Raw genomic sequence first — 109394 nt, forward strand, 5'->3', positions numbered from 1 at the left:
GCAAGAGCGAGCGATCCCGCCGCGTCTACGGCGGTCTGCGTCTCCTCCGCCACACCCCTTACGAAGTCTCCGAGCCAGGCAGGGAAGACCTCAGTGGGGAAGGGCGGCAGTTCGCGGCGCGCGGTGAGCGGGATCGGCTCCTCCCACGGCGTCCCTGCCGCCTCGGCCGCGTCCAGTGCCTCGAATCCGGCCCACAGTTCGGAGCTGTCAACAGGCTGTGTGCTCATGCCGCGCTCGCCTCCCCGGCACCGCCCCGGACGAGACCGGAGCGGATCGCAGTGCGGCACTCGGGGGCGGCCAGGCCGATGGACTGCCCGGCGCTCATCAGCTCGCTGGTGACGGCGGTCTCGGTCAGGTCGCCCGTGCGGATCAGCCGGGCGAGGGCGTAGGCGGCGAAGTACACCGACCGATTACGACCGCCCTCTCGGGCGGACAGCACCTTCTCCAGTTCCCCCCGCATGGCGGTGGTGCTGTAGGCGGTGGCGTTGCGCATCCGGGCGGCCAGCTCCGCCAGCGGCATCGGGGCCGGTGCGGGCTTGAGGGTGAGCAGGTCACTGAGCCACGCAGGGAGGGGGGCAACAGGGGCGTCGTGAATGATCTCGTACGGCGCTCCGCCCACGAGACTGCCGGCGGCAACCACGTACCCGCCCCAGGCCCGGGTGTCGACCTTCCACCCCAGGGTGCCGCCCGTGCTGCGTAGCGTCTCTCCCTCGGGGGCGGTGAAGTACAGGTGCTGCCCGCCACGGCGGGTGCGGACCGTGTGCGTCTCGGTCGGCAGCCGCTCCCCCGCGCGCTCGCACAGCGCGGCGAACACGTCCAAGCCATCGGCCATTCCCGCCCACTCGGGCGGGGCGGTGTCGGTGTCGTCCTTGGGGAGGTCCAGGTCGACCACCACGAGCTGAGCGGGGCCGGTGGCGATGCCGACGTTGTACGGGGCCGCCTGCCAGCAGGTGGTGATGTGCCCGGGGTCGAGGGTGGCGCGCTGCTCGGGGGTGCGGTGCCCCTCGGTGCACCGGCCGGTACGGGGACAATCCCGCTCGGGGTGCCCGGCGGGCCGCTTGTCGCCGGGGCGGAGGGGGAAGACGGGCCAGCCGCGCTCAGCGGCGGCCAGGGCGGCGCGCAGCAGCGCCGGGGCGAGGGTTGCTGTCATGCTGGGGGTCTCCTGTTTCTGCGAAGGGACTGGGGAACCGGGGCGGTCGCGGTCTTTGGCGAGAGGCGACCGCCCCGGGCGCATCTACTGGTGCTTGACCCAGTGGGCGTACTCCTGGCGGACGTAGCCGCGGGGGTTGGAGATGGCCTCGGCGTGCTCGGGCCAGTACGGGGTGCCGCCGTAGTTCCCGTCACCCTCGCGGTCGACGTCCAAGAGCCTGCGAGCAGCGTTGAGCGCCAGCTCGGGGGCGTCGGTGCGGACGCTCGCGGTTCCGTCGTCCAGGGCGATGCGATCCAGCAGCGCGGCCTTACGGAGCCAGAACTCCCGCACGTCTCCCGGATGCAGGGGCCACAGGGCCTCGCGCGCCCGCTGGGCGGTCCATCCGATCTCGCTGACGATGCTCGGGGCGAGCGCGTACGCCTCCTCCGGCGTCGGCCACGCCTCCGTGTCTTTGCTGTGCTGGGCCGTGATGTACAGGCGGACGCGCTTATCGCTCCGGCTGGGGTACTGGCGCACAGCGCCGGTGGTGAACGTCTCGGAAAGCGCGCCCAGGACGCGCTTGGCGTCGGTGGGCAGGCAGATGACGCGGATCTCGAACACGAGGATCAGTCCTCCTGCGGGTTGTGGCTGGCGGGCAGTTCGGGGAGCCCGGCCTTGGTGAGTTGGGCAAGGTCGAAGCCGGGCAGGGCCGCACGCGTGATGAGCGCGGTGGCGAGCTGCTCGGCGTAGGCGGCGCCGGAGCGGGCGACCTCTATCTGGGCCCCGGCGCGCAGCGCTTCGACGCGCTCGACGTGCGCGTGCTCTTCGCGCCGCTCCGTGGCGTGCCGGTCGTGCGCAACGGTGGCGCGGCGGTCGGTGCGCCAGTAGCGGGCGGCCAGGCCGTAGGCGACGGCGGTGGTCACCGCCCACAGCAGTAGCGGCAACGTGATGCCGTCGGCGTATCCGGCCACTCCTGCCAGGGCCAGCGCGCCGGAGCTGGCGAACGCGGTCCCGGCAATCACGCTGTCGCCGGAGCGTCCGGCCGAGGCGAAGGCGCCGGCCGTCGCGGCCCCGGCGGCCAGGACGACCATCAACGCGGCGTTGCCGGTGGAGTGTTCGGCACCGTTCGCGTTCCAGATCCGCCCCAGGATCAGGACCGTGGACGTGGCCACGGCCGGAGCCGCCTTGGGGGCGACCAGGGCCAGCCAGTGCCGGGCGGTGATCGGTTCCATGACGCCCCCTACAGGTCGCTGACGGCGCTGATGACGGCGGTAGTGAGTTCGTTGATCGGCCCCGACGCGCCGGTGGAGGCGAGGAAGAAGCCGAACATGATGGCGACGAACGCGGAGCCGTAGCCGACGGTCTTGGACTTGAGGAGGAAGAACAGGACGAGTCCGAACAGGGCGACGAGCGAGACGGTGATGGCCACGAGGGGCCTCCTTCACTGGTGGGGCTAGCGGGTGCCGTCGCGGTGGATGCGGGCGGCGATGTTGAACAGGTGGCGGCCGAGGCGTATGCGGATGCCGTGGCCCTGGCAGCGGCGGCAGTGCTTGCCGCGCTTGGGCTTGCCCTTGCGGTCTGTCGTGAGGGCGAAGCCGAGTCCGTCGCACTTGCGGCACTGGCCGAACGGGCTGGCCGCACACAGAGCCGCGTAACCGAGCGTGACAAAGAGCGGGAGTGCGATAGCGAGCAGGGCAGGGGGCATGAAGGTGCCTCCAGGGCAGGATTCAGGGGTTTTCGCAGGTGAGCCGCTATGTGCTAGCAGCCTGATCAGGACCCATATGCGCCGCTATCGGGGCTGCTATCGATAGCGGGTTCGCGCGCTATCGATAGCAGCCCCGGGCGGTCAGCTCGCGTCCCGGTTTCGGTTACGCTCCGCGACCGTGGTGGTGATGTCGTCGCGCTTGATTCCGCGCTTGTTGACGAACTTGCCGTCGATGCGGCGACCGACCTGCCCGGCGGCGATGCCGTAGGGCTTGAGCGCACCGGTCAGGTGCGCGGTCTGCTCCTCGCCGCTCATGCGGGCCCAGTCGCCGTAGCGCTCGGGCCGCAGCTCCGCGAGGCGTTCCACGACGGTCTCGTTCCAGACCTTGGCCTCATCGGCGGGGATGACCGCGAGGATGTCGGCCAGCAGGGTGTCTGTGGCCTTCTCCTTCTTCGGCGCGTCCGGGTTGGGCAGGGTGCCGGCCGCCGCCCGAGCGGCCTTGGCCGTCTGGCAGATCACTTCGGACTGGGCGTTGTCGATGTAGTAGGAGCGGACGATCTGCGGGTTCGGCCCCGCACCGACCAGGTAGCCGATGCCCAGGTCATCGGCGGTGAACGAGGTGGCCCGGATGCCGTTCTTGTACATCGAGGTGCCCAGGACCATGTCGTTCTCAGGCTGGCCCATGACCTGGAGACAGAACCGGATGCCGACGTTGGCGCTGATCGCCTTCGGCAGGCTATCGGCGTCCGGGCGCTGCGTGCCGAGCAGCAGGATCACACCCAGCGCGCGGCCGCGCTTGATGATCGCGGTGGCCAGTTCGGCGGCCTTCTTGCCCCACCGCTCGTGGGTGAACACCTCCTGGCACTCGTCGATGGACATCACCAGCGGGTGCAGGCCGAGGGACTTCTTCGCCGCGAGGGCGGGGGTGACCTTGTTCTCCGGGCAGATGTCCTTGGGCAGCCCGTTGATCACCCTCGCGCGGCGGTCGAGTTCGCCGTAGACGTACTCCATCGCCTCCACGCAGCCCTCGACCGTGGCGTCGTCTCCAGGGCCGGAGCCGTAGGAGTGGGAGATGGGCTGGAAGGAGGAGAAGTCCCCGGTGCCCTTGAACTCCCAGGTGTGCAGCTCACAGGTCGGGTCCATCGCGGCGGCGAGCAGCAGGATCCGCAGCGCGAACGTCTTGCCCCGGCCCGGCATGGCGCCGGTCAGGAAGTTCGCGTACATCAGGTCGAAGCCGACCTGCCGGCCGCGCGGGTCGGTGCCGTACGGGACGGGCTTGAACAACGATGTAGTCCCGGACTTGAGCAGCGGCCACGACGGCTGCGGAGCGCGGGCCATGTCCTGGTCGCCCACCCACAGCATCACCCGACCCGGGTGTTCGCCCGGGACCGGTTCGGGCCACACACAGCCCAGCGACTTGCGCAGACCCGACGCGAGCCGTTCGCGGCGGTCCAGCACATCCGAGACGGTCACCCCGTACGGGAGATCGAGGTCGGCCCGCCAGCCCTTGCCGTCGCGCTGGATCGGGGCCTTGAACTCGATGCCCGGCTTGCCCTTGGCCGCGTGCTTGTTGATCTCCGCGATCCCCAGCGCGGCGAACGCGCGGGCCACAATGTCCGACGTCAAGCGCTGTACCTGCGGCAGGTCGACCGCGCGGGTGATGACGGGCGCGTCCTCGGCCCGGCCCAGGTGCCCCAGCACCAGCAGCAGCGCGCCGAGGGACACCGTCTGAAGCCACCCCGGCGCCAGCACGTACAGGGCCAGTGCGGCGCCCATGCCGATGACGGAGCCGAGCACGGCGACCAGGGTCCGCAGCCGGACCCGGCCGTCGCGCTGACGGGAGAGCTTGAGGTACTCGCCCGCGTCCTCGCGCCGCACGGCCGCGAGCCGGACCGGCTCGCCCTCCTTGTCGGCGACCCAGCGCATCGTGCCGCCGACGAACTTCGCCGCACCGCGCGGCGACAGCAGCGCGAGCCGCGCCGCGTAGACCGGTGACCGCAGAGCGTGATATCCGGCCTTGTGGCCGTAGTGGCCGGCCACCCAGCCCGTGGCGGCCTTGAGTTCCGCCGTGGACTTCAGCCACATCGGCACGATGGGGCGGCGCTTGGCGCCCCTGACCCGGTCCATGAATCCCATCCCCGCCGGGGCGGGACCGTCGACCATCACCGGACCCGACCCGGTACCCGACCGCGTCGGGTCGGCGCCGCCCGACTCGCGGCCGGACTCCTTCCGGGTCGGGTCGGGCGACCGGTCGCCCGACTCGTTGCGGGCGGTGCGGGCCTTGTCGAGGTCGACCACGTCGGCCCCGTCGTCGGCCGTCCAGTCGGTGGCCATGTCGGCTTCGAGTCGGCTGAAGAACTCGTTCTCTTCGTCGGGGTGCTTCACTGAAGCTTCCTTCTCTCGGGAGGGAACGGCGGGCCCGGACGCATGCTGTGGAAGGTGGGCGACCGGGCCCGTACGGTGAAATCGTCAGCCCGATTCGGCTGGAGAAGGGGTACGGTTCCTACCCCCTTGTTGAGGGGTAGGGTTTCTACCCCTCACGTGATCAAGCGGCGCGCTGTTCCTCGGGGTAGGCGCAGGGAACGCAGGCGCCAAGCGACGTCGGGATGACGTATCCGGCATCCATGCGGCACTGCGGGCAGGTACGGCGGGCGAGCATCGCCAGGGCGAGCGCACCCCACTTGCGCGACGTCATCGGCCGCACGGGCTTGGCCAGGTCGATCCGGTAGAGGTGGCCCACCAGGACACCGGTCTTGCGGCCGCGGCTCCGGCGCATGACCTGAGCAGCCACCGGCTGGCCCCCGGGGCGCAGTCCGAGGGCGCGGAGCTGGCGGCGGGTGGCGTAACCGTCGGGGGCGTAGCGCCAGGGGTAGGTCGGAATCCCGAACTTCGCTCCGGTCGGGTCGAAGCACTTACCGAACGTCGGGGACATCAGGCAGCCGCCACGATCGCGGGAGCGTCGGTGCGGGCGCCTCGGCGTCCGGAGCGGCGGCCGGCCACCGTGGCGAACAGCCGCCCCAGCCCCGCCCGCCGAACCCCAGCCCGCGCCTGCTTCGCCGCATACATCGCCTCATCCGCCCGACCCAGCAGCGCGGACAGATCCTCGCCCCGGTAGTCGGCAGCCCGGACCCACCCGAGCGACACCGTCGTGGCCACCTGCGGGTTGCTGGCGTCGGCGGGGCGGGCCAGCACGCCGTGAAGAACGGCGAGGAGGTCCGCGATCGTGCCGTGGGTGTCGATGACGACGGCAGCGAACTCATCGCCCCCGAGCCTCCCAGCGACACCGTCACGGCCGACGTAGTGAGCGAGCCGCTCGGCCGTGACCTTCAGCAGGACGTCTCCGGCCGCGTGGCCGTGACGGTCGTTGATCTGCTTGAAGTGGTCGACGTCCGCCAGGATCACCACCGCCCGCTCATCGCGCATAAGCGCGGTCGCGCGGCGGGTGAAGCCCTCCCGGGTCCGCAGCCCGGTAAGCGGGTCACGGCGAGCAGTGTGGAGCCGACGACGGAGCCACAGGACATGGCCGGACCATCCGGCCGCGAGCGGCCCGGCCGCTGCGAGGGCGGTTAAGAGGGTGTTCACGCGGCGACCTCCTCGGCCGTCTCGGCGGTCTCGATGGAGTGGAGCGGCCGGCCCTCGGCCCGCTCGGCAAGCAGCGCATCCCGCACGGTGCGGGAGTTCGCGGCCGAGCAGCGCAGCGCGGTACGGATCGCCTCGGCATTGATCGCGTTGTCAGCCCAGTCGGCCGTCAGCGCGTGGGCCTCGGCCAGCAGCTCAGCCGCTGTCCGGGGCGCCTTCGACGCCTTCGACCTGGTGCGGGTCGGGCGCTTGCGCGGCGCCCGCTCCTCCGCCTCCTGCGGCGACGCGGGCGACGCCGGAGCCTCTTCCTCCACCGCCACCGGCTCGGGCGGCTCGGCCCCTTCCGGGGCGAGGTCACCGAGGCGGAGCAGGACACGCTCACGCCGTGGAGTCTTCGACCGCCAACGGCGCCCGTACTGCTCGCGCAGGTCCGCGCGGGCGAGCTGCCGCTCCTTCTCCCGGGCGAGAGCGTCGGCGTAGGAGGTGATCTCCCACAGCGTCATCCTGCGCCACAGAGAGAACGTGGACGGGAACGCCAGCAGCCAGCGGGACGCACGGATCTTGTCCATCCGCCGGCCGGTCGCAGCTCCGATCCGTACGGCGTAGATGTGCGCGCCGATCTCGGAAAACACCACCCACAGCAGCGGCATCGTGCCGTGCGCGACCTTCGCCCACACCCCATGCCCAGCAGCCACGTTCAGACCACAGGTGACCAGAGTGAGGACCCAGGGAACGAACCTGACCCAGGCCAGGGCCATGTCCATCCGGATCAGCAGCAGATTGGCCACGGTGAACACCGGAATCGCCACGTCGATACCGACCGGCAGCATCCACGGCTCACCGAAACCCCACCGCAGCGCAGCGGCCGAAACGGCGTCGAAGGAGGAGATGAGTCCCAATGCTCCGACGCCGGCCGCGGCGAGCGCGCCGATACCGGCGAGGCCCATCTCCGGACGGGTCAGCGGCGGCACCGCCGACCGCTCGGTATTGGTCGCGCTCGTCATCGCGCACCGCCGAAGAGCTTCCGGTTCCGGGCCGCCCAACCGACGTGCTGGATCAGGAACCCGAGAGCGGCCGAGGCGAACAGCCACGGCTCGTGGGCCGCAACCGCGCCCGCGGCACTGCCCACAGCGACCAGCGAGCCGAGCCAGACGAGAACCAACTCCTGGCCCCAGGGCACCCGGGCGCTCATGCCGCCGCTCCCTTCCGGGAACGGTTCCGGCGGGAGGCCGGCCGGACCAGCGGGACGACGTTGAACAGCTCCGGCGCGTACACCTCGATCGCCTCGGCGGCGACCCGCGACACGTCGTCCGGCAGGCTCGGGTTGTCCGCGAGGATGTCGCGCGCCGCGTCCAACCGGGCCGCGCGCTCCATCTCGCTCTCGCCCTCCACCCCAAGCCACAACTCCACCGGGGTACCGAGGGCGAGTTCCACGAAATCGGTGCTGCTGACGGCCTGATGACCGCCGATGTACATACGCATGGTGCTCTCCTGGAAGCGAAGGGAGCCGGGTCAGACGCGGTCTTTTGGCGAGAGGCAACCGCCCGGCAGGTACGTGCTGAGCAAGCCGCGTGCCCCGGAAACCACAGGCACAGCGACCACTTGTCGAAGACGAGTGGTCATTGCTGCTGACGCCTCCGGGAGGGGGCATCAGCAGCCAAAATCACTCGTTCTCAGTCCTCTGTTCAGTTCTCAAGGGACAACCACTCCCAGCCCGCCGGGCGTGCGACAACGTCGCCTTCCCAAGGCGTCCAGCTGGTGCGGGTACTGCTGACCGCTCGGCTCCGCCGGTTCAGGCGAGCACCGAACGACTCTGCCTCAGAGTGCACTCTGAGGCAGAGTGCGTCAAGGCCCCTCCGGGAACAAGGCCGGGGAGTCGCTGGCTCTCTCAGTGACGCTTGGGCACTATGAGGCAGAGACCGAGACAAGACTTGAGGTGCAGATGGTCGAGTGGACCGGCAAACCCGCATATCAGCAGGTTGCCGAGCAACTCCGGCGGAGGATCGCGGCCGGCGAGTTCAGCACGGCGGGCAAGCTGCCGTCCCTGGCTGAGATCCAGGGGGCGTACAGCGTCACCGTCACCGTGGCGCGTGCCGCGATCCGCCAGCTCAACAGCGACGGGCTCGTGGTGACGCACCAAGGGAAGGGAGCGTTCCTCACCGCTGGTTCGACCGAGGCCGCGAAGCTCGCGAGCCCCGAGGGCGCCCTCGTCGATCTGCAAGAACAGGTCGACAGCCTCAAAGCCGAGGTGGGAGACCTTCGCGCCCGGCTGGACGCCCTGGAGAAGGGTCGCGGCTCGGAGTGAAGTCAGCCGGGGCCGCTCCTGCTGGGCGGCCCTGCCCTTTCCGTTACGCATCAGCACCTCCTCCCTGGAACGTACTGATAGTTCACCGGAGCGACGCGGAAATCGGTATCACGAGGGGCTAACTGACAAACTCTCAGCGGATTTACACATCCACTTACACATGCGCTATCACGAATTTCCACCCGTCTACGCGGAGCGCTACACTCGCGGCTCCGAGTAGCTATCTAGGAGGGGCAGATGGCTCGCAAGCACCCGGATTGGAACCCCGAACTCCTGCGCCAGCACAGGGAAAAGTTCGGGCTGACTCTGGAAGACACGGGGGAGAAACTGCGAGAGATCGCCGAGCGGCATAACTTCAACATTGCCGCCAACTTCCAGACGATCTGGGGGCACGAGAAGGGAACGGTGTACCCCGGGCCTCACTATCGCCGGGCGTACTGCCGCCTCTATCGCCGCAACGAAGCCCAGTTGGGCTTTCGTGGAGCCCTGCCCGGAGAGGATGCCCCTATGGGACCCGCCCCGGCACCCGTGGAACGTGACATGCCCGACCAGACCCAAGCCGTACGCCATGCCCTAAGCAGCATCCGAGGAGGCACGGCCGACGTCGACAGCGAGGCCCTGCGCAACCGAGTCATAGACGCCTGGAGTCGACGCACGACAGGTGGCACCATCGACACCCCGTCTGTCGTACTGGTGGGTGGGTTCGCAGGATCAGGAAAGTCCGAGTTCGCCAAGTTCCTGGGCGGGTTGACGGGCTGGCCGATCCTCGACAAGGACTCCCTCACACGACCACTCGTCGATCAGCTCCTAATCGCACTCGGCGGCGAGGCCCACGATCGCAGCTCGGACCTCTATCGCGAGAAGGTTCGCCCCCTGGAATACCGCTGTCTTATGGAAGCAGCGTGGGACAACGTCGATTGCGGTATCTCAACCATTCTCGACGCCCCATTCATCTCTGAGTTCTCTCAGGCCGATTGGATGCAGCGATTCCACAACCGCTGCCGTTCCAAGCGTGTTTCTGTGGCGACCATATGGGTTGAGTGCGACCCGGAGTCGATGCGCGAGTACATCGAGTTCCGGGGTGCGGCACGAGACGCCTGGAAGATGGAGTCCTGGGACGACTACCTGTCGTCGCTCAACCTGGAACTGCGGCCGCAGGGACCTCACTTCGTCGTGGACAACAAGCTCGGCGCTGCCGTAGCGATGGTTGACGAAGCCAGGGACGTACTTAGCGGAGGCGACCTGTGACCGCATCAGGAGTCGTCCTCTACGGTCCGCCCGGCTCCGGGAAGGACACAGTGACGGCGGAGCTGTCACGCATCCGCCCCGAGTTCACACTGTTCGAGCGGCTCAAGGCCGGGCCTGGTCGCACGACTGGGTACCGCCTGACTACGGCAGAACACATCGCGGAACTCTCACGCGCCGGCGAACTGCTCTACCGAAACGAGCGGTACGACGCTGAGTACGCGATCGACCGAGCGGGGGTCTCCGAGCTCATCGGCCGAGGACTGATCCCCGTGCTTCACATGGGCCAGGTCGCGGGCGTCAGCGCTGTCGAAGCCTTCCCAATCCACTGGGTCAAGGTCCTCCTATGGTGCCCTCTGAACGTCACTGAAGCGCGGTGCAAAGGACGCGGCGACAAGGACGTGAAAACACGCCTGGCAGTGTGGCACGAGACTCAGCAAGACCTCATGAACCACTCCACGGAACCATGGTCTGTCGTGATCGACACAGAGAGCCACTCCCCTGCCCAGACCGCCGAAATCATCGACGCGGCAGTGAGGGAGAGGATCTCCGCCAGGCCCCGCGATATCCGAGGCTCGGTCGCATGACTACGGTTGGAATTCTGCACCCCGGCAGCATGGGGGTAGCCGTCGCGGCTCAGGCACGACAGCAAGGCGCGGAGGTCTTTTGGTGTCCGGAGGGGCGAAGCGAGGCAAGCAGGAGCAGAGCACTGCGCTACGGGCTTACTGCCGCCTCGAACCTCACGGAGCTGTGCGAGCAGTGCGACGTGATCATCAGCCTCTGCCCGCCGGCCAACGCCGTGGAGGTCGCGGCATCCGTAGCCGCTGAGGCATTCTCCGGAACCTACGTCGACGCCAACGCCATTTCTCCTGCTCACATGACGCAGATCGACGACATCGTCGGGGCAACCGGGGCCATTGTGGTCGACGGGTCAGTGATCGGCTCCCCGCCATCCACATCGAAGCACCCGCGGCTGTACCTCTCAGGCCCCGCAGAGGAGTCGGCCACCGTGGCACAGCTCTTCTGTGGCTCGGCCGTCCGGCCACTGCTCCTCGAAGGCGGCATTGGCAAGGCGTCCGCCTTGAAGCTGGCCTACAGCAGCTACCAGAAGGCAAGCCGGGTCCTCGCCGCCGTGTCGTACGCCCTCGCCAGCGACCACGGGGTGGAGGAGGAGCTCCTCGACATCGCGCGCGGCCGCACGAGCAGCTACCTCACGGAGACGGACTACTTCCCGAAGACGGCCGCGCGGGCCTGGCGCTGGGCTCCGGAGATGCGAGAGGCAGCACACGCGCTCGATGACGCGCGATTGCCCGCCGCGCTCATGGAGGCGTCGGCAGAGATCCTGGAGCGGTGGGCGGCCCTCAAAGACCAGCCGCTCAAGCTTGGGGAGGCACTCGAAGGGCTCCACTCAGCTCACGGCGGCTGAGGGGAACGAGCGTCCCCACTGCAGGAGGTACTTGATCGCTTCCAATGCACCCCCCGCCGTTGCGTCAGGGCTGTCGACACCATCGGGCCACTGCTTCCCGGCAGCGATCCAGAGAGTCCGCAGCCCCGCCGCTCGCCCACCTTCGATGTCGGTACTGGGGTTGTCTCCAACCATCCATCCGCCATCGCTGAGGGTGGCACCACAGCGGCGGGCGGCAGCCTCGAATACGGCCCTGCCCGGCTTCCGGGTCTGAATGTCATCGGAGACGCAGACACCCGCTACCAGGTCAGCGAGTCCTGCGCTCGACAACTTGGCGCGCTGGATGTCAGCGGACCCGTTGGTAGCGATGCCAACGGTCCAGCCAGCCGCGCGCATTGCCGCGAGGCCCACGCGCACACCTTCGCCGCATCGCGCTCGACTGGACATGCCGAACACATACTCCGACCAGAGTGACTCCGGAGAATCGCGAAGGCCGAATGCGGCCTTGATCCGTACAAAGTCGGAGGGGTACGCCCTCGCGCTGAGCATGTCGGTGATCACACGGGCCGCGTCGGCCGGCCTCCCCCTAGACGCGGTAAATGCGTGCGCCCACTCATTGAGGCCGCGACGCCGATCAATCAAGGTGTCATCTAGGTCGAAGAGCGCGAGAAGCTGCATCCGAGTCACGACACGCTCGATTCTTTGCCGCCACGTCTGGGCGGAATCACCCTGCCTCCGGCTTCATTCATTCGCAACCCAGACGCAGAACCCAGTTGACTTTGACCAGGAAAGCACCTGGTCAAACAACCGCAGGCTACGCAGATGGTCAATCCGCCAGTGAGACCTGGCGAGCTTTTCCCACACATCAGCCTTGAGCGCCATCCCCCATCTAATTTTCACCGAATAGGAGAGAGCCCTAAACAGATCATGCCCCTGCGAGACGCGCCGGACGGGAATGGCCTCACTCTCCATTCTGACCAGCCAAGCGTCAATCATATCTTCACTTAGGGAGACACCACGGCACTTCTTCGGCAAAATGGCCTTTAGCTCTTCAGCGCTGACCTGAAACCCCCCGTCGAAAACCCGCTCGATAGGGAAGTTGTCAAGTGGCAACTCGTGAGAGCCCTTCATCGCGTACAGCCTCAAATACCCTACAAGTGAGGCCATTCTTACAGCATCGTCCCTTATTGCTGCAAGTTGCCCGCTATCACCATGACTGGCATCTTCGCCATGGACGGCTACATACCCAACGAGAGCCTCCACGCATCGCTCCACGATCCCCTCCACGAAAAACACAGAGGAGTCAAGGTCATAGAGGTCTGTGTAAAATATCCTGGAACTACTGGATCGGCTTTCGTGAATATCCACGAAATCAGAGTCGACTATAGCGAGAACGCCCTCCATCCCTTCGACATCGGCGAACTCTACTGCCTGGATAGCGTCCGGCTTCCCACTTGCCGCGACCACAACACGACAATGTTGCCGATCTAGACAACCGGACAAAGTAACGAGATCACTATCGCCTTCGAGCACCAGAATTGTCATGCTCGGGTCGTAATTCCGTAGCATCCCCACAGTATTCTTGGTACTGGCCGAGGTAAGGAAATCTCTCACGCACGCCTCTCAGGGAGGGAGGCGTTCAGGCCAATAGTTTGAGACCACCATTCATTGACGATCTGCGGGGAATGAGTAGCGACGATAAATCGGAGATTCGAGAGCTTCGCAACCCTTTTGATGTCCGAAATGAACTCCTGCTGCCAGGCCACGTGCAGAGAGATCTCCGGCTCGTCGACCAGAACAAGCGATCCAGACTTTACCCCAAAAAGCAAATCATAGAGCAGAACAATCTCGTGCTGCTCTCCTGACGAAAGCTGCGATGGGGAAATGATCTGGCCAAAATCGTTTGTGAATCTGAATCCACTCTCCCTGCTGATGATCAGATGCTTGAACAGGAATCGGCTCGTGATGATGCTACGAAACAGCTCAACACGGTGAAGGAGGTCCTGAAAGGTCGCCAGCTTATTCTGACTGTCCTGGAGGTAAGTCCACAGGACCTTCCTCTGCCAGGGCAACAACTCCTCGCTCTGAAGAGGTACATCCATTGACTCATCGAGGAGCGCAATGGAGGCCAACCGATTTCGAAGCTCGCTCTGCTCTGCATATTCTTCTCGAATCGTCGCTTCCGAAGGCACCTCTCCCATGGTCATGTCATCCATCACGCGCCTAGGAAAGGATTTATCCAGCTCTTGCGAACGTCGCGAATTCTCCGTTAGCGCGGCCGCAAGCCTGCGGGATAGATCCTGCGCACACTCCGACACCTTCATTCGTTGCGGGGCACGTTCGGCAGGTCGGCGCCGTTGGTCGTTCGCAAGGTCAAGGATCAGGAGTCGCTGAGTCTGCACCATGTGGATGGGGAACTTATCCAGAAATTCGACAATCTCCCGATCAAAGGCGCTCAGATCAATTAGCCCGTGTTTAACATCGGCGTGCCGCAGGCGCGTTGGAATATACGCTTGCCCTGCGTGCTCAAGAACTTGAAATTTGGCCGATGGCGAGGCGTCCGCCTCGAATGCCTGGCCTATTTCATTTTGAAGCTCTCTCCATAGAGAGAGCGGGTAGTTCTCACCAGGGAACTTGACTCGGCCTCTAACCGGGCGCGGATGCTTTTTCCCAGAAAGAGAGAACGAGAGGTCGATCATCCGTGGGTGCTTCTCCAAGGTGGATCGGGTGGCATGATTGATGACTGTGAGGTTCTCTCCACCACTAAATCGCAAATGGATGGATTCAAAAAAGGAATCCGCGATCGTGAATAGATCGAACTTGAAAATCGCCTCCAGCAGTTCGAGCATTCGCGTCTTACCTACACCATTGGGTCCATGTAGGATGACGAAATCCGCATCTGACCTGAATTCCACCTGGTGAGTGAATTGACCAAGGAGATTGACCACGCGAAATCCGAGAAGTCGGGTCATTTCATTCTCATTCCTAGATGGCGGCAGTCCCCCGCTCCGCTAGCAGGGTGTATTCGGACGTTACACCGAACGTAGTGACACTAGGGACATGTTCGCGAAGGTCGCTTGGGCGGGCACGGCCAGCCGGCGGAGTAGGTGGGGTCGGAGGCTGCCTGGCCTGCGGTGGAGTACGCCCAGGGGGCCGATGAGAGGACCACCACCCGACACCCCAAGCCGTCAGTCGTGCAACTGGCAAGCGGCCGAAGGCCGGCGCTTGCTGGGGCATCGAGCTCCGCTCGGCGGTCACCTGGACGAAATACCGAGACTCACGCCGGTGTTGGCTGAGCGGCTCTCTCCCGCTCTTGCGTGTGGCTAGCGTGTGAGTCCGGTGCGTACACGATCACGGATACACAACCTTGCAGGTCAACCTCCATATGGCGAGTCTTGTTGGCACGGCCTCCGGAGCCGTGTGCGCAGGTTCGAATCCTGCCGGGGGCGCAGAAGCCGGAACAGCGTGATCAAGCCGCTGACCTGTGGAAGTGCCAGACATTGAGAGCCGGACCCAGTTCTACTGGGTCCGGCTCTTTGTCGTTGTGTGGGGCACGCCAGGGTCTACGGGTGGGGTGGCGGGGCGCCCGACGTCGCGCGGCCGCCCCCGGCGTGTTTCCGGCTGGGGGCTCAGGTCCCGGCGTCTGTCAGGGGGCTGTGGGGGGTCGCTGTGGTGGATGTGTGGATGAACCACTGGAGGACTGCGCGGAGTTCCTCGCCGTGGGCGGCGAAGGCTTCCAGGGGGAACGAGGGGCGCAGGTCAAGTTTGGCCTCCGCCAGGTCGATGCCCTCCACGCGGTTCAGGCGCGCCATCAGCTCGCGCCGCAGCAGCTCGTCGTCGAAGGGTGGGCGGCGCTTCAGGTGCTGGAAGACCACCTCGACGGTGCCCGTCACCGGGTACAGGGCGAGGGGCCACAGCGAGCGGGTGCGGGCGGCGCCCAGGGTCAGCATGGGGAAGCAGCTGGTCTCGCTCTTCTTCCCGTAGTCGAGAGAACCGCCCTGCTCCTCCCAGAACCGCAGGGACTCAAGCACTCCCTGCGCCGTGTCCGGCGTCTGGTTGTCGCGCAGGAGCGTCTCGAAGCGGGCGGCGACGGTTTCGCCGTCGGCCTCGGGGCCCTGAGCGGGGGTCTCGTTCTCGAAGTCGTCCTTGCCCACCAGGGTGGCCAGGTCCGCGGCCGTCAGCCGGTGCGAACGGCGGGCACGGCCCCACTCGTCGAACGGCACGCCCTCGGACTCCAGGACCTCCCGCGGATCGGCCGCGTCCTCCTGCCCTTCCGGCCAGCTGAAGCCGGGCGAGATCTTGCCGTCGGCCAGCAGGACGCGGTACGCCCCATGCAGCGCGGGCCTGGTGCTCACATGGCCGCCTACCGCGATGGCCGAGGTGCCGATGAGGGCGGCGAGGTCGCCGTACGTCGTCCACGTACCCGCCGGCATGTTGAGCAGCGCCTGGCGCAGTTCGGCCCAGCCCACCCATTCGGCATCGGCGTGGATCAAGCCGTCGATGGGCCCCGGCCACAACTCCATTGCGCGGTCGCTCAGTTCCTCGGCGCGTGCGAGGATCTCGGTCCTCCCCCAGCGCTCCTGGGCCGCGATCCGCTGGTTCATCCGCAAGGCGCTGGAGTCCAGGAGCTGCTGCTTGCGGTGGAAGGGGTGGTTCGACAGGCGCGCGTTGTCGCCGGAGAGCGTGAGGTTGCCCAGCGTGTGCACCAGTTGGGTGTGCAGTTCCTCCGGGCTCGCGTTCTCCCCGGACTCCTCCGCGAGGAGATCGAACCACTGCTGGGCGGGCTGCTGGGGCAGAACGTGCTCCACGGTGAGCTTCGCCTTGGCGTAGTCGACCGGCTCACTGGCCGCGTAGCTCTCCTCGAATCGGCGCAGAATCTCGAAGCGCTGGTGCGAGCGGCCCGACTTGTAGAAGGGGCGGTCGCGGATCGAGTCGCGCGTCAGCGCGTCGGAGGGCCAGACACGCGTCCCCGTCTTGGCCGAGAGGGCGTGGCGTACCGCGTCCGCGAGTGAGCGCTCGTTGTCCAGTTCCTTCTCCACCTCCTTGGGCAGCTCCATGAAGGTGCGGTTGTTGCCCGTGGTGGAGTTGCCGGCGAACAGGCGCCGCACCATGTAGCTCTCGGCGTACGAGAGGGCGGTGGCGACCTCCTTGGGGTCGCCGCTGCCGTCGTCCAGCCGGTCGAGCAGGAGGAGCGCCAGCGGGTAGTGGGTCTGGCCGCCCCAGCGGGCGAGCCGTTCCAGGACCTCGCGCAGGCCCGGGTCGCTCTCCCGCCACGGCTCGACGATCCGCATCAGGCGGCCGGCCCGCACGTGCAGCCGGGAGACCTCCGCCTCCAGCGCCGCCTCGTCCGAACTCAGCGGTTCGAGACGCTTCTTCTGGTCCCGGTAGATCTCGCTCTGCTTGGCCCGGCTGTCGCCACCGACGACCAGATCGAGCCAGACGAGCAGCTCCAGCCTGGCCGGGCCCAGCAGCTCCTGCATCGGCAGCCACAGGTTGCGGTAGACGGCCTCGCCGCGCTTGGGAAGACACATGAAGAGGTAGTTGCGCAGCAGATCGCTCTGGCTGAGGCCGACACCCGTGTTGTTGATGGACTCGAAGATCCGGTACACGTTGTCGCCCTCGGCGGCGGTGATCGACACGATGGAGAGGTAGTCCCGCAGTACGGACTCCACGGCGTGGACCCAATCCTCGCCGGCGCTCTCCTCGCCCTCGGTCAGGGCGGCGAGGAAGAACCGGTACGCGCCGCCGATGTTGCCGGGGCCGCCGGCGGTGGGCAGCGACTCCACGCAGGCGGCGAACGCCTCGCGGTCGGCCTGCGTCGGCAGGAGGCGGTAGTGGTCGTTCCCGTCCTGGTAGCCGTTGACCAGGATGAGGTCGTGGATGCGGGCGGCCTTCTTCTCCCGCCCCCGAGCGCGGTGGCTGTCGCGCAGCGCGGTGAAGGCGAGCATCAGCGTCGTCAGCCGCTGCTGCCCGTCCACGACGAGCCAGCGCTGCATCCCGCCCGCCGCCACCCGCTCCGGAGCGAGCACGACCGACCCGAGGAAGTGGGCCGCCGGCGCCCGGCCCTCCAGCTTGTCCTCGACAAGCTCCAGCACGTCGTCCCACAACTGGCGCAGTTCGTCACGCTGCCAGGTGTACGTGCGCTGGTACAACGGGACCTGGAACTGCGTCTCACCATGAACCAGCTTGCTGAACGTCGTCTCCTGCGCGTGCACGCGCGTCCCCTCCCCGAGTCTTTCCCCCATCGGCCCGTCATTGTGCCGCACCCCGGTGCGGCCCGGCAGGAGATGCCGGGCGGCTCGATTCTGATCCCAACAGGTGTGGAAGTTGGGATGATTCGGTCGCGGCGGCCGCTCCGGGTCGCCACCATGTGTGTATGCATGATGACTGGAAGCAACGGCGACTCGAGCGGATTCACGAGGAGCTGGTACGTGGTGGGGATCCCGTCGCTTGGGTGCGGGAGGCCGATGGGGTGGATGCCTCGTTGCGGTTTCCGCATCTCGCGCTGCGGGGGCCGCTGTTCGGGGTGGCGGTCGAGCGGGAGCACGGGTGGGAGGTGGTCAGGGAGGTCGGGGCCGGGATGCCGCAGGAGGCGCGGGACAGCCTGAACTCGCTGCTGTGGTTCCGGGCCAAGGACGAGACCGACGACCGGGACGTGCGGCGGGATCTCCTCGCGGCCGTCGCGATCCTGGAGCAGGAGCCCGTCAACGAGATCGTGGCCCTCGGGGAGCGGTACCGGATCGTGCGCGCCGACGAGTTCGCCCGGAGCGGGGAGACCGGGCTCGAGCCGCCCCGCGCGACCGACCCGGACTCCGCCGAGCCCGTGTGGGACCACCGGAGCGCGCCACCCTCGCCCGACCTCGGGTTCATGCTCGCCCCCGAGCGGGCGGACGGGCTCACCCAGGAAGCCCTCAAGCTGGGGTTGCGTGACTTCTCGTACGCCGGGAAGCGGTTCCCCGACGACGTACGGGACGAATCGCTGCGGGCCGTGGACACCCATCCCGACATCGTCCTGCTGCCCATCGGGTTCGGCGTCGCCGAACGGCGTGGTGCCGGGTGGCGGCCCGTCGGCGTCCTGCAGGCGACTCCGCATGAAGCACGACGCACGCTCTACACGGGCATGACCGAACTCTGGGCCATGATCTACGAGTTCGGAGAACGGCAGAGCGAGCGCTACCGGCTCGCCGGAGAGAAGTTCCGCGCCGCCGGGCGCGCCAACGAGGCGCGCATCGACGACCGGCTCTTCCGGATCTGCCGCATCGAGAGGCTCGTCCGGTGCGGAGAGGACGGGCCCGAGCCGCCACGCCCCTCCGACATCGACGAGTACGGGCCCATGAAGATGCATCCGACCATGGATCTGGACGGCGTTCTTCATCCTGAGAGTTGACCGTCCCTCAGTTTCGTTTGAAGAACTCGACCTCCGCCAGGGCTATGTGCCGGCCCTCCGACAGGCCCGCCGCGTCGCGGATCACCAGCTGGACCGAGACCACGTCGCTGTGGCCCGTCTGGAACGTCTGCGGGCCCGGTTTGTCCGCGAGGGTGATCGCCTTCGTCTTCGTCGTTCCGTCCGCCGCCGTGATCACCAGGTCCGCGCGGATCGGGCGGGCCTGTTGACGGTGTGCCTCCGCCTTCTTCGAGACGCCCGTGTGGACGACCACGTCCACCATGCGGAACGGGGTGCGGAACTCGAACGACAGCGCGTCGCCGACCTTCGGTGCGCCCCAGTACGTGTTGCTCAGGCCGTCCGACGCCAGCGTCGCCCCGTGCTTCGGGACCGATGCCGTCGCCTCGGTCGACGCGGGGGTGATGGGGGCCGCCTTGCCCAGCTTGTCCCGTACGTCCTCGTACAGCCAGCGGCCCGCCGGGATCAGGAAGTAGCCACCCACCAGGAGGCCGACCAGCACCAGTGCCATCACCGAGCGGCGCACCCACACGCCCGAGCCCGCGCGCGCCCTGCGGCGGAACGGCCATACCGTTCGCCACCACGGCAACGGCACCACCCGAGCCGTCGCGCCCAGCGGCGCCGCGCAGCTGCGGCAGAAGCGGCGGCCCGGGGCGTTCGGTGTGCCGCACTGCGGGCAGGGCGGGCCCTGCTGCGTCTCCGACGCCGACTTACGTACCTTCGGGCGTTGCGCTATCGGCTTCGCCGGTTTCACCGCACCCACCGCACCCACCGGGCCCGCCGGGGGTTCCTGCGGCGGCGTAGAGACCGGCCTGCGCGCCGGGATGGGTGGGGGTGGGGGTGTGATTGTGGGAGTGTGCGTTGGGCGGGGGGGAATCGTGGGGGGCTGGCTCGTCGTCCTGGCCGGGGGCCTCCGTCGCTCCTCCTCGGGCTGCTCCTCAGCCGGCTCCTCTCCTGAGGTTTCCGACTGGATGTCCACCGGGAGCTGCGTCGGGATCTCCACCGGGATCTCCGACTGGAAACCCCTCAGAAGGCCTCGGAAGAAGCCCGGTTCTGGTTGCGTCGGGATGTCCGCCGGGATGCCCGCAGGGAGTTCTGCCGCCAGTCCTGGCGGGAGGCCTCCCGTCAGTTCCGTCGGCAATGCCGTCGGGACGTTCGGGGTCACCGCGGGGAGCTGGGGGAGCTCTGATTGCTGTTCCTGCTCCTGTTCCTCCTCCCTCGTCCTCCGACGGTCCCGGGCCCGGGCCTGGGCCTGGTCCCGCTCCTTCTCCTCCTGCCTTTCCTTCTCCTCGTCCCTCGACCAGCCCACGTAACCCCCGCAGTTCCCGCAGAAGTCGTCCGTGTCGCCGTTCGCCGTGCCGCAGTCCGGGCAGACGCGCATGTCAGTTACCTCCCTCGTCCGACTCGCCCGTCACGATCTCCACTCGGCACGTGAGGTGGACCGGGCAGGAGGCCTGGACCACGTCCAGGACCTGGCGGGGGTCCACCGGGCCCCTGACGCGGACCAGGAGTTCGCCCGTGGGGGCCGGGGGCAGGGGGGTGTTCGGGGTGGTCGACCAGGTCGCTCCGCCGCCGTCCACGATCTCGGCCTCCACGCCCAGGCAGAGGCGGAGGCGTTCCTCCAGGCCCCGGCGCGTGCCGCGGCGGCGGTGGAGGTCCATCGCTCGGGCCACGACCGTTCTGCTCAGGTCCTCCGGCCAGTCCTCGTCCAGGTCCACGCCCAGCCAGGTCGCGAGCCATTGGAGGAAGTCGGGGGGCGTGAGCGCCGGGTCGAAGTACGCCGGGAGGTTGTCCAGGGTGGAGAGGACCGGGGCCAGGACCGTGTCCAGGCCCGCCGTGAAGCGCTGCGCCAGGTCGTCGTCCGCGTACAGGGCCGGGAGCAGGGCGCCTATCGGGTGGCGGCTCGGCAGGCCGGGGATCGCGGCTCTCGTCATGCTCCGCCGCCCAGGTCCCCGGGGGTCACGACCACCTGGTGCTGGTAGGAGAAGACGAGGGCGTTGCGCGCCACGTCTATGCGTTCCACCGGAGAGCCCCGCCGGCCCGTGACCGGGTCAGCCGGGAACAGGCGGACCTCCTCCACCAGGGTGTTCTGCGCCGCCCGTTGGAGGACCGCGAAGACCTCGCCGTACTGGACCGGGCGGCCGAACGGCCAGCCCCTGCCGTCGGCTCCGCCGTGCAGCGGGTTCAGGTGCCGGAACAGCGCGTCGAGCGCGGCCTCCCGCACCCGGTCCACGTCCTGGGGCTCGGCGACCAGGCGGGCCACCACCGTGACGCCCTGGTACGCGGGCGGTTCCACCACCAGGCGGGTGCCGACCAGGCGGCGCTCGTCGAGGCGGTTCGTGATCGCCGACATGATCTGGTCCGAGGGGATCAGCTGCTCGAAGCGGAGGCGGTCGTCGCCCTCGTCCGCCACCGCGTCCGGCACGATGAGTACCCGTACCGCGCCGCCCTCCCCCGCCACGGCCGGCAGGCAGCGGACCCGCTTCACGGAGGGGGCCGCCTCCCGGGCGATGAACTCGTAGTCCTGGGCGGTGACCGCCCTGTCCCGGATCCGCAGTACGTGCGGGGCGCGCACCTTGGCGTTGTCGACGCTCTCGCCGTCCACCCCGCCGCGGGCCGCCTCCCGGTTCTCGACCCGGTCGATGTACGGGACGGAGCTGCGCAGCACCGAGATCGCGCCGCGCGCCACGTTGCCGGCGGCGCCGCCGCCCGTGCGGTAGCGCGGGATGCGCACCTGGGCGCCCTGGTCGGGGACCGCGCCGTAGGTGCGGAGCGTGCCGTCCGGTTCCCGCAGCGCGGGCGGGAAGGTGAACTCGCCGGTCGTGGCGTCCACGACCACGTGCCGGTCGGCGGGGGTCGAGTCGCCGAAGTGGTCGACCGGCGTCCAGGTCCGCCAGCCCTCGGCCGAGGACACCTCGACCACCGGCGGCTCGCCGTCCAGGAGCAGCGGCGGGCGCGGGACGCGGAACCGCTGGCCCGCCACCCCGTCGGATGCGCCCAGCATCGTGTCGTGCACGACCTCCGCGTGCTCGACCGTCATCGTGCCGCCGACGGTGAACACCTCCGCCTCACGGAGGGTCGGCGACTCCGAGTAGAACGGCTGACCGGCCTCCGGGGCGACCACCCGGCAGCGCAGCCAGCCCGCCCGCGTGCCCGCGAGCACCGACGCCGTGTGGCTCGCCGGTACGAACACGATGATCTCGCCCGGTCGGTTGAGGCCGCCCGTGGAGTCCGAGTCGGTCTCGCACAGCACCCAGCGCGCGCCGTCCCAGGCCTCCCACACCAGGGGCGGCTGCCTCGGGTCGACACCGACGCCCTCGACGCGGCTGTCCAGCTGGACGGCGACGATGCAGCGCGGGACCGCGGTCGGCAGGCCGAACAGCACGGCGTCCCCCGGGGCCGGAGCGGCCTGGAAGCAGGGGATGTCCCGGCCCTCGGCGAGGGCGGTCGTACGGTCGGTCTGCTCGCCGCTCGCGTGGGCGGTGACCAGGCGGGTCAGGGAGCTGGGCACGATCGGCAGGTCCGCGGTGGTGCCGAAGACCACCTCCTCCTCCGTCCCGCCGTGTTCGGTCGCCACCTCGATGCCCGCCGGCAGCATCACCGTGTCGGGCTGGGGCGCGGACAGCCAGAAGTCGACGTCCGCGGTGGCCGCCGTCGGCGGGAAGAGCGTGACGCCCAACAGGTCCAGGAAGGCCACGTAGTTCTTCTCGGGGACCCGGTTCAGCCGGTAGAGCAGCTGGTCGACCATGTACGCGAAGGTCTCGATCAGCGTGACTCCGGGGTCCGACACGTTGTGGTCGGTCCACTCCGGCGTCCGCTGCTGCACGTACCGCTTGGCCTCGTCGACCAGCTGCTGGAACCGCCGGTCGTCCAGGTGGGGTGAGGGCAGCGCCATCAGCGCACTCCCGTCTCGTCGGAGCCCTCGGTGGAGGGGATGGAGTAGAACGGGAAGACCAGGTTCCGCAGGTCGTTGGTGGACCGGATCGTGTACCGGACGTCGATGTAGAAGACGCCCTCGTCCACGGCGTCGAACGCGACGACCACGTCGTCGACCTCGATCCGCGGCTCCCACCGCTCAAGCGCCGTCCGCACCTCGTGGCCGATGCTGCCGGCCGTCTCGTCGTCGCCCGGCGCGAACACGTAGTCGTGGACCCCGCAGCCGAACTCGGGGCGCATCGGGCGCTCGCCCGGAGCGGTGCCGAGGACGAGGCGGATGGCCTCCTCGATCTCCCGGTCGCGCTCCACCATGCCGATCCCGCCGGTGGGGCTCACCCGGAGCGGGAAGCCCCAACCGCGGCCTATGAACCGCTCGCTCACAGCGGCCCCCCGATGAGGACGTTCGGCGCGCCCGCCATGATCTTCGATCCGCACACCGTGTCGTCCATCGCGCAGGCGGCCGGCAGCCCACCGATCATGACGCGGCGGGTGGCGGCCCGCGGGTTCGGCATGACCAGGTTGGTGAGGGCGAGGTACGCGTGCGGCCCGCAGACGTTCACGCTTCCGGTCACCGCGGCCGGCTTGCCGCCGATGAACACGGTCGCGACCCTGGCGGCGAAGGGCCCGGGCGGCGGGGTGCCGAGGGCACCGCCGTGGGCCGTGGGGTCTCCTACGCGCGCTGCGGGAGGCATTCACTTACTCCTTGCTGATGACGAAGTCGAAGCGGTACGGGGTGGGGAGCCGGGTGGGCGGTACGGGTGGGTGGGGAGCCCGGTGGGCGGATCAGTTGAGGTTGATCATCGCCGCCTTGACCGTCGCCACCGTCCCGCCGGTGACGGTGACCCCGGTCTTGGCGCTGATGTTCATCGAGGTCTTGGCGTCGATGTTCATCAGGGTGTTGGCGTTGATGTTCACGATCTGGCCGTTCAGGTTGAGTGTGCCCAGACCCGCGTCCAGCGTGATCTCCTTCGGGGTCAGCGTCATCGACGTCAGCGGCGTTCTGCCGGTCGGGTCGTAGACGGTGACGCCGATCTCGTCGAGGCGTTCGTCGAGCTGCACCTCCAACTGCCCGTTGCCAGTGGCCAGGCGGAGCCCGGAGACGCCGGTCCTGGTGTCGAGCAGTTCGAGGCGGTGGCCCGAGCGGGACACCAGGGAACGGCGCTGGACCTTGCCGGTGGCCTTTTCGATGAGCGGTACGTCGTGCTTCGACGGGATGTCGACGCCGTTGTAGAGGCCGCCGAGCACGTACGGGCTGTCCAGCAGCCCCTGTTCGAAGCCGACGAGGACCTCGTCGTTGACCTCGGGGCTGAAGACCCCGCCGCCGCCCTTGCCACCCCACTGGACCGTCCGTACCCAGTCCGTCTCGTATGTGTCGTCGAGCCAGGGGAATGTCAGCTTCACCCAGCCTCGCTGCTGACGGCCCACCTCACGCACGTTGGTGACCACGCCGATGGCGAGACCCGGCATCCGCGCGGGGCGCGGGGGCGCTACGGCGCCCGAGGCGAGGCCGAGGAGGGAGCGGTCGGGCGAGGCGCTGACCACGACCGTCGTACGGTATCCGCCCACCGGCTCCAGGACGTGGTGGACGGCGGTGGCCGTGTACCTGCCGGAGAACGCCTTGCCCACGTTGCCGAGGGTGACCGGGGTGCCCGCGCGAAGCTTGGCGTTCCCCTCGACGACCGCCTCGAACTCGCCGAACCCGGCGCTCACCGACGCGGCCACGGAATCGGCCACGGCCTGCGCGTCACCCTTCGTACGGTACGGGGTGTCAGCGACGGTGATCTCCGCCTTCTTGCCGAACTTGGCCGCCTCCGACGGGGAGAGCCCCGGGACGAGGGTCTTGCTCTTGACGGAGGCCGCGTTCCCCACCAGCGGCATCTTGGTGTTCGGGTTCCAGCCCCGCACGTTCACCTTGCTCGCCCCGTCGGCGGCCGTCAGGACGGCACGGAGCGCGTACAGGTTGGCGCCGTACTCCAGGACCAGCGGGTTCGCACTCGCCCGGGTGGACACGGCCGGCGCGGCCGAGGCGGGCTTCGGCTTCACGAACTGGAGCATTCCCTTCTCGTCGACCCGCACTTGGGCGCCGCTCTCCCCGGCCAGGTACTGGAGGAACTCCCAGTCGGAGACGTTGGGCTGGGAGATCTGCTTGTGCATGCCCCGTGCGGCCTGGACCTTGCCGACGGGCAGTCCGGCCCCGACGGCGATCTTCCTGACGATGGCCGCCGTCGTCATGTTGCGGAACGCGACGACCTTGCGGCCACGCTGGAGGCGGTGCTCCTTGGAGTGCGCGCGGATCACCGTGAACGAGCCCGTGTCGTCGGTGTCCAGCTCCAGCGCCGTCACCTCGCCCGTGAAGAGCCGCACCTTGGACTGCCCGGCCTGGGCGGTCGCGACCGAGATCTTCAGCTCTGTGCCGATGGTGATCTTGGTCTCGGTGAGGAAGTGGTGGTCCGGGTCGCGGTACGTCACCAGGGCGGTGTCCGGCAGTCCGACGTTCTCGTCGACCACGCAGCTGACCAATTGCTTGATCCAGGGGTCCGGCAGTTTGCCCGGGGCCTCGACGATCGGGTCGGCCGCGAACGACCGGCCGCCTTGCTTCGGGCTCATTCTCCCTCCTCGAGGGTCTCGTCCTCGTTGCTGGGCACGACGAGTTCCGTGCCGGGCACGAGCACCATGGGGTCGTCGACGTTGTTGGCCTCGGCGATGACCCGCCAGGCGGTGGCGTCGCCGTACTCGCGCCAGGCGAGCAACGGCAGGCTGTCGCCCGCGACGACGAGGTGCGTACGGCGCGCATCGCGCGAGCCCGACGTCGGGTTCTGGCCCGCCGGGTCGACGCTCGCCTCCTCGATGGAGAGCGAGCAGGTGGCGCGCAGCGGCTTCCCGTCGACGTCGAAGAGGCTGTAGTTGACGGAGAAGTTGGAGAGTACGCCGTCGAAGGAGGTCGTCTTCGACTTACCCCAGGTGAAGCGCACCCAGGGGCTGGCCGGCGTCTTGCGGGCCAGGCTGGCCTTGGTGGGCACGAGGGCGATCATGATCTGCTGCACGGCCTTCTCGACGGAGTTGTCGTGCTTGGCGGTCCCGTCGAGGAAGACCTCCAGGGAGAGCGAGCGCGGGCCGCTGCCGACGAACTCGGGCAGGGCCGACTGCCCGGCCATCCGGGAGGGCGTACGCCGCCACTCGGTGGTCTTGCTCATCGACAGGCTCGACGGGTTGAACTGGAGCTTGACGCGGGCGAGGGTGCCGCCCGGCTTGGCGCCGACCTTCGTGGGTGGCTCCATGATCGTCAGTTGGGCTTGGGTGCGGTTGGCTCTGCCGCGTGCCATCGGGTACGTACCTCCTCTCGTCGGGTGGGGTTGCCGGGTGTCAGGACGGGCGCAGGCCCTCGTGGGCGATCTCCAGGGTCTCGATCGCCACCTGGGAGTTGGCCGGGTCGAAGGACGGGCCCTGCCAGCTGACCGGGACGATGCCGAGCACCTGCCAGCCGACGATGGGGGTGAGATCGGGCTTGAGCGCGACGATCTCGCCGTCCTTGGGCTCGACCCGCTGGATGATCTCGTCGAACCAGCGCGCGATCTTGGCGCTGTCGGCGGTCACCGGGCGGGTCAGGGTGATGTTGGACCAGGTGATGCGGCCGGGGAGCTGCCAGGCGAACCCGTTGTTGCCGCCCTCCGCGTACTGCTCGATCTCCACCTGGGCGCCGAGACCGGAGCAGGTGTGGAAGGCGCCCAGGTCGTTGCCGCCGATCGCGAGCCGGAAGAACACGCTCGTCGCGACGATGCTGTCCGTCATCTCTTCTCCTTGCCCGGGGGCGCGTTCTGTGTTCGTTCTGTGTGCTGGGTGGCGGGGCCGGCGGGGGCCTGCCGGAGGTGTGTTGCTGGTGCCGGGGCGGGTCAGCGGCGGTTGTCGTGGGGGCGGCCGGTGCGTTCCCGGCCGCGGCGCATCTCGGCCCGCAGCAGCCGGGCCACCGGGTCGATCAGTGCCCTCGCGAGCTCGTCGAGCTCCTTGCCGCGGGGGGCGGACGGGGTGGTCTGTGTGCCGGTGGAGGTCGACGTGGAGGTGGACTTCGAGGTGGAGGTGGAGGTCGTCGAGGTGCCGGTCGAGGTGGAGGTGGAGCTGGACGAGACGTCGCGGGCGACCGGGATCACCGGGACGCCGCTGAGCCCCGCCTCGGCCATCCGCTGAACGGCCCTGGCCTGGAGCTGCCGGTTGGCGGCCGGTGCCCGGACGACGGGCGTCGCGGGCGGCTCGGCCACGGCCCCGGCACCCCTCGTGTACGTCAACGGCTGGGCGGCCCGGCGCTGCACGGGGGCGGGGCGGGGGGACGACGGGGCGGTCTGGTCGAGGCGTACGACGGGTGCGGGGGCCGCGCCTCGGTCCGGGTGGGCCGCGCCTCGGTCCGGGTGGGGCGCGCCTCGGTCCGGGTGGGGCGCCGGGGGGCTGTCGGGCCTCGCGGAGTGGTGCCGCGCCCCGCCGCCGTGGCCGCTCGGGCGTGCGGCGGCGCGCTGGACGGACGCCGCCGCCCGCGCGGGAGCCGGCTCCGTCGGCGTCTGGGGTGCGGGGTCCCTGCGCCAAGTGGCCGCGACCACGGGGCGGGAGGGCGCCCCGGCCGCCGAGTGGGCGGGTACCGACGGGGAGAACCCTTCGGCGACGCGCGTACTGATGACCAGCGGCCGGTCGGAGAGCAGTCGGCGGGAGCGCTGGACGGCGGGGGCGATGGGGGTGGAGCGGTTCGCCTTCGCGCCGGATCCGGTCCGGTCGGCGGGGGCCGCCTTCCGTGCGACGGTCGGTCCTGACGGCGGCGTGCCGACCTGGCCCGTCGTCGGCCGGGCCTCCGCGCCGGGCGGCTTCTCCACCGCACGGGACACGGTCAGCGGCTCCGGCCGGGGCAACGTCGGCGAGTCTGCGGGGGTGGACGCGCTCGAACGGCCCTCCGACGCCCCGAGGATCGGGGCACTGTCCGGGCTGCTCGCCTTCTCGACGGCACGCGACACCGGCACCAGCGGCTCCGGTCGCGGCGACGCCGGGTCGGCGAGGGGGACCGCCTTCGGCTCCACCGGGGTGGACGCGCCGGAGCGGCCGTCCGACGCCCCGAGAATCGAGGCGCTGTCCGGGCCGGATGTCGTCTCGACCGCTCGGGACACGGTCAGCGGCTCCGGCCGGGGCTCCGCCGGGTCGGCGAGCGGGACCACCGGGGTGGAGGCCGACGAAGCGGCGTCCGGTCCCGGCGCCCTCTGCACCGCAGGGGCGGCCGAAGTCGGCCCGGTGGAGGCCACGTTCGGCGCTCCGGGGGTCGGGCCGGTGGTCGTCGCCGGTCGTACGGGAGCGTCCGGGCGCGCGCCCGGGCCGGACGGGGCCGGGGCGGCACCCGGGCTGGACTGGCGTTCCGCCGCGCGGGACACCGGAACCAGCGGGGGCGCGGCCGGACCGCCCGAGGGCGCGACGGCCCCCGAGCCGGACGAGCCTTCCGTCGCACGGGACACCCGGACCACCGGGGGCACGCCCGGACCACCCGGAGGCGTCACAGCCGCCGGGCCGGACGGGCCTTCCGTCGCACGGGACACCCGGACCACCGGGGGCTCGCCCGGACCACCCGGGGGCGTAACGGCTCCCGCGCCGGACGAACCCTCCACCGCACGGGACACCGGCACCACCGGAGGCACGCCCGGACCGCCCGAGGGCGACACGGCACCCGGCCCGGACGAGCCCTCCACCGCACGGGACACCGGCCCCACCGGAGGCACGCCGGGACCGCCCGAGGGCGACGCGGCACCCGGGCCGGACGGGCCTTCCGCCGCGCGGGGTGCACGGACCACCGGGGTGTCGGCCCCAGGGCGGGGCGGTGTCGGGGTGTTGGTGGGGGTGGTCTCACGGTTCGGGAGGGTGCGGCGCTGGATCGGTGACCCGCCACCCAACAGGGACGCCGTCGGGGGGAGTTCGCGCAGCGGGGCCCCGAGGCCGGAGCGTGCCGGGCGGGGCGACGGCGTCGGGGTCGCGGTCGGCGTGGGTGTCGACGGGGTCTCGGGTTCGGTCATACGGCGCATGACCGGCATCGCCGGGGCGTTGCCCGGCGCGGTCGGGGCGGGCGGCGTTGAAGGCGTCCCGCCGGCCTCGAATTTCCTTGCCGTGGACGGCAGTTCACCGATCGGTTCGCCCAGGCCCGGGCGGGTCGCGGTGCGCGGGGAGGCCGCTACCGCCGGGGCGGACGGGGCCTGCTCCTCCCGTACGTCTGGGGTCGCCCGGTCGGCGGCCGTGGCCGGTGCGCGCGGCGGAACCGCGGCGAGCACACGCGGTGCCATCGCCGGGCGCCTGGCCACGACCAACGGGGCGCCGACCGGGCGCGGCCGGACAGGGGAACCCGGCCGGGTCCGCCGGGGGGCGGCGGACGTCTCGGGGGTCCGGGGTGCCGGACCAGTGGTGCTGGGGTCGTTCGTACCGGAAGGCTGAGGCGCCCTGCCCACGACGGGCAGCGCGGCGGAGCCGCTCGCTTCGGGGCCGTTCGCTTCGGGGCGCGGGGTCTCCCCCGGCGTACCGGAATCCGCGATCCGGCCGGACAGCACCGGGGCCGTGCCCAGTACGGGTGCCGTGGTCGCCGGGCCGGTCCCGTCCGTCGACGGCGCGGCCGTCCGCTGGATCGGGTGCTCCGGGCCCGGGTTCGCGCCTTCGGAAGCCGGCCTCGTACGCCGGGACACCACCAGCGGGTCCGAAGCCTCGGGCCCCGAGCCCGGTGCCGCTGCTCGCTGGATCGGGCGCTCCGACCCCGGGTTCGACCCTTCGGAAGCCGACGTCGTACGCCGGGACACCACCAGCGGGTCCGAAGCCCCCGGCGCCGCACCCGTTACCGCCGCCCGCTGGATCGGGCGCCCAGCCCCCAGGTCCGAGCCCAGGTCGGGCCCCAGGCCCTGGCCCTCCGCCTCGCCCTCCCCGCCCACCGCGCGCAGCAGCAGCGGGCCGCCGCCCGCGTACGGGGTCGGGCGCGAGGGTGTGGACGGGCGGGCCACGCCGTGGATCAGGCCCGCGGGCGCGGACGGCAGGAGGCCGTGGCCGAGGTCCTTCGTGAGCGTGGGGTTCTGCCAGGAGGCGAGGCCCGAGCGGAACCGGAGGCCGTCGCTCACGCCCAGGGCCGAGCGCGCGATGGTGAGCGGCGCCGGGGCTACCTCGCGCCAGCCGCCGTCCCAGTCGGGCAGGCCTGCCGGGGGCTCGGGTGAGGCGGTGGGGGCGGGCTCCCGTACGGCGCTGTCGCGCGACGCCGAAGCGGACGCCGAAGCGGACGTCGACGCCGACTTCTTCGCCGAAGAGTCGCCGCCCCTCCGCAGCCTGTCCCAGAAGCCCATGCCCTCACCTCACCCGCCTTCGTTCACCCGTGTGTTGATCCGCGCTATCTCCCGCACCCACTCCTGCCGTTCCGCGTGGGTGAGGTCGAGGATGTCCTCGCGCTGCCAGTGGAAGTGGTAGGCGACGTACGCGATCTCCTCCCGCAACCGGGGAAGGGCGTACGTCACGATTCCCCCAGGCGCCCGCCGGAGAGGTCCACCTCGAAGGGGTTGTGGCAGTGCGGGCAGGTCACCGCCGCGTGCGTGTGCCCCTCGCTGTTGATCCGCCGGTAGAAGTCCTGGAGGAAGGCGACGTCGGTCGCGTACATGCGCTCGACGACCCCGGCGTGGATGTCGGTGATCGTGCCCAGGCTGGTGATCACCTGACTGAGCAGGACCACGCTCAGGTACGCCGGGTTCTCCTTGACCCGCAGGTCGATCTGCGGGCGCAGCTCGTCCCGGGCGGTGGCGAGGCGCATGGAGCCCGTGCGGTGGACCGTGCCCTCGTCGTCGACGTAGCCGCGCGGCAGTTCGAAGGTGAACTCGTTCTGGAGCCGCTCGCGTTGCCGTGCCGCCGGCGGGGCCGCCGCCGGGGCCGGGGCGGCCGCCTGATCGGCGGCCGCCGCGCGCTCGGCGGTCGTGGCGGCTTCGAGGAGTTCCTCCAGGCCGCCGGAGGTGACCGTCCTGCGCCTCATTCGATCACGATCTCCTCGAAGGTGATGGTCACCGTCTCGGTGGCGGCGCTGGACTCGCCGGCCTTGAGCGAGGGGCCTTCCCACTTGCTCGCCCAGCCCTGCATCAGCTGGATGCGGCGCACGGTCTCGCCCGCGGCGTCTTTGACCTCGATCGTGAGGTTCTGGCGGGCGGAGTCGACCTGGCCGTTCTCCAGCGTCTCCTTGACCCACTTGGTGAACTCGGTGCTCTTGTCCATGCCGCGGGTGATCGTCACCTCGCCGGCCTGGCGCGCACCCGGCTGCTTCTTGATGAGCAGCTTGCCGTCGGGGGTCACCTGACGGACCTCGACCACGTCCTCCTCGTAGGACAGGCCGCTGATCTCCTGGATCGACTCGACCATGTAGCCGCCCAGCTGGACCCCGAAGATATGGGTGGAAAGAGCGTCGCCCTCTGCCATGACTGTCTTCACCTTTTCCTGTTACCCGTTGACGAGTTACTCGTTTGCTCGTTCTACTCGTTGACGAGGCTGGTGCTGTCGGAGTACTGCGAGAGCCGGAAGATCACGAACTCGGCGGGCTTGACCGGCGCGACACCGATCTCACAGATCACCTGGCCGAGGTCGACCGACTCCGGCGGGTTGTTGTCGCGGTCGCACTTGACGTAGAACGCCTCCGCCGGGGTGCTCCCGAAGAGCGCGCCCCGTCGCCATTCCTCGCCGAGGAAGGCGGTGACGTTCCGCCGGATGCTCGACCAGAGGCGCTCGTCGTTCGGCTCGAAGACCACCCACTGGGTGCCCAGGAGGATGGACTCCTCCAGGTAGTTGAAGAGCCGGCGGACGTTGAGGTAGCGCCAGGCCGGGTCCGAGGACAGGGTGCGGGCACCCCAGATGCGGATGCCGCGGCCGGGGAACGCGCGTACGCAGTTCACGCCGATCGGGTTGAGCAGGTCCTGCTCGCCCTTGCTGAGCCGGATCTCCAGGTCCACCGCGCCGCGGATGACCTCGTTGGCCGGGGCCTTGTGCACCCCGCGCTCGCTGTCGCTGCGCGCCCAGACGCCCGCGACGTGACCGCTGGGCGGGACGGTGGTGTTGCGGCCCGTGGCCGGGTCGAAGACCGAGAACCAGGGGTAGTACAGGGTGGCGTAGCGGGAGTCGTAGCCGGCCTCGTCCTGGCGCCAGGTCCGGATCTCCTGCGCGTTCATGTTCGGCGGGGAGTCCAGGACCGCGACCCGGTCGCCCATCTGCTCGCAGTGGGAGATGACGGCGAGCTGGACGGTGCGGAGGCCCTCGGCGTCGATCTCGCCGCGCTGGTAGGCGCTCATCAGGTCCGGTACGGCGACCATGGTGATCTCGTCGATGGCCTCCAGACCGCCGAAGCCGGTACGGGCGGAGGAGTCTCCGACGTACTCGTTCGGGTCGAGCCGCGCGACGCCGCCGGGGGCGGCGGTGGCGGCCGGGGTCGCGACGGGGGCGGCCGGGAGGGCTACGGTCTGCGTCTCGGGCCGGGTCTGGGTGGCGCCGGGCTGCTCGGCGACCTCGATGAGCTTCGAGCCGCGCACCTGGTTGAGCAGGTAGCCCTTGACGTTCTTGCGGACGGAGGCCTCGTACGTCTCCACCACCTTGTCGCCCTGGCGGACCAGCAGCTTGAAGCGGTCCTCCGGCGGGTTCTCGCCTTCGGCGGCGGCGACCTCGACCGAGACGTCCGCGCCGGCGCCGCTGCGCGCCGAGATCAGGAAGCCGCCGAGCGCGGTGGGCGCGGGGGCCTGGATCGCGGCGGGCTTGCCGCCGACGGCCTGGTCGGCCGCCGGGCCGCCGACGCGGACGACGTACGCCGTGCCGCCGCCGTTGGCGAAGTAGCCGTAGACGGAGTGGGCGAGGTAGGTGCCCTCCGTGAAGCCACCGAACGTCTTGACGTACTGGTCCCAGTTGGTCACCAGCGTCGGGCTGTGGAAGGGCCCCTGCTCGGCGAACCCGACGAAGGCGGCAACCGCGGTGCCCACGCCTTCGATCGGCCGTGCACCGGACTGCACCTCCTCCACGTACACGCCCGGGGTCAGGTACGACGGCATACTCGCTCCTTGAAGTGGCCACTGGGGTCACCACCGAGTCTCGCCGCCGTGATGTGCCTGGTCATAGGCCCTGGGGTCCTGCCGAAGGGGCAATGGTGCTGCCTGAACGGGCAGCCGGGGCGGGGCAACCCGGCACCTCGGAATGCCGTCGGGCCCGAGCCGGCCAGGGCCCCCGCCTCAGACGGCCGGCGTGCGCTCGTTCCTCATCCACGGGCCGAACTCGCTCTCCAGGACCAGGCGTCCGAGCTTGCGGTACTCCTGGAGCACCGCGGAGACGAGCTGCCCCATCCCGAGCGGGCCGCCCGCCTCGGCCGCGAGGTAGGCCGCGGTGACCGCGCAGGCGCGGATCGAGCCGCCCGCGAGTTCGAAGCGGTCCGCGCAGAACTGCAGGTCGAGACCTTCGTCCCGGGGCAGTTCGGGGCCCAGGCAGCGGTCCCACAGGGCGAGGCGCTGGCGCGCGTCGGGCATGGGGAAGTCGGCGATCACGTCGATGCGGCGGGTGAACGCCTCGTCCAGGTTGGCCCGGAGGTTGGTGGTGAGGACCGCGATCCCGTCGAAGGACTCCATCCGCTGGAGCAGGTACGCCGATTCGATGTTGGCGTTGCGGTCGTGCGCGTCCTTCACCTCGGAGCGCTTGCCGAAGATCGCGTCCGCCTCGTCGAAGAGCAGGACGCCGTTGACCTCCGACGCCTCGACGAAGATGCGCTCCAGGTTCTTCTCCGTCTCGCCGATGTACTTGTCGACGACCGTGGAGAGGTCCACCACGTAGAGCTCCATGCCGAGTTCGGCGGCGATGACCTCGGCCGACATCGTCTTGCCGGTGCCGGACTCGCCCGCGAACAGGGCGATCACGCCGCGGCCGCGGCCGCCGCCGGGGCGCATCCGCCACTGGCCGAGGACCTGGTCGCGATGGCGGGCGCGCAGGGCGAGTTCGCCGAGCTGGCGGCGGGTGGGCGGGGGCAGCACGAGGTCGTCCCAGCCGACGGCGGGTTCGATGCGGCGGGCGAGGCGTTCGAGGCCGGCGCCGTTCTGTCCGCGTACGGCGGCCCGCAGGTCCCCCGGGTCGAGGGCGCGGCGCTCGGCCGCGGCCGTGCGGACGGCGACCGTGGCGGCCTTGCGCACCTGCTCGGCGTCGAGGCGGTACGAGACGACGGCCGGGCCCAGTTCGTCGTCGCCGGGCACGGCGACGGGCACGTGGACGGTCTCCGCCGCCGCGTCGAGCGCCTGGCGCCACCGGGTGACCGCGTGGCCGGGTCCTGCCGGGCCGACGGTGAAGGGGACGGGGCTCTGGCGGGACCACAGGGGGTCCCAGTTCTTCGTCCCGTAGGTGATGAGCGGGACGCCGTTCGCGGTGGCGCACAGTTCGCGCAACCACCGGGCGCGCTCCGGGCGTTCGGGTTCGAGCGCCTCGATGGGGCCGACGACGATGCCGCCGCCGCACAGCCGGGCCTCGGTCGCGAGGAGGTGCGGCACCCGGGCGATCTCCGCGTCGGTGGTGAGCGCCGCGACGTCGAGGACCAGGGCCCGGCGGCCTGCGGCCGTGAGCGCCTCGACGGCGACCCGGCCGGCGTCGCCGCCCCTGGCCCGGACGTGGACCGGGCCGCCGCCGGTGAGGGCGGCCTCGGCGACGCGCGGCACGGGCTGCTCGTACGGCCCTGGGCCGCCGTGGTCCGTGGTGACGAGACCGGCGAGCCGGGCGTCGGGCTCGTCGTCGCCGAGCAGATGGGCGGCGACCCGGTCGGGGACCCGGAGGGTCCGGGAGAGGAACGGGCGGTCGGGCTCGGTGATGTCCAGGAGCCCGCCCCTGACGAGGGGCGCGGTGGCGGAGAACCGGAACCGCGCCGGGCCCGCGACGGGCTGACCGCACAGGTCGAGGGCGAGACCGATCGTCGGGCGCCGCCGGGTCAGGTCGTCGTTGAGGTACCCGTACAGCGCCTCGAAGCGGGCGTCGATGTCGGGCGCGAGGGCGACGAGCAGCAACTCCTCGTCCAGCGGGAGGAGTCCGAAGGCCTCGGCGAGCCGCCGCAGCCGGGAGACGACCGGGCCCGCCGGCGCGTCCGGGAGACCCCCGGCGGGCCCCGGGTGGAAGGCCGCCGGGGCGCGCAGGATCCGCTCCGCCCCCTCCGGGGTGAGGTACTGGCCCCGGTAGGGGTCGTCGGGCGTGGGGTCGGTCGCGTGGCGCGCCGCCACCGCGTCGCGGACCCGCAGCTCGACCCGGGCGAGACGCTCCCAGAGGTACGCGAGCCCGGCCGGGTCCCCGTCCCCGTCCCCGTCCACATCCCCAACCATGTCCGTGTCCATGTCCGTGTCCATGTCCGTGTCCACGGATGTCCGTGCGTCGTCCTTGATCATCGAACCGGCCCCCGGTGGCGGCGCGTCGGTGCCGGTATCTCGCGCGCGGCAGCGAAGCCGCGCTCACCGGGGTCGCCCGCGCCGTCGTAGCGCAGGCGCCGGCCCGTGCCGGAGTCGGCCGGGGCGTCGTCGCCCGCGGCCGGGCCGACCCGTACCTCCAGGCCCTCGGTGACCGGCGGCGCGGCGTCGATGCGCTCGCCCGCCAGCGGGGCGAGGACCCTGAGGTCGATCGCGGCCTTCAGCTCGCCGCCGAGAGCCGACCACACGTCGCCGGCCGAGCGGCCCTGCTGGGCGCCGCCGGCCACCTCCAGGGGTACGGCGAGGCCCAGTTCGGCCAGGCTGCCGGTGCGCAGCCGGCCGGGCAGTACGTCCAGCCGGGCCATGCAGCGCAGCACCTCGGAGAGCAGCCGGTGTTCGTCCTGCGGCCGGTTGGTCCAGGCCGTGACCAGGTAGGTCAGGTCGAACCAGCGGGGCGGGGTGCGGTAGGCCACGATCCGCCCGTTGTCGTCGTACTCCTCCAGCCTGCCGGTGCGCCGCCGTTCGATGTCCTCCGTGATGTCGTAGAGGAAGACGCTGATGGTCGGGGCGTTGCGGCGGGCCGCCCATTCCCGGGTGGGCGGGTCGAAGACCAGGTCGACCCCGCTGTCGGTCAGGCCGGACTCGGTGAGGAGCATGCGCAGCCCCTCGTCGACTTCGTGGATCACCGGCGGGCCACCTCGTCGGGCGGGGCGACGTTGCCGGTGACCACCAGGAACGGCGTGGTGACCGGGGAGAACCCGGCGCCCTTGGCGGTGATGATGCGCGGCCCGGTCTGGTCCTTGGCGAGGATCAGGAGCTGGGCGATGAATGTGCCGTCGGCCTTCGGGATGGTGGGTACGGCCGCGGCGGTGATGCCGGGCTTCCAGGTCAGCGTGACGGGGGTGCCGGGCGGGAAGTCCTTGCCGCGGACGGAGGTCACGAAGCCGGGCTTGCCGATGGCGGGGACGGCGACGATCTTCGGCTGGAGGATCCGGATCCGCTGCCGGTCGGTGTTGTCGGTCGGGTCGGCGTCGGTGCCGGAGGTGGTGAGCCGGCCGGTGGCGGTGGTCGTCAGCGCCTTGTTCGGGGACAGGACGATCGTGACGACGGTGGAGGCGCCGGGGGCGAGGTCGCCGAGGGCGCACACGTTCTTGACGCACCCTGCGGGGGCCTTCCCGGCGGGGATGCCGGGCGGGAGGCCGAGCCGCAGGGAGAGTCCGGTGGCCAGCGCCTCCCGGCCGTTGCGGACGGTGTACGTGAGGACCACCTTGCCGCCGACGTAACCCGGTTCGGGCTGGGCGGTGATGGTGAGCGCGGGGCCGGCCTTGGGCGCGGGCGGCGGCGGGGTGGGCTTCGGCGGTGCCGGGGTGGGCGTCGTCGGGGTGGGCGTCGGGGTCGGCGGCTCGGGGGCCTGCTCCACGGGGACGAGGGTCCGGCTGGTGTTGTCGGTCGGGCTGCGGTCGATGACCGTGCCCGTGACGGACCAGTCGACGACCCGGTCGCCGGGGGTCACGCCGGTGAGCCGCACGGTGATGGTGACGCTCTCGCCGGGGGTGAGGACGCCGAGTTCGCACTGCGGGGAGCCTGGCTCGCACCGCCCCTTGGACGGGGTCAGCCCGTCGAGGCGGACGCCCGGGGGCACGGCGGCCGTGAAGACGGTGCCGGGCGACGCGGACGGGCCCTGGTTGGTGACGGTCACGGTGACCGTGCCGGTCTCGCCCTCGGTCACCGGGTCCGCGGTGGGCGGCGCGGTCACCGTCAGGTCGACGGACTGCTGGTACGCGGGCTCCTTCTGGCGGCCCGCGAGGGCACCGGTCAGGGACGTCACGGCACCGGTGGCGATCTCGACGGTGGACAGGGCCTCCGGCGAGTTGACCGCGAGCTCCCGGCGGGAGCTGAACACGAGCCTGCTCGCGTCCGGCGACCAGGCCACGTCACGCGCCTGGAACGGGCCGGTGGCGGAGGTGTCGGGGACCTCCCGGCGGCAGCCGTCCGGGTCGCCGGAGCGGCCGGTCGGCAGGAGGACCTGGCAGCCGCCGTCGGTCAGGTCGGTGAGGAGCACGCTGTTGCGCTCGTTGACCCGGCCGCCGCCGTCCTTGCGGTTGAAGGCGAGGCGCTTGCCGTCGGGCGAGAACGCGGGGCTGTCGTCGATCACCTGGCAGCTGCCCGGGCAGAGTTCGGCGCTCAGGTCCCGCTGCCGGTCGAGGGCGTTCGAGGGCACGGTCCAGATGTGCTTGTTGCCGCCCCCGCCGCCGATGGTCAGGTTGCGGGTGAAGGCGAGGGTCGTGCCGTCCGGGGACCAGGTCGGCTGGGCGTCGCCGCCGCTCTGTCCCGCGGGCGGGCGCACCTGGCCGACGAGGGCGCCGGTCCTGGCGTCGGCGACGAGGATGCGGCTGGGGCCCGACGCCGAGCCGACGCCGCCGGGCGAGGTACGGGCGAAGGCGAGGAACCTGCCGTCGGGCGAGAGGGCCGGGTCGGTGTCCCAGTCCTTGTCGCCGCGGCCGGCGAGCGGCACGACGGTGGGGTTCTTTCCGTCGGCGTCGGTCAGCCAGATCTGCTCGATCCGGCCGGTCTCGGGGTCGCCCGAGAAGCGGGAGACGATGATCCGCCGGCCGTCCGGGGTGTAGCTCTGCCGCTCGGTCCACGGGTCGAACTTCCCGGGCGGGTTGAAGAGCGGGTCGACCGCCGGGTCGGTGTTCGTCCTGGCGGTGGGGTCCTCCCGGAGGATCTTGACGCCGAGATCGCGGGGGTCGGAGCCGTCGGGCCGTACGTCCTGGAGGTACGCGTGGTTGCGGGCCTCTGCGGTGGTGCGGGTGACGAGGACGGTGCCGCCGGTCTGCGGGCCGAGCCAGGTCGGCGAGTCGACGACCCGGTCCTCGTAGAGGACGGACTTGGCGGTCTCCGTGGAGTGGGCGACGGCCCGGTAGACGGTCTCGTACGGGTTGGTGCAGCCGCAGGGCCCGTTGATGCTGAGGAAGAGGATGGTGTCGCCGTCGGGCTGCCAGGCGGCCTGGCGGGTGCTCCAGCCGGCCTGTTCGCCGGAGAGCAGCGGGCCGTCGGCGCCCGGCCCCGAGGTGACCCGCAGCCGGGGGCCGCTCGGGTCGGTGCCGGGGGCGGCGGTGTGGGTGTAGGCGACGAGGTCGCGGTTGACGGTGTCGTCGACGGGGTTCCAGGCGGGGTCGTCGGCGGTCCCGGCCGGAGCGTCGCTGATCCGCTCGTACGCGCCGCCGTCCAGGGCGCGGCGGTAGATCTGCTTGCCGCGCAGGGGGTCGGCGTCGCTGACGTACGCGATCCTGGCGCCGTTCGGCGAGACGGTGGGCGCGGTCTCGTTCCTGCGGGGGGAGTCGGTGAGGCGGCGTTCGCCGGTGCCGTCCGTGCCCACGATCCACAGGTCGCGCTGGGCTCCGCCGATGCCGGGTTCGGCGGAGTCGAACACCACGAACCGGCCGTCCGGGGTGAGTTCGGGGTTGGCCGCGTCGCGGTCGGAGGTCAGCTTGCGGATGCCCCCGCCGGCGTCCCGCAGGTACACCTGGGGGCGCGTGCTGTCGCGCAGGCTGGTGAAGACGACCTGGTCGCCGCGGGCGTAGGCCTCGGTGTCGTAGTGGGCAGGCCCGGCGCCGAGCAGCGGTTCGCCGGTGGCCGGGTTGCCCGTGACGCGCCCGATGGAGCGGTGTTCGGTGCCCGCGTAGACGATGCGGCCGGTGTCGGCCGCGGCCGCCGCCGCGCGGACGGGCGCGGCGGCGGGCGTGGCGGCCTGCGGTGAACTCACCGCGAGGAGGGGCACGATCACCGCCACGGCGACGGCCAGTCTGCCCACCCGGGTCGGGCCCGCGGGGCCTGGGGTGCCGGTCACGTCCACCTCGCAGTATGAGAACAGTTCACCGTGGTCGAGCGTCACAGCCCCGGGCGGGTCGCGACAGGCCGCGAGGTACCGCACCGGGGGAAACGTCGGCTGCTCTTTCGGGCACCCGCGGCGGTCATATGAGTCCGTGCCGCATCGCGTAGCCCACCGCGTGGGCGCGGTTGCGCAGGTTCAGCCGGGTGGTGACCTCGTGCAGCACGTTCTTGACGGTCCGTTCGGAGTACGAGGTCTTCTGCGCGATCTCCACCGTGTCGAAGCCCTCGGACACCAGGCGGAGCATGTCGGCCTCACGGGTCGTCAGGGTGGAGAGGGTCAGACCGCGCGGGTCGAGCACCGTCCGCTGCAGGCTGCTGACATGGGCCAGGAGCTTGCCGAGCAGGTCGCCGGGGAGCACGCCCTCGCCCTTCGCGAGCGCGGTGACCAGGTGGACGAGCCGGTCCTGGTCGGCCTCGGAGCGGCGCAGTACGGCCGCGACCGAGCATTCGATCATCGTCTGCAGCGCCCCGGCCTCGAACCGGCCGACGACGAGCCCGGTGCTCGTGGCGGTGTTGCGCTGGAGGCGGCGCAGCAGTTGCACGGTGGAGTCGTCGACCGTGTCCACCACCACCAGGGTCGCCCTCGCCTTGTCGGCGTCGGCCTCGGGCAGCAGCTCCACCTCGGGCCGCCGCCTCAGTTGTTCGATGATTCCGGCCTGCAGGATCAGGTCCTCGGCGTAGACCGAGACCGACACCCTGGAATCGCACTGCTCACTGTTCATCATGTGTTCCCACCGTTTCTCGTCGTCCGCCGACCGGTAATCGGTCGGCCGGCGGCTGGTTCAGTTGTGGCGCGCGTCCGCGCGCCGATGGTCCGTGGGGGCAGTCGCGCTGCCCGGTCGTTGTCCCTCACGCCCCTGGAGAAGGGCCAGTTGGCGGCCTAGGTTCCCGTCGTGACCACTTCTGCCCAACTCGATATGCCGACCGTGACGGTCTCGCCCGGCGGCGAGGCGACGACCACCCTGAACGTCCGCAACGACAGCGACATCGTCGAGGCGTACACGTTCACGGTGGTCGGCGAATGCGCCGCCTGGACCACCGTGGAACCGGCCCGCGTCTCGCTGTACCCCGGCACGTCGGAGACGGTGACGGTCAGGCTCGCTCCGCCGCGCTCCCCCGACGTCCGCGCCGGGGAGAAGCCGCTCGGCGTGCGCGTCCTGCCCGTGGAGCACCCCGAGAACGTGGTGGTGCCCGAGACCACGGTGCGCGTGGAGGCGTTCCGGGAGGTCCGGCAGGAGCTGAAGCCCCGTCGTCGGCGCGGCTGGCGCGGCGGCCGGTACCAGATCGCCCTGCGGAACCTGAGCAACACCCCGGTGTCCCTCGTGCTCGCCGGCCGGCAGGCCGGCGAGGAGCTGTCCCTCAAGACCACCCCGCAGCGGCGGCGCCTGGAACCGGGCGAGACCGCGGAGGTCGGCCTGAAGGCCCGCGTCCGCTCGCTGATCTGGTTCGGCGAGGCGGTGCACTGGCCCTTCGAGATCGAGGTCGCCGACGCCGTCCCGGAGGGCGGCGACTCGCCGAAGAGCGACGGTGACCCGGCCGAGGTGCACGCGCCGCCGGCCGACCGACCCGCCGTCGTGGAGGGCGAGTTCGTCCAGCTGCCGATCCTGCCGAAGTGGCTGCTGATCCTGCTGGCGATCCTGATGGCGCTGCTTGTCGCCTGGTTCGCGCTGGTCCGGCCGGCGGTGCGCAGCGCCGCGAAGGAGGCCGCGACCGCCGCGCAGAAGGAGGAGACGGCGAAGCAGCAGGAGGCCGAGAAGGCCAAGCCCAAGCCGACCCCCGCCCCCGGCGGGGAGCAGGGTTCCGGCGGGCAGGGCGACGGCGGCTCCGGTGGCACCGGTGGCACCGGTACGGGACGGGGCGGCGCCGGGCAGCAGAGTTCGGCCACCATCGACATCAAGACAGGTACGGGTGCCAAGAAGGTGGGCACGTACCAGGTGCCGGCCGGCAAGGTCTTCGGGATCACCGACGTCGTGGTGGCGAACTTCCAGGGCGACGAGGGCATAATCACGTTCTCGTTCGGAGAGCGGAAGATCACCACGATCGCCCTCGAGACGTTCCGCAACCAGGACTACCACTGGGTCACCCCCATCGAAATCCCCGAGAACGCGACCGTCACCGCCGAAGTGACCTGCGCGAAGCCGGGTACGCCGGCCACCGGGAAGCAGGCATCGGACTGCCACGAAGTGCTGAACGTCAGCGGTGTGCTCCGCGACCTTCGCCCGTAGAAACGGAAGCGAGAGAAGTTTTGTTCGAGGTTCGGGCGACGAAAAGGCCTGGACCTTGGAGTCGACCGGAAACCGTCGTCCACATCGGCACTCCGGGGGGCGCAACGGAGATCGTCGTGGCGCGATCTTTGCGGTGGCCACGGCACGTGCGTCCTGCTTCCCTGGTCGGATCGGGGTCAGCAGCGTAGGCAGGGCGCAGTGCCGAAAAAGTGACGTCACCCTGGAAGTCCCGTAGGTCATCGGCCGGTTCGGGTGCCTCATCGGGCGGTTCGTGTACGTCATCCGCGGCCGCCGGGCGCGTCGTCGGCGGATTCCGGCGCGGCCGGGCGCGCGAGCCGGTCGCGCACCTGCCGGGCGTCGGGGTGGCCCAAGTGCTCGAAGAGCTCGGCCGCTTCGCGCCAGGCGGCCGTCGCGGCCGCCTGGGACCCGGCGCCCTCGTGGCTGTCGCCGATGTGCGTGAGGGTGTCGGCCTGGAGACTGAGGTCGCCGACGGCGCGGTAGAGGGCCAGCGCCCGGTCGTAGGCGGCGAGTGCCTCGGGGAACTCGCCGCGGTGGTGCCGGGCGTAGCCGACGCTGTCCCAGGCCGCCGCCTCGCCGTTGCGGTTCCCGTTCTCCTGGTGCAGGAGAACGGCCTTCCCGCAGTCGTCCAGGGCCTGTTCGTAGGCGCCGGTGAGGATGTGGGTCCAGCCGATCTCGTTGAGCACGGCCGCCGCTCCCGTGCGGTGTCCTGACGTGTCGTAGAGCGCGGACGCCAGCCGGTAGTGCTCCAGCGCTCGTACGTGGTCCCCCGTGCCGTTGCTGAGGAACGCCAGGCTGCGGTGCGCGGTCGCCCGGCCGTGCGCGCCGTGCGGGTCGCCCGCGTCGGCGAAGCGGGCGAGCGCCCGGGTCAGCGTCTCGTGGGACTCCGCGTTCCGGCCGAGCCGGTGGTACGCGAACCCCAGCGCGCGCAGCGCGTAGGCCTCGCCCGTGGTGTCGCCGTCCCGTCGCGCGGCGCTCAACGCCAGTTCCTGGATGCCCCGCTGTTCGTCCCAGCGGCCGGCCCGGTCGAGGAAGAGCTCCAGGGTGGCGGCGAGCCGCCAGCAGAGACCGTCCCCCGCGCCGCCGTCCAGGGCCGCCCCCTCCACGGCGGCCAGCAGCACCTGGCGCTGCCGGTACAGCCACTGTGCCGCCTGCCGCTCCCCGGTCAGCGTCTCCGGCACGACGCCCTCGCCCGGCGGCCGTACGGGAACGCGGTCGCGGTACGGGGCGAGCAGGGCGTCGGCCGCGTGGGCGGTGTGCAGATAGTGCTCGAAGAGGCGGCGCCGGGCCCGCACCCGTACCCCCTCGTCGTCCCGGTCGAAGCTCAGCTCCCTCGCCAGGGCCCGCAGCAGCTCGTGGCAGGAGAAGCGGCCCGGCGCGTCCTCCGTCAGCAGCCCGCGGTCGAGGAGTTCACCGAGCTGGCGGCGCGCGTCCCCGGCGGGGACCCCCGCCAGGCTCGCGGCGGCGGCCACGGAGAGCTCCGGGCCCGAGTGCGCGCCGCCGATCAGACGGAACAGCCGCTTGGCGGCTTCGCTGAGGCCGTGGCAGGACCAGGAGAAGACGCTACGCGCGTCGACCTGGGCGTCGCTGCTGGTGAAGGCGTCCAGACTGCCCCGGGCGGCGCGCAGTTCGTCGGCGACCGTCTCCAGGGCGAACCGGGGGTTGAGCAGGGCGCGGGCGGCGACGATGGCGAGGGCGAGCGGCAGGTGCCCGCACAGCTCGACGATGGCCTCGGCGGCCGCGGGCTCGGCGGCGAGCCGCTCCGCGCCGAGGCGCCGGGTCAGGAACTCGACGCCCTCGGCGAGGGAGAGCACCTCCAGACCGATGAAGCGCACGGTGTGGGTGACGGCGAGACCGTCGAGGCGGTGCCGGCTGGTGATGAGCGTCAGCGAGCCGGGGGCGCCCGGGAGCAGCGGCCGCACCTGCTCGGAGTCGCGGGCGTTGTCGAGCAGGATCAGGAGCCTGCGGGGTGCGAGCAGGCTGCGGTAGAAGGCCGGGAGGGCCTCGGGGTCGTCGGGCACCCGCTGGGGCGGGACCCCGAGCGCGGAGACGACCTCGCGCATGACGTCGGGGGCGGCCGGCGGCTCCATCGTGGGATGGAAGCCGCGGAGGTTCACGAACAGCTGGCCGTCGGGGAAGCGGTGCGCGACCTCGTGGGCCCAGTGGACGGCGAGCGTGGTCTTGCCGACTCCGGCCATGCCGCTGATCGCGGCGATGGCGGGGGTGGTGTTGCCGGGTTCGGCTTCCGGGCGCGCGTCCAGCAGGCTGCCGGAGAGCGCCAGTTCGGCCCGTCGACCGGCGAAGGTGGCGATGTCGGAGGGCAGTTGAGCGGGGAGGAGCTGGGGAGCGGGGCGTTCGGCCGTCGTCGTACGGTCCTGCTCACCGGCGGTGGTGACGGGGGCGGGCACGGGGGACGGGGCGGGCACGGCCAGAGGTACCGGGACCGCCTGTCTGAGGACGCGCTCGTGCGCCGCGCGCAGTTCGGGGCCCGGGTCGACACCGAGCTCCCCCGCGAGCCGGGCGCGGACCGACTCGTGGACGGCCAGGGCCTCGGCCTGCCTGCCGAGGGCGGCGAGCACGGTGACGAGCCGGGCGTGCAGGGCCTCGTCGAACGGGTAGTGGTGGACCGCCTGGTGGAGCAGGGCGAGGACCCGCTCGCCGTGGGCGTGGTCCGTCACCAGGGCCGCGTCGGCGGCCTCCTTCACGGTGGCCAGGTACTCCTGGTTGAGCGCGGTGAAGAGCGGGTGCGCGGCGACCCTCGGGGCCAGGCCGGTACCGGCGGGGCCGCCCCACATCGCGAGCGCGTCGACGAGGAGGTCCACACCCCGCGCGCGGTCCCCGGCCGCGGTGGCCCGGTGGGCGTCCTCGCGCAGGGACCTGAAGCGCAGCAGGTCCAGTTCGCCGGGGCCGGCCGGCAGCCGGTAGCCGCCCGCGCCCCGGAGCAGGCGCCGGGCATCCGCCCGGCTGGGCAGCTCGGGCTCCAGGAGCCTGCGGAGCGCGCCGACATGACGGTGGACCACGTTGACCGCGCTGCCCGGCGGCTCCTCCCAGAGGGCGTCGATCACCTCCTGCGGGGTCAGGAGCTGTCCCGCCCTGGCCAACAGCAGAGCCAGCAGGGCCTGTTGCTTCGGGGGCCCCAGGGTCAGCTCGGTGTCCCCCCGCCATACCCGCACCGGCCCCAGGATCCGGTAGTGCATGCTGTCGCCTCACCTCTCGGCGGTACCGGCGGCCCGTGACGGGCCCCACCGCGCACCGATCGCGCCGGGCGGTCACCCCCGTCGCGTACACGCTCCTCGCACCGGCGTTCGCACCGGTGTTCGCACACGTTATGCGGCGGAGCGGGGAGATCCACAACTTCGGAGGCTCGGCGTTTCCGTCACGTAATCTTTGCCCGTCCGGCCAACCGGGAGCAGACGGGACAACACATGGCAACACTTCTCTACGTCACCGACCTCGGCTATCAGGCGCGCGGGCGCCGGTACTGCGACGAGGACATCTGGCTCTCGGGGCGGCTGCGCGAGGAGTTCGAGGTCGCGCTCTGCCATCCGCTGGACGCGGCCGGCCTCATGCACCGCTTCGACGCCGTGGTCGTCCGCAACAGCGGACCCGTCCTGCACTACCAGGAGGCGTACGACGCGTTCACCCGCGCGGCCCGCGAGAGCGGCGTGCGGGTCTTCAACTCCCTGACCGGGAAGGGAGACATGGCCGGAAAGGACTACCTCCTGCGCCTGTCGAGGGAGGGATTTCCGGTCATTCCGACGGCGGGCCGTCGTGATGAGTTCGACCGGCTGCCGGAGGCCGCGGAGTACGTCGTGAAGCCGCTGCTCGGAGCGGACTCCGTGGGGCTGCGGTTCGTGGAGCGGGACCGGCTCGGGGAGGTGGACCCGGCCGGGATGCTCGTACAGCCGCGCATCCCGTTCTCGTACGAGGTCTCCTTCTACTTCGTCGGGCCCGACTTCCAGTACGCGCTGTACGCGCCCGACCCGGAGGCCCGCTGGGTCCTTCAGCGGTACGAACCGACCGCCGCCGACCTGGAGTTCGCGCAGCGGTTCGTGGACTGGAACGACCTGGCGCACGGGATCCAGCGGGTGGACGCCTGCCGGGCGCCGGACGGGGAGCTGCTGCTCGTGGAGCTGGAGGACCTCAATCCGTACCTCTCGCTCGACCTGGCCGGTGAGGCGGAGCGGGAGGCCTTCGTCGCGGCGATGAAGGCGTCGCTGCGGGAGCTGGTCAAGGGCTAGGGCCTGGGGCGAGGCTGCCGCCCCTCAGGCCGAGCGCTTGCGCGGCGCCGCCTTCTTGGCGGGCGTCGCGGCCTTCTTCGCCGCCGCCTTCTCCGTCGTCTTGGCCGTGGTCTTGGCCGTGCTCTTCGCCGTGGACTTGGCCGCCGTCTTCTTCGCGGTGGTCTTCTTCGCCGTGGACTTGCGGGCCGGGGCGGCCGTCTTCTTCGCCGCCGTCTTCGCCGTGGACTTCCGCGCCCCCGTCTCCTTCGGGGTGCGCGGCGCGCTCTTGCGGGGCGCGAGCTCGGTGACCTCGGCGACGGAACCGCTCTCCCCGCGTGCCTCCTTCGCCGCCCGGACACTGCTCTCCAGGGCCGCCATCAGGTCGATGACCTGGCCGCCGCCCTCCGCCTCCGGCTCCGGTGGCGCGACCGCCGCGCCGCCCTCCGCCTTGGCGGCGATCATCCGCTCGACCGCCTCCCGGTAGTCGTCGTGCAGGGTTCTGATGTCGACCTCGCCCAGCGTGGCCATCAGGGCGTCCGCCAGGTCGAGTTCGGCGTCGCGCACCTGGACGGGGGTCTCCGGGGCCACCCCCTCGGGCGCCCGGATCTCGTCCGGCCAGAGCAGCCCGTGCATGGCGATCACGTCGTCCACGACCCGGAGCATCCCGAGCCGCTCCCGCCCGCGCAGCGCGTACTTGGCGACGGCCACCTTCTCGCTGCGCTTCAGCGCCTCGCGGAGCAGGATGTACGGCTTGGCGGCCGGCACCCCGCTCGCGGAGAGGTAGTACGCGGCGTCCATCTGGAGCGGGTCGATCTCCCCGGCCGGTACGAAGGCCACGATCTCGATCGTCTTGGCCGTCGGCAGCGGCAGCGCCGCCAGGTCCTCGTCCGTGATCGGGATCATGGTCCCGTCGGACTCCTCGTAGGCCTTGCCGATCTCCGCCTGGGAGACCTCCTCGCCGTCCAGCTCGCACACCTTGCGGTAGCGGACGCGTCCGCCGTCGGCAGCGTGGATCTGGCGGAAGGACACGGACCGGCTCTCGGTGGCGTTGACCAGCTTGATCGGGATGCTGACCAGGCCGAAGGAAATGGCGCCGTTCCATATGGATCGCACGTTTCATCCCTTTCGCACGACACTTCCGGATTCGTGGGATTCTCATCGTATGACGCCGATCACGGAGGTGGAGGGGCGTCGCCTCCCGCTGAGCAATCTGGACAAGGTCCTCCACCCGGCCACCGGCACCACCAAGGGCGAGCTGCTGCACTACTACGCGACCGTCGGGGCCGCGATCCTGCCCCATCTGCGCGACCGTCCGGTGTCCTTCCTGCGCTATCCGGACGGCCCCGAAGGGCAGCTCTTCTTCACCAAGAACCCGCCGCCCGGCACGCCCGCCTGGGTGAAGACCACCCCGGTCCCCCGCTCCGACGAGCCGCGCGCCCGGCAGGTCATGATCCAGGACCTCGCCTCGCTGATGTGGGCGGCGAACCTGGTCGTGGAGTTCCACACCCCGCAGTGGCGGGCCGGCTCCCCCGCCGTCGCCGACCGCCTCGTCCTCGACCTCGACCCGGGGCCGCCCGCGACCGTCGTGGAGTGCTGCCGGGTGGCCCTCTGGCTGCGCGAGCGGCTCGCGGCCGACGGCCTCGAAGCCTTCGCCAAGACCTCCGGCGCCAAGGGCCTGCACCTGCTCGTCCCGCTGGAGCCGACCCCGTCCGACGAGGTCTCGGCGTACGCGAAGGAGCTGGCCGTGCGCGCCGAGGCGGACCACCCGGCCCTCGTCGTCCACCGGATGGCGAAGGCCCTGCGGCCCGGCAAGGTCTTCGTCGACTTCAGCCAGAACGCCGCCGCCAAGACCACCGCGACCCCCTACACCCTGCGCGCCCGCCCTCTGCCGGCCGTCTCCGCCCCCGTGACCTGGGAGGAGGTCGAGGCCTGCGACGCGCCCGAACGGCTCGTGCTTCTGATGGACGACATCGCGCCACGTCTGGAGCGGTACGGGGAGCTGCTGGGCCCGCTCCTCGACCCGGGCCGGGCCGGGGCCCTGCCATGACCCCGGCGCCCGCGAGCGGCCCCGTCATGCGGCCGCCCGTCGACGTGATGCGCCCCCGCCCGGCCGACGAGATCCCGGCGCAGGGGAGCACGCCCGGGGGGTTCCAGTACTCCCTCAAGCTGGACGGATTCCGCGCCCTCGCCTTCGTCCTTGAGGAGCGCAGGGTCGTCCTCCAGTCGCGCTCGCACCGGGACCTCGCCCCGGAGTTCCCCGAGATCGCGGCGCATCTGGGCGACCGGCTTCCGGCCGGGCTCGTCCTGGACGGGGAGCTGTGCGCGTACCGGGACGGGCGGCTGAGCTTCACCGATCTGCTCCGCTCGGCCGGCGACCGCAGGCGGGCGGGCGTCCCGGTCTCGTACATCGCCTTCGACGTCCTCGCCGTCCCCGGCCGGGACGTCAGGCCGCTGCCGCTCGCGGAGCGCTGGCGGCTGCTGGGGACCGCCCTGGAGGAGATCGGCCCGCCCGTGCAGCGGGTCCTCGCGACGGTGGACGAGAAGACCGCGCGGGACTGGTTCCGCGATCTGCGGGCGGTGGGCGTCGAGGGGGTCGTGGCGAAGGCGCTGCGCTCGCCGTACCGGGCGGGCGAGACGTGGTCATGGCGGAAGGTGCGGCACGCGGACACCCTCGACGGCCTGCTCCTCGGCCTGGTCGGCCCGGTGGACCGGCCCCGGGCGCTGGTCGTCCGCCTCCCCGACGGCCGTACGGTGACGACCTCGCCCAAGCTCACTCCGACGCAGGCCCGCGAGGTCGGCGCGCTGGCGGCGGGGCGGCTCGGGGCGGCCGTGGCCGACCCCGAGCACGGTCCCGTGACGCCGCTCGCGGAGCCGCTCCCGGTGGAGCTGCGGCAGCTGTCGGGGCGGCAGGAGACCGCCCGCTTCGTACGCGTACGGTCCGACGGCTAGCCGTTGCCGCGGGCAACTCCGGGGGCCGTTGCCGCGGATGGCGCGATTCGAGCGGCCCGAGGGCGCTTCCGAGACCGCGTCCGGTCAGCGGGTCCTGCTTCACGGTGTGGTGGTGCACACTTGCGTCCTGGTACAGCTCACGGGGAAGGCGGCAGCCGCATGCTGACGGGGATCGAGGAGGTCGACTGGGCCTCATTGGGGCATGCTTACGGCCCTGCCGACGATGTACCGGGGATGCTGCGCGGACTCGCCGCGTCCGACCCCTCCGAACGGGAACTGGCCCTCGACGGGATGTACGGCGCGGTCCACCACCAGGGCGACGTGTACGACTCGACGCTCGCCTGCATCCCCTTCCTGCTCGAACTCGTCGCCGATCCCGGGGTCCAGGACCGGGGCGGCATCGTGGAGTTGCTCACCAGCATCGGCGGGATCGATCTGAGCGGCGAGGACGAGCTGGACGAACTCGACGCGGACGACGAGGAGTTCATCCCCGCCGCGAACTACGCGATGGCGGCGGCCGCCGTCGCGGCGGGCGCCGACGTCTTCCTCGGGCTCGTCGGCGATCCGGACCCCGAGGTCCGGCTCGCGGCGCCGTGCGCGCTCGCCTCGCTCCACCCCGACCCGGCCCGCGTGCTGACCCTGCTGCGGGAGCGGCTGACGGTCGAGCGCGACACCGAGGTGCGGCTCGCCCTGGTGGAGGCCGTGGGACGGATCGCGCGGCGCCACGAGTCGCTGCGGGACGAGACCGTCGACTGGCTGGGCTGGCTGACCCGCGCGGCCCAGGCGCCCGGCCTTCGGCTCGCGGCCCTCGCCCAGGTGGCCAGGTGCGCGCCGACCGAGGTCCCGGACGACGTGGTGGAGCGGGTGACGCGGCTCCTGGACGAGGTGCGGACCGCGCCGCCCGAGCCGGACACCCGGCCGGGCGGGTCGGCCGGGCAGGTCCGCGAGCTCTTCGAGGAGCGCTCGACCGGCCGCCCGACCCCGTGGACCGACGAGCTGATGCGGACCCTGCACACCGCGCTCGACGACCGGGTCGAGGAGCGGACCGCGCTGATCCTCGCCCAGCTCCGCAGCCCCGACCGCTGCCAGCGCCTGGACGCGATCTGGCTGTGCGGGGGTTTGATACGGGTCTGGCGCGGGCGGTACGAAGAGGTCGTACGGCTGGTCGGGGAGCAGCTCGCCGACCCCGAGCCGAGGCTGCGCGACGCGGCCACCTCGTTCCTCGAAGGCCTCTTCGAGCTGACCGGACCCGCGACGGACGCCCTCGCGGCCCGGCTTGCCCGCCGCCCCGACAGACCGGAGCGGCCGGAGTGGGCGGAGCGCCTCGAAGGCCCGCCCGGCGGGCCGGACGGGCGCGCCAGGGCGCTCCTCGCCCTCGCCCGCTCAGGGGACGCCCGGGCCGTGCCCCCGCTCGCCCGCGCCCTGGTGGAGCCGGACGTACGGCGGGATCTGCTGTACGCCGTGCCCACCCTGGGGCCCGCCGCCGCGCCGCTCGCGCCGCTGCTGCGCCGCAGGCTCGCCCGCGTGGATCTCGACGACCGGCTGTACGAGCACGCTTCGCCGCTGCTCTTCGCGCTGGCCTCGGTCCGGGGCGTGCAGGCGGTGCCGGAGGTGCTGCGGGTGCTGCGCGGGGCGCCGCCGAACCGGCGGGACTGGGTGCAGGAGGCGGCCCTTACGGCCCTGGCGGCCTTCGGTCCCGCCGCGCGGGCGGTGATCCCGGACGCGCGCGAGCTCCTGGAGAGCGAGGCGGCGGCGGTCTCGGCGCAGGCGGCGCTCACGCTCTGGTCGGTCGAGGGCGACCGCGAGGCCGTGCTGCCGACCCTCGCGGGCTGGCTGGGGCCTGACGCGACGGCGCCGGACCGGTGCGCGGCGGCCCGGGCGATCGGCGTGATCGGCCCGGCGGCGGCGCGCAGCGCGCCGGCCCTGCTCCCCGGCCTCGACTGCCGCGACCTGTGGGTACGGGTGCGCAGCGCGGTGGCCCTGTGGCGGGTGTCCGGGGACGCGGAGGCGGCGCTTCCGGTGCTGCTCGACGCCTGGGAGGAGAACCGGCACGCGCGCGTGGACATCGCGGAGTGCCTGGCGGAGATGGGGCCCGCGGCGGGGGAGTCGGCGCGCTGGATGATCCGCGCGGAGCTGGACCGGCGGCGGCGGCACAACGTGCGCGAGAGCGGCTACAGCAGCCATGACGTCCACGAGGACGAGAAGCTGCTGACCTTCTGCCGGGCGGCGCTCGACCGGATGGACCGGTAGGGCGGAGCCCGGGGGTGGCCGTGGCGGCTTCGTCGCGGCGCCTACGGCCCACTGTTACAAGGCCGCAATAGCGGACATTTAGCTTCGAATCCATCAGCTGTCTTCCCTCAGCTGTCGCCGTGAGGATCCGGAGCCGCCCATGCCGTCCGTGCCACCCATGCCCCGCCGTCGGCTGCTCGGCGGCTCCGCGCTCGCGCTCGCCCTCGGTGGCGGCCTGCTCGCCTGCTCGACCGTCGCGGGCGCCGCCCCGGGGCCCGTCGCCCCCGACGTCTCCGTGCGGAACGTCACAGCGGCCCCGTCGCGGCACGAGGCGCCGCCGATGACGGCCTCGGAGCCGACGCGGCTCGTCGTCCCGGCGGCCGGCGTGGACACGTCCTCGGTCCTTCGGCTCGGTCTCGACGCCGAGGGCGGCCTCCAAGTGCCCTCCGTCGACGAGGCCGAGCAGGCGGGCTGGTACACAGGAGGGGTGACGCCGGGCGAGAAGGGGCCCGCCGTCCTGGTCGCGCACTACGACACGGCGAAGGGCCCGGCGCTCCTCCGCTACGTGGCGAAGGTGCGCACCGGGGACAGAATCGAGGTCGGCCGGGCGGACGGCTCCACCGCTGTCTTCGAGGTACGCGAGATCCAGCAGGTCGACAAAAAGGACTTCCCTACGAATAAGGTCTATGGGAAGACCGACCGTCCCGAGCTGCGGCTGATCACCTGCGGCGGACCGATCGCGGACGGCCATCGCACCGACAACATCATCCTCTTCGCCGACCTCGTGAGCTGACGGGTCGCGGGGAGCGGACCCACCGAGGAGCAGAGTGAGAAGGCGCGGACTGCCGCTCGTCGCCGCCGTGGCCCTGGCCGTGGCGGCGCCGTTCGTGCTGTCCGGCTGCGGCACCGAGGGCGAGCTGAGGAGCGCCGGGGTCACCCCCACCGCCATCGGCCCCGTCCGCCTCTGGCCCGAGGTGCCGCCGGCCACCGAGCCGCCGCTCGACTACGGCGAGACCGACACCGAGTCCGTCCCCGGCATACGGGTGCCCGACAACGACGTCCGCAAGGTCGACGCCGTCGCGGTCGTCCGGGCCGAGGTGAACGCCCACCCGGAGACGTACTCCGGCGCGGACGGCATGTACGAGGAGACGGCCCGGCAGATCGGCCGGTGCGCCGAGGAGCCCGCGCAGTGCCCGGTCATGCGGGCGTACTACCGGGATCTGACCGGCAACGGCCGCGACGAGCTGATCGTCGGCATCCGGATGCCCGACCAGCAGGTCGGCGTGCGCGTCTACACCGCCGAGAACAACGGGCTCACCCGGATCATGGCCACCATCGACCAGGTGATCAGCGTGGAGCTGGCCGGCCGCGACCTGATCGTGCGGGCCGCCTCGGCGGGCATCCCGGGGTACGAGTACCGCACGGCCTGGTCCTGGGACGAGCAGCAGCGCGCGATGCTGCCGACCCGGGACGAGATCGTCCGCGTCAAGCCCCGGGGGCCGTCCGCCTCGCCGGCGCCCGAGCCCCGGCTCGTCGAGCCCTCGCCGTCCCCGGCGCCGCCAGGCTCCTCGCGCGGGCCCGAGCCCTCGGCCTCCCCCGAGGCCGCGACCCCGGCCCCGGCCCCGTCCGCAGCCTCCGGCTCGGGCTCCGCCGCCGGCTCCGACGACCCGTTCGTGGAGCCCTCGTGACGGCGCGCCGCGGACGGCGGCGGCCCCGCCTTCCGGCCTGGACCGCGACGCTGACGTGGAAGTCCGCGGTCTTCATCACCGTCATGTGCTGCGCCCTGGCGGCGCTGCTCGGCGCCCTCGTCCATGTGTCGGTGGCGGGCCAGACCGAGGACGACTTCCGCGAGCGGGCGCTGACCCGGCTCACCACCGCCTCCCGCGCGTACGAGGCGGGCGACCCGCTCCCCCGGGCCGCCGGGATCGACCCGGAGGGCCTGCCCGAGGAGCTGCGCGCGCTCGCCGTGCGCGGCGAGCGGGGCACGGTGGTCGAGTCGCACGAGGGCCGGCCGACGATGTGGGCGGCGGGACCGGCGGACGGCCGCGCCCTCGCCGTCCGGGTCGACTACTCGGCGGGCCGGGAGATCATCGAGGGCCTCGACCAGTCGATCCTCGGCTCCTCGGTCCTCGCGATCGGGACGACGCTGCTCCTGGGCGCGTTCGCGGTCACCCGGGTCACCCGGCGGCTGCACCTGACCGCGCAGGTGGCCCGGCGGATCAGCGCGGGCGACCTCGACGCGCGCGTGGACGACCCCCGCACGAAGGACCCGGCGCGCCCGCAGGACGAGGTGGCCACGGTCTCCGGGGCGCTCGACACGATGGCCTCCTCGCTCCAGCGCAAGCTGCAGACCGAGCAGCGCTTCACGGCGGACGTGGCGCACGAGCTGCGCACCCCGCTGACCGGCCTGTCGGCGGCGGCCGAACTCCTGCCGGAGGGGCGGCCGTCGGAGCTGGTCAGGGACCGGGTCCGGGCGATGCGCTCGCTGACCGAGGACCTCCTGGAGATCTCCCGGCTCGACGCCCGCAACGAGACCGTGGACCTGGCGATGCACGATCTCGCCACGGTCGCCCGGGGCGTGGTGCGGGCGTCCGGCACCGAGACCGAGGTGCGGGTCCTCCGTGACGCGACGGTCGAGACGGACCGGCGGCGCCTGGAGCGGGTCCTCGGCAACCTCGTCGCCAACGCGCACCGGCACGGCGCCCCGCCGGTCGTCCTGACCGTGGACGGCGCCGTCGTGACCGTACGGGACCACGGTCCGGGCTACCCGGAGTACCTGCCGGCGACCGGGCCGCAGCGGTTCCGTACCGAGAGCGGCGGCAAGGGGCACGGGCTCGGGCTCACGATCGCGGCCGGGCAGGCCGAAGTGATCGGCGCGGAGCTGGCCTTCGCCGACGCCCCGGACGGCGGCGCCCTGGCGCGGCTGACGCTGCCGGAGTACGTGCGGCTCGCCGAGCCGGACGAGGATCCGGAGCCGTGAGACGGCCGTGACGGCCGAGACGGCACACCGTCACACATAAGGGATATAAGCCATATCGCTTGCTACGTTGCGGTTCATGACCGCAACGACGGCGGACGCTCCCCCGCCCGGGCTACGCATCCCGAAGCGCCGCGGCGTGGAACTCTCCCTCCTCGTCTGCGCCGTCCTCATCTCCGTCCTGGGGTACGTCGACGTGGGCCTGGCCCACAGCGGCGCGGTGCCTCCGGACGCGCTGCGCTACGGGGCCGGTCTCGGCGGGCTCGCGCTCCTCGCCCATCTCGCCGTACGGTTCCGGGCTCCGTACGCCGATCCGCTGCTGCTGCCGATCGCGGTGCTGCTCAACGGCCTCGGCCTGGTGCTGATCTACCGGCTCGACCTGGAGACCCCGAAGGACCAGGCGGCCTTCGCGCAGCTGGTCTGGTCGGCGCTCGGGGTGGCACTGTTCGGCGCGGTCGTGGTGCTGCTGCGCGACCACCGGGTGCTCCAGCGGTACGCGTACCTCTCGATGGCCAGCGCCCTGGTCCTGATGCTCGTGCCGATCTTCTTCCCGGCGGTCAACGGCGCGAAGATCTGGATCCGGATCGGCGGACTCTCCTTCCAGCCGGGCGAGTTCGCCAAGATCCTCCTCGCGGTCTTCTTCGCCGCGTACCTGGCGGCCAACCGCAACGCGCTCGCGTACACAGGACGCAGGATCTGGCGGCTCCAGCTGCCCACCGGCCGCGTGCTCGGGCCGATCGCGGCGATCTGGCTGCTGAGTGTGGGCGTGCTGGTCCTTGAGCGGGACCTCGGCACCTCGCTGCTCTTCTTCGGCCTCTTCGTGATCATGCTGTACGTGGCCACGGGCCGGACCGGCTGGATCGCGGTCGGGCTGCTCCTGGCGGGTGTCGGGGCGTTCGCGGTCGGCTCGATCGAACCGCACGTGCACAGCCGCGTCGAGGACTGGCTGAACCCCTACGCCTCCATCGAGGCGGGCGACGGGCCGAGCCAGCTCGCGCAGTCCCTGTTCGCCTTCGCGGCGGGCGGGATGTTCGGCACCGGCCTCGGCCTCGGCCACTCGATCCTGATCGGCTTCGCCGCCAAGTCCGACTTCATCCTTGCGACGGCGGGCGAGGAGCTGGGCCTGGGCGGCCTCACCGCCCTGTTCCTGCTGTACGCGCTGCTCGTCGCGCGCGGGTACCGCGCCGGGCTCGCCCTGCGCGACCCCTTCGGGCGGCTGCTCGCGATCGGCCTCGCCTCGATCCTGGCCCTCCAGGTCTTCGTGATCGCCGGCGGGGTGATGGGCCTGATCCCGCTGACCGGCATGGCGATGCCGTTCCTGGCGCAGGGCGGCTCGTCCGTCGTGACCAACTGGATCATCGTGGCGCTGCTCATCCGGGTCAGCGACTCGGCCCGCGCGCCCCGCCCGGAGCTGGTCGAGGCCGGGGTCATCGCGCCGATCGTGGAGGACGCCCGGTGATCCGGTACATCCGGCGCGCGGCGGCGCTCTGTCTGGTCCTGCTCGTGGCGCTGCTCGTCAACGCGGCGCGGGTGATGGTCGTCCAGTCCGATTCTCTGGACGAGAACCCGGCCAACCGGCGGGTGGCGATCGCCCGTTGGGGCGAGCCGCGCGGCGAGATCGTGGTCGACGGGCGGCCGGTGACCGGCTCGCGCGACAGCGGCCAGCAGCTGCGCTACGAACGGACGTACAAGCAGGGCCCGTTGTACGCGCCGGTGACCGGCTTCGCCTCGCAGACGTACGGCACGACGTTCGTGGAGCACGCCGAGGACGGCATCCTGGCGGGTACGGATCCGCTGCTCGCACCGTTCCCGTTCTGGAACGACCTCAGCCGGGGGCGGCAGGCGGGCGGCGACGTGGTGACGACGATCCGGGCGTCCATGCAGCAGGCCGCGTACCGGGGGCTCGGCGGGAAGCGGGGCGCGGTGGCGGCCGTCGAGCCGTCGAGCGGCCGGATCCTGGCACTCGTCTCCTCCCCCTCGTACGAACCGGGCGAGCTGTCCGGTACGGGCGACGGGGTCGAGGGGGCCTGGGCCCGGCTCACCACCTCGCCGAACCAGCCGATGCTGAACCGGGCGATCCGGCAGACGTATCCGCCCGGCTCCACGTTCAAGATCGTGACGGCGGCGGCCGCGATCGACGCGGGCACGGTGACGGACGTCGAGGCGCCGACGGACACCCCGGACCCGTTCATCCTGCCGGGGACCCGGCAGGTGCTGCCGAACGCGGCCACCGGCTGCGGCAACGCGTCCCTGGCGTACGCGCTCCAGTGGTCGTGCAACACGGTGATGGCGGGGCTCGGGGTCGACGTGGGGCTCACGGGGATGGTGGACGCGGTCGAGAGGTTCGGCTTCAACGACGTCGGCCTGACGATCCCGTCCTGGGTGGCCAGGTCCAACTTCGACCGCGCGATGAGCGACGACCAGCTGGCGCTCTCGTCCATCGGCCAGTTCGACACGACGGCGACGCCGCTGCAGATGGCGCTGGTGGCGGCGGCGGTCGCCAACAACGGGGAGATCGCGCACCCGTACCTGGTCGAGCGGACGACGACGGCGCGCGGCACGACGGTCGACACGACCGGCCGGCTCAGCTACCGGCAGGCGATGCGCCCCTCGACCGCGACCCAGCTGCAGCGGCTGATGGTCAGGGCGGTCGAGGAGGGCACGGGCAGCAACGCCGCGATCCCGGGGGCCACGGTCGGCGGCAAGACGGGCACGGCCCAGCACGGCCTGGGCAACACCGGCACTCCGTACGCCTGGTTCATCGCCTGGGCCCAGGCCGCGGACGCGGCCCAGCCCGCGGTGGCGGTCGCGGTCGTCGTCGAGGACGCCGAGGCCAGGCGTACGGAGATCAGCGGCGGCGGCAGCGCGGCGCCGATCGCCCGCGCGGTGATGGAGGAGGCGCTGCGCGCCAAGGAGAGGCGCTAGATCCTTACTTGATCGGCTTCCGCATCTCGGCGCGGACCTTCGCCGTGGTGTCGGCGAGCTCCGCCAGGTCGACGTCGTACGGGTCGGCGGTGGCCGACTCGGTGGTGACGACGGCGACGAAGGAGGCCGTGTTGTCGTCGCCCCAGGCGCACATGGGGAGGGTCGCGGTCCCGGCGGCGTCCTTGGTGGTGGTGACCTGGCAGCTGATGGTGACGTCGTGACCGGCCGGCCTGAAGTCCTTGGGCTTGATCACGAGCGTGGTGCCCTTGTCCTTGGCCGCGCCGGTCAGGATGGACGCGCGGGTGCCCGCCGGGTCCTTGAGCCTGCCGTGGAAGCCGGAGACGACGAGGACGGAGTCCTCCTTGCCGGTGTACTGGGCGATGGCCGCCTTGACGTCCTTGACCGAGGGGTCGTAGGTGTCCTCGACCTCCTTGCCCTCGGTCTCGGAGGCGTCGTTGGAGAGCGTGAACTGCCCGTCCAGGAGGGTCTTGGGCACGACCAGCTTGTGCGTCGCCTCCGGGAAGTCGCCGGTGACCCCGGCCCCGTCGAGGACGAGCTTGCCCGCGTAGCCGAGGCCGGCGACGACGGCCAGCGAGCCGACGACGATCCCGACGATCAGCCCGGTCCGGTTCTTCTTCGGCGGCGGCCCCATCGGCGGCTGCCCCCAGCCGCCGGCGCCGGGCCCCGGGTACTGCTGGGGGATGCCCGGCTGCTGCGGGTAGCCCTGGTGCGGCGGGCCGTAGGGCCCGGGCTGGGGCATCCCCTGCGGCGGACCGTACGGCCCCGGCTGCTGCGGGGGCGGCACGGGACCGCCGTAGGGGTTGTGCGGCGGCTGGTTCGGCGGTGGCGGCATGCTCATGGCGGGCACGGTACGTCACCGGCGTGAACACCGGGAATCCCGGGTGGTCGGTCGTGTCCGGGCGGATCCGAGCGAGAGGCCTACCCCTCCGCCCCGCCCTGTGCGATCGCCTCCGCCACCTCGGCCACCCGCTCCCGCTCCTCCACCTCGAAGCGTTCGCGGTCGAGCGCCTCCGCGATCTCCTCGTCCTGGCGCATCAGCAGGTCCAGGTTCGAGTCGCCGAGGTCGAAGACGCCCATGTCCAGATAGGCCTTCTGGAGCCGTTCGCCCCACAGGCCGATGTCCTTGACGCACGGGACGATCCGGCTGAAGAGCAGCTTGCGGAAGAGGTGCAGGAACTCGTTCTGTTCGCTGTACTCCTCCGCTTCCTTCCGCCCGATGCCGAAGTTCTCCAGGACCTCGATCCCGCGCAGCCGGTCCCGCATCAGGTAGCAGCCCTCGATCACGAACTCCTCGCGCTCGCGCAGTTCCGCGTCCGACAGCTGCTTGTAGTAGTCGCGCAGCGCCATCCGGCCGAAGGCCACGTGCCGGGCCTCGTCCTGCATCACGTACGCCAGGATCTGCTTCGGCAGCGGCTTGTCGGTGGTGTCGCGGATCATGCCGAAGGCGGCAAGGGCCAGGCCCTCGATCAGGACCTGCATGCCGAGGTAGGGCATGTCCCAGCGGGAGTCGCGCAGGGTGTCGCCGAGCAGGCTCTGGAGGTTGTCGTTGATCGGGTAGAGCATCCCGATCTTCTCGTGCAGGAAGCGGCCGTAGACCTCCGCGTGCCGCGCCTCGTCCATCGTCTGCGTCGCGGAGTAGAACTTGGCGTCGAGGTCGGGGACGGACTCGACGATCCGCGCGGCGCAGACCATCGCGCCCTGCTCGCCGTGGAGGAACTGGCTGAACTGCCAGGAGGCGTAGTGCCGGCGCAGCTCGCCCTTGTCCTTCTCGGTCATCTTCGCCCAGTGGCGGGTGCCGTAGAGGGTCAGTACGTCGTCGGGGGTGCCGAGCGGGTCGTACGGATCGACCTCCAGCTCCCAGGCGATGCGTTTGTTGCCGTCCCACTGCTTGTCCTTGCCCTTCTGGTAGAGGGCGAGGAGACGTTCCCGACCGTCGTCGTAGTCCCAGCTGAAACGGGCCGAACCGGTCGCGGGGACCTGCCAGATGGGGTCTCCCGGGGCTTTCGTGTAGAGGTCGTGCGTCGACACTGACGACTCCTTACTCTCACTGCGACTGCTCGCCGGACGTGGTCCTCCCGGCAGGCTGACACCTTGGTAGACATCGGGTCAACAAGTCGTGCGCAAGGGATTGACGCACTTGCTGACGAGCAGTCTCATAAAGACGACCGCCGGTAACCCGACCGCGAGCACAGCGAGGTGTCGTACCGTCATGACCACCCGTACCGAGCTGGACTTCACCCTCCTCCGGGACGCCCTCGGCCCGCTCCGCGACCGCGAACAGGTCGCGGCGCGACTCCTCGAGTCCTCCCTCAAGCACTCCTTCGACCCGGAGACCGAACTCGACTGGGCCGCGCCCCTCGAGGACGGCAAGTGGTTCTGGCCGCCCGAGCTGGTCTCCCTCTACGACACCCCGATGTGGCGGCGGATGTCCGAGGAGCAGCGGATGGACCTCGCCCGGCACGAGGCCGCCTCGATCGCCTCGCTCGGCATCTGGTTCGAGATCATCCTGATGCAGCTGCTCGTCCGGCACATCTACGACAAGTCCCTCACCAGCGACCACGTGCGCTACGCCCTCACCGAGATCGCCGACGAGTGCCGGCACTCGATGATGTTCGCCCGGATGATCCAGAAGGGCGGCACGCCCGCCTACCCCGTGCCGCGGATCTACCACAACCTCGGCCGCGTCCTGAAGGCCGTCTCCACCACGCCCGGCTCCTTCGCCGCCACCCTCCTCGGCGAGGAGATCCTGGACTGGATGCAGCGGCTGACCTTCCCGGACGAGCGGGTCCAGACCCTCGTACGCGGCGTCACCCGCATCCATGTCGTCGAGGAGGCGCGGCACGTCCGGTACGCCCGCGAGGAGCTGCGGCGCCAGATGATCACCGCGCCGCGCTGGGAGCAGGAGTTCACCCGGCTCAGCTGCGGCGAGGCCGCCCGGGTCTTCTCCACCTGCTTCGTCAACCCCCAGGTGTACGACAACGTGGGCCTGGACCGCCGCCAGGCCGTCGCCCAGGTCCGGGCGAGCGGCCACCGCCGGGAGGTCATGCAGTCCGGCGCCAAGCGGCTCACCGACTTCCTGGACGACATCGGCGTGCTGCGGGGCCCGGGGCGGCGGCTCTGGAAGGCCTCCGGACTGCTGGCCTGAGACCGGCACCCCTTGTCGTCACCGCGCGCGGCTACCCTGCGAGGCATGACCAGTGCCGCCTCGCCCGCGTACCGCCGGCTCAGCGTCGAGGAGCGCAGGGCGCAGCTCCTCGCCGCCGCCCTGACGCTCTTCGCGCACCGGGCACCCGACGAGGTCTCCCTCGACGACGTCGCCGAGGCGGCGGGCGTCTCGCGGCCGCTGGTCTACCGCTACTTCCCCGGCGGCAAGCAGCAGCTGTACGAGGCGGCCCTGCGCTCCTCCGCCGACGCGCTGGAGCGCTGCTTCGCCGAGCCCCCGTCCGGGCCGCCCACCGAGCGGCTCGGCCGGGTCCTCGACCGGTACTTGACGTTCGTGGACGGGCACGACGCCGGTTTCAGCGCCCTCCTCCAGGGCGGCAGCGTCGCCGAGACCTCCCGGACCACGGCGATCGTGGACGAGGTCCGGCGGGCGGCGGCGGAGCAGATCCTCGTCCACCTGGGGGTGGAGGAGCCAGGCCCCCGGATGCGGATGATGGTCCGCACCTGGATCGCGGCCGTGGAGGCCGCCTCGCTGATCTGGCTGGACGAGGAGAAGCAGCCACCGGCCGGTGAGCTGCGGGACTGGCTGGTCGACCACCTCGTCGCGCTGCTCGCGGCCACGGCCGCGACCGACGAGGAGACGGCCTCGGTGGTCAAGAAGCTCCTCGCGCAGGAGAGACCCGACGGGCCGGTGGGAACCCTTGCACGGCGGGTGACACCCGTGGTGAGCGAGGCCGCTCACCTCCTGTGAGACCGGTGTGTACGAGACTGGTCCCGTGAGAAGCGAGAACACCCCCTTCAGAGGCGGTCCCCTGGACGGCGAGATCCTGCCGATCCTGGTCGGCCCGACCGGGCACCCGCCGAAGTGGTACGAAGTGCCCGTACCGGCCGCGGACGGCGGCCCGCCGACCGTCCACACCTACCGCCGCGAACCGGCCGGCCACACCAAGCGGCTCGGCCTTCCGCGCGGCTGGATCTACGAGTACGTCCCCGAGGGCCGCGAGCCGTTCCGGCCGAAGTGGCCCTGGACCAAGCCGAACGGGTGAGGCCGTTGGGCCGATTCGCCCCTTTGTGAGCTCATCCGACCGCACGATCCCGCCATCATCTCGGTGGAGGTGATGACGTGTCAGGAAGGCTGCTGCGCACGGTCTGCACGGGGGTTCTCGCCGCGTCGACAGCGCTCGCGGGGGTCCCGACGGCGACGGCGGACGACCCGGTGGACCCCCAGGTGGAGGCACCGGCGACGGTCGAGGGCGAGGAGCCGACGGATGGCCCTGCGGAGGGCGCGGCGGAGGGCCCGGCGGAGGGCGCGGCGGAGGGCCCGGCGGAGGGCGCGGCGGAGGGCCCGGCGGAGGGCGCCGACGGCACCCCCGTCGACGACGCCGCCGAACTCCCGCCCCCCGGCGGAGACTCGATCGCCGCGCTCCTCGGCCGGCTCCGGACCCTCTACCGCCAGGCCGAGCAGGCCACCGAGGCCTTCAACGCCACCGACGAGGCGCTGCGCCTCCAGACCGCCGACACCAGGAAGGTCGCCGACACCCTCGCCCGGGCCCGCGAGCGCCTCGCCCAGGGCCGGAACGCGGCCGGACGGCTGGCCAGGGAGCAGTACAAGGGGCGGGCCACGACCTCGGCGTTCTCCCCGTACCTGCGCCTGCTCCTCGCCCACGACCCCCAGCAGGCCCTGGACCAGAGCCACCTGATGGACCGTGCCGCCCGCGACCGGGCCGGCACCGTGGCTCGGCTCACGGCGGACGAGAAGAAGGCCGGTGAGCTGGCGAGCGCCTCCCGCAAGGCCCTGGACCGGAAGCAGAGCCTCTCCGCGCGGCAGAAGACTCAGCGCGACGACGTCCAGAAGAAGCTCGGGGAGGTCCAGAAGTTGCTCGCCTCGCTCCCGGACGACCAGCTCGCCCGGCTGACCGAACTGGAGCGGACCCAGACCGCCGGTGCCCAGCGCGAGCTGCTCGACTCCGGCGTCCTGGACGGCGACCGGACCCCGTCACAGCAGGGCGGCGACGCCCTGACGTACGCGGTACGGCAGATCGGCAAGCCGTACGAGTGGGGCGCCGAGGGACCGGAGTCGTACGACTGCTCCGGGCTGACCTCGCAGGCCTGGGCGAACGCGGGCCGGGAGATCCCGCGCACGAGCCAGGAGCAGTGGCGCACCCTCCCGCGGGTGGAGCTGCGCGACCTGCGCCCCGGCGACCTGGTGGTCTACTTCCCCGAGGCCACCCATGTGGCGATCTACCTCGGCCACGGCCTGGTCGTCCAGGCCCCCCGCCCCGGCGCCAAGGTCAAGGTCTCCCCGATCGCCGCCAACCCGCTGCTCGGGGCGGTCCGCCCCGATCCGAGCGCGGTCGCCCTCCCGTCGTACACAGCGCCCGAGCTTCCGGCGGGGGCTACGGACGGCTCGGACGAGGGGTACGACCAGGGCTGAGCCTGAGACAGAACGGAGGAAGGTATTCCGATTCGCGGCATCAACTGGCGTTGAGAAAGGATCAGTTGAGGCTGAGAATTATGCGATCATGACAATGATTTCCGGCCACGGGCCGGAACCTTCTTGATTGCAGAGGACCATGAAGTTCAACCCGATCGTCCGCGCCCGCCGCGGACTGCTCGTTCTCGCCGCAGCCCTCGGTCTCGTCTTCGGCGTCTCGGCCGTTCCGGCCCAGGCCGCGCAGGTCCACTCCGCGGGCAAATTCACGGTCCGCGTGGGCCACTCCGGACAGTGTCTTGAGGTGGCGGACTGGAGCACGGCGAACGGCGCGGCCGTCCGCCAGTGGCCCTGCACCGGTGGCGCCAACCAGCAGTGGGAAATCCTCTACTACAGCGCCACGCCCGTCGGCGCGTTCTACTACCGGAACGTCAACAGTGGCAAGTGCCTGGAGATCGGCGGCTGGGGACGCAACAACGGTGCGACCGCCAACCAGTGGGACTGCCACTACGGCATGAACCAGCTGTTCCACAACAGTTCCTATCTCCAGACGGACCCCGAATTCGTCTGGGGCAAGTGCCTGGAGATCGCCGACTGGAGCACGCAGCCGGGCGCCCGCGCACGGCTGTGGGACTGCCACTACGGCGGCAACCAGAGCCTTACCAGGCGGTTCGTGTGACCCCCGGGCGGGCGTCAGGCACCCGCCCGGCGCCCGCCCAGCTCTCCCTGACCGTCAGGCCCCGGCGACCGACGCCAGGTAGGCCCCGGTCTTCTCGGGCTCGTAGAAGAAGTTCTCGAAGTCGGCCGGGTCGTTGAAGCCGTTCGCGAAGCGGTCGGCGACCGGCTGGAGCTGGCCGGCCGCGCCGATCAGGTTCAGGACGTGCTCCGGGGGGACGCCCAGCATCGCGTTCGTCCACTTGGTGACGTGCTGCGCGGTGTTCCAGTACCGGTCGAACGTGGACCGCATCCAGTCCTCGTCGAAGGGCTTGTCGCCGTGCTCGACGATCGCCGCGAGGTAGGCGGCCGCGCACTTGGAGGCCGAGTTCGAACCCTGGCCGGTGATCGGGTCGTTGGCGACGACGACGTCCGCGACGCCGAGCGCCAGGCCTCCGCCGGGGAGGCGGCCGATCGGGTTGCGGACGGTCGGGGCGTAGCGGCCCGCGAGCGTGCCGCCCGCGTCGGTCAGCTCGACCTTGGTGGCCCGCGCGTACTCCCAGGGCGTGAACTTCTCCATCAGCTCCAGCGTGAGCGAGAGGTGCTCCGCCGGGTCCTTGATCCCCTGGAAGACATCGAGCGGGCCGCCGGGTATGCCCTCCCAGAAGAGGATGTCGGCGCGGCCCGAGGTGGTCAGGGTCGGCATGACGAAGAGCTCGCCGACGCCCGGGACCAGGTTGCAGCGGACCGCGTCGAAGTCGGGGTGCTCGGGGCGGGGGCCGAGGCCGTGGACGTACGCGACGGCCAGGGCGCGCTGCGGCTCGCCGTACGGGGAACGGGCGGCGTCGCGGCCGAACATGGAGACCAGCTCGCCCTTGCCGGCGGAGACGAGCACCAGGTCGTACGTACGGGAGAAGTAGTCCAGGTCGGAGACGGCCGCGCCGTGGATGACGAGCTGGCCGCCGCGCTGGGCGAAGGTCTCCATCCAGCCGGCCATCTTCACGCGCTGGTCGACGGACTGCGCGTGGCCGTCGAGCCTGCCGACCCAGTCGATGACGCGCTGCGACTCGGGGCCGGCGACGGAGACGCCGAGGCCCTCGATGCGCGGGGCCTGGGACTCCCAGAAGTTGATGCCGAGGTCCCGCTCGTGCTGGAGCGCGGTGTCGAACATGCACTGGGTGGACATGACCCGGCCTGACCGGATCTCGTCCGCCGTGCGGTTGGACATGAGGGTGACTTCGTACCCCTGCGACTGCAGTCCGAGGGCGAGCTGGAGGCCGGACTGACCGGCTCCGACGATGAGTATCTTCCGCATGGCGGGTGTTCCTAACGACTTACGGCGGCTTACGGACCGATCCGGCTATTCGGGGGCGGCTTCGAGCGCGTGGGCGACCATCGCGAGCAGGGATTCCACCACGCTGTACCGCTTGCGCGCGTCCATGATCACGACGGGTACGTGCGGGGGCACGGTGAGCGCGTCGCGGACGTCGTCGGGCTCGAACCGCTCGGTGCCCTCGAAGTGGTTGACGGCGACGATGTACGGCAGCCCGCAGCTCTCGAAGTAGTCGAGGGCGGGGAAGCAGTCCGTCAGCCGGCGGGTGTCGGCGAGCACGATCGCGCCGATCGCGCCGCGCACCAGGTCGTCCCACATGAACCAGAAGCGCTGCTGGCCGGGGGTGCCGAAGACGTACAGGACGAGGTCCTCGTCCAGGGTGATCCGGCCGAAGTCCATCGCGACGGTCGTCGTGAGCTTGTCGGGCGTCGCCGAGAGGTCGTCGGTGTCCTGACTGGCCTGGGTCATCAGGGCCTCGGTCTGGAGCGGGGTTATCTCCGAGACGGCGCGGACGAAAGTCGTCTTGCCGACGCCGAAGCCGCCCGCGACGACGACCTTGGTGGCTATGGGGGCCCGGGTGTGGTCGAGCTGCCAGTCCTGCGCGCCCTCTTCCGTGCCCGCGTCGTGCGGTGCGGGCCGGGCTTCGGGCTGGGCGGGGATTCCGGCGAGGGCCGGGGCAGCGGCTTCAGAGACGGCGGAGTCCACTCAGCACCCTTTCGAGGAGCGCGCGGTCGGGCTGCCCGGTGCCGTGACCGGTCCCGTACACACGGATCTTTCCCTGGTCGGCCAGGTCGCTGAGCAGCACCCGGACGACACCCAACGGCATCTTCAGAAGGGCCGAGATCTCCGCGACGGTACGCATCCGGCGGCAGATCTCGACGATGGCCCGCATCTCGGGCATCAGGCCGCGGGCTGGCCCGCCGTCCGTCAGGACCTTCCGCCCGGGCGCCGCTTCGAGGGCCGCGACGAAGGTCTCGACGAGCAGGATGTGGCCGAACCGGGTGCGGCCGCCGGTGAGCGAGTACGGGCGGACGCGCGCGGGGCGGCGCCCGTCGCCTCGTACCGGCAGTCGGTGTGTCGCGGTCACTGGGCGCCCTCCATCGATTTGCGCAGCTCGCTGCGGAGTTCGGGGGTGAGGACGTGTCCGGCGCGGCCGACAAAGAGGGCCATGTGGTACGCGACGACGCTCATGTCGCAGTCGGGTTCCGCGTGCACGCCGAGCAGCGAGCCGTCGCTGATGGACATGACGAAGACGCTGCCCTCCTCCATGGCCACCATCGTCTGCTTGACCCCGCCGCCGTCCATCAGCCGGGCGGCGCCGATGGTGAGGCTGCCGATGCCGGAGACGATCGTGGCGAGGTCGGCGCTGGAGCCCCGCGGCCCGCTCGGACGGTCCGCCGGTGCGGACGCGGTCTCCTGCGCCGCCGGGTCGGACGAGAGCAGCAGGAGTCCGTCGGAGGAGACGACGGCGACCGAGCGGACCCCGGGCACCTCCTCGACGAGGTTGCCCAGCAGCCAGTGCAGGTTGCGGGCCTCCGTGCTCAGTCCGAACGTTCCGGTCGCAGGTGTGCCGGTCTCAGATGTTCCGGTCGCAGTCAACCGCGTGCCTCCTCGACTGTGTCCCCCGTCTTCTCCTCGGTACGTGCTTCGATCTCGGCCTCTACGTCCCTACGGCCCTCCTCGGCCCCTCGGTGGAATCCGCCCAGCCTGCGGCGCAGGGCCTCCGGGTCCACGCCACCGGGGCGCGGGGCCGGGACGGTACCGGCCTGCGGAACGATCTTCGGCGTGCGCTTGGGGAGCCCCTTGTCCGTGACGCGCTGGGCGGCGGCCGCCGGCTCGGACTCCTCCGGGGCGCGCTCGTGCGTGTCGGGCTCGGGGGGCGGGTCGGGGAGCCGGACCTGGAGCGTGGTCTCGGAGACGGAGAGCTGGGGGGCGTCGGGCGCGGCGGGGGCCTCGGGCTCGGGCTCCGGCTCCTGCTCCGGTTCCGCGGGGGCCTCGGGCTCCGCCCGGGCCTCCTCCGCCTCGATGGCGCGCTCCGCCGCCTCCACGAGCGGGTCGCGGGTGCGGGACGGCAGGGTGTTGGAGTTGGCCTCGGCGACCGAGCCGGGGAGGTTCAGGGTGGGCGCGCCGCCCATGACCGGGACGGCCGGCGGGCCCGCGGTCGGCGGGGCCGTCGGCAGCAGCGTCTGCGGCAGGACGACGACCGCCGCGATGCCGCCCTGCTTCTGCTCGCGCAGCTGCACGCGGACGCCGTGGCGGGCGGCGAGCAGCGCGGTGACGCGGATGCCGAGTCCCTCGCCCGCGATGTCGGCCGGGTCCGCCTCGGCGAGCCGCGCGTTGAGCTCGACGAGCCGGGACTCGGTCATGCCGATGCCCTCGTCCTGGACGGAGAGCATGACCTCGCCGCTCTCCAGGAGCCAGCCGGAGAGCTGGACCTGCGCGTCGGGCGGCGAGAACGAGGTCGCGTTCTCCAGGAGTTCGGCGATCAGGTGGGACAGGTCGTCCGCGGCGAAGCCGGCGATCTGGGCGTGCGGCGGCAGGGACTGGAGGGTGACCCGCTCGTACCGCTCGATCTCGCTGACGGCGGCGCGCAGTACGTCCACGAGCGGGACGGGCCCGGGGTGGCCGTGGACGTGCTCGTGCCCGGCGAGGACGAGGAGGTTCTCGCTGTGGCGGCGCATGACGGTCGCCATGTGGTCGAGCTTGAAGAGGGTGGCGAGCCGGTCGGGGTCCTGCTCGCGCTCCTCCAGCTTCTCGATGACGCCGAGTTGCCGCTCCACGAGCCCGAGGCTGCGCAGCGAGAGGTTGACGAAGGTGTGCTGGACGGTGTGCCGGAGCCGTGCGAGCTCGGCGGTGAGGAGGGCGGTGTGGCCCTGGAGTTCGGCGCGCTGGGCGGCCAGCTCGGAGCCGAGCGCCTCGCGGGCGCCCGTCAGGTCGGCGCGCTCGCTGTCGAGCGCCGCGACCCGTCGGCCGAGGTCGGCCAGCTTGCCGTGGAGGCTGTTGAGGGACCGTACGACCTGGGCGAACTCGTCGTTGCGGCCGGTGAAGCGGACCGGCTCCTCGGTCTCGGGCTCCGGGGCGGCGGCGAGCCGCGCGGCGCCGATGCGCACCACGGCGAGGGGGCGGGTGAGGCTGCGGGCGACGAACGTGGAGATGCCGATGGCGATCAGGAGACAGCCACCGAGGAAGGCGATGCGCACTTCGAGGGCGGTGACGTCGTCGTCGCGGAGTTCGGCGAGGCGGTCCACGCGGGTGGCGGAGAGGGCGGACTCGACGCCGCGCATCTGCTCGATGCGGGCGGAGAGCGCGGACTCCAGCTGCTCGGGGTCGGTCCCGCGCTCGGACTTGGTGAGTACGGGCTGGTCGGTGAGGCGGGCGAGGAGGCCTTCGGCCTTCTTGACGTCGGGGCCCGTGACCGTGGCGGCGAGGGAGTTCCGCCCGGTGCCGGCGGCGGACTGGTCGAAGTCGGCCAGCGTGGCCAGTTCGCGGACCCGGGCCTGCTGGGCGGCGGCCGTGAGGGCGTTGCGGGCGCGGTCGGCCTCGTCGGCGCCCTCCGCCTTCTTGGGCACGTACGTGCCGGTGACGGGGTCGTACTCGACGCCGTCGGACTCGGGCTGGGGTACGGCGAGGGCGGCGAGGAGCAGGCCGCGGGCGGCCGAGGCCTGTTCGACGGCGCGGCTCAGGGCGGCGGGGGCCCGGGCGGCGTCGGCGGCGCGGGCGGGGGTCTTCTCGGCGAGCTCGTCGGCGAGGGCCTGGAGCTTGGCGATGACGTCCGTGTACGCCTTGTGGGCTTCGAGGGCGGTGCCCTTGCCGGTGAGCGCGGCACTGCGGAGGGCGGGCAGGCCCGCGAGGTCGCGGCGCAGCTCTTCGGGGGCGGTGGGCCGGATCTCTTCTATCTGGCGGTCGACGCGGGTGGAGCGCGTGCTGGTGACCTGCCGCCTCTTGTCGCTGCCACCCTGCTGCTCGTCGCGGCCCGCGGCGATGTAGGCGACGACCTCGTCGCGCTCGTCGGCGAGGGAGTGGGCGAGGGTGACGGCCTGGCGGTCCAGCTCGGCGAGAGTGACCAGGCGCTGGGAGTCGGTCAGTTCGCCGGAGGCGGTGAGGATCGCGGGCGCGCCGGCGGCGAGCACGGTGACGCCGACGAGGGCGACACCGGCGACGAGCCGGTTCCGGACGCGCTTGGAGCGCCCGACGGGCGCGGGTACGACGGGGGGCGTGGCGCTCCCTGGCATGGTGCGTCCGGGCGTGGCGCTCCCGGGCATGGTGCTGCCGGGCGTGGTGCTTCCGGGTACGGCGCCGGGGCCCGTGGCGTCGCCCGTGCTCAGCGGGTCACCGGGGGCCTGGCTCCGCGTGCCGTTCTTGCTCCGAGGCCGCTTCTTCTGCACCGGTGCTGCTCGCATTCTCGACTCGTCCGCCCATGAAGCAGAGGTGACGACCGGTCACGTAGTTAGAGCGCCCCCCACCCCTGGTACGGCTTCCGACCATTCCAGCGCTTCTGGGAAGGGGACGCGCATCGGCCGCTCCGCCACCCGAACGAGTGAACAACACTCCTGAGTTGGCGAACAACTCCACGCGAGGCTTCCACACGGCCCGCACGGAGCGCCGGTTGGATCTTCCGCGCGGGCTTTGGCAGGATGCCCGCCCGCAGCTCGCCGGAGCCTCCGCTTCCACCCCTCCGGAGCCCCTCGAAGGCTTGGTACAGGCCAGATTCGGCCGTTTGGAGACACTGTGAAGGTGCGTCACGGCCTCCGGTCGCCACGGGGCAGACTGGGGATCATGCGCACCGAGGCCGTCACCCTTCCCGGCAGTCCCGAACGCCCCAACGAGGACTGGGTGGCCACGGCTCTACCCGCGTCCGGCGGGGGCGGGACGGTCGTGGTGCTCGACGGGGTGACACCGCCGGCCGGTGATGACGGTTGTGTGCACGACGTGCCCTGGTTCACCGCCCGCCTCGGCGGAGCGCTGACCGAACTGTCCGCTTCGCGACGCGATATGACGCTGTCCGAGATTCTGACGGAGGCAATCTGGCGCACCGCAAACGCCCACCGCGACACATGTGACCTTTCTCACGTACGTACGCCCCAGGCAACCGTCGCGATGGCGCGCTGGGACGAGGCCCGCGTGGAGCACCTCGTCCTCTCCGACTCCGTTCTGCTCCTGGAGGCGCCGGACGGTTCGGTACGGGCGGTGCTCGACGACCGCCTCGACCGGATCCCGGACGAGGTCCGCCGTTCGCACGCGGCGACGGACCGGCTGCGGAACCGGGAGGGCGGCTTCTTCACGGCCGCGGCCGACCCGGACGTGGCACGGCGGGCGGTGACCGGGACGACTCCGCGCGCGGAGGTGCGCGCCCTGGCTGCGCTCACGGACGGGGCCTCGCGCTGGGTGGAGCTGTTCGGCGAGGGCGACTGGGCGGACTGCTTCGCCGTCCTGCGGAAGGAGGGCGCGCACGGGCTGCTGACGCGGGTCCGCGCGCTGGAGGAGTCGGGTACCGCCGTGCACCGCTGGAAGGCGCACGACGACGCGACGGCGGCGTACGCGGTTCTCTGACGGCTCGCTCGGGGGCTCACTCAAGGGCTCCCTCGCGGGCTCGCTCAAGGGCCTGCTCAAGGGTTCCCTCGGGGGCCGCCTCGGCTGCGCCCTCGGGGGCTCCCCTCAGCTCTCCGCCCGTGCGTTCAGCTGGTGAAGCAGCCGGGCCAGTTCGGCGACCTCGGCGCGGTCCCAGTCGGCGAGCTTGCGGACGTACCGCCCGCGCCGTGCGTCCCGTACCCGGCGGAAGCGGCGCCGCCCCTCCTCCGTGAGCCGGACGAGCGAGGCGCGCCCGTCGGCCGGGTCGGGGTCGCGGGCGACGAGCCCGAGGTCCTCAAGGACGCGCAGCTGACGGCTCATGGTCGCCTTGCCGACGCCGAAGTAGCCGGCGAGTTCGGTGGCGCGCTGCGGGCCGGTGTCGTCGAGCCGTACGAAGAGTCCGTACGCGGAGGACTCCAGCTCCGGGTGGACCTCGCGGGCCATCTCGCCGGACTGGGCGCGGGCGCGGCGCAGAAAGACCGCCAATTCCCTTTCCAGGGCCAGGAATTCCTGGTCCACACCACTCCCCCCGGTCGCCCCGCCGGTCGGTTCGGCTTCACTCCCCGTACCGCTTCCGTGCACGTCAGCACCCCTCGCGCGCTTTCCGGTCGCTGAAAGTTTCTTTCAACCGCGGCCATCGCCGCAGCTCTCTCATTATTTCGCAGGAGTAGACCAACGGCGGCACCCGGGGCCTCTTCCGTCAGGCGGGTCTACGTGCGTAGCGTCGTTGGTGACATGTCCATTCCAGGACTGTCCGACTCGCTCCCCCCACCGAGCCTTTCGGAGGCACGCAATGCCCGTGCACAGATCCGGAAAGACCCTCGCCGGCGCCGCGTTCGCGGCCCTGGCCCTGCTCCTGCCCCTCACCCTCTCGGGCCCGGCGAACGCCGCCGCCGGAGCCGACGCCGAGGCCGTTCCCCCACGCGGCTCCGCCCACATGGGCATGGGCGTCCTCGCGCACGACGGCTCGGCCGGCACGCCGGGCTCGCCGCGTGCCGCCCAGACGGAGGGCGTGGACGTCTCCAGCCACCAGGGGAACGTGGCCTGGTCGACCCTGTGGAACAGCGGGGTGAAGTGGGCCTACGTCAAGGCGACGGAGGGCACCTACTACAAGAACCCCTACTTCGCGCAGCAGTACAACGGCTCCTACAACGTGGGCATGATCCGCGGCGCGTACCACTTCGCGACCCCGGACACGACGACGGGCGCGGCCCAGGCCGACTACTTCGTGAACAACGGCGGCGGCTGGTCCAAGGACGGCAGGACGCTGCCGGGCGCGCTCGACATCGAGTGGAACCCGTACGGGGCGACCTGCTACGGCAAGTCGCAGTCGGCGATGGTCGCGTGGATCCGCGACTTCCTCAACCGGTACAAGGCGCGGACGGGCCGTGACGCGGTGATCTACACGGCGACGAGCTGGTGGACGCAGTGCACCGGCAACTACGCGGGCTTCGGCTCGACCAACCCGCTCTGGGTCGCGCGGTACGCGGCGGCGGTGGGCGAACTCCCGGCGGGCTGGGGGTACTACACGATGTGGCAGTACACCTCGACGGGCCCGACGGTCGGCGACCACAACCGCTTCAACGGGGACCTCTCGCGGGTGCAGGCACTGGCCAACGGCTGAGCGGGACACGTCGAGGCCCTGCCGGCACACCCCGGCCTGTCGGCACATCCCGGCCTTTCCGACACACGGCGGTCTTCCGGGCGCGCGGCGGCGCGCGCGGAAGGCCGCTTCCGTCTTTCTCGCGCCACCCCCTTGCCCATTGGTATGGACCAATGCGAACCTCGGGTTGGTGCGTACGGCCCCTCCCCAACTCCCGTACGTGATCCGCTCGTTGTTCGTCCCGTCCTCCCGTCCTCCCGTCTCCCCCACGCACGAGAGAGAGCCCCCGCATGCCGTCGATCCGCCGCACCGCCGCCGCAGCCGCCACCCTGTCCGCCGCCGCCCTGATCCCGCTGACCCCGTCCACCGCCGCCGCGCACGGCGCGGTCTTCAACCCGGTGAGCCGGGTCGCGGCCTGTTACGCGGAGGGCCCGGAGACGCCGAAGTCGCAGGTGTGCAAGGACCTGGTCGCCGACTCCGGCACCCAGCCGCTCTACGACTGGAACGAGGTCAACATCGCCAACGCCGACGGGCAGCACCAGGTGGTGATCCCGGACGGCAAGCTCTGCTCGGCCAACCGCGAGAAGTACCGCGCGCTCGACTGGGCCCGGACGGACTGGCCGTCGACGGCCGTGTCCGCGGGGTCCTTCAACTTCAAGGTCCGGGTGACCGCGCCCCACCAGGGCACGATGACGGTCTACATCACCAAGCCGGGCTTCGACCCGACCAAGCCGCTGAAGTGGTCGGACCTGGACGCGACCCCGGTGGCGACCTACCCCACGGCGCGGACCGCGACGGACGGCTACTACAACTTCACCGGCACCCTGCCCGCCCGCACGGGCCGCCACATCGTCTACAAGGTCTGGCAGCGCAGCGACAGCCCGGAGGCGTTCTACAGCTGCTCGGACGTCACCTTCGGCGGTACGGCGGCGGCGGCCTCCGCCCCGAGCGAGGCGAAGATCGCCGCGGGCGCGGACCGGTCCACGGTGAGCCACGCAGGCCACGGCGGCGACGAGCACGCCCCGGCGCTCTCCTCCGACGCGGCCCGGACCAGCCCCTCCCCGCTCCCCCTCGCACTCGGAGGCGCGGCCGCCCTGACGGCGTTCGCCGCGGGCAGCCTGCTCCTGACGCGCCGCCGGAACGCGTCGTAAGGGCGTGAACGCCTAGGCGCTGCGCCCCGTGGTCGAGCCGAAGCCGAGCCAGGTGTGGCGGTTGCCCCACCAGCACCAGCCGACCTTCGGGGCGTCGCGCCGCTCGCGGCCGTCGCGCCCGGTGCCGTTGCTGATCCAGATGGCGGGCGTACGGGCGTCCCAGGTGCCGTTCGCCTTGCGCAGCCGGGAGCCGATGGTCATGAAGCAGCGGTTGCGCTCCAGAGCCGCCGGCTCCTGGAGCACCCAGTGGATGCCCTCGGTGAGCAGCAGCGGGGTGCGCTCCTCCTTGGCGAGCGCGGGGAGCGCCTCCTCCGGGCTCCAGTTGGACATGTGGTCGCCGCGGTCGATCCCGGCGACCAGGTAGAGCGGCGCGTCGGGCACCTCGATCCCGTTGGGCGCGAAGTCGTCGACGTCGGGCATGTCGACCACGACGAACCCGGCCTTGCCCTCCCGCCGCAACAACGGCGCGAGCACGGAGGCGGGCGCCCGCCCGGGGTGCACGGCGAGCAACACGTCACCACGCTCACCTCCGGCCTCCCGCACGAACTCACGCACCTCGTCGGCGGCTATCCCCGCGACTTCATGCACCCCGAGCTCGACGAGACGCTCCGCCTGGTCGGCGAGAGAAGGCAGTGGGGGCATGGCCGGTTCTCCTTGCTTCACGGTGTTCGGGGGAGCGGGTGGTTCGAAGGGGGCTGCGGCGCGGTCGGTCTTCGGCACGAAGCGGCTGAGCCGGCGGACGGTCGGCTGCGTCATGCGCCCGCAGAGGGTGTCCACCCGCAGGGACGCCTCGTCGAGCCGCGGCTCCGACGCCCGGAGCCGATCCAGGTGGGCGCGGAACGCCGCTTCGTCCTCGGTCTCGAAGACCAACTCCCAGCTGCCCGATCCGGGCGCGAACCGCTCGGCGGTCCGCCGCGCCTCTTCCTGCCGCCGACGGTTCGACTTCCGCTTCCCCACGATCCGCCTTCCCCCTTCGTCCATGATCAGGATAGGGAAGCCGACTCCCGGACGGCTGCCCCGGCTCAGAGCGGGCTGATCTCGTCGGCGTGGGCGGCGGTGATCTCTCCCAGGTAGTTCTCCTGGGCGACCAGGTCGGGGTCCTCGACCTGGACGTCTCCGGTGAAGGAGTTGCCGCCGACGAAGAGGGCGTTGCCCCTGATGATGATCCTCCTCGCCGTGAACGCGTTGCCGTGGTAGACGCCTCCGGTGAGGTCGATCGTTCCCCGGACGCGGAACGTGTCGCCGACGTACAGGTTGTCGTGTTCGGGGTCGGCGGGCCCCGCGCCCGTGCCACCGCCCCGGAAACGTCCCCCGTTGAAGATGTTCCCCAGGAACATGTTGGCGTTCTCGACGCGGAAGTCCCCGTCGAAGGTCAGCGTCGTCGACTGCGCCCACGGCGCCGGGGAGTTCGCTCCGCTCCCCTCGCTCTCGTCGTCGGACCGGTCGCTGTCGTTGGCGAGGTTGAAGGTGCTCCCGACGAACATGTTCCCGCCGTCCACGGTGAAGTTCCTGGTCGCCGTCGCTGGCCCGGGCGAGCTCCGGGGTCAGCCGCCCACCGGGACTCAAGGCCTCCGCTTCCCTGGCCGCTGGCGCGGCACGCCGAGGAAGCTCCTGTTCGCCGTCCGACCCGGTCCGTCGGCGCTTCCTGTCGGCGACCACTGCGTCTCCCTCTCGCTCGCGTACGGGCATGGTGCGAGCCCGCCCAGCCGCGTTCAAGGGCGACGAGGGCACCCCGTCATGAACCCGGGCTGCCCGAACGTACGCAACTAGCGGAACGGGGCGCCCCGCTGAAGGGACGCCCCGCTCCACAACACGACCTACCGGCTCACGCCACCGCGCTCACCGTCACCGCCGCCGGGGACAGCGCGATCTCCAGGACCTGGCGGACGTCCGTCACCGGGTGGACCTCCAGCTTCTCCAGGATCTCGGCCGGGACGTCGTCCAGGTCCGCCTCGTTCCGCTTCGGGATCACGACCGTCGTGATGCCCGCCCGGTGCGCCGCCAGCAGCTTCTGCTTCAGGCCGCCGATCGGCAGGACGCGCCCGGTCAGCGACACCTCACCGGTCATCGCCACGTCCGTCCGGACCAGCCGGCCGGAGAGCAGCGAGGCGAGCGCCGTCGTCATCGTGATGCCCGCGCTCGGACCGTCCTTCGGGACCGCGCCCGCCGGGAAGTGGATGTGCACGCCCCGGTCCTTCAGCCCGCCCACGGACAGCTCCAGCTCCGCGCCGTGCGACCGCAGGAAGGAGAGCGCGATCTGCGCCGACTCCTTCATCACGTCGCCCAGCTGACCCGTCAGGGTCAGCCCCGCCGCGCCCGTCTCCGGGTCGGCGAGCGACGCCTCGACGAAGAGGACGTCACCGCCCGCGCCCGTGACCGCGAGTCCGGTCGCCACGCCCGGTACGGACGTACGGCGCTCGGCCGGGTCCTGCGCGGACTCCGGGATGTGGTGCGGCCGCCCGATGAGACCGCGCAGATCGTCCACGCCGACCGTGAACGGCAGCTCCCGGTCGCCCAGTTCGTGCTGCGCCGCGACCTTCCGCAGCAGCCGCGCGACGGACCGCTCCAGGTTCCGTACGCCCGCCTCGCGGGTGTACTCGCCCGCCAGCTTCCGCAGCGACGCGTCCTCGAGGACCACCTCGCCGGGCTCCAGGCCCGCCCGCTCCAGCTGCCTGGGCAGCAGGTGGTCGCGGGCGATGACGACCTTCTCGTCCTCCGTGTACCCGTCGAGCCTGACCAGCTCCATCCGGTCGAGCAGCGCCTCGGGGATGGCCTCCAGGACGTTCGCCGTCGCCAGGAACACGACGTCGGAGAGGTCGAGTTCGACCTCCAGGTAGTGGTCGCGGAAGGTGTGGTTCTGCGCCGGGTCGAGGACCTCCAGGAGCGCGGCCGCCGGGTCGCCCCGGTAGTCCGAGCCGACCTTGTCGATCTCGTCGAGCAGGACCACCGGGTTCATCGACCCGGCCTCCTTGATCGCCCGTACGATCCGGCCCGGCAGCGCGCCGACGTACGTACGCCGGTGGCCGCGGATCTCCGCCTCGTCCCGTACGCCGCCGAGCGCGACCCGGACGAACTTCCGCCCCATCGCGTGCGCGACGGACTCGCCCAGCGAGGTCTTGCCGACACCGGGCGGGCCGACCAGGGCCAGGACCGCGCCGCCGCGCCGGCCGCCGACCACGCCGAGACCCCGCTCGGCGCGCCGCTTGCGCACCGCCAGGTACTCGGTGATCCGCTCCTTCACGTCCTCAAGGCCCGCGTGCTCGGCGTCCAGGATCGCCTTGGCGCCCTGGATGTCGTACTGGTCCTCGGTCCTTTCGTTCCACGGCAGTTCGAGGACCGTGTCGAGCCAGGTCCGGATCCAGGAGCCCTCGGGGGACTGGTCGCTGGACCGCTCCAGCTTCTCGACCTCCTTGAGGGCCGCCTCGCGGACGTTCTCGGGCAGGTCTGCGGCCTCGACACGGGTCCGGTAGTCGTCGGACTCGTCGCCCTCCGTCTCGCCGTTGAGGTCGCGCAGCTCCTTGCGTACGGCGTCCAGCTGGCGCCGCAGCAGGAACTCGCGCTGCTGCTTGTCGACGCCCTCCTGGACGTCCTTGGCGATGGACTCGGCCACGTCCTGCTCGGCGAGGTGCTCGCGGAGCTGGGCGGTGGCGAGCTTGAGGCGGGCGACCGGGTCGGCGGTCTCCAGGAGTTCGACCTTCTGCTCGACGGTGAGGAAGGGCGAGTAGCCGGAGTTGTCGGCGAGCGCGGAGACGCCGTCGATCTGCTGGACGCGGTCCACGACCTGCCAGGCGCCGCGCTTGCGCAGCCAGCTGGTGGCGAGCGCCTTGTACTCCTTGACCAGTTCGGTCACGGAGCCGGGCAGCGGGTCGGGCACGGTCTCCTCGACGACGCTGCCCTCGACCCAGAGGGCGGCGCCGGGTCCTGTCGTACCCGCGCCGATCTTCACGCGGCCCAGGGCGCGGATGAGGGCGCCGGGGTCGCCGTCGGACAGCCGTCCGACCTGCTCGACGGTGCCGAGCACACCGGTCCCGGCGTACGTGCCGTCGACCCGGGGCACGAGGAGCACCTTGGGCTTCCCGGTGCCGCTTCCGGACCGGGCGGCGGCCTGGGCGGCCTCGACCGCGGCGCGTACGTCGGTGTCGGACAGGTCCAGCGGCACCACCATTCCGGGCAGCACGACCTCGTCGTCGAGCGGCAGCACAGGCAGAGTGAGCGGTGAGGACGTCGAAGCCATGATCTCCCCTTCGGCAGTCAAGTTGAGCTATGTGGACTCAATGCACGGGCACCCGGGGATGTTCCCCGGGGGCCGTTCGCTCTGAGCGATCACTCTGGTGCGGGGCGGAGTGGCGACGGTGTAATGCCTCTATGGACACTGCGGCTATTACCTCTGCCTGGGTGGCGGGCTGGACCGTCTCGCGGGGCACTGCGCCCGCCGTCGTCGAGCCCTGGGGCTGGCGGATCGACGTCGGCCTGCCGACGCACGTCTTCCGGCACGTCCTGCCGGCGCCGGACGCGGTGTCCGTGGGGAAGCTCTGCCAGGAGATCACCGTGCCGGGCGCGTGGCTGAAGATCATGGCCGGTCCCGAGGAGTCGGCCGAGTGGATCACCCCGGGGTGGACCGTCCCGGACGACCCCGGCTACATGATGAGCAAGACCCTGGACCCGGGGGCCCGCCCGCCGGCGCCGGAGGGGTACGCGCGGACGACGGAGACCCGGGACGGGGTGATCCGGGTCCGGATCGTGGCCCCGGACGGCACGCTCGCCGCGCGCGGCCAAATGGCCCCGACAGGGGTGACCGCCGTCGCCGACCAGATCGAGACCCACCCCGACCACCGCCGACGCGGCCTCGGCGCGAACGTGATGCGCACCCTGGAGGCGGCGGCCGCCCAGACGGGCGCGACCACGGGCATCCTCGCGGCCACCCGCGACGGCCTGGCCCTCTACGACAGCCTGGACTGGCGCTACGAGTGCCCGCTGACGGGGATCGTGCGGGAGGCGTAGGGCGCGAGGGTGCGGGAGCGTGCGCCCCCGGTGTGCGCCGGTGCTCCCCCGGCGGGCGGCGAAAAGATGGGCGGAATTGCAACCTCCGTACCCTTCCCCCGCGTTCAGAGGTCGTGACGACGAGCTTTCCCGGGTGCGGGCAGTGCACCGAAGACGGAACCGGGACCGGAGCCGAAACCGGGCCCGGGGCCGAGGCCTGGTCCGGGACCGGGTCCGGGGCGGGGAGCGGGGCCGAAGCCGGGTCCGGGACCGGGTCCGGGGCGGGGAGCGGGGCCGAAGCCGGGACCGGAGCCGAGAGCGGGTCCGGGGCCGACGGCGGGCCGTCGGACGGCGGTCCGGACAGCGGCGGCGCGTCCGCCGGTAGTCCGTCCGGCGGCGGCCCGTACAGCGGCCGCCCCTCCCGCGGTGGTGGTCCGTCCCGCGGCGGCACGTCCGGCGGCCGCCCCTCCGGCAACGGTCCGTCCGGCGAGGACGACGCGTGCGACGGGCGTCTCGTGCACGCCGTCGCCGGTGGCGACAAGGACGCGCTGTCCCGGCTGTTCGCCCGGCACGCGGGCCCCCTCTTCGCCCACCTCCTCAACCGCGGCTTCCCCGCCCAGACCGTCGAGGACGCCGTCCAAGAGACCTTCCTGACGGTGTGGAAGAGCGCCTCCGGCTTCCACGAGGGCAGCGTCCCTGCCTGGCTGCGGCGGATAGCGCACTGCCGCGCCGTCGATCTCGAACGGGCCGCCGGACGGCAGCGGGCCCTCGCCGACCGGGCCCGCGAGCACACCCCCTCCTCCGCAGGCACCGCTCCCTCCGCCGAGGACTGCCTGCTCGCCTCCTCGCCCCGCTACGCGGCCATAGCCTTCGCGCTCGCCGGGCTCCCCGCCCCGCAGCGCGAGGTCATCGAGCTGCGCTACCTCCAGCACTACAGCGTCCGCGAGACCGCCGAGCGCCTCGCCGTCCCCGAGGGCACGGTCAAGGCCCGCGCCGCCCGGGGCTGCGCCCGGCTGCGCGAGTGGATCGTGGCCCAGGACGCGGCGGAGGCCGCGGACGGCGTACCGCGCGCGACCGGCGGAGGAGGTGCCCATGACCGCGACCGGGTCCCCCGCCCCCGCCCGTAACCCCCACTCCCCCACAGCCGCCCCCACCTCCAGCTCCGAAAGCAGCCCTCGCATGGTCGAGCTCTCTCCCCCCACGACAGCCACGACAGCCACGACGCCCGAGCACCCCGTGACGTCCGCGCCTCCGACGCCTCCCGCGCCGCCCGCCCCCACCCGGCACCTCCCGGCGCACTGGGTGGACGCGTACGCCCGCGGGGAGCTCTCCCCCGAGCTCCTCGGCCACGCCGAGGCCCATCTCGAGCGGTGCCGGGCGTGCGTCGACGCCGTCGACCTGGCGGTACGCGGCGGGCCGCACGGCCCCCGCCTGGACGCCCTGCACGCGGCCCTGGTCAACCGGATCGGGTGAGGGCATGCTCGGGACCATGGTGCGCAGGAGAACGGTGTGGGTCGCGTCGGCGGTACTGGTCCCGTGGCTCGCCGTGTCCGGGTGCGGCGACCAGGACACCCCGTCGCCACCCACCGTGACGCAACAAGGATCGGCGGCCGCCACGCCCACGACCGCCCCCGCGCCACCGGTCCCCACCGGGCCGGACGGCACCGTGAAGAACGACCACGAGCCCGGCCCCCGCGAGGTCCTCGTCGAGGTGAACGTCAACGGCGGCCTGGCCGGGGTCCGCAATCAGCTGATCGTCCACTACGACGGCGGCTACACCACCCGCTCCGGCACCGAACCCCCGCGCACCGGCCGCATGACCGCCGCCGAAGTGGCCGAACTGCGCGCGGCGTTGGAGGACCCCGCGTACGCGAAGGTGCCCGCGCGCCCGACGGGACAGCCCGTGGCGGACGGGTTCCAGTACGTCTTCACCCACCGGTACCGCGTCGTGGTCGCCGGTGAGGGCGAGCGCCCGCCCGCCCTCCGGCGCGTCTTCGAGGCCCTCCCCGACGGCGGCCCGCCGACCGACCCCTGAGGTCAGGCGGCCGGCAGACCCTCGCCCTTCACCGACAGGTCCCTCAACTGGCGGTCCAGGAAGGCCCGTACGCGTGCGGGCATGTCCATCGCCGCCGGGTCGAGGGCCCATTGGAGCTGGAGGCCGTCCATCACGGCGAGCTGCTCCTGCCCTGCGGCCCGGCAGTCGATGCCCTCGCGCAGTTCCCCGCGCCGCACCGCCGCCTCCATCAGGTCGACGGTGTGGCCGAGCACGCGCGCGTACCGCTCCTTGAAGTAGCCGTGCGCGGGGTGGCCGACGTTGCCCGACTCCCCGGCCAGGACGTTGAACATCCGGACGATGCCGGGGCGCCGGGTGTTGTCCTCGACGAGGGCGACGACGGTCTCCAGGTACGCGGCGTACGACTCCGGCTCGTCGGCGAAGAGGCGCTCGACGTCGTGCTGCTCGCTCTGCGCGAGGACCGAGAGCAGGAGGTCCTCCTTGCCGCGGAAGTGGTGCAGCAGCCCGCCCTGGGTGATGCCGCAGTCGTTGGCGATCCGGGCGAGCGAGGAGGCGTGGAAGCCCCACCGCCCGAAGTGCTCGACGGCGGTGTCGAGGATCTTCCGGCGGCGCTCGTCCCCCACCGCATAGCTGCCCCTGCCTGCGCTTTTTCGGGTCGTCGGGCCCTTGTTCTCCGGCATGGGGCCCAGCTTAGGTGGTGCCCGGAATAGGCCCGGAATGAGGCTTTCCGCCTGTGATCCAGGACACAGAACCAAAACCTAGTACCCACTCGGTTTTCACGCTTAGCCTGAGGCCCGGCCCGGTGAGGCACCTCCGCCCCTCAGCCCGGTCACGTCACCTCAGGAGACCCGTCATGCACCCGTACCAGGACGCCACCCGACCCGTCGACGAGCGCGTCGAGGACCTGCTCGCCCGGATGACCCTGGAGGAGAAGGCCGGCCAGCTCTTCCACTCCATGCTGATGATGAACGCGGACGGCACCCCGGTCACCGAGACCGACGGCTCGATGCTGCCGTTCTCCACGCCGGAGCTGCTCGAAGGCCGCCACCTCACCCACTTCAACCTGCTCGGCACATACGGCGCCCGCGAGATGGCCCTCTGGCACAACGCCGTCCAGGAGATGGCCGCGAACACCCGGCTCGGCATCCCGGTCTCGCTCTCCACCGACCCGCGCCACGCCTTCACCGACAACATCGGCGCCTCCTTCAACGCCGGCGCGTTCTCCGCGTGGCCCGAGGCGCTGGGGCTCGCCGCGATAGCCGACCCGGAGCTGGTCTTCCACTTCGCCGACACCGTCCGCCGCGAGTACCTCTCCGTCGGCTTCCGCACCGCTCTCCACCCGCAGATCGACCTCGCCACCGAGCCGCGCTGGGCACGCCAGTCCGGCACCTTCGGCTCGGACGCCAAGCTGACCGGCGAACTCGTCCAGGCGTACGTCCGCGGCCTCCAGGGCGAGGAGCTGGGTCCGGACTCGGTGGCGGCCATGGTCAAGCACTTCCCCGGCGGCGGCCCGCAGAAGGACGGCGAGGACCCGCACTTCCCGCACGGCAAGGAGCAGATCTACCCGGGCGGCATGCGGGAGCACCACCTGGAGCCCTTCAAGGCCGCGATCGCCGCGGGCTGCTCGCAGATGATGCCGTACTACGGCCAGCCGATCGGCACCGACTGGGAGGAGGTCGGCTTCGGCTTCAGCAAGGGCGTGGTCACCGGGCTGCTGCGGGAGGAGCTCGGCTTCCAGGGGATCGTCTGCACCGACTGGGGAGTGCTCACGGACTCGGTGATCTTCGGCGAGCCGCACGCGGCGCGGGCCTGGGGCGTGGAGCACCTGAGCGTGGCGGAGCGGACGGCGAAGTCGCTGGACGCGGGCTCGGACCAGTTCGGCGGCGAGCAGTGCCCCGAGGTGATCGTGGAGCTGGTCGAGTCCGGCCGGATCACCGAGGAGCGCGTCGACGTCTCCGTACGGCGGCTGCTGCGCGAGAAGTTCGTGCTCGGGCTCTTCGACGAGCGGCGGTACGTGGACCCGGAGGAGGCCGCCGAGACGGTCGGCCGCGCCGACTTCAAGGCGGCGGGCGCGGCGGCCCAGCGCCGCTCGCTGACCGTCCTCACCGACGGCCCGCTGCCGCTGGCCGGGCGGCCGAAGCTGTACGTCGAGAACGTCGACCCGGCCGTCGCGGCGGGCTACGGTGACGTTGTCACCGACCCGGCCGAGGCGGACCTCGCGGTGCTGCGGCTGCGCACCCCGTACGAGGAGCGCCCGAACCTCTTCGAGGCCTTCTTCCACTCCGGCTCCCTCGCCTTCGCGGAGCCCGAGCTGAGCCGGATCCTCGCGCTGCTCGCGACCGTGCCGACGGTCGTCTGCGTCAACCTGGAGCGTCCCGCCGTCCTGCCGGAGATCGCCGAGCGTGCGGCGGCCCTGATCGCCGACTACGGCGCGAGCGACGAGGCCCTCCTCGACGTGGCCTTCGGCCGGGCGAAGGCGGAGGGCCGGCTCCCCTTCGAGCTGCCCCGGTCGATGGCGGCGGTGGAGGCGGCCCGCCCGGACGTCCCGAACGACACGCTGGACCCGGTCTTCCCGCACGGCCACGGCCTGACCATCTGAGATCCGAGATCTGAGACCTGCGATCTGGGATCTGAGTCTGAGATCTGAGACCGGATCCTCCCGAATCCCGTTTGTCCCGGCCCTCCCCGCCCCGCGAGGATGGCCGGGACAGTCGTCTGCCGATTCCGGGAGTGCGCGCACATGTCCAGCCCCGTCACGATCGACCGCCGCGAGGGCCCGTACGGAGAAGTCGTACTGCGGCGGCGCGGCGAGCATTTAGAGATCATCGCCAACGGCACCTTCCTGATGGACACCTCCGACGGACGTTCGGAGCGACGGCTGGTCGACGCGGCCTACCTCGCGCTCGACCCACCGCCCGGAGGCCCCCTCCCCTCGGTCCTCATCGGCGGTCTCGGCGTCGGCTTCTCCCTCGCCCACGCCGCCGCGGACCCCCGCTGGGGCCGGATCGCGGTCGTCGAACGCGAGCAGGCGATCATCGACTGGCACCGCGAAGGCCCTCTGACCACGATCTCCGGCACGGCGCTCGCCGATCCGCGGAACGTGATCCTGCACACGGACCTCGTGGCCTACGTCCACGACTCTCCCGACACCTACGACGCGCTCTGCCTGGACATCGACAACGGCCCCGACTGGACCGTCACCGAGGACAACCAAAACCTGTACTCCGCCGAGGGGTTGGCGGCCTGCGCGAGGCGTCTGAATCCGGGCGGAATCCTCGCCGTCTGGTCGGCCCGGCCGTCCGCCGATTTCGAAGCGTCCTTGCGGAATGCCGGATTCAACGGGGTACGGACGGAAGAGATCCCCGTTGCCCGGGGCGTCCCTGACGTGGTGCACCTCGCCATCCGGCCTGGATAGCCGGGACGCTGTCAGTGCCTCTAGGCTGCTGGCCGATACCAGCGATGCGAGGCGGGGCTATGGAGCAGACACACACCACTCACCACGGTGCGGCGGCCACTCCGGGCGCGCAGCGGCGAGTGCTGGTCGTCGAGGACGACACGACGATCGTGGATGCGATCGCCGCGAGGCTGCGGGCGGAAGGATTCCTCGTCCAGACGGCGACCGACGGCCCGGCGGCCGTCGACGCGGCCGAGGCCTGGCAGCCCGACCTGATGGTCCTCGACGTGATGCTGCCCGGTTTCGACGGCCTCGAGGTCTGCCGCCGCGTCCAGGCGCAGCGCCCGGTCCCGGTCCTGATGCTGACCGCGCGGGACGACGAGACGGACATGCTGGTCGGCCTGGGCGTAGGCGCCGACGACTACATGACCAAGCCGTTCTCCATGCGCGAGCTGGCCGCGCGCGTGCACGTCCTGCTGCGCCGGGTGGAGCGGGCCGCGCTCGCCGCCGTCACCCCGCGGAGCGGGATCCTGCGCCTCGGCGAGCTGGAGATCGACCACGCGCAGCGCCGCGTCCGGGTCCGCAACGACGACGTCCACCTGACGCCGACCGAGTTCGACCTGCTGGTCTGCCTGGCGAACACCCCGCGCGCGGTCCTCTCCCGCGAGCAGCTGCTCGCCGAGGTCTGGGACTGGGCGGACGCCTCCGGCACACGGACGGTGGACAGCCACATCAAGGCGCTGCGCCGGAAGATCGGGGCGGAGCGGATCCGTACGGTCCATGGCGTCGGGTACGCGCTGGAGACGCCGGCGTCATGAACCGCCGGGGGCAGCGCCCCGAGCGCCCGAGAAGGCGCCGGATCGTGATCTCGATCAAGACCAAGCTGGGCACGCTGGTCGTCGGGGCGGTCCTGCTGACCTCGGGGCTCGCGCTGGTGGCGATCCGGACCTCCACGGAGTTCCGGTACATCACGATCTTCGCGATGATCGCGACGCTCCTGATCACCCAATTCGTGGCGCAGTCCCTGACGGCGCCGCTCGACGAGATGAACACGGTGGCCGGATCGATCTCGCGCGGTGACTTCAGCCGACGCGTGCGGGGCGCGGACCGCCGCGACGAGCTGGGCGACCTGGCCTCGACGATCAACCGCATGGCGGACGACCTGGAGTCCGTCGACCGGCACCGCAAGGAGCTGGTCGCGAACGTCTCGCACGAGCTGCGCACCCCCATCGCCGCGCTCCGCGCGGTCCTGGAGAACGTCGTCGACGGGGTCTCGGAGGCCGATCCGGAGACCATGCGTACGGCCCTGAAGCAGACAGAGCGGCTCGGCCGGCTGGTGGAGACCCTGCTCGACCTGTCACGTCTTGACAACGGTGTCGTCACGCTCAAGGCACGCCGCTTCGAGGTCTGGCCGTATCTGTCCGGCGTGCTCCGGGAGGCCAATCTGGCCGCGTCCCAGCGCGGCCTGTCCTCCACGTCCGGCCTGCACAACCGTACGGACGTCCATCTGCACCTCGACGTCTCGCCGCCCGAGCTGACCGCCCACGCGGACGCGGAGCGGCTGCACCAGGTGATGGCGAACCTGATCGACAACGCGGTGAAGCACTCGCCGCCGCACGGCCGGGTGACCGTACGGGCGCGGCGCGGGCACTGGCCCGACTCGCTGGCCCTGGAGGTCGAGGACGAGGGCCCGGGCATCCCGGAGGCGCTGCGGCACACGGTCTTCGAACGGTTCAACCGGGGACAGACGCCGGCCCAGTCCGGTCCGGGCAGCGACGGCGGTACGGGTCTGGGACTCGCGATCGCCCGCTGGGCGGTGGATCTGCACGGCGGTGAGATCGGTGTGGCCGAATCGTCACGTGGCTGCCGAATTCAGGTCACTCTTCCGGGAAGTCTTCCGGCACGGGATTGACGTAGGGTCGAACCGGAAGCACATGTTCTGCGTGTACATGAGCAAGACACGATCAGGACGTGGTCAGGGATGCCTGCCTCAGGGGCGGCAACCCGGGTCGCTCGTACCCGCGAGTGGGCAGAACCACGCTTGTTTCCCGCCAATCCCTGCCCCGAAACGCCGCTTCAAGTGTGACTTACGCGACGTTGGTAGTGCCCGGCCTGCACCTCTCGGCCAGGGAGGCGTAGCCTTTATTTCCGCTGTCCATCACCTTGTGAAGCGGAAGAGGGCGGTTACCGCCGTGTCGTCTCAGTCCCCCAGTTCCCCGAGTACCTCCACCGGCCAAGACGGGCAGGGTAAGAACCCTGCGACCGCCTTCGGCGCCAATGAGTGGCTCGTCGACGAGATCTACCAGCAGTACCTCCAGGACCCGAATTCAGTCGATCGTGCCTGGTGGGACTTCTTCGCCGACTACAAGCCCGGCGCCACGGAGACCCCGGCCTCCGCGCCGCAGGTGAGCCCCGCACAGGCCGCACCTGCCGCGCCCGCCGCTCCGGCCCCGGTCACGGCCGCCCCCGCCGCAGCCGCCCCGGCTCCGGCCGCCGCCGCTCCGGCCCCCGCCAAGCCCGCCGCCGCCCCGGCTCCGGCCGCCGCGGCCCCGGCGCCGGCGAAGGCCGCTCCGGCCGCCGTGAAGCCCGCCCCCGCCGCTCCCGCGGCCGAGGCGCCCGCGGGCCCGGAGCTGATCACGCTGCGCGGCCCCGCCGCCGCCGTCGCGAAGAACATGAACGCCTCGCTGGAGGTGCCGACGGCCACGTCCGTCCGCGCGGTCCCGGTGAAGCTGCTCTTCGACAACCGGATCGTGATCAACAACCACCTGAAGCGCGCCCGGGGCGGGAAGATCTCCTTCACGCACCTCATCGGCTACGCGATGGTGCAGGCGATCAAGGCCATGCCGACGATGAACTACTCCTTCGCGGAGAAGGACGGCAAGCCGACGCTGGTCAAGCCGGACCACGTGAACTTCGGCCTCGCGATCGACCTGGTCAAGCCCAACGGCGACCGCCAGCTCGTCGTCGCGGGCATCAAGAAGGCCGAGACGCTGAACTTCTTCGAGTTCTGGCAGGCCTACGAGGACATCGTCAAGCGCGCCCGCGTCGGCAAGCTGACGATGGAGGACTTCACCGGCGTCACGGTCTCCCTGACCAACCCGGGCGGCCTCGGCACGGTCCACTCGGTCCCCCGCCTGATGCCCGGACAGTCGGTCATCATGGGCGTCGGCTCCATGGACTACCCGGCCGAGTTCCAGGGCACCTCCCAGGACACCCTGAACAAGCTGGGCATCTCCAAGGTCATGACGCTGACCTCGACGTACGACCACCGCGTCATCCAGGGCGCCGCCTCCGGCGAGTTCCTGCGCGTCGTCGCGAACTACCTCCTCGGCGAGGAGGGCTTCTACGACGACATCTTCAAGGCCCTGCGCATCCCCTACGAGCCGGTCCGCTGGTTCAAGGACATCGACGCCTCGCACGACGACGACGTCACCAAGGCCGCGCGCGTCTTCGAGCTGATCCACTCCTACCGGGTCCGCGGCCACGTCATGGCCGACACCGACCCGCTGGAGTACCGCCAGCGCAAGCACCCCGACCTGGACATCACCGAGCACGGACTGACGCTCTGGGACCTGGAGCGCGAGTTCGCGGTCGGTGGGTTCTCGGGCAAGTCGATGATGAAGCTCCGCGACATCCTCGGCGTGCTGCGCGACTCGTACTGCCGCACCACCGGCGTCGAGTTCATGCACATCCAGGACCCGAAGCAGCGCAAGTGGATCCAGGACCGGGTCGAGCGCACGCACTCCAAGCCGGAGCGCGAGGAGCAGCTGCGGATCCTGCGCCGTCTGAACGCGGCGGAGGCCTTCGAGACCTTCCTGCAGACCAAGTACGTCGGTCAGAAGCGGTTCTCCCTGGAGGGCGGCGAGTCCGTCATCCCGCTGCTCGACGCGGTCATCGACTCCGCCGCCGAGTCCCGCCTGGACGAGGTCGTCATCGGCATGGCCCACCGCGGCCGGCTGAACGTACTCGCGAACATCGTGGGCAAGTCGTACGCGCAGATCTTCCGCGAGTTCGAGGGCAACCTCGACCCGAAGTCGATGCACGGCTCCGGCGACGTCAAGTACCACCTGGGCGCCCAGGGCACCTTCACCGGCCTGGACGGCGAGCAGATCAAGGTCTCGCTCGCCGCGAACCCCTCGCACCTGGAGGCGGTCGACCCGGTCCTGGAGGGTGTCGTCCGCGCCAAGCAGGACGTCATCAACAAGGGCGGCACGGACTTCACCGTCCTGCCCGTCGCCCTGCACGGTGACGCGGCCTTCGCGGGCCAGGGTGTCGTCGCCGAGACGCTGAACATGTCGCAGCTGCGCGGCTACCGCACCGGCGGCACGGTCCACATCGTCATCAACAACCAGGTCGGCTTCACGGCGGCTCCCGAGTCGTCCCGCTCCTCCATGTACGCCACGGACGTGGCCCGCATGATCGAGGCGCCGATCTTCCACGTGAACGGCGACGACCCGGAGGCCGTGGTCCGCGTCGCGCGGCTCGCCTTCGAGTTCCGCCAGACGTTCAACAAGGACGTCGTGATCGACCTCATCTGCTACCGCCGCCGCGGTCACAACGAGGGCGACAACCCGCAGTTCACCAACCCGCAGATGTACAACCTGATCGACAAGAAGCGTTCGGTGCGCAAGCTGTACACCGAGTCGCTGATCGGTCGCGGCGACATCACGCTCGAAGAGGCGGAGCAGGCGCTCCAGGACTTCCAGGGCCAGCTGGAGAAGGTCTTCGCGGAGGTCCGCGAGGCCACCTCGGCGCCGGCCCCGGCGCACGTCCCGGACCCCCAGCCGGAGTTCCCGGTCGCCGTCACCACCGCGGTCTCCCAGGAGGTCGTGAAGCGGATCGCCGAGTCGCAGGTGAACATCCCGGAGCGGATCACGGTCCACCCGCGTCTGATGCCGCAGATGCAGCGCCGCGCGGCCTCCATCGACGACGGCACCATCGACTGGGGCTTCGGCGAGACCCTCGCCATCGGCTCGCTGCTCATGGAGGGCACCCCGGTCCGGCTGTCCGGCCAGGACTCCCGCCGCGGCACCTTCGGCCAGCGGCACGCGGTCCTGGTGGACCAGGAGACCGGCGAGGACTACACCCCGCTGCTCTACCTGGCCGAGGACCAGGCCCACTACAACGTCTACGACTCGCTGCTCAGCGAGTACGCGGCGATGGGCTTCGAGTACGGCTACTCGCTGGCCCGCCCGGACTCCCTGGTCATCTGGGAGGCCCAGTTCGGTGACTTCGTCAACGGCGCGCAGACCGTCGTCGACGAGTTCATCTCCTCGGCCGAGCAGAAGTGGGGCCAGACCTCCGGCGTCACGCTGCTCCTGCCGCACGGCTACGAGGGCCAGGGCCCGGACCACTCGTCCGCGCGCCCGGAGCGCTTCCTCCAGATGTGCGCGCAGGACAACATGACGATCGCCATGCCGACCCTGCCGTCGAACTACTTCCACCTGCTGCGCTGGCAGGTCCACAACCCGCACCACAAGCCGCTGATCGTCTTCACCCCGAAGTCGATGCTGCGTCTGAAGGCGGCGGCGTCGAAGGTCGAGGAGTTCACCACCGGCGGCTTCCGCCCGGTGATCGGCGACTCCGCCGTCGAGGCAGGTACGGCCAACGCGGCCGACGTCCGCAAGGTCGTCTTCTGCGCCGGCAAGGTCTACTACGACCTGGAGGCCGAGCGCCAGAAGCGCGGCGTCACGGACACCGCGATCATCCGTCTGGAGCGCCTGTACCCGCTGCCGGGTGCCGAGCTGCAGGCCGAGATCGCCAAGTACCCGAACGCCGAGAAGTACCTGTGGGCCCAGGAGGAGCCGGCGAACCAGGGTGCCTGGCCGTTCATCGCGCTCAACCTGATCGACCACCTGGACCTGGCGGTCGGCGCCGACATCCCGCACGGCGAGCGCCTGCGCCGGATCTCGCGCCCGCACTCCTCGTCCCCGGCGGTCGGCTCGGCCAAGCGCCACCAGGCCGAGCAGCAGCAGCTGGTCAACGAGGTCTTCGACGCCTGACCCGCTGTACGGCACGCTGTCTGACCCGCTGTACGGACACGCTCAGAGGCCCGGCTCCCCGCGAGGGGGGCCGGGCCTCCGGCGTTGCTCCCGGGCCTCAGCCCAGGTTGGCCTCGAAGTCCCAGTAGGGCCGGTTGCGCTGGCGCGCCGAGAGGGTGTGCGGGTGCTGGGCGCCGAGGGTCCTGGTGAGGGTGAGCAGGGCGTCCTCCTCCAGCTTCCCGGCCTCCTCGACCTCGCGCAGGCCGCGCAGGTCGGTGGCGAGGGCGACCTGGCTGGAGAGGGTGAGCGGGTGTTCGCTGCCGAGGGCGTGCCGGGCCCTGCGGAGGGTGTCGCGGCTGAGTTCGGCGGCGTCGGTCACCCGCCCGTTGAAGTTGCGGGCGGCTGCGGTGTTGAGCGCGCAGCCGAGGACCCATGGGTGGTCGGGTCCCACCGAGGAGGTGAGCCCGGCGAGCGCGGCCTCCAGGATGGCCAGCGCGTTCGCGCGTTCGCCGGAGGCCTGCATGACGAGCGCGGTGTTGGCCAGCACGCCCGTGGCGACGGCGTGGGCGGGGCCGAGGAGCGCCCGGTAGCCGGCTTCGGCCTCGGTGACGAGTTCCCTCGCCTGGTCGAGGTCACCGTGTTCGCGCAGGTAGTTGGCGTAGTTGTTGATGGCGGCGAGGGTGATGTAGTGCCCGCGCCCGTGCACCTGCTCCAGCTGTTCGAGCAGGGCGGCCATGGTGGCTCCGAGGTCCTGCTGGAAACCGCCCTCCCGGCGTCGGCACAGAGCCAGTTGGGTGCGGGCGAACAGGGTCTGCAGGTGCTGTGGGCCGAGGACCTGGACGTGTACCCGGACGTTGGCCTCCTGGCGCGCGAGCGCCTCGCGGTACTGGCCAAGGAGCCGGAGGTCGTGGGCGAGGGCGTTGCTGGTGCTGAGCGTGTGGGAGTGGCGGCTGCCCAGGACGCGCTCGCAGCGGACCAGCGACTCCGCGTCGAGCTCCTGGGCCTCGCGGTACCGGCCGAGCGAGCGCAGCACCACGCCGAGGTTGTGGCGGGCGACGAGGGTGGAGAACTCGGTCTCGCCGAGGAGCCGTTGTGCTTCGGAGAGCACCTGGCGCTGGAGGTGCTCCGCCTCCTGGTACTGGCCGAGGAATCTCAGGTCGCTGGCGATGGCGCTGCCGGAGAGCAGCGAGCCGTGCTCGTTGCGGGGCTCGGAGGTGTTCAGCCGCTCGCGCTGGGCGAGGTCGAGATCGTAGGCCTCGCGGAAGCGGCCGAAGGAACGCAGGACGTTGCCCTGCTGTGTGGTCAGGTCGAGCATGGGCTGGTCCAGGGGGTCCATGAAGGTGGACCAGGCGTCCCGGATCTGCTCGGCGAGCTGGGCACCGGCCCGGAACTCGCCACTGCGGTAGCAGTAGCGGAGGCTGTTGAGGACGGCGGTCTGCACGCGGGGGTTGCGGCTGGAGAGCGCCCCGGACGGGCCGACGTGCGGCAGGAGTTCGGCGTACCGGGGCCAGTGCCGGCTGTCCAGCGGGTTGCCGGGGTCGGCCTCGGCGAGGAGGGTGCGGACGGCCTTGCGGTGGGCCTCGCGGTGTTCGCCGTCGGTCAGGCGGGCGACGATGTCGTGGACGAGCCGGTGCATGTGCACAGACTCCTGGTGCGGCCCCATCTCGGCGTTGGTGGCGGCGGGGCCTCGGGTCTCGCGGGTGAGCACCGAGTAGTTGACGAGGGTGTCCAGGGCGCGGGTCCAGGCGGGCAGGTCGGTGGCCATCCAGCGCAGGTCCTCGGGCAGGTCGGCCTGGGGGTAGGCACGGACGAGACCGAGAGGGATGCGGCCGGGGGCGAAGGAGGCGCACAGGCTGAGCACGTCGATGGCCTGCGGCTGGGAGCGTCGGAGCCGGTTGATCAGTATCGACCAGGAGGTGAGCGAGGCGTTCGGGTATCCGTCGCCGAGTGCGGCGTCCTCGACGGTGGAGAGCCGTCCGTCGCGGACCATGCGCAGGTACTCGGGGACCTCCATGCCGGACTCGCCGAGCCAGGCCGCGGCCTGGACGAGCGGCAGGGGTACGTCGCCGAACTCGGCGGCGACCTCGTCGGCCTGCGGCGCGGTGATGTGGGAGGCGCGGCGCATCAGGTAGGCGGTGGACTCGGCGCGGTCGAAGCTGGGGATCTCGAGGACGTCGGTGTAGTCGCCCCAGCCGCGGTTGCGGGAGGTGATCAGCACGTGTCCTGGCCCCTGGGGCAGCATGACCTGGGCGCCGTCGGTGTCGTCCCAGCCGTCGAAGATGACGAGCCAGCGGGAGTGCGGGTCACCGCGGCGCAGGGCCTCCCGTACGGCACGGATCCGCTCGCCGGGGTCGTTGCCCGTGGGCAGGCGCAGTTCGGCGGCGAGTTCGCCGAAGCGGTCGCGCTGGATGTTCCGGTCGTCGGAGTTGACCCACCAGATGACGTCGTAGTCGGGGCTGAAGCGGTGGGCGTACTCGGCGGCGATCTGGGTCTTGCCGATTCCGGACATGCCGAGCAGGGTGCAGGCCGCGTAGCCGCGCTCGGCGTCCATCAGCCGTTCCTGGAGCTCGGCGAGGAGGTCGTCGCGACCGGTGAACCTCGGGTTGCGGCGCGGGATCTCGCCCCAGATCTCCGGTGGGGTGTCGGGGTAGCGCACGGAGACGCCGGGCGGGACGCGGCGGCCGCCGGAGCGGCGGGTCCCGATGCCGAGCCGGCTCAGGAGGCGGGCCTCGGCCTCCTCCTCGCCGACGCCCCAGAGGCTGACGGGTTCGAGGACGGCGGTGGCGGGGAGCAGCGGCCGGTTGGTGAGGTTGACGGCGGCGAACCGGTCGGCCCGGGCGGCGACGAAGCCGCGCAGGACGTCGTTCCATTCGCCGGCCGGCCGGGGGCCGAGCTGGAAGAACCAGTCGTTGAGCACGAGCAGGACCTGGCCGCGGGCGAGCAGAAGGTCGCTGAGGGAGTCCTCCAGGGGAACCTCGCGCGGCGGGTCCCAGCGTTGCAGCGTGGCGCGTACGCCGTGCGCTTCGAGCCGCTGGTTGATCCAGGTCGCCCACGGCCGGTGGTAGCCGGGGAAGACCACCAGGACGTGCTCGGGGGCGCCCCCGCCTCCGTCGTCCGCCGCGCTGCCGCCCGACCGCTGTTCCGCCATCTGTACGTCTCCCGTCCCGCGAACGCGCAACGCAGTGTCATCTGCCCTGGGCACAGTGTTACCCAGCTGCCCGGGGGGCGGCGCCGAGGCTCGCGTGATGCCGCCTCATTTGCTGGGCGAACTCCCGCCCCTCATTGGTCAGTTCATCGGATTCAAGCAGGATCACCAACGCCTCGCCCACCTGATCGTGGATATGGTCGAACTGTTGCCCGGCGCTGGACCGCCAGGGCCGTGGCAGCGCCTGCGCGGTGGCGGCCCGCCGCCACAGATCGGTCAGGGCCAGATGGGCGTAGGCGCCTTGGAGCACTCCGCCGATGGGCCGCGCGTCGGGACGCCAGCCGACCCGGTGCACCGCGGCCCTGCTCTGCCGGTACAGCGGTACGAGTTCGTGCAGGGTGGCGAGCTTGCTGTGGTGGATCTCGTGGACGAGCGTCTCGGCCATGTCCTGCGCCCCGGCCGGCACGGAGGTCAGGACGGCCCCCGGAGCCGACCGCAGGGTGGCCCCCAGGGAGCGGTGGCCGTGCGGCGCCAGGGGGACGACGGCGCGCAGGCAGCGCAGGACCTCGGCGGCCCGGCCGGGATCCGTGCCCGCGAGCAGGGCGTGCGCGGCCCGCCAGCGTGCGAACCAGACGGCGGGGTCGGTGTCGCCGGCCGAGGCGGCGGTACGGGGCGGGACGCCGACCCCGCCGGGCGGTACCCGGTAGGGATCGAGGTCGTCGAGCCGGGCGGTGGAGTCGGGGAGCGTGGACAGGCTCTGCCAGCCCTGGCCCCGGCCGACGAGGGTGCCGGTGCGCCGATCGGTGAGCAGCAGGACGGTGGGTGCGGCGGGCGTGGGTTCCTCGGGGTGGATCCGTGCGACGCGGAACCCGGCCTTGATCCGGACGCGCCCCGACCGCGCGGTCTGCCGACCGACTCCGGGCAGCGACAGGAAGCCGTCGGGTGCCTCGACGGCGATGTCGAGGGGCCAGTCGGCGCGGAGGGCCGCGGTGACGGCGAGGCTCTCCAGCCGGACGAGGTGGCGGTCGAGCGCCGGCCCCAGGGGCTCGACGAGGGCGGCGGCCAGCCATGCGCCCGTCATGGGGTAATCGAGCACGTCACGGACGACAGCGGGGTGACGGCCCTCGATCCGTTCGAGGAGGTGCCAGGACTCCTCGAAGCGGCGGAACACGCCGGCGTCGATCGCCTCGCGGTCCCGCTGGACGCGGACCAGGAGGGCCTTGAGCAGCAGCAGCCGCCGCGCGTGCAGGGCGGAGCGCAGCAGGGCGCCGTCGGCCTCGGCGGGGCGCGTGCGGGCCAGCTCCGCGAGGGCCCCGGCGGGCAGCGGCGCGAAGTTCATGTCCGACTCCTTCGGCGGCCCCCCGGCCATCGCGGGGATCCGGCCGGAAACAGACGGTTGTCGTGGTCCGGCTCAGGCGGCTTTGTCCCCCGCGCCCTCGCACCAGGCGTCGGCGAGTTCCAGGGTGCGCAGCAGCACCCGCTCGACGGCGGCGGCGAGTTCGGGATCGTCCATGCCACGCAAGGTCCGCAGGTCCACAGCGACGAGATCGGGCAGGTGCGCGGACCGGCCGTTGTCGCGCTCGACACCGGTCGCCCACTCCTTGTGCTCCGACACCCTCGGCTCCTCCCCACCGACGCCTGTCCCCCACGGTCGTAGCGGCGGAGCGGTTCTTCCCGACGCCAGGAAGACGGAAACCCGTTCGACTCAACTGCGCCCATGTGCGCCCCCGTTATTCGGCCGTTCTCCGTATCGGTCCTCAGGCCCTCGCCTACCCGACCGTCTCGCTCCACTCCCACCACGGAGGTGCGATCCGGCGGCGGTCCGCCACGGAGAGCGCGGGACGGTACGGGTTCAGCTCCGCGCTCGCCTCCGCGAGCAGCGCCCTGGTCCGCTCGACGTCGCTCCAGTCCACCTCCACCAGCGCGGACACGAGCCGCCGCCACTGCTCGGCCGCCGCGTCCAGGACCGCGCGGGCGCGTCCGTTCCTGCCCATCAGCAACAGGACGGCCCCCTGCGCGTGCAGGGCGCGGGCGCCCGTGATCGTGCCCGGGGTGTCACCGTGGGCCGAGCGGGCGTCCTCCCAGGACCGTTCGTACGCCGTGAGCGCGTCGCCCAGGACGCCGTCCCGGGCCGTTTCGCTCAACTCCAGTCTCACCCGTCCCAGTTGCAGCCACACCTCGGAGCGCAGTCCGATGTCCCGCGTCGTGCGCGCGGCCTGTTCCAGGAGGTGGCGGCTCTCGAAGAGGTCGGGGAGGAATCCGGCGCGGTGGAAGCGCAGGGCCAGCACGGTGCCGATGAGGATGCCGGCGCGGGGCCGCTCCGGGGCGCCGGCCGGGAGGCTGGTCAGGGCCTCGCGCAGGACGCTCTCGGCGCGGTCCACGGCGGCCTGGTCGGGGGTGGTCGCGGCGCGGCGCATCAGGGACTCGCCCCAGGCCATCAGGGTCCGGCCACGCTGTCCACTGTCGGCGGGGGCGAGCAGGCTGGCCTCCTCGTACGCGGTGTCGGCGGCCGGCCCGTCGCCGGCCGTGTCGGACAGCCGGGCGCGCGCCGTAGCCCAGCGCAGCCGCAGGGCGACGCGGTCGTCGAGCAGCTCCCCCGCCCGGTCCAGGACGGGCAGGATCTCGGCCGGGGCGGCGCCGGACAGGTGCAGGGCGTCGGCGAGGTCGAGGAGCGCCGCCACGCTCTCCCGAAGGGAGAGCGCCGTGGTGAGCTCGGTCGCCGCGGCCGCGCCGTCGCCGCGCGCGAGGAGCAGCCGCCCCCGGCGCAGGTGCAGCGTGTGGTGGTGGGCCTCGGGCCAGTCCGGTACGTCGCCGAAGAGCGCGTCCAGGGCGTCGTCCAGGTGCCGTGCGTCGGCGGTGTGACGCCACAACCCGTGGTGCGCGACGGCCTGTTCGAGCCGTGCCTCGGCCCACTCCGCGCCGCCCGGCTCGGCCAGGTCGCCGGCCCGCTCCAATTCGGTCAGGGCGCGGCTCAGGAGCTCCCGGCGGCGCTCGGTGCCCTGGACGGCGGCGGTGCCGGACTCCGCGTACAGCACGCGCCCCAGCAGGATCCCGGCCTCGACGGGGTGGTCCGGCAGCGCGGCCTCGGCCTGTCGGCGGGCCCGGACGAGCAGCGAGGAGTCGGACTGGCCGAGCCACTGCTCGAAGAGGCGCCGGGCGGCGGCCAGCGGGTCGGGGGTGATCAGGTCGGGGTGGTAGAAGCGGAGCACGCGCGCGGGGATACGGGCGAACAGTTCGGGTTCCGTGCCGACCGGGCCCGTGGGCTCGTCGGTCCCCTCGACCGTGCCGGGGGCCGCCGCCGGGTCCTCGCCGGTGCCGCGACCCGCGAGCCGGGCGGCCGCGAGCGCCGGGAAGTTGCGCATGCCCTGGCCGAAATTGCGCTCCACGTACTCGGAGCAGTGCTTGAGCACGAGCGCGGCCGCGCCCCGGTCCAGGGAGCCGAGGAGGTGCTGCTGGACGCGCGGGGAGTAGCTGAAGCAGGGGTACGGGGCAGGGCCCGGCAGTTGCCGCAGGAGCCCGCTGAGCAGGACCTCGGCGAGCTCCATGGGGCCGGTGTCGGGCAGCATCGCGCGCTGGACGAGCTGCATGACGGGCAGGGCGAGCGGGGCGGCCGCGAGATGGACGGCCAGCAGCAGCGCGCCGGGCGAGGCACCCGCTGTGAACGCCCGCAGCAACTCCTCGTCGCTGCGCGGGACACGGGGCCGGGCGGGGGAGGTGATGGGCGCGGTGGGAGCGGTTGCGGCGGCGATCGGGCCGGATGTCGCCGCCCCGCGGGGCGGCTCCGGGGCGATCAGGGCCGCCCAGCCGCGCACCCCGCCCGAGCCGTGGCCCGCGTGCAACCGCGCCCAGGAGGCGAACGCCTCGGGCGTGGGCGTGAGCACGGGCACCGCGCGCGTGTCGGGGGCCGGCGGCTCCCAGGGCTCCTCGTCGGGCTGGAAACCGGTGTGTCCGCCCGGGGACGACGGGCGGAGTAACAGGCCCGGCTCCACCGACAGCGCGGTCCGGGACCAGAGCCGTGGCGGCAGCGGCTGGACGAGGGCGAGCGGGGACTGCCGGGGCCACTGGTGGATCAGCCGCTGGGCCGCGCCGCGCTGCCAGAGCGGGCCCACGCAGTCGCTGACGATCAGGGTGAGGCGGCGGCCGGTCGGGTCGTGCAGCTGGTCACCGGGGCGCAGCCGGGGCCGGCCGTCGGCACCGGAGGTCGTGGTGACCAGTGGCGCGCCCTCGCCCGTGTCGTACAGCCGGTGCACCTGGACGTCGCGGAAGGCGCCGGACTGCTGGCAGGCCTGGCGGAGTTCCTCGACCATGCGGGTCCAGACGACCATGGCGGGGCCGGTGTCCATGAGCAGCTGGATGTCGGGGCGGCGGCCCGCCGCAGGGCGCATGACGGGCATGAGCATGCCCGCCGCCGCGCTGCGTTCGGCGGTCGCCTCCTCGTCCAGGAGGCCTTCGCCTGGCCGGAGCGGGAAGTGGGCGTAGTGGCGCAGCGGACGGAGCGCCTTCTGCAGGCCGAGGAGACCGGGCAGCGCGTTGGCGCCGGGCGCGCGGACGGGAAGGGCCCTGCTTCCCCCCGCCGTCCGGGCGCCGGTGCCGGTGGCCCCGCCGATGAACGGCCGGATGTCGACGGTGTCGGTGGCGCGGGCGGGCCGGTCGGGGTCGTCGTCGGGGCCTGTGCCGCTTCCGGGGGCGGTGCCACCGCCGGGCGTGCGGCCGGTGTCGGTTCCGGTACCGGTGCCTGGACCCGTGCCCGTACTCGTACGGGAATCGGCGTCGCTGCCGTCGCCCTGCTCGCCGCCGGTGCCGGTGGCTGGATCTCGTCCCTCCCCGGAGAACTCGGCGCCGTCCTGGTCCTCCTGGTGGTCCGCCGCGGGGTCGTCCCCGGGGTCGCCCGCCGGGTCCGGGGCAGGCGTCGGGAGCCACTGGGCGAGCCAGACGGCGTCCGCGACCTCCTCGGCCGTGGGCTCCTGACCACCTGCCCGCAGTCTGCGGGTGAGCTCTTCCAGATGCATCCGGTGCATCCGGCCATCACCTCGGCTGATCGAGCGGCTGCATGAGCATGTCCGCGATGCGTTCCCGGGTCACCCGCTCGGTGCGCGGGGCGTGCTGGGTCAGATAGATCGCGTTCAGGAGCTGGTCGGTGGCGATGACCTCGCCGGGCTCGCGGTTCAGGAAGCGGCTGACCAGGCCCTCTTCCCCGGCCGCCGCGTCGGGGCCGAGGTGCGCCGCGATCATGGCACCGAGCTGCTCCTCGCCCGGCGGCTCCAGCTCCAGGCGGATGCAGCGGCGCAACAAGGCGGCGGGGAAGTCCCGTTCGCCGTTGGAGGTGAGCACGATGAACGGGAACGTGGAGCAGCGGATCCGCCCGCCCTGGACGGGGACCTTCCGGCCGTCGTCCGTGAGGACCTGGACCACGGGCTCCCGGTCGGCGAGCCGCTCCAGCTCCGGGATGGCGAACTCGCCCTCCTCCAACGCGTTCAGCAGGTCGTTCGGCAGGTCCAGGTCGCTCTTGTCGAGCTCGTCGATGAGCAGGACCCGGGGCTGCTCGGAGGGGAGCAGCGCGGTGCCGAGCGGTCCGAGCCGGATGTACGAGCCGATGCCCGCCGGCGTCGCGGCGGGCACCGTCGACCCGGCCTGCGCGCGCTCCAGCTGGACGTCCTGGAGACGGCCGATGGCGTCGTAACGGTAGAGCCCGTCCTGGAGCGTCGACCGGGAGACGATCGGCCACCGAAGGACCCGGCCAAGGCCCAGTTCGTGGGCGACGGCGTGGGCGAGCGTGGACTTTCCGGTTCCGGGGTTGCCGGTCACGAGGAGCGGCCTGCGCAGGTAGAGCGCCGCGTTGACGGCGTCGGTCTCGGCGGGCCGGGGGTGGTGGTTCTGGACCAGGCGGCGGCGCACGCCTAGGCGCCGGTCGGAGCCGGCCAGGGTGTCGTCCGCGCCGCCCGTCGAGAAGTCCCGCCACGGCGGCGGGGCGGGCAACCGCCTTATCTCGTCGTGCGGGTGGCCGGCACCACGGTAGATCCGCCAATCGTTCACGATGAACTCCTCCTGGCTTCTGCGGTGTCGTGGGCCGGCCCCTCGAACGTACCGCCGGACCCCACCCCTCTGCGATGCGCGAACCGGACCTTTTGTCCGCGTGGCGGCGGGGTCACCAGTCCTCCTCGCCGAGCATCGAGGGGCCCTGGAGCGGGTCTTCGTGCGGCGGGCGGTCCGGGGGGTCGAAGAGAACGGCGAGGTTCTCGGCCCAGGCGTGCTCGGAACGGACGGGCGGGCCGCCACCGCCCACTGCCGAATCGAGGGAGGGGTCCGGATCCAGGCCCGGAGTCAGGGCGGGATCGGCGTCCAGGGCCGTGTCCGGGTCCACGTCCAGATCCACGTCCATGTCCAGATCCACGTCCAGATCCACATCCATGTCCAGATACAGGTCCTCGTCCGCGGACACCCGCTTGCGCAAGGAGATGACCGGTCCGTGCAGGCCCTCGGCCACGCCCGCCTCGGCGAGCAGCAGGCCGGCCCGCTCGTGGAACTCGGCGCAGGTCGTGCGGTCGTGTTCATGCGCGCCGTGGCGCCACAGGGCGATGGGATGGCCGGCGGCGAGCGCGGCGGCCATGGCCTTGAGTCCGTCACCGCTGCCCACGGGGCCGCAGTACACCGGAACCGAGCCGTCCGCGGCGTCCGAGAGCCGTACCCAGGCCTGTCGGGGCGACTCGCGGCGGATCCGCTGCGCGGCGTGGACGTCCCGCGCCGCCGCGAGCGTGTCGGCGCGCAGCGGTACCGCCCGGAGCGGTCCGAGGCCGGCCGTCCGCCACCTTCTGCGCCACTCGGGCGCCGGCGGGCGCCCGGCGCGGCCGCGGTCCCGGATGACGACGATCCGGCGGTGGCCGAGGGGCAGCGAGCGTTCGTCGAAGAAGTCGTCGTCGGGCGAGAGGCGCCAGGTGTCCAGGGGCTCGTCGAAGAGCTCGCGCGGCAACAGCGCCTCGACGGCGGCCAGATGCTCGCCCCGGTCGCCGCGGGCCAGCGCCTCCGCGAGCGGCTCCCGCAGGGTGTCCCGGAGCCGTTCGCGCTCGACGCCCTCGTCGTCCCCGTACAGCGGGGTGATGGTGTGCCCGTCGAAGAGCAGCTTCACCCGCCAGGGGAACTTCCGGCCGTAGGGCGGGGGGTCGATCTCGACGAGGACATCGGCGCGGGCCCCTGGCTCCCGGGCCGTCCTGGCTCCGGTGGGTCGGCCGTACGCGAGGACGGCGGCGATCGCCTTGCGGGTGCGGAGCGGTGTCGCGGTCGCGGCGTCGGTGATCCAGGCGGCCAGGTCCGTGACGGCGGTGCCCTCGCCGTGCCGCTCCCTGACGTGCCGGGCGACCTTGGCCGCGTACACGAGCACGGCGTTCGGGCCGATGTCGGTGGCGGACTCCTGGTTCGGTTCGTGGAGTTCGTGGAGGAGGCCGACGCCCTCGCGCCAGGTCTGCGGGGCGACTTCGAGCACGGGGCGCAGGTCGTGGCCGACGGTCAGCCGCCGGGCCTCGTCGACGAGGTGCAGGACGTCTCCGGGTCCGGTCGGCGGGTGCAGTTCGGCGAGCCGGCCGTACAGATGGATACGGCGCCCGGGGTCGAGGCCCAGGGCGCCGGGTGGACGGTGCCGGAGCTGCGCCCTGGTCCAGTCGCCGTCCTCGTTGTCGAGCGAGCGGAAGCGGGCGAGGTGGTACCGGTCGTGGTCCCGCATGACCTCGGAGAGCACCTCGCCGCCGCGCTCGCGGTGGAGCCCGCGCAGGGAGGTGATGGGGACGGCGGCGCCCTCGTCCGCGCCGCGCCCCTTGTTGAGGCCGATGACGACCGCGCGGTTCAGGTCGACGACCGGGCCGCCGGAGAGCCCCTCCACGGGCTGGGTGCCGCTCAGCAGGAGGGCCTCGCCGTCGACGCCGTGGACCCTGCCGACGGCGTCGCGGATCGCGAGCCGGCCGGTCACCCGGGACCAGCCGTACAGCGCGACCGGGATGGGGTCGGCGATGACGGGCGGGCGCTCACTGAGCCGTACGCAGCTCGCGTCCCGGGCGTCGGGGACGCGGACGAGCGCGAGGTCCGGGAAGTCCCAGCGGTCCAGCTCCTGTTCGGGCTCGGCGGGGCGCGGCCTCGCGAGGACGACTTCGCCGGTCGTCACTCCGCCTTCCCAGACGATGCCGACGGCCCGCTCTCCTTTCCACACCTCGCTCCCCCCTTTGGCCACGACGTGCGCGCAGGTCAGCACCCAGCCGGGGGCGATGAAGAAGCCGGTGCCCCAGTACCGGTCGCCGTGCGGGTCATACCCGTCACCGGGAGCCGCGATGCGTACCAGCGCGGGGCGCACGAGGGATTCGAAGGCGCTCATACGGCGCCGTCGGCCGCCGGCCGGTGCGGCGCCCCCGCATCGGGCGCCGGCGCGGGACCGGGGACGGGGGCGGAGCCGGTTACGGAGCCTGGTTCGCGGCCGGGACCGGGTACGGGTGCGGGGGCCGGGTCGGCCACCGGATCGGCGGCCGGATCGGCCGCGGGCGCCGGGCCCGGTTCGGTCCAGGTGAGGGAGACCGCGATCGAGGCCGTGCCGCCGCCCTCCGCGAGGACGCTGATCACCTTCCCCGCCTGCGCGGTGAGTTCGATGCCGAAGCTGACGGAGACCTCGACCGGCGCCTGCGGGTCGAGCCCGCCCCGCAGCGAGCCGACGACCCCGCGCACGACGTCGGTGAGCCCCTCCGTCAGGGAGAGGACCCGGTCCCCGATGCCGGTGTCCGTGAAGCCGCCACCCCGGCGTAGTTCCTCGGGCTCGCTGACGCGGGCCCAGACGGGTGTTCCGTCGTCCAGTCGAATCCGAGCGATCCCGTGCGTCACAGCGGCCCCCCGCTCCCCGAAACGATGATGAAGAAGGCTAGTCCCTGACGCTGACAAGCGCGATAGGCCGCGCGGGGCACGGCCTATCCTGATCGCATGTACTTCACTGACCGTGGCATCGAGGAACTGGAGAAGCGGCGCGGCGCGGAGGAGGTCTCCTTCGAGTGGATCGCCGAGCAGCTTCGTACGTTCGTCGATCTCAACCCCGACTTCGAGGTGCCCGTCGAGCGCCTCGCGACCTGGCTGGCCCGCCTCGACGACGAGGACGAGGACGACGAGTAAGTAGCGCGTCCCCCGTGACCCCCTTCGGGGGTCACGGACCGCGCAGCCGGTCGTACACGAGCCCCAGCGCGCCGTGTACGACGAGCAGCGCTCCGGCCGCCGTCCAGCCTCCGCTGCGGCGGCCGATGCCCCAGGCGAGCAGCGGCAGTCCCGCCCCCAGTTGCGCCGCGCCGAGCAGCCGGGCCCGGGGGCCGCGCAGATACGGGCCGAAGGGGCCGCCCTCCACCGCGTCGAGTTCGGCGCGCACGGCGTCGCGCCAGCCGGACCATTCGAGCTGTTCCGCCCCCTGTGCCAGGGCGACCGAGCGGAGCCGGTCGGCGGTCTCGCCGGGGGTGAGGCCGGTGGGCAGGACGAGGCCCACGCGCGCGAGGACGGCGGCCAGGCCGACGAGCCGGGCGTGCGCGTCGGCGTCGCTGTCGGGCCGGGTGAGCGCCTCAAGGGCCTGCACGTCGAGGACGGGGTCGAGGGCGAGCCGGGCCGCGAAGGTGCGCATGGCCTCGTCCTCGCCGACCGGGGTGCCGTCCGCCAGCCAGGTGTAGCCGACGGTGCGGCGGAACCCGGCGGCCAGGGTGAAGCCCGCCCGGTCCGCGTCCCACCAGAGCGCGAGAACCGGCCAGGTGGCGGCGGAGACGGCCAGCGCGGTGGCCCAGCCGGTGACGACCCGCTCGACGGGCTCGCCGCCGTGGAGCCAGGGCTTCCCCTCGGGAATGACGACGCTCCATTCGGTTCCGGCCGGGGCGAGGAGCAGTTGTTCGCGCAGCAGCTGGGCCGGTGGGCGGACCGCCGCGGGCTCGGCGCGGCAGAGCAGCAGCGCCCCGGCGGGACGAGCGGCGGGGCTCGATCCGGATGTCGCGTTCATGAGGCCTTACGCTAGGCCAATTTGTCCCGTTACGAGAGTGAATGCCTGCTCGCGCCCTCACCGAACGGGGGTTGACTTCCCCGTACCGCGATATATCGTGTCTAGCGAGAGACGCGATATGTTGCGTCACCGAACGGGAGGTCAGCACGATGACAGAGTGGTCCGTTGCCGAGCCGACGAAACTCACGCTGACCGACCCCGTCTCCTGCCTCCGGGTCCGCGTCGTCAACGGCACGGTGAACGTGGTGGGCACCGACGAGAGCACCGCCCGGCTGGAGATCTCCGAGATCAAGGGCCCGCCGCTCATCGTGACGCAGGAGGGCTCGACCCTGACCGTCACCTACGAGGACCTGCACTGGCAGAACTTCCTCAAGTGGTTCGACCCCAAGGGGCTCCGCCGCCGGGCCGTGGTCTCGGTGGCCGTCCCGGCCGGCGCGGACGTCGAGGTGGGCGTGGTCGGCGCCGGTGCGGTGATCTCCGGGATCAGGGGGCGTACGGACGTCCAGGGCGTCACCGGTGACACCACCCTCGTCGGGCTCTCCGGACCGGTCCACGCGGAGAGCGTCTCCGGCTCCTTCGAGGCCCACACGGTCACGGGCGCGCTGCGGGTCAACACCGTGACCGGCGATCTGACCGTCATCGACGGCTCGGGGGCCTCCGTGAAGGCCGAAACGGTCAGCGGGGACCTGGTGATCGACCTGGACGCCGGCGAGCCGGCGGGACCGCCCACCGACATCCGCCTGACCAGCGTCTCCGGCGAGATCGCGCTCAGGATTCCGCACCCCTCGGACACCGAGGTCGAGGCCAGCACCACGAGCGGCGCCGTCTCCAACGCCTTCGAGGACCTCCGGGTGAACGGGCAGTGGGGCACGAAGAGCATCACCGGCACGCTCGGCGACGGCCGCGGCAAGCTCAAGGCCACGACGATGTCCGGCTCGATCGCCCTCCTGCGCCGCCCGGAGACGGTGAACCCCGAAGACTCCGACGGCTCCGAAGGCTCCGACCGCTCCACCGACGTCGGCGCCGCCCCCTCACCCTCCGCCACGCCCCCGTCCTCGCCCTCCGGAAAGGTGCTGTGACATGCCGCCCGTCTTCGCCCACGGCCGCCTGCGTCTCTATCTGCTCAAGCTCCTCGACGAGGCGCCCCGCCACGGCTATGAGGTGATCCGGCTCCTGGAGGAGCGGTTCCAGGGGCTGTACGCACCGTCGGCCGGCACGGTCTACCCCCGGCTCGCCAAGCTGGAGGCCGAGGGTCTGGTCACGCACGCCACCGAGGGCGGCCGCAAGGTGTACTCGATCACCGACGCGGGCCGCGCCGAGCTGGCCGGCCGCGTCGGCGAACTGGACGACCTGGAGCGGGAGATCCGCGAGTCCGTCTCCGAGCTCGCCGCCGAGATCCGCGACGACGTGCGCGGGGCGGCGGGCAAGCTGCGCAGCGAGATGCGCGCGGCGGCGAGCGAGACCCGGCAGAAGGGCTCCGCGTTCGCCGACGCCAAGGAGGAGCTGCGCCGCGCGAAGCAGGAGTGGCGGGAGCAGACCCGCCAGGCCCGCGAGGAGGCCCAGTCCGCGCAGCGGCAGGCCAAGGAGTTCCAGCGGATCGCCCAGCAGGTCCAGGACCAGGTCCAGGACCACTTCGCGCGCGGCGACTGGCCGAAGGGCGTCTGGGAGGGCATCTCGGACATCACCGCCCAGCTCGGCGGCCTGGTCACGGGCACGACACACCCCAGGGCCTCGGGTCGCACGACGGCTCCGGGGAAGCCGACCCAGGAGCAGACCGCGGCGGAGGCCACCCCGGCAGCCACCCCCGAGGACACCGTCTCGGAGGAGGCCGTCTCTGACTGGGCCCGGACCGTCGAGTCCACCGGCGACCCGGCCCGCGACCTGGACCGGCTCCTCGACCGGTTCCGCGACGACATCCGTGACGCCGCGCGGGACCACGGGGTGACGGCGGCCCAGCTGACCGAGGCCCGCCGCCACCTGTCGACGGCGGCGGACCGCGTCACCTCGCTCCTCCAGCCGGACCACAAGAACGCCTAGCGCGGGCCCCGGGTGGCGGTCACCGTCACCCGGGCGCCCGGGGCCGCGAGGACCAGGGCGGAGCCGCCGGACTTGCCCGTGCGGAGCACGATCGCCTTCCCCCGGGCCGTCACCTGCCAGGCGCCCGGGGGAAGGGAGAGCTCGGTGACCCGCGAGCCCCGGCGGGACGACACGTACTCCAGCCGGTAGACCCCGGCCCCGGCCTCTTCCCCGGAGTCGTACGCGGCGGAGGTGACCGTGCCCGCGACGGCCTCCGCGTAGGGCTCGGCGGTCAGCTCCTTGTTCGTACGGAAGGTCCCGGCGCCGTCCACGGCGCAGTACCCGCCGCCGTAGCACCACACATAGCCGGCCCACCCGCTGCCGTACCGGCCGAGGGAGGCCATCGCCTCGCGGTAGAAGCGGTTCATGTTCGGCAGGGTGTTGTTGAGCGGCCCCCACTCCCCCACGACGACCGGGACCTTGTACTCCTTGGGGTACTGCGTCACGGCCCGTTCGTACGTCTCGATCCAGCCGGCCGCCGGGTCGTAGTCGGCGCCCGCCTCCATGGCGGTGTTGTAGAAGTGCGGGGCATAGACGACCTTCGGGTCGTCGATCCGGCCGAGGCCGGTGGGCACGCCCTCGCCGACGATCGGGGTCGGCTCGACGAAGACCCAGGTGTCCCGGTCCACCGCGCGGACCGCGTCCGCGAGCCGGTTGTACATCGGGGTCAGCTGCTCGCGCTCGATCCGCCGGGCGGCGGTCGGCAGGTCCTCGCCCTCGCGCAGCTCGCCCATGGGCTCGTTGATCAGGTCGTAGCCGAGGACGGCCGGGTGGTCCTCGAACCGGTCGGCGAGCACGCGCCACATCGCGGCCTGGGCTCGGCGCAGGTCCTCGTCCTCGTAGAGATGTGTGAAGGCGCGCTGCACGGCCGGCTCGAAGTACTCGGCGAACCAGTCGTCCGGGTGCGGGGTGAAGGGCAGCCCGTCGGTCCTGGTCGCCCAGGCGGGCACGCCGCGGTGGCCGAAGGCGGGACCGAAGACGTCCTGGTGGGCGTCGATGAGGACGTGGACGTCGTACTTCTCCGCCCAGTCCAGGATGCGTTCGATCTTCCGCAGATAGTCCTGGCTGTACTGGCCGCGCCGCGGCTCCAGGTCGTCCCAGAAGACGAGCAGCCGGGCGAAGTTGAAGCCCTTGGCCCGCATGTCGCGGAAGTGCCGCTCGGTGATGGCGGAGAGGGCCTGTTCGCCGCGGTTGGCCTTGTCCTCGACGTTCCACCCGCGGAGGGTGAGGACGCGCCCTTGGTCATCGGTGAGACGAGGTAAGTCTTCTTGAGCGGGTACTCCGCCCGGGGCGAGGAGCGCGGCGACAACGGCGCCTGCGGCAAGGGTCGTTCGCAACATGGGGACCTCCGGCACGACGGTGTGATCGCGAGCGATCGCGGTGCCGGAGATCCCATCAGCAGATCTGACGATCCATCAAGAGTTGGTCAGGACGATCTTTCCGAAGAGGTCGCCGGAGGCCATCTTCTCGAAGCCCTCGCGCGCGCGGTCCAGCGGCAGCACCTGGTCGATCACCGGCCGGAGGCCCGTGGTGGCGCAGAAGGCGAGCAGGTCCTCCAGCTCGTCCTTGGTGCCCATCGTGGAGCCGACGATCTTGAGCTCCAGGAAGAAGATCCGGGTGAGCTCGGCGTGCGAGGGGCGGTCGCCGCTCGTGGCGCCCGAGATCACCAGGGTGCCGCCGGGGCGCAGCGACTTGACCGAGTGCGACCAGGTGGCGGCGCCGACGGTCTCGATGACGGCGTCCACCCGCTTCGGCAGCCGGGCGCCCGGCTCGTACGCGTCGAGGGCGCCGAGCTCGACGGCCCGCTTCCGCTTGGCCTCGTCGCGGCTGGTGGCGAAGACCCGCAGGCCGGCGGCGGCGCCGAGGGCGATGGCGGCGGTGGCGACTCCGCCGCCCGCGCCCTGGACCAGGACGGAGTCGCCGGGGCGGACGCCCGCGTTGGTGAAGAGCATGCGGTACGCGGTGAGCCAGGCGGTCGGGAGGCAGGCGGCCTCCTCGAAGGAGAGCTCCTTGGGCTTGGGGAGCACGTTCCAGCTGGGCACGGTGACGCGCTCGGCGAAGGTGCCCTGGTACCGCTCGGTCAGGATCGAGCGCGGCTCGTCGGGGCCGACCCCGTGGCCGGACTGGCCGATGACCGAGTGGAGGACGACCTCGTTCCCGTTCTCGTCGATGCCCGCGGCGTCGCAGCCGAGGATCATCGGCAGCCTCTCCTCGGGCAGGCCCACCCCGCGCAGCGACCAGAGGTCGTGGTGGTTGAGCGAGGCGGCCTTGACGGTGACGGTGGCCCACCCGGGACGCACCTCGGGCTCGGGCCGCTCGCCCAGCTCAAGGCCGTTCAGCGGCTGGTCACGATCGATTCGGGCGGCGTAGGCAGCGAACATGGCCATGAGCGTAGGGTCACCGGGCCCGCGGCGGAACCGCGCATCGCTGTGACGCACGTCCCTGCCGCCGCGGCCACGAGGGGCATGCGGAAGGGCCCCGCCCTGAGACCAGGACGGGGCCCTCCGCGGGGTGCGCGCGGCGTCAGCGCCGGGCCACGCCCTCGGCGCGGGCGGCGGCGGCGACGGCGGTCGCGACCGCCGGGGCGACGCGCTCGTCAAAGGGCGACGGGATCACGCAGTCGGCGGCGAGCTGGTCACCGACCACGTCCGCGATGGCGTTCGCCGCGGCGATCTTCATGCCCTCGGTGATCCGGGAGGCCCGGACCTGGAGGGCACCGGCGAAGATGCCGGGGAAGGCGAGCACGTTGTTGATCTGGTTCGGGTAGTCCGAACGGCCGGTCGCCACGACGGCCGCGTACTTGTGCGCGACGTCGGGGTGGACCTCGGGGTTCGGGTTGGCCATGGCGAACACGAACGCGTTCGGCGCCATGGACGCGACCGCGGCCTCCGGGACCGTACCGCCGGAGACGCCGATGAAGACGTCCGCGCCGGCCAGCGCGTCCTCCAGGGAGCCGGTGAGGCCCGCCTTGTTGGTGATCTCCGCGAGCTCACGCTTGACCGGGTTCAGGTCGTCCCGGTCACGGCTGACGATGCCCTTGCGGTCCGTGACGGCCACGTCACCGAGCCCCGCCTCGAGGAGGAACTTGGCGATGGCGACGCCCGCCGCACCGGCGCCGGAGATGACCGCACGCAGGTCGCCGAGGCCCCGCTCGGTCAGCTTCGCCGCGTTACGGAGCGCGGCGAGGGTGACGACGGCGGTGCCGTGCTGGTCGTCGTGGAAGACGGGGATGTCCAGGCGCTCCTGGAGCTTGCGCTCGATCTCGAAGCACCGGGGCGCCGAGATGTCCTCCAGGTTCACGCCGCCGAAGGACGGGGCGAGCCGGACGACGGTCTCCACGATCTCGTCGGTGTCGGTGGTGGCGAGCGCGATCGGCACCGCGTCCACGCCGCCGAACTGCTTGAAGAGGATGGCCTTCCCCTCCATGACCGGAAGCGACGCCTCCGGGCCGATGTCGCCGAGTCCGAGCACCGCCGTACCGTCGGTCACGACCGCGACGACCTGGGACTTCCAGGTGTAGTCGTGGACCAGCTCCGGCTGCTCGGCAATCGCCGTGCACACCTTGGCGACGCCGGGCGTGTACGCGAGGGACAGGTCGTCCTTGTCGCGCAGCGGCACCGTGGCCGTGATGGCCATCTTGCCGCCGCGGTGCAGCGCGAAGGCCGGATCGAAGGGCTCCTGAGCCCCTTCCGTGCCGCTCTCGCTGCGAGGATTGACGATCTCCGCTGCCATTGGGTTGACCCCTTAAGTCTTCTTCATTTGAGGGTGGCCACTCCTTGTTGAGGAGGGGTGGGCGGGTCCCGCGGTCGCCGTGTCTGGCAACCGCGCGGGCGCGCCGCACAACGCGCCCTGAGCCCCGGATGAGGGGTGTGAGGATCCTTCTTACCGGACGTACATCACCGTAGACGAGTCCATTGCGGAGCGGTGACGCGGCTCATACGGACGCAAAGGCACCTTGCGCAGACCAGGCGCGTCGTCCCATGTCCGGAAACGTTCTCGTGTAGACCGGATGGTGGCCTTCGTGTCGTCCGGATGGCGAGATCAACCGGAGATTTTCCGGCCTCGGGGAGCATTCCCCGGAAGAGGTCCGGCCAGTGTCCACCGGGCCTCCGGAGTTCGGGGGTCACCCGTTATCCGATTTTGACATGCGTGGCCGTCTGATTGACGCCGTCCGAATGGCAAGATGCGCGTAATCACACGAGGTCGCGACACCCGAAGGTGCGTGCGCGCGGCCTATGGCAACGCCTCACACGCCGGAGGAACCCGACCATGACCGCACGCTCCACGCGCCGCACGACCGCCAAGACCCGCACCTCCCGTCTTGCCGCGGTCGCCGCCATCGCGGTCGCCGGCTCCATGCTGCTGACCGCCTGCGGCGACCAGACCAACGGTGGCTCGACCCCCACGGGCGACAAGACCTCCGGCGCCGTCTCCGACGCCCCGCTCTTCGCCAAGCTCCCCGCCGACATCCAGAAGGCCGGCGTCATCAAGGTGGGTACGGACGCCACGTACGCCCCGATGGAGTTCAAGGAGGGCGACAAGATCGTCGGTGTCGACCCCGACATCGCCGCCGCCCTGGGCAAGCAGCTCGGTGTGAAGTTCGAGTTCGCCAGCGGCACGTTCGACACCCTGCTCACCGCGCTCCCGACCGGTCGTACGGACGTCGTGATGTCCTCGATGACCGACACCAAGGCCCGCCAGGAGGGCCTGGACGACAAGGGCCAGAAGGTCGGCACGGGTGTCGACTTCGTCGACTACTTCACCGCGTCCACCGGCATCCTGGTCAAGAAGGGCAACCCGGAGAACATCAAGTCCCTCGACGACCTGTGCGGCAAGAAGCTCGCCGTACAGCGGGGCACGACGTACGAGCAGGCCGCCAAGGACCAGGCCGAGAAGTGCAAGAAGGACGGCAAGCCCGCCCTCACCTTCGAGTCCTTCCCGACCGACGCCGAGGCCCAGACCCGCGTCAAGGCGGGCGGCGCCGTCGCCGACCTGAACGACTCGCCGGTCGCCGCGTACATCGCGAAGACCGCGGGCGGCGGCAACGACTTCGAGGCCATCGCCAACAAGACGGACGCCGGCTTCTTCGGCATCGCCGTCGACAAGAAGGACACGCAGCTGCGTGACGCGATCAAGGAAGCCCTCGACGCGATCATCAAGGACGGCACCTACAAGGCGGCGCTGGACAAGTGGAACGCCGGGGACGGCGCCATTCCCGCGGCCAAGATCAACGGCGGCTCCTGATCCCGACGCACCACTGAAGGGCAGTCGTTGTGACTGACAAGCTCGACAAGGTTCCGGACGGGGCGTCGCCCGCCC

General features: G+C 71.7%; 94 protein-coding genes (1 of these 94 cut by a window edge). 36 read left to right on the forward strand and 58 right to left on the reverse strand.

Annotated features, from left to right (window positions below):
- The 12 genes from ACFWRO_RS12490 to ACFWRO_RS12545 form a co-directional block, all read right to left on the reverse strand.
- Positions 1-227: the 5' end (the start) of a YfjI family protein gene (locus ACFWRO_RS12490; RefSeq protein WP_384508323.1), read on the reverse strand. Its footprint begins 1324 nt before the window's first position; the window shows 227 of its 1551 coding nt (coding positions 1-227); the start codon lies at positions 225-227; its stop codon lies off the left edge, out of view.
- Positions 224-1150, reverse strand: coding sequence for a bifunctional DNA primase/polymerase (locus ACFWRO_RS12495; protein ID WP_384508326.1), 927 nt, complete (start codon positions 1148-1150; stop codon positions 224-226). Before ACFWRO_RS12495 ends, ACFWRO_RS12490 begins: the two co-directional genes overlap by 4 nt.
- A gap of 84 nt (positions 1151-1234) precedes the next feature.
- Entirely contained in the window at positions 1235-1750 is a 516-nt protein-coding gene (locus ACFWRO_RS12500; RefSeq protein WP_384508328.1) for a hypothetical protein, read from the reverse strand.
- Positions 1751-1755: 5 nt separating this feature from the next.
- On the reverse strand, positions 1756-2361 hold the full coding sequence (locus tag ACFWRO_RS12505) for a hypothetical protein (protein WP_384508331.1): 606 nt from the start codon (positions 2359-2361) through the stop codon (positions 1756-1758).
- A gap of 8 nt (positions 2362-2369) precedes the next feature.
- Positions 2370-2558: a hypothetical protein gene (locus tag ACFWRO_RS12510; protein WP_384508334.1), complete on the reverse strand. Its 189-nt coding sequence runs from the start codon at positions 2556-2558 to the stop codon at positions 2370-2372.
- Positions 2559-2582: 24 nt separating this feature from the next.
- On the reverse strand, positions 2583-2834 hold the full coding sequence (locus ACFWRO_RS12515) for a hypothetical protein (RefSeq protein ID WP_384508337.1): 252 nt from the start codon (positions 2832-2834) through the stop codon (positions 2583-2585).
- Positions 2835-2975: 141 nt separating this feature from the next.
- Positions 2976-5219, reverse strand: coding sequence for a cell division protein FtsK (locus ACFWRO_RS12520; protein WP_384508340.1), 2244 nt, complete (start codon positions 5217-5219; stop codon positions 2976-2978).
- Between the two features lie 160 nt (positions 5220-5379).
- Positions 5380-5766 (reverse strand): RRQRL motif-containing zinc-binding protein, encoded by a 387-nt coding sequence (locus tag ACFWRO_RS12525; protein ID WP_384508343.1) that lies wholly within the window; start codon positions 5764-5766, stop codon positions 5380-5382.
- Positions 5766-6416, reverse strand: coding sequence for a GGDEF domain-containing protein (locus tag ACFWRO_RS12530; RefSeq protein ID WP_384508346.1), 651 nt, complete (start codon positions 6414-6416; stop codon positions 5766-5768). Before ACFWRO_RS12530 ends, ACFWRO_RS12525 begins: the two co-directional genes overlap by 1 nt.
- Positions 6413-7417 carry a DUF2637 domain-containing protein gene (locus tag ACFWRO_RS12535; protein WP_384508349.1) on the reverse strand — a complete coding sequence of 335 codons (1005 nt, stop codon included), beginning with the start codon at positions 7415-7417 and terminating at the stop codon, positions 6413-6415. The genes ACFWRO_RS12530 and ACFWRO_RS12535 overlap by 4 nt, the downstream gene beginning before the upstream one ends.
- Positions 7414-7605 (reverse strand): hypothetical protein, encoded by a 192-nt coding sequence (locus ACFWRO_RS12540; RefSeq protein WP_384508351.1) that lies wholly within the window; start codon positions 7603-7605, stop codon positions 7414-7416. Before ACFWRO_RS12540 ends, ACFWRO_RS12535 begins: the two co-directional genes overlap by 4 nt.
- Complete coding sequence (locus ACFWRO_RS12545) at positions 7602-7895, reverse strand: hypothetical protein (protein WP_384508354.1); 294 nt, start codon at positions 7893-7895, stop codon at positions 7602-7604. The genes ACFWRO_RS12540 and ACFWRO_RS12545 overlap by 4 nt, the downstream gene beginning before the upstream one ends.
- 460 nt (positions 7896-8355) lie before the next feature.
- Between ACFWRO_RS12545 and ACFWRO_RS12550 the strand changes: the two genes are divergently transcribed.
- From ACFWRO_RS12550 to ACFWRO_RS12565, 4 genes are all read left to right on the forward strand, one after another.
- On the forward strand, positions 8356-8718 hold the full coding sequence (locus ACFWRO_RS12550; protein WP_384508565.1) for a winged helix-turn-helix domain-containing protein: 363 nt from the start codon (positions 8356-8358) through the stop codon (positions 8716-8718).
- A gap of 237 nt (positions 8719-8955) precedes the next feature.
- Positions 8956-9966: an AAA family ATPase gene (locus tag ACFWRO_RS12555; RefSeq protein ID WP_384508357.1), complete on the forward strand. Its 1011-nt coding sequence runs from the start codon at positions 8956-8958 to the stop codon at positions 9964-9966.
- Positions 9963-10550, forward strand: a complete 588-nt coding sequence (locus ACFWRO_RS12560; protein WP_384508359.1) for a guanylate kinase — start codon at positions 9963-9965, stop codon at positions 10548-10550. Before ACFWRO_RS12555 ends, ACFWRO_RS12560 begins: the two co-directional genes overlap by 4 nt.
- Positions 10547-11389: a DUF1932 domain-containing protein gene (locus ACFWRO_RS12565; RefSeq protein WP_384508362.1), complete on the forward strand. Its 843-nt coding sequence runs from the start codon at positions 10547-10549 to the stop codon at positions 11387-11389. The genes ACFWRO_RS12560 and ACFWRO_RS12565 overlap by 4 nt, the downstream gene beginning before the upstream one ends.
- Here ACFWRO_RS12565 and ACFWRO_RS12570 read toward each other — a convergent pair.
- The 4 genes from ACFWRO_RS12570 to ACFWRO_RS12585 all read right to left on the reverse strand — a co-directional run bounded on the left by ACFWRO_RS12570 (position 11372) and on the right by ACFWRO_RS12585 (position 17583).
- Positions 11372-12046, reverse strand: coding sequence for an HAD family hydrolase (locus ACFWRO_RS12570; protein ID WP_384508365.1), 675 nt, complete (start codon positions 12044-12046; stop codon positions 11372-11374). The two genes, ACFWRO_RS12565 and ACFWRO_RS12570, sit on opposite strands and share 18 nt — an antisense overlap.
- A 63-nt stretch (positions 12047-12109) precedes the next feature.
- A complete protein-coding gene (locus ACFWRO_RS12575; RefSeq protein WP_384508368.1) occupies positions 12110-12913 on the reverse strand; it encodes a hypothetical protein in 804 nt (267 codons plus the stop codon).
- 65 nt (positions 12914-12978) lie between these two features.
- On the reverse strand, positions 12979-14340 hold the full coding sequence (locus ACFWRO_RS12580) for an AAA family ATPase (protein WP_384508370.1): 1362 nt from the start codon (positions 14338-14340) through the stop codon (positions 12979-12981).
- Between the two features lie 657 nt (positions 14341-14997).
- Positions 14998-17583: a DUF262 domain-containing protein gene (locus tag ACFWRO_RS12585; protein WP_384508373.1), complete on the reverse strand. Its 2586-nt coding sequence runs from the start codon at positions 17581-17583 to the stop codon at positions 14998-15000.
- 161 nt (positions 17584-17744) lie between these two features.
- Between ACFWRO_RS12585 and ACFWRO_RS12590 the strand changes: the two genes are divergently transcribed.
- Positions 17745-18755 (forward strand): DUF5954 family protein, encoded by a 1011-nt coding sequence (locus tag ACFWRO_RS12590; protein ID WP_384508376.1) that lies wholly within the window; start codon positions 17745-17747, stop codon positions 18753-18755.
- Between the two features lie 7 nt (positions 18756-18762).
- Here ACFWRO_RS12590 and ACFWRO_RS12595 read toward each other — a convergent pair whose 3' ends face one another.
- From ACFWRO_RS12595 to ACFWRO_RS12675, 17 genes are all read right to left on the reverse strand, one after another.
- Positions 18763-19281, reverse strand: a complete 519-nt coding sequence (locus tag ACFWRO_RS12595) for an NADase-type glycan-binding domain-containing protein (protein ID WP_384508379.1) — start codon at positions 19279-19281, stop codon at positions 18763-18765.
- Between the two features lie 871 nt (positions 19282-20152).
- Entirely contained in the window at positions 20153-20704 is a 552-nt protein-coding gene (locus ACFWRO_RS12600; RefSeq protein WP_384508382.1) for a phage tail protein I, read from the reverse strand.
- Positions 20701-22665: a putative baseplate assembly protein gene (locus tag ACFWRO_RS12605; protein WP_384508385.1), complete on the reverse strand. Its 1965-nt coding sequence runs from the start codon at positions 22663-22665 to the stop codon at positions 20701-20703. Before ACFWRO_RS12605 ends, ACFWRO_RS12600 begins: the two co-directional genes overlap by 4 nt.
- Entirely contained in the window at positions 22665-23087 is a 423-nt protein-coding gene (locus ACFWRO_RS12610; RefSeq protein WP_384508388.1) for a GPW/gp25 family protein, read from the reverse strand. Before ACFWRO_RS12610 ends, ACFWRO_RS12605 begins: the two co-directional genes overlap by 1 nt.
- The gene (locus tag ACFWRO_RS12615; RefSeq protein WP_384508391.1) at positions 23084-23398 is read right to left on the reverse strand and encodes a PAAR domain-containing protein; all 315 of its coding nucleotides are present in this window, start codon (positions 23396-23398) and stop codon (positions 23084-23086) included. Before ACFWRO_RS12615 ends, ACFWRO_RS12610 begins: the two co-directional genes overlap by 4 nt.
- 91 nt (positions 23399-23489) lie before the next feature.
- The gene (locus ACFWRO_RS12620; protein ID WP_384508394.1) at positions 23490-25313 is read right to left on the reverse strand and encodes a VgrG-related protein; all 1824 of its coding nucleotides are present in this window, start codon (positions 25311-25313) and stop codon (positions 23490-23492) included.
- Positions 25310-26029: a LysM peptidoglycan-binding domain-containing protein gene (locus ACFWRO_RS12625; protein ID WP_384508396.1), complete on the reverse strand. Its 720-nt coding sequence runs from the start codon at positions 26027-26029 to the stop codon at positions 25310-25312. The genes ACFWRO_RS12620 and ACFWRO_RS12625 overlap by 4 nt, the downstream gene beginning before the upstream one ends.
- Positions 26030-26069: 40 nt before the next feature.
- Positions 26070-26495 carry a phage tail protein gene (locus ACFWRO_RS12630; RefSeq protein ID WP_384508399.1) on the reverse strand — a complete coding sequence of 142 codons (426 nt, stop codon included), beginning with the start codon at positions 26493-26495 and terminating at the stop codon, positions 26070-26072.
- A gap of 101 nt (positions 26496-26596) precedes the next feature.
- The gene (locus tag ACFWRO_RS12635; protein ID WP_384508402.1) at positions 26597-30037 is read right to left on the reverse strand and encodes a hypothetical protein; all 3441 of its coding nucleotides are present in this window, start codon (positions 30035-30037) and stop codon (positions 26597-26599) included.
- 9 nt (positions 30038-30046) lie between these two features.
- Positions 30047-30205 (reverse strand): DUF6760 family protein, encoded by a 159-nt coding sequence (locus ACFWRO_RS12640; RefSeq protein ID WP_176729256.1) that lies wholly within the window; start codon positions 30203-30205, stop codon positions 30047-30049.
- Positions 30202-30711: a hypothetical protein gene (locus ACFWRO_RS12645; protein ID WP_384508405.1), complete on the reverse strand. Its 510-nt coding sequence runs from the start codon at positions 30709-30711 to the stop codon at positions 30202-30204. Before ACFWRO_RS12645 ends, ACFWRO_RS12640 begins: the two co-directional genes overlap by 4 nt.
- On the reverse strand, positions 30708-31148 hold the full coding sequence (locus ACFWRO_RS12650) for a phage tail protein (protein ID WP_362003859.1): 441 nt from the start codon (positions 31146-31148) through the stop codon (positions 30708-30710). Before ACFWRO_RS12650 ends, ACFWRO_RS12645 begins: the two co-directional genes overlap by 4 nt.
- 53 nt (positions 31149-31201) lie before the next feature.
- Positions 31202-32758 (reverse strand): phage tail sheath family protein, encoded by a 1557-nt coding sequence (locus ACFWRO_RS12655; protein WP_384508408.1) that lies wholly within the window; start codon positions 32756-32758, stop codon positions 31202-31204.
- A gap of 177 nt (positions 32759-32935) precedes the next feature.
- Positions 32936-35047 (reverse strand): ATP-binding protein, encoded by a 2112-nt coding sequence (locus ACFWRO_RS12660; RefSeq protein ID WP_384508568.1) that lies wholly within the window; start codon positions 35045-35047, stop codon positions 32936-32938.
- Positions 35048-35106: 59 nt separating this feature from the next.
- Positions 35107-35814 (reverse strand): DUF4255 domain-containing protein, encoded by a 708-nt coding sequence (locus tag ACFWRO_RS12665; RefSeq protein ID WP_384508411.1) that lies wholly within the window; start codon positions 35812-35814, stop codon positions 35107-35109.
- A complete protein-coding gene (locus tag ACFWRO_RS12670) occupies positions 35811-38981 on the reverse strand; it encodes a hypothetical protein (RefSeq protein ID WP_384508413.1) in 3171 nt (1056 codons plus the stop codon). Before ACFWRO_RS12670 ends, ACFWRO_RS12665 begins: the two co-directional genes overlap by 4 nt.
- 124 nt (positions 38982-39105) lie before the next feature.
- Positions 39106-39750, reverse strand: a complete 645-nt coding sequence (locus tag ACFWRO_RS12675) for a response regulator transcription factor (protein WP_384508416.1) — start codon at positions 39748-39750, stop codon at positions 39106-39108.
- A gap of 192 nt (positions 39751-39942) precedes the next feature.
- On the opposite strand from ACFWRO_RS12675, the gene ACFWRO_RS12680 reads away from it, so the two are divergent.
- Positions 39943-41250 carry a hydrolytic protein gene (locus tag ACFWRO_RS12680; RefSeq protein ID WP_384508571.1) on the forward strand — a complete coding sequence of 436 codons (1308 nt, stop codon included), beginning with the start codon at positions 39943-39945 and terminating at the stop codon, positions 41248-41250.
- A gap of 278 nt (positions 41251-41528) precedes the next feature.
- Here ACFWRO_RS12680 and ACFWRO_RS12685 read toward each other — a convergent pair whose 3' ends face one another.
- On the reverse strand, positions 41529-44465 hold the full coding sequence (locus ACFWRO_RS12685) for a BTAD domain-containing putative transcriptional regulator (protein WP_384508418.1): 2937 nt from the start codon (positions 44463-44465) through the stop codon (positions 41529-41531).
- Positions 44466-44693: 228 nt separating this feature from the next.
- Here ACFWRO_RS12685 and ACFWRO_RS12690 point away from each other — a divergent pair, with 228 nt between their 5' ends.
- Positions 44694-45509, forward strand: coding sequence for a hypothetical protein (locus ACFWRO_RS12690; protein ID WP_384508421.1), 816 nt, complete (start codon positions 44694-44696; stop codon positions 45507-45509).
- A 24-nt stretch (positions 45510-45533) separates the two neighbouring features.
- Here the strand turns inward: ACFWRO_RS12690 and ACFWRO_RS12695 are convergent, their stop codons facing one another.
- Positions 45534-46601 (reverse strand): Ku protein, encoded by a 1068-nt coding sequence (locus ACFWRO_RS12695; RefSeq protein ID WP_384508424.1) that lies wholly within the window; start codon positions 46599-46601, stop codon positions 45534-45536.
- A gap of 49 nt (positions 46602-46650) precedes the next feature.
- Between ACFWRO_RS12695 and ligD the strand changes: the two genes are divergently transcribed.
- The 8 genes from ligD to ACFWRO_RS12735 all read left to right on the forward strand — a co-directional run bounded on the left by ligD (position 46651) and on the right by ACFWRO_RS12735 (position 56568).
- Positions 46651-47535 carry a non-homologous end-joining DNA ligase gene (gene ligD / locus ACFWRO_RS12700; protein ID WP_384508427.1) on the forward strand — a complete coding sequence of 295 codons (885 nt, stop codon included), beginning with the start codon at positions 46651-46653 and terminating at the stop codon, positions 47533-47535.
- Positions 47532-48437: a DNA ligase gene (locus ACFWRO_RS12705; RefSeq protein WP_384508430.1), complete on the forward strand. Its 906-nt coding sequence runs from the start codon at positions 47532-47534 to the stop codon at positions 48435-48437. The genes ligD and ACFWRO_RS12705 overlap by 4 nt, the downstream gene beginning before the upstream one ends.
- A 159-nt stretch (positions 48438-48596) precedes the next feature.
- On the forward strand, positions 48597-50687 hold the full coding sequence (locus ACFWRO_RS12710) for a HEAT repeat domain-containing protein (RefSeq protein WP_384508433.1): 2091 nt from the start codon (positions 48597-48599) through the stop codon (positions 50685-50687).
- A gap of 139 nt (positions 50688-50826) precedes the next feature.
- Positions 50827-51459, forward strand: coding sequence for a class F sortase (locus ACFWRO_RS12715; protein WP_384508436.1), 633 nt, complete (start codon positions 50827-50829; stop codon positions 51457-51459).
- A 34-nt stretch (positions 51460-51493) separates the two neighbouring features.
- A complete protein-coding gene (locus ACFWRO_RS12720) occupies positions 51494-52354 on the forward strand; it encodes a hypothetical protein (RefSeq protein WP_384508438.1) in 861 nt (286 codons plus the stop codon).
- Positions 52351-53646, forward strand: a complete 1296-nt coding sequence (locus tag ACFWRO_RS12725; protein WP_384508441.1) for an ATP-binding protein — start codon at positions 52351-52353, stop codon at positions 53644-53646. Before ACFWRO_RS12720 ends, ACFWRO_RS12725 begins: the two co-directional genes overlap by 4 nt.
- 76 nt (positions 53647-53722) lie before the next feature.
- Positions 53723-55102 (forward strand): FtsW/RodA/SpoVE family cell cycle protein, encoded by a 1380-nt coding sequence (locus tag ACFWRO_RS12730; RefSeq protein ID WP_384508443.1) that lies wholly within the window; start codon positions 53723-53725, stop codon positions 55100-55102.
- Entirely contained in the window at positions 55099-56568 is a 1470-nt protein-coding gene (locus tag ACFWRO_RS12735; protein WP_384508446.1) for a penicillin-binding transpeptidase domain-containing protein, read from the forward strand. Before ACFWRO_RS12730 ends, ACFWRO_RS12735 begins: the two co-directional genes overlap by 4 nt.
- Before the next feature lie 4 nt (positions 56569-56572).
- On the opposite strand, the gene ACFWRO_RS12740 is transcribed toward ACFWRO_RS12735, so the two are convergent.
- Positions 56573-57427: a hypothetical protein gene (locus ACFWRO_RS12740; protein WP_384508448.1), complete on the reverse strand. Its 855-nt coding sequence runs from the start codon at positions 57425-57427 to the stop codon at positions 56573-56575.
- A gap of 80 nt (positions 57428-57507) precedes the next feature.
- Positions 57508-58617 carry a ferritin-like domain-containing protein gene (locus ACFWRO_RS12745; RefSeq protein WP_384508451.1) on the reverse strand — a complete coding sequence of 370 codons (1110 nt, stop codon included), beginning with the start codon at positions 58615-58617 and terminating at the stop codon, positions 57508-57510.
- A gap of 181 nt (positions 58618-58798) precedes the next feature.
- Between ACFWRO_RS12745 and ACFWRO_RS12750 the strand changes: the two genes are divergently transcribed.
- The 5 genes from ACFWRO_RS12750 to ACFWRO_RS12770 all read left to right on the forward strand — a co-directional run bounded on the left by ACFWRO_RS12750 (position 58799) and on the right by ACFWRO_RS12770 (position 62861).
- On the forward strand, positions 58799-59734 hold the full coding sequence (locus ACFWRO_RS12750; protein WP_384508453.1) for a diiron oxygenase: 936 nt from the start codon (positions 58799-58801) through the stop codon (positions 59732-59734).
- A 45-nt stretch (positions 59735-59779) separates the two neighbouring features.
- Complete coding sequence (locus ACFWRO_RS12755; protein WP_384508455.1) at positions 59780-60502, forward strand: TetR/AcrR family transcriptional regulator; 723 nt, start codon at positions 59780-59782, stop codon at positions 60500-60502.
- Positions 60503-60527: 25 nt separating this feature from the next.
- Entirely contained in the window at positions 60528-60797 is a 270-nt protein-coding gene (locus tag ACFWRO_RS12760; RefSeq protein WP_384508458.1) for a hypothetical protein, read from the forward strand.
- Between the two features lie 77 nt (positions 60798-60874).
- Positions 60875-62185, forward strand: coding sequence for an NlpC/P60 family protein (locus tag ACFWRO_RS12765; protein WP_384508461.1), 1311 nt, complete (start codon positions 60875-60877; stop codon positions 62183-62185).
- Between the two features lie 127 nt (positions 62186-62312).
- Positions 62313-62861 (forward strand): RICIN domain-containing protein, encoded by a 549-nt coding sequence (locus ACFWRO_RS12770; protein ID WP_384508464.1) that lies wholly within the window; start codon positions 62313-62315, stop codon positions 62859-62861.
- A 54-nt stretch (positions 62862-62915) separates the two neighbouring features.
- On the opposite strand, the gene ACFWRO_RS12775 is transcribed toward ACFWRO_RS12770, so the two are convergent.
- The 5 genes from ACFWRO_RS12775 to ACFWRO_RS12795 are packed head-to-tail and all read right to left on the reverse strand — an operon-like array spanning position 62916 to position 68569.
- Complete coding sequence (locus ACFWRO_RS12775; RefSeq protein ID WP_384508467.1) at positions 62916-64151, reverse strand: styrene monooxygenase/indole monooxygenase family protein; 1236 nt, start codon at positions 64149-64151, stop codon at positions 62916-62918.
- A gap of 45 nt (positions 64152-64196) precedes the next feature.
- Positions 64197-64874: an ATP/GTP-binding protein gene (locus tag ACFWRO_RS12780; RefSeq protein WP_384508469.1), complete on the reverse strand. Its 678-nt coding sequence runs from the start codon at positions 64872-64874 to the stop codon at positions 64197-64199.
- On the reverse strand, positions 64855-65256 hold the full coding sequence (locus ACFWRO_RS12785) for a DUF742 domain-containing protein (protein WP_384508472.1): 402 nt from the start codon (positions 65254-65256) through the stop codon (positions 64855-64857). The genes ACFWRO_RS12780 and ACFWRO_RS12785 overlap by 20 nt, the downstream gene beginning before the upstream one ends.
- Positions 65253-65768 (reverse strand): roadblock/LC7 domain-containing protein, encoded by a 516-nt coding sequence (locus ACFWRO_RS12790; RefSeq protein ID WP_384508475.1) that lies wholly within the window; start codon positions 65766-65768, stop codon positions 65253-65255. Before ACFWRO_RS12790 ends, ACFWRO_RS12785 begins: the two co-directional genes overlap by 4 nt.
- Complete coding sequence (locus ACFWRO_RS12795; RefSeq protein WP_384508478.1) at positions 65765-68569, reverse strand: nitrate- and nitrite sensing domain-containing protein; 2805 nt, start codon at positions 68567-68569, stop codon at positions 65765-65767. The genes ACFWRO_RS12790 and ACFWRO_RS12795 overlap by 4 nt, the downstream gene beginning before the upstream one ends.
- A gap of 376 nt (positions 68570-68945) precedes the next feature.
- On the opposite strand from ACFWRO_RS12795, the gene ACFWRO_RS12800 reads away from it, so the two are divergent.
- Positions 68946-69719 carry a hypothetical protein gene (locus ACFWRO_RS12800; RefSeq protein ID WP_384508481.1) on the forward strand — a complete coding sequence of 258 codons (774 nt, stop codon included), beginning with the start codon at positions 68946-68948 and terminating at the stop codon, positions 69717-69719.
- A 105-nt stretch (positions 69720-69824) separates the two neighbouring features.
- Here ACFWRO_RS12800 and ACFWRO_RS12805 read toward each other — a convergent pair whose 3' ends face one another.
- Positions 69825-70319, reverse strand: a complete 495-nt coding sequence (locus ACFWRO_RS12805) for a MarR family transcriptional regulator (protein ID WP_362003917.1) — start codon at positions 70317-70319, stop codon at positions 69825-69827.
- Positions 70320-70530: 211 nt separating this feature from the next.
- Between ACFWRO_RS12805 and ACFWRO_RS12810 the strand changes: the two genes are divergently transcribed.
- Both ACFWRO_RS12810 and ACFWRO_RS12815 read left to right on the forward strand, forming a co-directional pair.
- Positions 70531-71361, forward strand: coding sequence for a lysozyme (locus ACFWRO_RS12810; protein WP_384508484.1), 831 nt, complete (start codon positions 70531-70533; stop codon positions 71359-71361).
- Between the two features lie 269 nt (positions 71362-71630).
- Entirely contained in the window at positions 71631-72491 is an 861-nt protein-coding gene (locus ACFWRO_RS12815; RefSeq protein WP_384508487.1) for a lytic polysaccharide monooxygenase, read from the forward strand.
- A 12-nt stretch (positions 72492-72503) separates the two neighbouring features.
- On the opposite strand, the gene ACFWRO_RS12820 is transcribed toward ACFWRO_RS12815, so the two are convergent.
- From ACFWRO_RS12820 to lon, 3 genes are all read right to left on the reverse strand, one after another.
- Positions 72504-73133, reverse strand: a complete 630-nt coding sequence (locus ACFWRO_RS12820) for a DUF5701 family protein (RefSeq protein ID WP_384508574.1) — start codon at positions 73131-73133, stop codon at positions 72504-72506.
- A gap of 380 nt (positions 73134-73513) precedes the next feature.
- Positions 73514-73990, reverse strand: a complete 477-nt coding sequence (locus ACFWRO_RS12825) for a hypothetical protein (protein ID WP_384508490.1) — start codon at positions 73988-73990, stop codon at positions 73514-73516.
- 326 nt (positions 73991-74316) lie between these two features.
- Positions 74317-76725, reverse strand: a complete 2409-nt coding sequence (lon, locus tag ACFWRO_RS12830) for an endopeptidase La (protein ID WP_384508493.1) — start codon at positions 76723-76725, stop codon at positions 74317-74319.
- A 131-nt stretch (positions 76726-76856) separates the two neighbouring features.
- Between lon and ACFWRO_RS12835 the strand changes: the two genes are divergently transcribed.
- From ACFWRO_RS12835 to ACFWRO_RS12850, 4 genes are all read left to right on the forward strand, one after another.
- A complete protein-coding gene (locus tag ACFWRO_RS12835) occupies positions 76857-77492 on the forward strand; it encodes a GNAT family N-acetyltransferase (RefSeq protein ID WP_384508496.1) in 636 nt (211 codons plus the stop codon).
- A gap of 494 nt (positions 77493-77986) precedes the next feature.
- Positions 77987-78598: an RNA polymerase sigma factor gene (locus ACFWRO_RS12840; protein ID WP_384508500.1), complete on the forward strand. Its 612-nt coding sequence runs from the start codon at positions 77987-77989 to the stop codon at positions 78596-78598.
- The gene (locus ACFWRO_RS12845) at positions 78564-78944 is read left to right on the forward strand and encodes a zf-HC2 domain-containing protein (RefSeq protein ID WP_384508502.1); all 381 of its coding nucleotides are present in this window, start codon (positions 78564-78566) and stop codon (positions 78942-78944) included. Before ACFWRO_RS12840 ends, ACFWRO_RS12845 begins: the two co-directional genes overlap by 35 nt.
- A gap of 16 nt (positions 78945-78960) precedes the next feature.
- Positions 78961-79506, forward strand: a complete 546-nt coding sequence (locus tag ACFWRO_RS12850; protein ID WP_384508505.1) for a hypothetical protein — start codon at positions 78961-78963, stop codon at positions 79504-79506.
- Between the two features lie 2 nt (positions 79507-79508).
- On the opposite strand, the gene ACFWRO_RS12855 is transcribed toward ACFWRO_RS12850, so the two are convergent.
- Entirely contained in the window at positions 79509-80165 is a 657-nt protein-coding gene (locus ACFWRO_RS12855; protein WP_384508508.1) for a TetR/AcrR family transcriptional regulator, read from the reverse strand.
- Positions 80166-80338: 173 nt separating this feature from the next.
- On the opposite strand from ACFWRO_RS12855, the gene ACFWRO_RS12860 reads away from it, so the two are divergent.
- From ACFWRO_RS12860 to ACFWRO_RS12880, 5 genes are all read left to right on the forward strand, one after another.
- Positions 80339-82084, forward strand: coding sequence for a glycoside hydrolase family 3 protein (locus ACFWRO_RS12860; RefSeq protein WP_384508511.1), 1746 nt, complete (start codon positions 80339-80341; stop codon positions 82082-82084).
- Between the two features lie 141 nt (positions 82085-82225).
- The gene (locus ACFWRO_RS12865; RefSeq protein WP_384508513.1) at positions 82226-82900 is read left to right on the forward strand and encodes a spermidine synthase; all 675 of its coding nucleotides are present in this window, start codon (positions 82226-82228) and stop codon (positions 82898-82900) included.
- A 59-nt stretch (positions 82901-82959) separates the two neighbouring features.
- On the forward strand, positions 82960-83697 hold the full coding sequence (locus tag ACFWRO_RS12870) for a response regulator transcription factor (RefSeq protein WP_362422256.1): 738 nt from the start codon (positions 82960-82962) through the stop codon (positions 83695-83697).
- Complete coding sequence (locus ACFWRO_RS12875) at positions 83694-84791, forward strand: ATP-binding protein (RefSeq protein ID WP_384508516.1); 1098 nt, start codon at positions 83694-83696, stop codon at positions 84789-84791. Before ACFWRO_RS12870 ends, ACFWRO_RS12875 begins: the two co-directional genes overlap by 4 nt.
- Before the next feature lie 280 nt (positions 84792-85071).
- Complete coding sequence (locus tag ACFWRO_RS12880; RefSeq protein WP_384508518.1) at positions 85072-88881, forward strand: multifunctional oxoglutarate decarboxylase/oxoglutarate dehydrogenase thiamine pyrophosphate-binding subunit/dihydrolipoyllysine-residue succinyltransferase subunit; 3810 nt, start codon at positions 85072-85074, stop codon at positions 88879-88881.
- Positions 88882-88978: 97 nt separating this feature from the next.
- On the opposite strand, the gene fxsT is transcribed toward ACFWRO_RS12880, so the two are convergent.
- The 7 genes from fxsT to ACFWRO_RS12915 form a co-directional block, all read right to left on the reverse strand.
- Positions 88979-92008 carry an FxSxx-COOH system tetratricopeptide repeat protein gene (gene fxsT / locus ACFWRO_RS12885; protein ID WP_384508521.1) on the reverse strand — a complete coding sequence of 1010 codons (3030 nt, stop codon included), beginning with the start codon at positions 92006-92008 and terminating at the stop codon, positions 88979-88981.
- 58 nt (positions 92009-92066) lie between these two features.
- On the reverse strand, positions 92067-93344 hold the full coding sequence (locus ACFWRO_RS12890; RefSeq protein WP_384508523.1) for an aKG-HExxH-type peptide beta-hydroxylase: 1278 nt from the start codon (positions 93342-93344) through the stop codon (positions 92067-92069).
- 72 nt (positions 93345-93416) lie between these two features.
- Complete coding sequence (locus tag ACFWRO_RS12895; RefSeq protein WP_384508526.1) at positions 93417-93620, reverse strand: hypothetical protein; 204 nt, start codon at positions 93618-93620, stop codon at positions 93417-93419.
- 154 nt (positions 93621-93774) lie between these two features.
- Positions 93775-97023, reverse strand: coding sequence for an SAV_2336 N-terminal domain-related protein (locus tag ACFWRO_RS12900; protein ID WP_384508529.1), 3249 nt, complete (start codon positions 97021-97023; stop codon positions 93775-93777).
- Between the two features lie 7 nt (positions 97024-97030).
- Entirely contained in the window at positions 97031-98038 is a 1008-nt protein-coding gene (locus ACFWRO_RS12905) for an AAA family ATPase (protein WP_384508532.1), read from the reverse strand.
- Positions 98039-98150: 112 nt separating this feature from the next.
- Positions 98151-100361, reverse strand: coding sequence for a trypsin-like peptidase domain-containing protein (locus ACFWRO_RS12910; RefSeq protein ID WP_384508535.1), 2211 nt, complete (start codon positions 100359-100361; stop codon positions 98151-98153).
- Positions 100358-100858 carry a CU044_2847 family protein gene (locus ACFWRO_RS12915; protein ID WP_384508538.1) on the reverse strand — a complete coding sequence of 167 codons (501 nt, stop codon included), beginning with the start codon at positions 100856-100858 and terminating at the stop codon, positions 100358-100360. Before ACFWRO_RS12915 ends, ACFWRO_RS12910 begins: the two co-directional genes overlap by 4 nt.
- A gap of 96 nt (positions 100859-100954) precedes the next feature.
- On the opposite strand from ACFWRO_RS12915, the gene ACFWRO_RS12920 reads away from it, so the two are divergent.
- Positions 100955-101140, forward strand: a complete 186-nt coding sequence (locus ACFWRO_RS12920) for a DUF6104 family protein (RefSeq protein WP_384508541.1) — start codon at positions 100955-100957, stop codon at positions 101138-101140.
- Between the two features lie 31 nt (positions 101141-101171).
- Here the strand turns inward: ACFWRO_RS12920 and ACFWRO_RS12925 are convergent, their stop codons facing one another.
- Positions 101172-101999, reverse strand: a complete 828-nt coding sequence (locus tag ACFWRO_RS12925) for a hypothetical protein (protein WP_384508544.1) — start codon at positions 101997-101999, stop codon at positions 101172-101174.
- A gap of 149 nt (positions 102000-102148) precedes the next feature.
- Here ACFWRO_RS12925 and ACFWRO_RS12930 point away from each other — a divergent pair, with 149 nt between their 5' ends.
- Both ACFWRO_RS12930 and ACFWRO_RS12935 read left to right on the forward strand, forming a co-directional pair.
- A complete protein-coding gene (locus ACFWRO_RS12930; protein ID WP_384508547.1) occupies positions 102149-103078 on the forward strand; it encodes a DUF4097 domain-containing protein in 930 nt (309 codons plus the stop codon).
- A 1-nt stretch (position 103079) separates the two neighbouring features.
- Positions 103080-104036 carry a helix-turn-helix transcriptional regulator gene (locus tag ACFWRO_RS12935; protein ID WP_384508550.1) on the forward strand — a complete coding sequence of 319 codons (957 nt, stop codon included), beginning with the start codon at positions 103080-103082 and terminating at the stop codon, positions 104034-104036.
- Here the strand turns inward: ACFWRO_RS12935 and ACFWRO_RS12940 are convergent.
- The 3 genes from ACFWRO_RS12940 to ACFWRO_RS12950 all read right to left on the reverse strand — a co-directional run bounded on the left by ACFWRO_RS12940 (position 104033) and on the right by ACFWRO_RS12950 (position 107807).
- Positions 104033-105415, reverse strand: coding sequence for a glycoside hydrolase family 5 protein (locus tag ACFWRO_RS12940; RefSeq protein ID WP_384508553.1), 1383 nt, complete (start codon positions 105413-105415; stop codon positions 104033-104035). The two genes, ACFWRO_RS12935 and ACFWRO_RS12940, sit on opposite strands and share 4 nt — an antisense overlap.
- A gap of 75 nt (positions 105416-105490) precedes the next feature.
- Positions 105491-106456: a zinc-binding dehydrogenase gene (locus ACFWRO_RS12945; RefSeq protein ID WP_384508556.1), complete on the reverse strand. Its 966-nt coding sequence runs from the start codon at positions 106454-106456 to the stop codon at positions 105491-105493.
- Between the two features lie 142 nt (positions 106457-106598).
- Positions 106599-107807, reverse strand: a complete 1209-nt coding sequence (locus ACFWRO_RS12950; protein ID WP_384508559.1) for an NADP-dependent malic enzyme — start codon at positions 107805-107807, stop codon at positions 106599-106601.
- A gap of 537 nt (positions 107808-108344) precedes the next feature.
- On the opposite strand from ACFWRO_RS12950, the gene ACFWRO_RS12955 reads away from it, so the two are divergent.
- On the forward strand, positions 108345-109319 hold the full coding sequence (locus ACFWRO_RS12955; RefSeq protein ID WP_384508562.1) for an ABC transporter substrate-binding protein: 975 nt from the start codon (positions 108345-108347) through the stop codon (positions 109317-109319).
- Positions 109320-109394 lie beyond the last annotated feature (75 nt).

This window comes from Streptomyces sp. NPDC058579 (assembly GCF_042718575.1).
Classification (GTDB): Bacteria; Actinomycetota; Actinomycetes; order Streptomycetales; family Streptomycetaceae; genus Streptomyces.

Excerpts from the sequence above, each read along its gene's own strand:
- ACFWRO_RS12495 (WP_384508326.1), bottom strand. The coding sequence starts at position 1,150 with ATGACAGCAACCCTCGCCCCGGCGCTGCTGCGCGCCGCCCTGGCCGCC.
- ACFWRO_RS12505 (WP_384508331.1), bottom strand. The coding sequence starts at position 2,361 with ATGGAACCGATCACCGCCCGGCACTGGCTGGCCCTGGTCGCCCCCAAG.
- ACFWRO_RS12515 (WP_384508337.1), bottom strand. The coding sequence starts at position 2,834 with ATGCCCCCTGCCCTGCTCGCTATCGCACTCCCGCTCTTTGTCACGCTC.
- ACFWRO_RS12525 (WP_384508343.1), bottom strand. The coding sequence starts at position 5,766 with ATGTCCCCGACGTTCGGTAAGTGCTTCGACCCGACCGGAGCGAAGTTC.
- ACFWRO_RS12535 (WP_384508349.1), bottom strand. The coding sequence starts at position 7,417 with ATGACGAGCGCGACCAATACCGAGCGGTCGGCGGTGCCGCCGCTGACC.
- ACFWRO_RS12540 (WP_384508351.1), bottom strand. The coding sequence starts at position 7,605 with ATGAGCGCCCGGGTGCCCTGGGGCCAGGAGTTGGTTCTCGTCTGGCTC.
- ACFWRO_RS12545 (WP_384508354.1), bottom strand. The coding sequence starts at position 7,895 with ATGCGTATGTACATCGGCGGTCATCAGGCCGTCAGCAGCACCGATTTC.
- ACFWRO_RS12550 (WP_384508565.1), top strand. The coding sequence starts at position 8,356 with ATGGTCGAGTGGACCGGCAAACCCGCATATCAGCAGGTTGCCGAGCAA.
- ACFWRO_RS12555 (WP_384508357.1), top strand. The coding sequence starts at position 8,956 with ATGGCTCGCAAGCACCCGGATTGGAACCCCGAACTCCTGCGCCAGCAC.
- ACFWRO_RS12565 (WP_384508362.1), top strand. The coding sequence starts at position 10,547 with ATGACTACGGTTGGAATTCTGCACCCCGGCAGCATGGGGGTAGCCGTC.
- ACFWRO_RS12570 (WP_384508365.1), bottom strand. The coding sequence starts at position 12,046 with ATGCAGCTTCTCGCGCTCTTCGACCTAGATGACACCTTGATTGATCGG.
- ACFWRO_RS12575 (WP_384508368.1), bottom strand. The coding sequence starts at position 12,913 with ATGACAATTCTGGTGCTCGAAGGCGATAGTGATCTCGTTACTTTGTCC.
- ACFWRO_RS12580 (WP_384508370.1), bottom strand. The coding sequence starts at position 14,340 with ATGACCCGACTTCTCGGATTTCGCGTGGTCAATCTCCTTGGTCAATTC.
- ACFWRO_RS12590 (WP_384508376.1), top strand. The coding sequence starts at position 17,745 with ATGCATGATGACTGGAAGCAACGGCGACTCGAGCGGATTCACGAGGAG.
- ACFWRO_RS12595 (WP_384508379.1), bottom strand. The coding sequence starts at position 19,281 with ATGGCACTGGTGCTGGTCGGCCTCCTGGTGGGTGGCTACTTCCTGATC.
- ACFWRO_RS12600 (WP_384508382.1), bottom strand. The coding sequence starts at position 20,704 with ATGACGAGAGCCGCGATCCCCGGCCTGCCGAGCCGCCACCCGATAGGC.
- ACFWRO_RS12605 (WP_384508385.1), bottom strand. The coding sequence starts at position 22,665 with ATGGCGCTGCCCTCACCCCACCTGGACGACCGGCGGTTCCAGCAGCTG.
- ACFWRO_RS12615 (WP_384508391.1), bottom strand. The coding sequence starts at position 23,398 with ATGCCTCCCGCAGCGCGCGTAGGAGACCCCACGGCCCACGGCGGTGCC.
- ACFWRO_RS12620 (WP_384508394.1), bottom strand. The coding sequence starts at position 25,313 with ATGAGCCCGAAGCAAGGCGGCCGGTCGTTCGCGGCCGACCCGATCGTC.
- ACFWRO_RS12625 (WP_384508396.1), bottom strand. The coding sequence starts at position 26,029 with ATGGCACGCGGCAGAGCCAACCGCACCCAAGCCCAACTGACGATCATG.
- ACFWRO_RS12630 (WP_384508399.1), bottom strand. The coding sequence starts at position 26,495 with ATGACGGACAGCATCGTCGCGACGAGCGTGTTCTTCCGGCTCGCGATC.
- ACFWRO_RS12635 (WP_384508402.1), bottom strand. The coding sequence starts at position 30,037 with ATGGGCTTCTGGGACAGGCTGCGGAGGGGCGGCGACTCTTCGGCGAAG.
- ACFWRO_RS12645 (WP_384508405.1), bottom strand. The coding sequence starts at position 30,711 with ATGAGGCGCAGGACGGTCACCTCCGGCGGCCTGGAGGAACTCCTCGAA.
- ACFWRO_RS12650 (WP_362003859.1), bottom strand. The coding sequence starts at position 31,148 with ATGGCAGAGGGCGACGCTCTTTCCACCCATATCTTCGGGGTCCAGCTG.
- ACFWRO_RS12655 (WP_384508408.1), bottom strand. The coding sequence starts at position 32,758 with ATGCCGTCGTACCTGACCCCGGGCGTGTACGTGGAGGAGGTGCAGTCC.
- ACFWRO_RS12660 (WP_384508568.1), bottom strand. The coding sequence starts at position 35,047 with ATGGTTGGGGATGTGGACGGGGACGGGGACGGGGACCCGGCCGGGCTC.
- ACFWRO_RS12675 (WP_384508416.1), bottom strand. The coding sequence starts at position 39,750 with ATGATGAACAGTGAGCAGTGCGATTCCAGGGTGTCGGTCTCGGTCTAC.
- ACFWRO_RS12680 (WP_384508571.1), top strand. The coding sequence starts at position 39,943 with ATGCCGACCGTGACGGTCTCGCCCGGCGGCGAGGCGACGACCACCCTG.
- ACFWRO_RS12685 (WP_384508418.1), bottom strand. The coding sequence starts at position 44,465 with ATGCACTACCGGATCCTGGGGCCGGTGCGGGTATGGCGGGGGGACACC.
- ACFWRO_RS12690 (WP_384508421.1), top strand. The coding sequence starts at position 44,694 with ATGGCAACACTTCTCTACGTCACCGACCTCGGCTATCAGGCGCGCGGG.
- ligD (WP_384508427.1), top strand. The coding sequence starts at position 46,651 with ATGACGCCGATCACGGAGGTGGAGGGGCGTCGCCTCCCGCTGAGCAAT.
- ACFWRO_RS12705 (WP_384508430.1), top strand. The coding sequence starts at position 47,532 with ATGACCCCGGCGCCCGCGAGCGGCCCCGTCATGCGGCCGCCCGTCGAC.
- ACFWRO_RS12710 (WP_384508433.1), top strand. The coding sequence starts at position 48,597 with ATGCTGACGGGGATCGAGGAGGTCGACTGGGCCTCATTGGGGCATGCT.
- ACFWRO_RS12715 (WP_384508436.1), top strand. The coding sequence starts at position 50,827 with ATGCCGTCCGTGCCACCCATGCCCCGCCGTCGGCTGCTCGGCGGCTCC.
- ACFWRO_RS12730 (WP_384508443.1), top strand. The coding sequence starts at position 53,723 with ATGACCGCAACGACGGCGGACGCTCCCCCGCCCGGGCTACGCATCCCG.
- ACFWRO_RS12740 (WP_384508448.1), bottom strand. The coding sequence starts at position 57,427 with ATGAGCATGCCGCCACCGCCGAACCAGCCGCCGCACAACCCCTACGGC.
- ACFWRO_RS12750 (WP_384508453.1), top strand. The coding sequence starts at position 58,799 with ATGACCACCCGTACCGAGCTGGACTTCACCCTCCTCCGGGACGCCCTC.
- ACFWRO_RS12755 (WP_384508455.1), top strand. The coding sequence starts at position 59,780 with ATGACCAGTGCCGCCTCGCCCGCGTACCGCCGGCTCAGCGTCGAGGAG.
- ACFWRO_RS12775 (WP_384508467.1), bottom strand. The coding sequence starts at position 64,151 with ATGCGGAAGATACTCATCGTCGGAGCCGGTCAGTCCGGCCTCCAGCTC.
- ACFWRO_RS12795 (WP_384508478.1), bottom strand. The coding sequence starts at position 68,569 with ATGCGAGCAGCACCGGTGCAGAAGAAGCGGCCTCGGAGCAAGAACGGC.
- ACFWRO_RS12800 (WP_384508481.1), top strand. The coding sequence starts at position 68,946 with ATGCGCACCGAGGCCGTCACCCTTCCCGGCAGTCCCGAACGCCCCAAC.
- ACFWRO_RS12810 (WP_384508484.1), top strand. The coding sequence starts at position 70,531 with ATGCCCGTGCACAGATCCGGAAAGACCCTCGCCGGCGCCGCGTTCGCG.
- ACFWRO_RS12815 (WP_384508487.1), top strand. The coding sequence starts at position 71,631 with ATGCCGTCGATCCGCCGCACCGCCGCCGCAGCCGCCACCCTGTCCGCC.
- ACFWRO_RS12820 (WP_384508574.1), bottom strand. The coding sequence starts at position 73,133 with ATGCCCCCACTGCCTTCTCTCGCCGACCAGGCGGAGCGTCTCGTCGAG.
- lon (WP_384508493.1), bottom strand. The coding sequence starts at position 76,725 with ATGGCTTCGACGTCCTCACCGCTCACTCTGCCTGTGCTGCCGCTCGAC.
- ACFWRO_RS12835 (WP_384508496.1), top strand. The coding sequence starts at position 76,857 with ATGGACACTGCGGCTATTACCTCTGCCTGGGTGGCGGGCTGGACCGTC.
- ACFWRO_RS12845 (WP_384508502.1), top strand. The coding sequence starts at position 78,564 with ATGACCGCGACCGGGTCCCCCGCCCCCGCCCGTAACCCCCACTCCCCC.
- ACFWRO_RS12850 (WP_384508505.1), top strand. The coding sequence starts at position 78,961 with ATGGTGCGCAGGAGAACGGTGTGGGTCGCGTCGGCGGTACTGGTCCCG.
- ACFWRO_RS12855 (WP_384508508.1), bottom strand. The coding sequence starts at position 80,165 with ATGCCGGAGAACAAGGGCCCGACGACCCGAAAAAGCGCAGGCAGGGGC.
- ACFWRO_RS12860 (WP_384508511.1), top strand. The coding sequence starts at position 80,339 with ATGCACCCGTACCAGGACGCCACCCGACCCGTCGACGAGCGCGTCGAG.
- ACFWRO_RS12865 (WP_384508513.1), top strand. The coding sequence starts at position 82,226 with ATGTCCAGCCCCGTCACGATCGACCGCCGCGAGGGCCCGTACGGAGAA.
- ACFWRO_RS12870 (WP_362422256.1), top strand. The coding sequence starts at position 82,960 with ATGGAGCAGACACACACCACTCACCACGGTGCGGCGGCCACTCCGGGC.
- ACFWRO_RS12875 (WP_384508516.1), top strand. The coding sequence starts at position 83,694 with ATGAACCGCCGGGGGCAGCGCCCCGAGCGCCCGAGAAGGCGCCGGATC.
- fxsT (WP_384508521.1), bottom strand. The coding sequence starts at position 92,008 with ATGGCGGAACAGCGGTCGGGCGGCAGCGCGGCGGACGACGGAGGCGGG.
- ACFWRO_RS12890 (WP_384508523.1), bottom strand. The coding sequence starts at position 93,344 with ATGAACTTCGCGCCGCTGCCCGCCGGGGCCCTCGCGGAGCTGGCCCGC.
- ACFWRO_RS12900 (WP_384508529.1), bottom strand. The coding sequence starts at position 97,023 with ATGCACCGGATGCATCTGGAAGAGCTCACCCGCAGACTGCGGGCAGGT.
- ACFWRO_RS12910 (WP_384508535.1), bottom strand. The coding sequence starts at position 100,361 with ATGAGCGCCTTCGAATCCCTCGTGCGCCCCGCGCTGGTACGCATCGCG.
- ACFWRO_RS12920 (WP_384508541.1), top strand. The coding sequence starts at position 100,955 with ATGTACTTCACTGACCGTGGCATCGAGGAACTGGAGAAGCGGCGCGGC.
- ACFWRO_RS12925 (WP_384508544.1), bottom strand. The coding sequence starts at position 101,999 with ATGAACGCGACATCCGGATCGAGCCCCGCCGCTCGTCCCGCCGGGGCG.
- ACFWRO_RS12930 (WP_384508547.1), top strand. The coding sequence starts at position 102,149 with ATGACAGAGTGGTCCGTTGCCGAGCCGACGAAACTCACGCTGACCGAC.
- ACFWRO_RS12935 (WP_384508550.1), top strand. The coding sequence starts at position 103,080 with ATGCCGCCCGTCTTCGCCCACGGCCGCCTGCGTCTCTATCTGCTCAAG.
- ACFWRO_RS12940 (WP_384508553.1), bottom strand. The coding sequence starts at position 105,415 with ATGTTGCGAACGACCCTTGCCGCAGGCGCCGTTGTCGCCGCGCTCCTC.
- ACFWRO_RS12945 (WP_384508556.1), bottom strand. The coding sequence starts at position 106,456 with ATGTTCGCTGCCTACGCCGCCCGAATCGATCGTGACCAGCCGCTGAAC.
- ACFWRO_RS12950 (WP_384508559.1), bottom strand. The coding sequence starts at position 107,807 with ATGGCAGCGGAGATCGTCAATCCTCGCAGCGAGAGCGGCACGGAAGGG.
- ACFWRO_RS12955 (WP_384508562.1), top strand. The coding sequence starts at position 108,345 with ATGACCGCACGCTCCACGCGCCGCACGACCGCCAAGACCCGCACCTCC.